Raw genomic sequence first — 115343 nt, forward strand, 5'->3', positions numbered from 1 at the left:
AAAACATTTTAGCGAAAATATGCAATTATTAGTCGGTATAATTCTGCTGCTTCATATGTTATATATCGTTATTCTTCTTTTCGTAGGGCAGCGACAGAAAGAGCTTCTTTATTTTGCCGGAATTATTTTATTTGCCTTGATCGTTACGTTAATAGACGATGACAAAATGCTGCTTCAGTGGTTACCGATTAATTTTGAATGGGCGATACGTATGAGAATTATTGGATACTCCGCTCTTTCATTTTGTCTAGTGTTATGTACAAAGCACCTGCTAAAAGTACACAGCTTTAAAAGACTGATTTTTATCTTTTCTATTATCTTTTACACCTATGTATCCATTACACTTTTTTTTCCGATCAGTTGGCTGGATTATACCTCTAAGATTCTAGGTATTTTTATGCTCACAGCGATCTTACTCGTACCTATTATTTCAAGACAGGCCGTGAGAACTGGTAAAGAAGCAGCCACTTCGATATTACTTGCGGGTATTGCCGTATCGTTTAATATGGTATTCAGCGGATTTTTCAAGTCATGGTTTAATAAAGACCTGCCTTATTACCCGATTGACCTGATTGTAGCCTTTGTTGTGTTTGCATCCTTTTGGTTTGTACGTTTCACCAAAACAGCAATACGTGCCGAGAAACAAGCGGAAGCGCTCAAGAAAGTGGACAAACAAAAAGATGAATTTCTCGCGAATACGTCACACGAGCTTCGCAATCCGCTCCATGCCATCATTAATATGGCTCAATCCATCATCATTCGGAGGAGCAGTAAGCTCGATATATCTGATCAAGAAGATTTGATGCTAATTACCAAAGTTGGACAACGCATGTCACATCTGCTTGATGACTTGATTGATATTACCCTACTGAAGGATAGCCGGGTTACGCTAGAACCAACAAGTGTCTCTTTACCAGCAGTGGCCAAGGGGGTAGTCCATATGCTGAACTATATGACGGTAGATAAGAACGTGAAACTGCAGAACGAGATTCCTGATACATTACCTAACGTAGCAGCTGACGAAAACCGGCTTACCCAAATAATGTTCAACTTAGTGCACAATGCATTGAAATATACCAAGGAAGGCTGTGTTTCTCTTCGTGCGGAGATCCTGAATGAAGCTGTTTATGTTCATATTATAGATACGGGTATTGGAATTGACGAAGAACTGCAGCAGCGCATATTCTCCCCATATGAACAAGCGGATTCCAGCATAACTTCTCCAGGCAGCGGCTTAGGGCTGGGACTTAGCATAAGCAAAAATTTAGTAGAACTTCATGGCGGAACATTAGAGCTGACGTCTAAGATTGGACAAGGATCCGTCTTCACATTTTCCTTGCCTCTGGCAGGCGCCGTACCGGCTGTTAAGGGTGTACAGAACGGTGAAGAAATAGAGTTTCATTTCAATCACCTGGGATCCGACGTGATGGATGCAGCGATGGAAGCAGCTGTTTCTTCAGAGAATAAATACAAGGTGGATCATATCAAGGGGTCTATTCTTGTAGTGGATGACGATGCCATCAATCTGAAGGTTATAAAATCATTGCTGGAGCTGGAAAACTATGAGGTTACCGCTGTAAACAGTGCTGAAGAGGCCCTTAGACAAATTAACCATAAACAACAGTGGGATCTGGTCGTAACCGATGTGATGATGCCGGAAATGTCCGGATATACCCTGACTGAAATGATACGAAAGAAGTTTACCATTTTCGAGCTGCCTATACTGCTATTGACGGCTAGAATCAGACCAGAAGATATTCATACCGGGTTTCTTGCGGGTGCTAATGATTATTTAACAAAACCGGTTGATATGTTAGAGCTTCAGTCAAGAATTCGCGCTTTAATCCATTTTAAACAGTCTGTAGACGAGCAATTACGTATGGAAGCTGCGTGGCTCCAAGCTCAGATTCAGCCTCACTTTTTGTTTAATACAATCAATTCCATTGCTTCGCTTAGTCTATTAGATCCAGACCGCATGATTACGCTGCTCGAAGCCTTCGGTGATTACTTAAAGGGAAGCTTTAATTCAAGGAACTTAGAGCGCCAGGTCCCTCTGTCCCATGAACTTGATTTACTGCGAGCTTACTTGTATATCGAAAAGGAACGATTTGGAGAGCGATTGGAAATAGAGTGGAATCTGCCTGATCCGTTGGAGGCTAAGCTTCCTCCACTTACGATTCAACCTATCGTAGAAAATGCCATCCGACACGGAATATTGAACCGTACCAGTGGCGGCAAGCTAACTCTATCTGCTAGAAAAGAAGCGGATTACATCCAATTCATCATACATGATAACGGAGTGGGTATGGATAAAACCAAGCTGTCCTCCCTATTAGATCGTAATAAAAAAGCGGGGACCTCTGGTGTGGGATTAACGAATACCGATCGACGGCTCAAAAAAATGTATGGACAAGGCTTAACGATTCAAAGTAAACCTGGTGAAGGAACTACAGTTTCCTTCATCGTACCGAACCCATAGAATATTAAAAGAAGGAGCGAGCATGATTTCATGCGGCTCCTTCTTTTATTAATTTCAAGCCAAAAGCTTGCCCTTTACGATATCTCTCGCCGAATGGCGCCATTGGATGCTTTTCTTATAAATAAACCATGTTAGATACGATAATCTCAGTCTACAGACTAGGATAACCTGGTTCCTCATTTCCTAAGTACATCTCGGTTTTTTCTCCATTGAATAAAAGCTGAATTTGCTTTCGCAATTTGGAAGGATACAATGGTTGCCCGATCAGATTATCGATATCAAGCCATTCATAACGGACGTGATGTCTGTCACCTTGGAGAAGTAAATGGTCCGTTAATCCTTTATATTTGCATAAAAACACAAAATCCACACGGTGAAATGCCTCACCATATACGCCTTCAATGACAAATTCCAATGAATTAGGAATAATCTCTACTCCGATTTCTTCTACGACTTCACGCTTCAATGCCTCAGTTAATGTCTCCCCCGCACTTTGACTTCCACCAGGCAGTGTATAAAAAGCATCGCCATCATCGTCTATCTTAATTGCTAACATTTTTCTGTCTTCAATGATTAAGGCCTTTACGGAATTTCTTATCCTTCTCTCCATCTTATCTACTATCCCCTATATTCCTATTGATTTGATCCTCAGGTTCAGTTGCGCTTAAAACGAAGTTAACATACCAGTCTCAACATATTCTGAACACCTCTAATGTATTTTTCGTCAATATTGGCGTAGAGATTTAGTCAACGGGCGATGCAATTTGTATTGGTAATGAAGGTGAAGGCGTTACTCACGTATACATTAACGCCCGCACAGGCGCTGGCGAAGGCATTGACTACAACCTGTAACCTATAACAAAACGAGGCAGCCCCGCGAATACCATCGCTGTGGACTGCCTCTTTTTTTTGTGCTACTGTCACATTAGAATAAATCTCACAAAAACACACTCTGACTCTTTCTACAGATCACGCTTACCGTTCATCCGCTGCACGATGAGCTGGATATTCTGCTTCTTCTGAAGCAGATCAATTTATTAATCCGATCATTGGGTTTGTGACAACATTTCAGACGATGTCGGTGTAAACGTATATGTTCCGCCAGCTTCTGCGTTGAAAGAAATCGGCTTAAGGCCAGGACCTTCCAACTGACAAAGTCCAGCAATTGTACTTTTTACGGTGACTTCAGTAATTTCCGCTTTCGCCCAAGAAAATCCAATGGTATATCCGCCTCGGGCCCTGAGCCCCTCCACACTCCCTTCACACCAGTTGTCTGGTAAGGCAGGCAGAAGCTTGATCACATCGGTGTGGCTCTGCAATAACATCTCAGCAATTCCAGAGGATCCCCCGAAGTTGCCGTCAATCTGAAACGGAGGATGATTGTCAAAAAGATTGGGCAACGTGGAGTGCTCCAGGAGAGCTCTTACATTTTCATAAGCCTTCTGCCCATCCTGAAGTCTTGCCCAGAAGTGAATGATCCAGGCCCGGCTCCATCCGGTATGCCCCCCACCATTCTCCAATCTGCGTTCGAGCGTTTTACGTGCGGCTTTTGCAAGTTCCGGCGTGTGTTCTGGAGTGAAGCTTTCTCCAGGGTACAAACCAAATAGATGTGAGATGTGCCGGTGCCCCGGTTCCACCTCTTCGTAATCCTCCATCCATTCCTGGATTTGTCCGTATTTGCCGATTTGAGTCTTGGGAATTCGCTTCAGAGCAGCAGCAAGTTCTTCCCTGAAGGTATGGTCCCTTCCGATCAACTCGGCACTTTGAATGCATGCAGTGAACAGAGCCTCAATGATCTGAAAATCCATCGAAGCGCCAGCGCATAGCACCCCAACCTCACCATTTGGCAGTCTGTAACTGTTCTCTGGAGAGACGGATGGACAGGTAATCAGACGGCCATCTGCATCCTCAATCAGATAATCAAGGAGAAATTGGGCCGATTCCTTCATCGTTTCGTATGCTTCTGCCAGAAAAATGATATTCTGACTATAGCGATAATGCTCCCATAAATGCAGGCATAACCACGCAGCACCCAGCGGCCAGAAGGAAGCTGGCAGGTAGGTATCCTGAGGGGCCGTGTCTGCCCAAATGTCCGTATTATGATGTGCGGTAAATCCACGGCAGTCATACATCTTTCGTGCCGTAATTCGGCCAGGCTCCCGCATTCGCTCAATCAGATCGAACAATGGCTCATGGCACTCGGCTAGATTGCAGTTTTCGGCGAGCCAGTAGTTCATCTGGGCATTAATGTTGATCGTAAATTTGCTGTCCCAAGGTGGAGTGAAACTGTCATTCCATATGCCTTGAAGATTAGCAGGCAGGGAACCTGGCCGGCTTGAGGATATCAGCAAATAACGACCAAACTGAAAATAGGTTTCGATCAATTCGGGGTCTTCTTCTCCCCTTTGGAACTGTTGTAATCTCTCATCCGTCGGACCATCATGACGATCAGAACGTTTGGACAGGTTCAACGAAACCCTGCTGAACAGTTCATCATAATCCGATGTATGCCGTACAAGCAGTGTTTCATAAGGAATCCGGCTGAGCTCTTCTAAACGAAGTGTATTGTATAATTCCGGATCTTCCTGGCGGAAAGTCGTTTCCGCAGCAAGCAGCAGCGTGACCGAGCTCGCGTCCTTCACCAGCAAATACTCGCCAAGGAGCTGACAGGCACCTCCGTCTGGTATCGCTTTCAACACAGCTGCGAAGGAACTGCCGTCTTTACCACCGCATTCACCACGCATAATGAGTCCATTCTGCTCCCACTTCTTGGTTTTCTCCAGGTATCTCCAATTCTGACGATTGAATCGGGCTTTCATGGACAAGGCATTCTTCTTGTCTGTTGAGATTCGGATGATGATGGCTTGATCCGGATGGCTGGCAAACAGCTCACGAGTATAACGGACACCCTTAACGTTATAGCTAACCTTGGAGATGCCCCGGTTCAAATCCAGCTCACGTACATAGTCCTCAACAGGACCATCATGATTGCCGAATGATAACTGCAGCTCACCAAGTGGCACATAATGTCTCTGGGCTTCAGGAAGCCCGGCCATCGTCATGCTGGCCATCTCTTCAGCCTCTTGGAGTTTCCCTTCCATGATTAACTTGCGGATATGGGGCAGATTGGGCAGTGCATCTTCGTTATTCCGATCCCGGGGCCCCCCATACCACATCGAGTCTTCATTTAACTTCAAACGTTCCTCCGCTACGCCTCCAAATATCATTGCCCCAAGCCGACCGTTCCCGATTGGCAAGGCCTCATTCCATATCTCTGCTGGTTTGCTGTACCACATGCGATGATTGTTCCGATTGGATTCTTTCATTCTGAACCTCCACTATGAATTTCAATGAATGATAAGAGATTAATCTCATATTAACATCCCGACAAAGAATAAAAATAACGTATTCATGCAGATCCATACTCTTTCATGATATGAGAATCGAAAAGATCATGTATTCGGAGATTTTCTTCGATAAACATCAATAAGATTGGCAGCCTGCCATAAAAGATTACGGACCTGATTCGCAAGAATGCGAACCGGCCCGTGTTTGATAATAATGGATGAAATTGCCGCCCAGTATTGGTATATACCTACCTATTCTCCTTACTTGGAAATGGATGAAGAATCATATGCTGCCTGCATAATTTCCAGATAACGCTTGATGTTGAGGCCTTCCAGCCCTTTCACATAATCGTCCCAATCCTTTTCCAGACTCTTTGCTCCTGTGATGAATTGCAGGGCATTCTGGTCAATATAATCCTTGAGGTTCGTCTGCATCATGCTAGTTTCGTCTGCATTTGCCGGGTCCACCCATAGTGCCCAATGCGGAAAAACTTCCTCGGGCTCTTTGCCTTCCATCAAGAGTGTTGCCTCATAAAGTCGGCGCTCATATCCGTCACCTGCATAGATGTCCTTGCCTTGTACTTCGGCATCGCGGTATGCTCTGTGGTGATTATACTGACTCAGCGCACCCCAGCTGTCATTACGAGGCTCCTCCCCTGTGGGGAGGGGGATGGCTTTGTAGAGCGGCTCTACCTGATCATTAAGGGCTACGTCGCCTTCCTCCGGCTTGCGCCAGCTGGTGCCCTCCTCACCCAAATATGCACTCATGGCTCCCTCTTGTGTATAGAGATAATCCAGCATTTTTATGGCTGCAATCTGTGTCTCTTCACTTGCCTTGTTGGTGAGTACAAACGATGCTCCAGGGTCAATTGGATAGTTATAGGTCGCATAATTGGCATGCGGCCCTTTCAAAGGAGCAATCGGATTATAATCCTTACCATACGGAGCACCCTCAGCTGTATTTACAAAAAGAGATGGGTGCATGGCTGCACCTGCGCCAAGAAGCTGCGCATCCGCATTATCTCCGATTTTTTTAAAGGCCCCCACATTTTGCGTGAACGCACCAGGGTCAATCAAACCTTCATCATACAGCGACTTGATATAGGCCAGTCCTTCCTTCCACTCCGGTTTGTTCGCAACCGTATCAACCCGGCCATCCTTTGCAATGAGATAGGTTCTGTCATCGTCGTAGATAAACCCGTTCATCAAATAGGGAATGATGTGCACGCCGAAGTTTTCAATGGAACCGCTCAGAGGCACTTCATCCGCTTTGCCATTGCCGTTCGGGTCCTTGGTTTTGAATGCCTTTAGCACTTCCCTAAATTCTTCCGTCGTTGTAGGCTCGGATAAGCCCAGCTGCTCTAGCCATTTCGTATTCATCCACATTTTGTTCGGATATGAGCAGTGGAAACATTCATTCAAGCCCGTCAGACCGTAAATATTGCCGTCGGGCGCAGTATTCATTGCTTTATAATACTCACTGCTGTCCAGTACCTTTTTGATATTCGGTGCGTATTGCTCAATTAGATCATTGAGCGGCACAATAACACCTTGCTGGCCAAATTTTAACAGGTCTGTTTGAGAAAAACGGTCCACCCATGGAATGAGCAAATACAGATCCGGGTAGTCCCCTGAAGCCAATGATATTTGTCTTTTTTCAGCTGCGCCGTCAAAAGGAACCGTCGTCCAGTTGATCTTCACATTAAACTTCTCTTCCATCTTTTTTGTAAACTTGTTCGTTTGAAGGTTGGTATCTGAACTTTGATGAGCAAACACATTCATGGTCACGTTGTCCCCCGATGAAGGGTCGCTCCCCTCTTCTCCGCTGCCACCATTAGAGGATGAACATCCCGCAAGTACTACAGACAGCAGCAGTATACAAGCAAGTACGAATGACCCTGTTTTTCTCAAATAGACCCTCTCCCTTATGAATAATTGTAGTGAATTAGCCCTTGACGGAGCCAATCAACATGCCCTGAACGAAATATCGCTGCACAAACGGATAAATGACGAGTACCGGCAAGCTGGCCATTACAATAAGTGAGAACTTCATCAACTCAGCCATTTGCTGCTGTTTCACCATCTCTCCCACATCCATATTTCCCGTGCTGTTACTCAGAATCAGAATGCTGCGGAGAATCAACTGAAGCGGATAGAGCGATTGCGTTTTTAAATAAATCAGGGCATCAAAATACGCATTCCACTGCCCCACGGCATACATCAATGACAAAACAGCGATAATGGGTTTGGCGAGCGGCAAAATGACGCTGAAAATGAAACGGATATCACTGCAGCCGTCAATATCTGCTGCCTCGGACAGCTCTTCCGGGATGGAGTTCTGAAAAAAAGTACGTGCGATAATCACCTGCCACACCCAGATGGCATTAGGAATCAACAGAGCCCAGCGGGTATCAATCAGTCCCATGGATTTTACCACCAGGTAAGTTGGAATTAATCCGCCTGAGAATAGCATGGTGAATGTAATAAACATCATGAGAGGGCTGCGCCCAACAAAGGTTTTTTTGGAAAGCGGATAAGCAATCATAATGGTCAGCGCTACACTAATGATTGTTCCTATTGTGGTATAAAATAACGAATTGGCGTAACCCATGATAACCTGATCGTTGCGCAATACAGACTTATAGCCGTCGAGTGTCATATCAACGGGCCACAGCCAGACTTTCCCGGATGTAACTGCTGCCGGGCTGCTCAGAGAAGAGCTAACGATATAGATCAGTGGATAGAGTACTGCAATCAAGACAACCGTCAGAATGAGGTAGATGATGGTTATAAACACCCGGTCCCCAAAAGATTCTCTGATGGTGCTCCTCTGACTAACCACTGAACCGGCTTGGGACTGCAACTTGCTCATCTGATTCCCCCCTTTCCTTTTGCCGCTTTACCATAAGCTTGTATTGGACAGACGCTTGGCAGCAGCATTGACCGTTAACAACAGAATCAGGTTAATAAGCGAATTAAAGAGGCCAACTGCGGTAGCAAAGCTGTAATTGGCATTCAGCAAACCCATTTTGTACACATAGGTGGAGATAATCTCGGAAGCGGATAAGTTCAATGGATTTTGCAGCAAATAAATTTTTTCAAATCCGACGGCCATAATATTGCCAACGCTCAGAATCAGGATAATGACTGCCGCCGGCAGCAGGCCGGGCAGATCGATGTTCACCATTTTCTGAAATCGGTTAGCTCCATCAACCTTGGCTGCCTCGTACAATGAAGGATCAATACCTGCAAGTGCTGCCAAATAGATGACTGCGGAATATCCCATGCTCTGCCAGACATCCGAAAATACGTAGATCGAACGAAACAGCCCAGGCTCTCCAAGGAAATTGACCGCTTCGAAACCAAGCGCTCCTGCGATGGTGTTCACAATGCCCAGCCGCGGCGATAGGAAAAGCATGATAATGGATACCATGACAACGGTTGAAATAAAGTAAGGTGCATAAGTAACCATCTGTACCGTTTTTTTGAATTTCGCGTTCTTGACTTCGTTCAACGCCAGTGCTAGAAGTATCGGGACTGGAAAACCCACGACCAAACTGTAAAACGAAATATACAGTGTGTTTTTGATCAGGGTAGCGAACGCCGGGTTTTGGAAAAGCAGCTCAAAATATTTGGTGCCCACCCACGGACTTCCCCAGATTCCCTTAATTACGTTGTAATCCTTGAAAGCGAGCACTGCATTAACCATAGGCACATACTTGAAAATAATGAAATACGCGACAGGAGGAATCATCAACAGATAGAGCTGCCAGTGCCTCCTCCAGCTTCTGGACAAGGCCAGCTTCACTGCAGACCGCCTGCCTTGTTTTACTACCGTTTTGCCATTCGAGATTGTTGTTCTCAGAGTCATCCCCCCATGAGGTAGCCTATATGAATAAGGCCCTCTTTTTTTGATAGCGCTTTCTTGTTCGTAATCATAAGAGGGATCTCTTAGCCACGTAAAGGTACACTTTACTCGATGAGGTACGATCCAAGGACAAAAAGGCTGAGAAGCCTGATATGGCTTTATTTTCGTAATGATTTTTTTGATGTTTCTGCTTGATTTGATATCATGATTGTGCCAGCTTCATTCCATTTTGTTCTCCATCTGGCGAAATGAACTAGGCAAGACCCCAAGGACTCGCTTGAAGGCTCTCCGGAACGAATGTGCGCTGTTGTATCCGGTAGTTAGAGCAATCTCATCGATCGTACGCTCAGTCTCACGGAGCAGTTCAGCAGCTTTGTTAATTCGTACCTTCTCCACATAGTCGGAAAGGTTCTCTCCGGTATACTCTTTGAATAATTGCGAGATATATTTTTCCGGTTTACCCATTTGTTCTGCAATGCGATATACCGTTAAGGTTGCATCCGCATAACGTTCCTGAATGAAAGCCATCGTTTCGTTGATAATTTCAGCATGCATATTGGATTTTTTGCGTTGTATGTCCAGGCAGACGTCTTTCGCCAGTTGATGAAACTTGTCCCGGAGTACGGTAACACTGTCCGTTACCTGAATAGCGGCAATCCGATTCTTAAACTCATCGACAAGTGCTTCGTCCAGCATGATTTTGGGTTCCAACTTCAGAAATGTTCCCTTCAATTCCACAACGAACTGCTGTGTCATGTCATAAGACAGCTCCCGCTCGGTAAAATTGCGGTGGAACAACTGATCCAGAACCCGATCCGATTCATCCATTTCACCCGCCTTCAGCGTATTGAGCAGACGCTGTTCGGACTCCATCGGATAGTAATACAATTCGGTTTCCTTGACGGTGTCCTCGAATCTCACCAGATGCTCTGTTCCCATATGAATGGCATATTCCATTGCTTGCCTGGCCTCGTTAAACGAACGGCCAACATCATTCCACACCTCATAAGAAGCACCCATTCCCACAGTGGTCGATACCCGGTATTCCCGGTAAACTGCATCCATCTGTTTGCTCAGTTCGGAAACCGTTGTGTGCATGGCTAAATCCGAGGGTTCAACACTAAGCGGTTGTACAAAAGCAATCTGGTCTGTTCCCCAGTCTGTTATCAAGATATCTGAATTCCATGTCGTCAAAGCTTCACGCACGATAAGCCTCGCGACGCTTAGTTCTTGAATAATTTCTTCACTATCGGGACTTCCATAACCGTCTACCTTCACAATTCCTACAACCCCTCGGCTCGTATGAAGAGGTATATCGGTCTGGGAAGAGAGCGCCTCCAACTCGGGGATGGTGTAAAACTCACCTGTCAGCAGACGTTTGATAAATCCATCCCGTAACATGGGAATCTGTTCATTTAATGCATTTTTAAGTACATGGTTATTGGTAATTAGGCTGGTGATATTGCTTGCCAAAAAATCATATTCGTTGCTTGTCTTTCCAGGCAGCCCTATATCCTGTTCCCGGAAGACCGACAGAAGCCGGTGAATCGGTGCGCTGTGTCGGTAAGCCAGCATTAGCCCAATCAATAATCCAATACCAAGTGTTGCTAGCGTAAAGGTTAAGGTAACCTGCTTGATCTGATCGGCCTTGACCATAAGCGCACCTTCGGGGATGCCAGCCATGTAATTCCAGCCATTTTGATTGGAGTGAATGGAAATGAGTAGCCGCCCGTCGTCCATTGGCATCACTTCATCGTTCTTATTAGCAGGCATACCTTTCAAGTTTTCCGCCTCGGCTTCATCTATACCACGCGAAAAAATAATCTCCCCACTCGAATCTGTCACCAATGTCCACCCCCCATATTGCTCCACAATAGGTTGAGTCAAACTCGCCATCTGATTCTCATCAATCATGACGCCAATGGTAGCCTGCGGCTTGTTGAAGCTGTTTAAAGGAAGCGACTGAAGAAACGTGATAGCTGGAGCGTTCGCAAACACATCACTTCGAATCTCCTTCTTATAATTTTGTAGGGGAATGATTTCATTTAAATGCGGCTTTTTTAATACGTTCTCTTTCCACTCTGCAAACGTGATGCCTTCCAGGCGGTTGGCAGCAAAATAATGTTCAGGTCGGTAGTAAACCGTCGTAGGCGTAATAATGACATTATAGTTAGGGATATAGATGAAGAAATGAGACAAATAATCATTCGTACTGCTGTACATGGACAGGCTGCGCTGCATGCGGCTCAAACCATAGACATTATTAACGTCATGCGGCTTGGGATCAGCTATTAAACGGTTTAAATCCTGGTTAATGGCCAGTTGTCTCGTGAAATCCTCAACCAGCATCAGATTTCGTTCAATAATTTCCTTGCTCAGGTTGAGCGATTTGAGGCTGTTCTCAATCGAGCTGGTCCTCGCTGCTTCAATGGATGTTCGATAGGAGGCATATCCGGCAATTTGAGGAATCATGAGAACAATAAGATACGAAATCATAAATCTGCGAAACAAAGGCGAGAATTTGGACCATAAGCGCTGCATATGTACCCCCTTCTTTCGTAAGCGTTTACAAAACTGTTTTGTTAATGATACACCTATCATTTGCACAAGGTGAAGGTACAACTTCTGCTTTTGGGTACAAATCCTTAAATTCCTACGTAAGACCGGCATCATTCACTGAAAAGTCCCTGCTATCTCCAACCTGTTGGTTCGTTAAGATAGTCCACTTTTATAAACGTTATTGCATTGTGTGGCGGTATTTTGTTTCTCACGTTTCACGCACTCAACCGGCCTAAGCCATAACGAAAAGAGCCGATCAGCTCGATCGGCTGTCTCCTTGCTTTTTTATGCAATCATTTGAGTTAGCTTAATCATGTATCACACTAACTCAATTAACTTCCTATCTATTTCTGCGATGTCACCTATCTCCGCTGTACCATCCCAAAGAATAATTGAAGAAGCTTCATCGTTTTCAACAAAATCATGAAGTTCGCACAGTTCTCCCATAAACAGAGCCCCATATTCTGTCCGTTCAGGTCCATGGAAACTTGGCTGAAGTTTAAACTTCATTAACCCTTTAAATTCAGCCGTGTCCATAGGTTGATTGGTTTCCTCAAACAATTCTCGAATGACACATTGCTCAGCGTTCTCACCGGATTCAATCATACCTCCTGGCAGTTCCCAGTTGTTTCTCCACTTATTATGCATAAGGAGGAACTTCCCTTGGCACTTCACCACAATTAGAGCATGGGTTAGTGGAGCATCCAGCTTCATTGTAATGAGCTTATCATACTCAATAGGATTAAATTCCAAAAGAATGTTGCCTTTTGAATCCGTCATGATTGCCATGTACACTCCTCCATTTCTGTTATAACAAAATAAAAAAACGCGCCAGACCTAAGTCCTGCGCATTGTATATCGCAGGATGGGAAGCGCATATAGCGTTAACCCATCCCCATTTTTTAAGGAATGGACTAACGCTCTTCATGATAATGATATTGTTTTAATTCTAAAATGAACATGGTCCATTCCCCTAATCACTGACGTATGGAAAGAATACCCACCATTGTACTTCAGAGTCAAGTATAAGTTTTGATGACCTATTTTTTTCTTTACGACCACCCAATTATGTGTTAGCTTTTATAACATTACCATTACGAAAGCGAGTGGGTTGAAGATGGATCTGCAGCATTTATTAACTATCCCCATTCTATCCAAAGCAAAGGTTATCGCCGGGCATCACGGCCTCAATCGCTTGGTACAATCCATTAATATTATGGATGCACCGGACATTGTACAATTCCTGAAACCAGGAGATATGCTGCTTACGAACGGCTATATACTGAAAGACCGCCCCGATGCTCATCTTGCATTCATTACGGATATGCATGCGATTGGATGTGCGGCACTTGCGATCAAGACACAACGCTTCTCTTTTGAATTATCTCCGCAACTGCTCGAGACAGCCGACAAGCTGGGGTTCCCGATTATCGAACTGTCTGAGATCGACAATACACTCGGTGAAATATTCCAGCATTCGATCAGCTCCATCCTTCAGAACAAAACTGATGAGCTCCACTACGCCTTGTCTATTCACAAGCAATTCTCCACGATGGTTATGCAAGGAAAAGGCATTCCATCTATTGTCGATACGTTGTCCCAGCTGCTATCTTCACCTGTATTGCTGCTGGACTCAAAGAAGCAGATTACGGCAATCTCCCATCATGCACAACATATAGATCCCTATTCTCTCGCTGCGCCTATACTGACATTTATACATGAGTACCCTTCCTTCCAGATTGCATCCTCGATCTGCCTGCTTACTGCCGATAAATATAGGCATACCGAGCTGCATCCCATCTTCACCGACCGACACGAGGGCTATTTGATTGCGATGTACGACAGCCCTGCAACCTCGAAGCTCTCCAGTCTGGCGTTAGAGCAAGCCGTTAATGTCATCGGTCTGGAATTAACCAAGAAACAGGCGGTCAAGGAGCGTTCACGCCGGTACAAGAATGAATATTTCTCCGATCTCATTCAGGGTTTCTTTCGTTCTGAACAAGAGGCGCTCCATCGCGGCAAAAAATATGGACTGAAGGCACAAGAGAGTTCGGTTCTCATCCTTGCCAAGATGGACGAATCTCTAGCGGCCAGGCCTAATCCGAACCTAGCTCCTATTAAGGAAGAGCGATACATCTCGGAACGAGACGCTTATTATGAGCTGATTAAACAGGCGTTCGCCAGACTGAATCTTACCTTCGTCATGTTCACGAAGAACGATCAGTTCGGCATTCTCGTCTTTTTGGGTGAATCGTCTTGGGATGAACAAACGGTCGTCCAGCAGCTTGAGAAATTAGCGAGTAATCTGTATACGGATTCGCAGCTCAGCGTTTCATTCGGAATAGGCAATCCCTATACAAACGTATTGGATATCGGACTTTGCTATAAAGAGGCAGTTAAGGCACTCCAATCCGGCTATCAGATGAAAAAGACCCGCTTCGTTCATTCCTATCAAACCATGGATATAAGCCGGTTGCTGCGCATGATTCCTTACGATGAGATTCTCCAGTTTCATCAAGAAACCTTCAAACCCTTCGCCGGACGGGATTCAAACGAACGTAGTGAACTTATGAAAACCTTATCCTCCTTCTATGAGAATCATTGCCAAATCGGCGATACAGCCAAAGAGTTGTTTGTCCATCGAAATACAGTTATCTATAGGCTGGAGAAATGTGAGAAACTGACGGGCAGGAACATCAAGGACCCGATGGAAAGTCTGCGCTTTCGCCTCGCCTTCGCACTTGAGTCTGTGTTGAATGCTAACCCATCCCCTAACGAAGCTCCCCATACATTTTAAATTGATAGCGTGTCATTTATAATGACACGTTTATTTTTGTTTTTCTCGTTTCATCGGTCACACTCTGTGCATTTTAACTGATTTGATTCTATTTTCATGTTTAACATGACTAATGACAATTGAAACGACAATCTTTATGATAAGAATACATCCAACGATGTTATATTAACTAACACAAATGAGAATCATTCATCAACGCTGGAGGAAAGGGGCTGCCCATTATGGCTATTCAAATACAAAGCGTCTCCAAATCATTCGTCAATGCAAACGGAGAAGATATTCAGGTACTGGCTGAGGTTTCAATGCAAATTAAGAAGCAGGAGTTCTTCAGTATCGTTGGGCCGAGCGGATGCGGCAAGAGCACCATTTTCAATATTATTGCGGGTCTGCTGAAGCCAACGAACGGCAAGGTTATCGTCTGCGGTCAAGAAATCGATCAGACAACCGGACATGTCGGCTATATGATGCAAAAAGATCTACTGCTTCCTTGGAGGAGTATTCTGGACAATGTCACGCTAGGCTTGGAAGTGAAAGGCATGCCCAAAAAGGACCGCGACGGTATTGCCATGGATTATCTGGATCGTTACGGGCTGGCTTCATTCGCCGGTGCTTATCCCTCCACATTGTCCGGCGGAATGCGCCAGCGTGTAGCCCTTATACGTACTCTCGTTACACAGCCCGATATTATATTACTGGATGAGCCCTTCTCCGCACTGGATTATCAGACCAGACTCATTCTGGAAGACGAAATCTTATCTATCCTGAAATCCGAAGGCAAGACCGGAGTTCTTATCACTCATGACATCGAGGAAGCGATCGCCATCTCCGACCGCATCGCTGTCATGAGCAAAAGACCTACGACCGTGAAGCAAGTGTATGACATCGGTCTCGCTTCACAGTACGGTTCAGCACTAAAAGCCCGTTCCGACCCCAAGTTCAAGCAGTATTTTGAATCAATCTGGTCGGAGCTCGATATTCAAATGGGGAGGATCAGCTAATGAAGAGTACATCACCTGAAATGTCCCTAACGAAGGACCATACTGGGGTTGCGAAAAATAAAACCAAACGCAAACAATCGCCTTTCACCAAAGAATGGACGATGACGATGATATGGCGGTTCATTATTGTTGCAGTCATCCTGGTGATATGGGAAGCTGCAGTCCAGCTAAAGCTGGTAAACGGTTTCCTGATGGGATCGCCGAGTGCCATTCTTGATGCCGCTATCACCATGTTCAGCTCAGGTCAACTTTTTACAGATGTTCTAGCCACGGTTAATGCCACCATTATCGGATTTGTGGCGGGAAGTCTATTTGGCTCTTTGGCAGGACTACTCATGTGGTACTCCAAGACCGTCGCCAGGGTGCTTGATCCATTCATTGTAGCGCTGAACGGCATCCCGAAGATTGCTCTAGCTCCCATGATTATCATCTGGTTCGGTTCGGGCATCTTTTCCAAGATTGTTCTTGCCTCCGTGGCAACGTTTATTGTAGCGTTGTTATCCGCTTATCAGGCGACTCACCAAATTGATGAATCCCAGATTAATCTCATGAAATCCTTCGGAGCGAAGAAATCACAAATTTTCCGCAAAATTATTATTCCCTCCTCTCTGCCTTGGATCATCTCCGCCTTCCGTATCAATATTGGCTTGGCACTCGTATCTGTCGTAGGCGGAGAATTCATTTCTTCAGACAAAGGTCTCGGCCATATGGTATTTGTCGAAGGCAACTTGTTCAACCTTCCGGCCGTGTGGGTCGGCGTGTTCATGCTTATGCTCGTTGCCATGCTGCTCTACACCTGTGTCAGTTATATGGAGTCACGCCTCCTTCCATGGAATGACACTAAAAACAGCAGCAAGTCCACATCCGTATAAACAACTTACACCATAAAAGGAGCCTGATGACCAATGCAAACTTTCAAAAAGATAGCTATTCTATCAACGATGACCCTTTTATTGACTGCACTACTCAGTGCATGTGGAAGCAATGCGAAGTCTGTGAATGGAACAGACGCCATGGCGAGCGGAGGGCAAGAAGATAACAAGTTGGATACGATCATGGTTTCCGAGGTGTATCACAACCTGCTCTACCTTCCACTGTATGTAGCAAACAATCAAGGATTCCTAGAGCAGAATCGCATTGAGCTATCCTCGATCCGTGCTGCCGGAAGTGGGCCAACCGCCTTGTCTTCGGTCATCTCAGGCGAATCCGCATTCTCCTTTCACGGTCCTGAGCATGTCGCATTTGCTAATGCAAAAGGTGGAGATGCTCGCTCACTGGTCCTTCTATCGGGCAGCGCTCCCGTATGGGCGGTTGCGCGTGAAGGAGTAACCGTGAGCTCGCCAGAGGAATTCAAAGGTAAAACCATCGTTGTTGGGTTGGCACCCACAAGTTCCAACAGCTTAATGCGAAAGCTGTTCGAAGACAATAACATCGATATCGACAAGGATGTCACGATCACGGAGGTTCAGAATGGATCCGAACTTGGTGCCGTATTAGCCGGCAAAGCCGATATTGCATTCGTGTATGAGCCTCAGCTTGATCAAGGAATTGCTGAGGGACTGCACATCGTCCATGATTTCACGAAGGATTATCCTGACTTTGCTTTTGCAACAATGAATACAACCACAAGCTTCATTGAGAAAAATCCAGATCTCACCAAGCGCTTCGTCACCTCTATAGAGCAAGCATTGGACTACATTCACTCGAATCCTGAGGGCGCTAAGGCAGTCGCGGTAAAGGAATTCCCAAATCTGGACAAAAAAGTCGTGGAGCAAGCCGTACAACGCATGATTGAGAGCAAGGTATACCCCGCTGATGGGCATATCAATGAATCAGCCTTTGAGGCCGCGATCGGTATGCAGCGCTTCATTGGCAATCTGAAAGAAGACCTGGCTTACGAGGATATTATCGATGCAAGTTTCACCAAATAGAGAGAGAAAGGTTGATTACTCTGAATCAGGACGACTATCTCACCCACCGACGCACTGAAGATGCCAAATATGCGAATGGAGTTATTACGAGCGAGGAGCTTGCCCTTTTCACAGCAGACTTGAAACTGATTCGCAGCTTCAAGCTGCCTGAAGTAATAGGACCCAATTCCCCTTACAGGAGAGTGCCTCTGCGATGATTACGAAACCACTTAACGAGCTGTCGATCACCGAATCGGCCGAACTGATTAAGAACAAGATGATATCTCCTGTCGAGCTCACACAGTCCTATTTGAAACGGATTGAAGAGGTGGAGCCAGCTGTGCAAGCCTTTGTTACTATTACTGCTGAGCAAGCCTTGCAGGCCGCAAAAGAATCGGAACACAAGCTGATGAATGGCGATTATCTCGGTCCACTGCATGGCATCCCATACGGAGCCAAGGACATTATCCATACTGCAGGCATACGTACCACGGCTGGATCAAGCACTTATCCAGACTTCATACCTGAGACCAATGCAACGGTGATTGGTAAATTACAAACGGCTGGCGCTATCTTGCTCGGCAAGACCACAACGACAGAATATGCCTTTCAGGGGGGAGAGCCACCAACTCGCAATCCATGGAATATGGAGCATACCCCAGGCGGTTCCAGCTCTGGCTCTGCCGCTGCAGTAGCGGCTGGCATGGCTTCCTTCACACTTGGAACTCAGACCTTCGGTTCCCTGCTAAGACCTGCATCTTACAACGGGTTAACCTGTATGAAATCCACATATGGCAGAGTTAGCCGCAATGGTGTCATAACCGCAAGTTGGAGCCTTGACCATGTGGGCGCCTTCACTCGATCGGCACAAGATAACGCAATTGTTCTTGAAGCCTTAGCCGGACAAGATGAGCTGGACCCTTTCACGCTGCCTCACGGCAAGCCGGATTTAACAAGCGCTCTTATGCATCCTATTTCGGGAATGGTTATCGGTTTGCCAAGCAGCTTTTTTCACACGGATGAACCGGCGATCATGGCAGCCATTGAGTCGGCAATAGCTGTACTTGAGAAGATGGGCATGCACACGAAGAAGGTTGATCTGCCTCCTTATATGGAAGAGACTTTTGCTGCTCACCGCACGGTGATGCGGGCAGAAGCTGCCGCCTTTCATCAGGAACGCTTCGCAGAAGCCGCTGATCGTTACGGCCCTACGATGCGGGAGCAGCTTGAGCTCGGCTACCAGACGAGTGCCGTTGATTATTTGCAGGCACAGCGCATCCGAACGTTATTCCGCAGCGAGATGATGAGGCTTTTCGATGAGGTCGATGTTCTATTAACGCCATCAACTCCGTATGTGGCTCCCTATGGCTACAAGACAGGCAGCCCGATCTTTAACGGACCCTTTACCAATACCGGTCTACCGTCCATCACGGTTCCTATCGGATTTGATTCAACCTCCGGGAAGCACTTGCCTATCGGCATGCAGCTCTCTGGCCCACACATGAGAGAAGACCGTTTGTTGTCCATCGCTCATCATTATCAGCAAACTACGGAATGGCATCTTGCAACGCCAAGCCTAAACTCGCACTAGGAAAGGATTGATAGCTACGATGTCTACCATCATACACACAAGCGCAGCACCCCAATTCCCGCTCCCCTTCTCACACGCTGTCCGCGCAGGAGATTTTGTCTACGTCGCAGGTCAGGTAGGCGTTGATCCGCAGACGCTTGATCCAATTGGCGGCATTAAGGAGCAGACGGAACAGTGCATTCGCAATATAGAAGTTATCCTCCAGGAAGCGGGCCTCACACTCGATCATATCGTTAAGGCAACTACTCATCTGGCGCGAGTAGAAGATCAGGCCGAATACAACGAAGTATACAAGCGAATGATGAAAGAGCCCTATCCTGCCCGTATTACCGTATTCAGCGGATTAGGCCCGTACTTGATTGAGATGGAAGTGTTGGCGTACGCCCCTTCGGTGCGGGGAGAGTAGTACACCGCCTAGAGATGCCCCAAAATCTTCAAAATTCAATTAAGGAAAACAAAAAAATAAAGAAGGATTTAAAAAGGGGCGAAGCATTGCTCTAAGCTGCTTCGTCCCTTTCACGATATACGAAAATTCAGTTTGGCGTTCATCTAAGCTATACGTTTCTATAGATATGAATATCTATTCCAGTATTCGAAGGTATGCCTTCGCCCATTAGTTCATCATTGTTCAAATAGGACAGTGCTTGGCTGTTCGTGATGATTTTAGGAGAGGTTCGAAACAATATATTCTCCAGTTTCTCATCGAACATTCCATTATTCTCGACATACATTTTACAAGCTTCACCTGTAAAATCCTTACCTTGAAGCATGTATCTTGCAGATAAGCTATGCCGACCGCCATTCGGGCCAATAATTTGAGTATCTACCCCTCCAGGAAGAATGTCACCTTCGAAATATTTTCCTGTGACATGGCCACCAAAAGAAATCATGACTACGGAGTCGCCATCATTATTGTTGGAGAGATCCATAGTATCCCCTATCGCAACATGTACCGTGAATACTTTTTCCCATGCCATGAAATTCACCTGCTTTTTAAGTATAGAGTCATCTACAATTTAATCGTTAACAGCATCTGTTGAACTGAAATGTCCTTAAATGGCCGTTATAAATGCGTAGACAAAACCTTATAACATATCTTCTTATATTAAATATTAGATCACAAGCAAACTTCAATCTTCAATTTAATGCCACACAGCGGAAGGCACTGATTGCAATTCGATACTAGAGGACAGCCCAATTTTATCAATTCAACATAATGGTGTACCATTCCTCCAAATGATTACAAATCTATATTTTCTGTTTCTCCACCATCTTGTAATATATCCCCTTTCGAATCTGTAACTCATCCGGACTGCCTTGCTCAACAATTTGTCCCTTTTCAATCACCAGGATGTAATCAGCATTCTTTACGGTGGAGAGTCGGTGTGCTATGACCAATATCGTCTGCTTCCCCTTAAGGTTTAACAAGGTATTATTCAAATCACTCTCCGTCATGGCATCCAGAGCAGAAGTGTACTCATCCAGCATCAGGATTCGAGATTCATTCATAAATGCCCTGGCCAATAGAATTCGTTGGATTTCTCCACCTGAGAGATTCTCTCCATTGTTCTCCACCATTTTGTCATATTGTTCAGGTATGGCTTGTACAAATGACTGAACATGAGTAACTCCAACAGCTGTATTGAACCTTAACCAAGCGTCATCATCCATTTCTTCTTTTTGCAGCGGATAAATAATGTTTTCTAAGATAGTCTTATTCCACAGCACTCCCTTTTGCGGAGAGTAGCCAACATATTTTCTTAATTCATGTATATCCAGTTCTTTAATTGAGACTCCGTCCAGTAAGATCTCCCCGTCATCTGGCTCTATGTACCTGTGGATAAGTTCAAAGATGGTAGATTTCCCTGAGCCACTTAATCCAACAATACCGACGAAATCTCCTGGTTCAATATTCAAATTGAAGTTGGAAATACCGAAGGAGTCCTCGGTGGCATAACGATACGATACATTTCTCATCTGAAGGCGCGGGATTCGGGTATAATCCGGAACTTCAGCCCCTGATTGGGTCTTTTCTAATTCAAGTATTTCATTCAAGTTATTCACGATCACTTTCATACGGCTCATATCGATATTTAACGTAAAAAGCGTCTTGAATATGCCATACAACCTTGGAAGTATAACAATAAATGCCAGCAACGTACCTGGTGAAATTTGACCGTTCAGAATCAGGTACAGACTATAGCCATAAATGATACCTGTAATCAAAGAAATAACCGTGTCAGCAACAAGATTTATGATGATATGATGGAAAACCCTGGACTGCTTTGAAACCTTCCAGGCTTCGTCGTTCCAGTTGCTCCACCTCTTTTTCTCCGCCTGAAGCCCGTTAGACATATGTACCGCTTTTAAATTATAAAATAGATCATTCAAATAACGTATTCCCTTTTCCAAAATGTCATAATAGTGCTTATCCAGCCTTTCCGTCTTGTTTCTGAAACGCTTGAAGCCATACATAAACACAGGAAATGAAATCATCGCAACTAACGTTAGTTCAACACTCATAGAGAGCATAATCCACAAAGTAGCAATCAACAATATGCCATTTGATACGACCGACATGATGGTGTCTACCACATAAATTTCACATAACACCCCCACTTGTGAGGTGATCCGGTTAATAATTTCTCCCCTTCCGATGCTGTCCACATTTCTTGGTCGGGTCTGCAGTAATTGAGAAAACAGGCGGAGGCGAAGGTTCTTGGATAAATGATTCCCCAACTCATTGTTATAATATGAGGTAACGCCGTTCAAAGCGGCAAATACAATGGGAATGAGCATAAGCAGCACAATATAGAGTGCAGCCTTCCCGATTTGCTTTCCTAGTAGGATACTGTCAAATAAATCTTTAAAAAGGAGCGGTTGAGCGATGGAGACTACTGAAGCCGAGATATTAAACAATAAAATTAAAAAAATCATTTTTTTACTTTTAAACAATATCTCTACAATCTCTGTCCGAGTTGGATTCATAGGATAGCCCCCTATGGATAGCTTGTCTGCCTCATCGTGATGGAAAAATCACTTTAAAACTTAGTAAAACCTCCTATTGGAACAAGTAATACTAGCTTGCTTGTTATAAGAGGTTTTAGAATCGGGTTAATGATCTCGTTTCTCGTTAGCTCAAAGACTCTGTAATCGATATTAGCCAATCACGGCTGCTTTCCTCGGCCGCGACTTCACACTGTAACGCCTTCCCCGTAGTCGGTCCTACCTCTGCCCAAACCAATCTCTGTAATTCATTGTCTCCGATGTAAATGGCTTCGCTCGAACGAATTGTTAACTTCTCAATCGTTTGTTTCTCTAGATCAGGTACCTGAATACGACTTTTTGTCGTTCCAAAAATCCGGAATTGAAATACCGTTTCATCTTTACGATATAATAAACTGACACCAACCAACGTGTCATTTGGTTTGAGATCTCTCACAACGTCTTTGCCGGTTTCCGAACTCTCCATAGCCATTTCATCGATTTCTTCCTCTGTCAGATTGTCAAATCCATAATAAACCTGAATATCCATCACATTAGCATCGGCAGGAAATACGGGCTCCCATGGAGATAGTTTTGCCATTAACTCTGTAACACCTCCCGACCACTTCACTGCTCCGTAATTTGTTTGCTGACTGATTTTTTTATCACCGGCTAGATATATCCCTTTTCCCATCCCAGGTTTTAATTGGCGAACAATGCGTTCAATGGTATTCTCCTCTTGAGATGAATCGATATTTACAATGGCTAACACTTCTCCCTCTTCATTCCTCATTTCCAAAGTCTACACTCTCCTTGTAAGGTAGTAAGCACGCAGCTTCAAAATCATGAGTAACCCCCATCCCAGGAACCGATTAGCGATTCCTGGGATGGGGGCTTGGCTAATTATTCTCTACATTGTCATAACAGTACACTTATTGGACTGCAGTGACATTAATGTTATCAATATTTGGCCCTTCTGTACCGGTAGTGACCACTTTAATCGTATTGGTTCCCGCGTTCATGGGGACCTGAATGATTTTTTCACTCCAGGTCGACCAGCTGCCTGTTGCCGGGAAGGGTTCGTTGCTGATGACTTTGGTTCCGTTAACGAAAATGTCGAGATTACGCGTTCCGCTTTCCTGGGCGTAACGAAATTTCACGTTTTTGGTACCTGTTATCGTGTTATTGATGGCATTCCATTGAATGGCCGAACCTGTATACGCATTAAAGTTCACGTATCCAGTACCAGTGTATCCCGGGTAGAGAGTCTCGATAACGGCATCAGTAAGTGTAGTGCCCGTTTCCGCCTCGTACGTGGTTCCGCTGCCTGGAGTGACACTACCACCGGTAATGTTGGCTACAAACGTTGTTACGCTTTGGGCGGGCAGTTGTGCTGTAAAGGCTCCGCCTGACACCGTAATCGGTGCTCCGCTTGCCAGGTTTCGGCTGCTATCTGTAACCCAAGAGGATACAGTGGAAGCGTTACCATTCTGCAGGACAAATTTTTGGCTTACAGCCGAGGTGCCGCGATTAATCGCCACAATGACTGCCTTATTATCGCCTTTATAGGCTGAAACGAAAGTATTGGTATCCGGATTTTTGGTTGCATCGACTCGGTAATAGCCTGGTCGCACGAATTTGGAGAAGTGGGCCATATTATATCCACGTTTGCTAATGCTTCCATCCTCATTCATTGGGCCATACTGTCTCCGAATGTACCACCATACATAAGCCTGGAAATCCCCTTCAACCATGGCATTATGCATATGGTAAGATACGTCCAATGCCTCAGGCCAACGGTCTGACGAGTTGTTATCGCTGTTCGGGTAATACACTTCGGTCATCCACAGTTCTTTGCCGGCTCCCTTTTGCTTAAAGAGCGGGTATGCGAAATCTTTGAACTGTGTCCCGTACGTATGTGCTCCCAGAATGTCCATATTGGCGAGTGCCTGAGGATCATTCAGAATCGGGTCAGACATGTTTTTCAAATACTGGAACGATTCGGGTGCCATAACCTTGGTATTCTGAATGGATCCCGCATTCTCCTTCATGAAACGAAGCATCTCCTGCGGTGTCCACCAGGTCCATTCATGGGCATAATCCGGCTCATTTTGTACCGAAATGGCATACAGATTTACACCGTTATCTTTCATATAAGTGACAAAGTCGTTCAGATGCTGCGCGTACGCGGCATATTTGTCGTATCTCAATCGTTTGGCGTTTGTATCCCCGTTGCGATTGAAGGTTTCGACCATGTCGCTTGGCGGATTCCAGGGAGAAGCGAATACGAGCGCGCCTTGCTCTATGGCTCTTTTCGCGGTAGCCACCTCCCTGTACCAGTTATTTCGATTTTCGTCGACATAGATTCTCAGTATGGAAAAACCCAGCTGGTTCGCTCCGTTGCCAAAGGCGGTTTCACGCTGAGCTGCCGTCAAGTCGCCAATCCAGGCTGGGTGGTTAATGCCTCCAAACCCCTTGATAAGCTGTTTTTCGGAAGACAAATTAATGTTGGCATCACTTGCTGCTGATACGTGTGTCGGCGTTAACATTAGAGGCAGGGCTGTTAAACAGGCCAACAGAACATGAACTGATTTTTTTAAATTCATCTTAAATTTCAATATCTTCACCTTCCTCAAATTATTATAAATTGAAAGCGGATACAAGAAAATCAACTTGTCCAGCAGCGAATAGAAATTCCCGTACCAACCCCTTTCAAATCAAAAACAAAAACTAGATTTTATTTGTAAATCTTACTATATTATTCATTCAGCTAAAACCTGACAAATTATAGGATATTTCTTACAGCATAAGTTGCAGATATAGTAAATCACTAGATCAGCAGCTTGGCAGATGTCAAAGCTATAAAAAAAAGACCCCTAAAAAATTTAGGAGTCATCTGTTAAGCACTTCACAACCTCAAGGTTGGTTCTCCAACTGTTTACTACAAAGGTCTTAATTCAGCATTGAATCGGTCCAATTATGTCGTTTCGTTGCTTGTTTTCTTATACAAAAAGTAATCAAAATCAGCATGCTGGCGGGTACCGCCAAGATCCTGCACACAGAGACCAATATAAGTTCCCGTAAATCGGATGTATTCCGGAGATTCATCGGACAGATGTGTGACATCCAACCATCCACCTGCAGGATACCAGGATGGGTCATCATCACATGCATAGTAAAAGCAGGCACGGTCATACTCATACGCCACCTTCAACCGAACCCGACTCACTGATTTCAAGGGAATATCCTCCAACAGTTCATCGTATATTCCGTATCTCGACTGAAGAATTCCCAAGCACGTTCCCTTCTCTTCATGATAGGTGACCCGTAAATAGAGATAGTCTTTGGTATCGTAGTACAGGATTAGTCCTGCCATTTGCTGTGGATGGTCTGGCGCAAATTCCAGGCAAGTTTCAGCTTCACACCTGAAATCCTGAAGCCTCCGGGCGACCATGCTTTGTCTGTGTGTCGAGCTCATGGACTCCATCCCGCGCAAGCGCAAGTAACCTGGACGTTCCGTCAAGCTGAGCCAAAATGGATCGGGTGGGATACGAAGGGTATTCCAATCGTTTCGGAGCTCTGATTGATCGAAATGGTCCAGTTCCGGTACCGGTTCAAATGGAACCGATGAGATTTTCGGTGCAGGCACCGAAACCTCCGGATGCCGACCACCGTTTGAAAGCTTCAGCCAGCCTTCATCGCTCCAGGTACACGGTTGAAGAGCAGTCTCACGTCCAAGGATGCAAAATTTCTCCTGAACTGGCCTTCCGACCAGATGGGCCATATACCATTCACCCGTGTGAGTTTCGACCAGACTGCCGTGACCAGCCTTTTGCAGATCTAAATCCGGTCTGCCGTATGAAGTGAGAATTGGATTAGCAGGGTCCACCTCATAAGGACCTTGCAGGGAACGAGAGCGGGCAACCGTAACGGCATGTTCATAACCCGTACCGCCTTCAGCCGTAATCAAGTAATAATAGTCTTTGTATTTATATAGATGAGGGGCTTCTGTCAGCCCCAGTTCTGTTCCCTTAAAAATATTAACGGCAGGTCCGATCAGCTTTTGGTCTTGAACAGAGTATTCCTGCAGCACGATGCCTGCAAACCGATTTTTGCCCTTCCGATGATCCCAGATCATGTTAACCAGCCACTTGCGACCATCTTCATCGTGAAACAAGGAAGGATCGAAGCCGCTGCTGTTCAGAAAAACCGGTTCGGACCATGGCCCTTCGATATCTGCTGCGGTCACAAGGTAATTGTGAGTATCTTTGAAAGCCCCTACACGGCTTTTGACATCTGTGTAGATCAGGTAAAATACACCATTATCGTAGCTAAGGCATGGCGCCCATACCCCTCCGGAATTGATATTTCCTTCCATGTTCAGCTGAGTGCTGCGGGTCAGCGGAGAAGTTATCGGCCGCCAATGAATCAGGTCCTGGGAATGGTGAATTCGTACACCAGGGAACCATTCGAAGGTGGAAGTGGCGATATAATAATCTTCCCCCGCCCTGCATATGGACGGATCGGGATGGAAACCGGGAAGAATGGGGTTGGTAATCATATTCATTATAGAAGCAACCTCCGGTATTAAAATAATGGCAGATTCAACAAATGATAAAAATGCATCACCATGCCAGTGCTTTTTTGCCAGCTTCCAGGGCAGTTATGATCCGGTCTACGTCATATATATTCCCTCTCCATGTTCCGCCGCTGACAGCTTGCAGCGCAGCCCAAAGCCTGGTATCATCCGGTAAATTTTCATCAGGACGCATATCTGGATGAAAGGTCCTTTGAGCCAGAATGAAAGCTCCTTCTTCCGGCGAAAACTCCGTATCTCCTTCTCCAATGAAGTTCACGCTGCCCTCCAGCTTGCTCCGATCCACAACGATGTCAATCAAGTCGCCGTTTCGGAGTTTGCCAATGGGCCCTCCTGCCAGTGCTTCGGGCCCAACATGGCCAATACATGCTCCAGTTGAAACTCCCGAGAAGCGGGCATCGGTGATGAGCGATACATATTTCCCAAAAGACAAATGCTTGAGCGCAGAGGTAAGCTGATACGTTTCCTCCATCCCGGTTCCTGAAGGCCCACGACCGAGCAGTACAACAACGTCGCCAGCTATAACCCCTCCAGTCTTAATGGCACGGATTGCCTCACGTTCAGTTGTAAATACCTTGGCCCGGCCACGATGCCGATACACGCCATGTTCATCCAGCACATCAGGATCAATCGATGTGGATTTGATGACAGAGCCTTCTGGCGCGATATTCCCGGTTGGAAAGGTCACGGTCGAAGAAATCCCAAGACGCTGCGAGTGCTCCAAGCTCATAATAACACTGTCCGGATCAATCCCGTCCTTCTCTTCCAATTGCTTGCGTATGAGACGGCGACGTTCTGACGATTCCCACCAATCCAGCACTTCACCCAGTGACGCACCTGTTACTGTAAGTACAGATTCATCCAGCAGGCCAAGCTGTCTAAGGTGAAGCATAACTTCAGGAACACCCCCAGCCTGGAAAACCCGTATGGTCGGATGGAAGATCGGTCCGTTCGGCAGAGCGCTAACCAGTCTTGGAACGTTCTTGTTCACCTGTATCCAGTCCTGTACCGTTGGCACAGTTAAACCCGCTGCATGGGCAGCAGCCGGGATATGAAGAAGCAGATTGGTAGATCCGCCGAATGCGGCATGAACGACCATGGCATTGCGAATGGACGCATCTGTAACAATGTCTGCCATCTTGATCCCTTGGGATTCCATGTTGATCAGTGCACGCGAAGATTGGCGCGCCATCTCGAACCAGATGGGCTGCCCTGAAGGTGCCAGAGCGGCATGCGGCACCGTCATGCCCATTGCCTCTGCTACCACCTGGGCGGTTGCCGCGGTCCCTAGAAACTGACAGCCGCCGCCCGGTGTAGCGCAGGCCCTGCACCCTAGCTCCGATGCCATTTCAAGAGAGAGCTCCCCATTTGCGTACCTTGCACCTATGGTTTGAATTTTACCTGCATCCTCCCCATCCGTAGGCGGAAGCGTAACGCCGCCGGGAACAATAACTCCTGGCAGCTGCGGCATACCTGCAAGTGCAAGCATCATGGCGGGCAATCCCTTATCACAAGTTGCAACGCCGAGCACGCCTTTTCGCGTGGGCAGAGATCGAATCAATCTGCGGAATACCATCGCGGCATCGTTCCGGTACGGCAGTGAGTCGAACATGCCTGTTGTTCCTTGAGACCTGCCGTCGCAAGGGTCGCTCACATAGCCAGCAAACGGGATCCCTCCGTGGCTGGATATTTCTTCTGCGGCAGCTTTCATCAGCAAGCCGACTTCCCAGTGTCCCGTATGGTAGCCAAGAGCTGCGGGACTGCCATCTTCATTGCGGATACCACCCTGCGTACTTAAGATCAGAAACTGTTTTCCGTTCAATTCTCCAGGCTTCCAGCCCATTCCGACATTCTGGGACATGCCGAACAAGTCGCCGCTTGGAGCATTCCGCAGCAAATCATCGGTTAAAGGCAGACGTCCTGTTGCCCCTGGAGCATGCGCTATAATATCATAGCTGCTTGACTCCTTCTCCCCCATAATCGACATTATCTGTTCGTACATGGTAGCCTCCCACAGTTTATGACTTCACAAAGACTGTTTTGATCGCCGTAAAAAACTCGATGGCCGCTTGCCCCTGTTCTCTGGAGTGCGAGCTTGACATCTTCATTCCACCGAACGGTGCCTGCAGTTCTACGCCGGCAGTTTCCGCATTAATTCTTACGAGTCCGGCATCCATATCCCGGATGAAGGACAGCATGGCCCCGACATTTTGTGTATAGATTGAAGCACTCAAACCATAATCGCTGTCATTAGCCGACGCGATGGCCTCTTCCAAGGAATCCACCGGAATCAAGGCCAGGACCGGGCCGAATATTTCTTCTCGGGCAATGGTCATGTGCGATTCGACACCTTCAAATACGGTTGGCTGTACATAAAATCCTTCTGCGAGCTCAGGATTGTCCGGTCTTTTTCCTCCGGCGAGCAGTACGGCACCTTCATCCTGTCCTTTTTGAATGTAACCAAGCACGGTACTCAGCTGGCTTTCACTCGCACATGGACCCATCCAGCTTCCGGAAGACATCCCGTCCCCAAGACGGATTTCCTGGATTTGCGAAAGCAGTTTTTCTTTAAAGGCATCATATACTTTTCGTTCAATAATGACCTTGCTGGTGGCTGTGCATTTTTGGCCAGTTGATTTCAAGCCGCCGCTGATGGTGGCCTCAACAGCCAAGTCCAAATCAGCGTCTGCCGCGATGATAATCGGGTTTTTGCCACCCATTTCAAGCTGATACTTGGCTCCACGAGCAAGTGCTGCGGCGCCGACCCGCTTCCCGACTTCATTGGATCCAGTAAATGTTATTCCGTTTACATCGGGGTGCTCAGCAAGTGCGGAGCCGATTACCGAGCCTTTCCCGCTCACGAGATTGAGAACACCAGCCGGGATGCCGGCTTCCTCGAAGCATTCCAAAACCTTGGCTGCTGTAACCGCCGTTTCCTGAGCTGGCTTCAATACAACGGTGTTGCCATAGATCAGAGCCGGTGCCGTTTTCCAGATGGGAATAGCCACCGGGAAGTTCCAAGGTGCAATTACACCTACAACGCCCAGCGGCACACGGGTCGTGAACATTAGTGCCTCCCGATCTGTGGAGGGAATCACATCACCCGTTTTTCGCATGCCTTCCCCTGCGTAATATCTCAAAATGGCGACGCCGCGCATCGTTTCTCCCTTGGATTCCGGGAATGTCTTCCCCATTTCTCTGGTCATGGCTTCCGCCACCTCGTCGGCCCGGCGCTCCAGCACATTAGCAGCTTGAAATAGATAATTCCCCCGTTCCGCACCCGTTAAGTTCCGCCAGGCCTTCGCAGCTTCTTTTGCCGCTGCGACTGCATGGTTCAGGTCCTCTACACCCGAGGCTGGCACATAACCCACGATTTCTTTTCGATTCGCCGGATTAATGCTCGGTTCCGTCAATCCAGACGTTGGTTTTACCCATTCCCCGTTAATAAAATTGTTATAGGTCTGCTCTAACTGAAATGCGCTCATCGCATTCATCCTCCTTCTAAACTAGTTTGAAATGACAGGATTGATCAGTGTCCCGATATCACTTATGGATATTTCAATGCGGTCTCCTGGTTCAAGGGTGAACTCATTCGGAGGCACGATGCTGGTGCCTGTCAAAAGTACCGTACCGTCATACAAATCGTTATCCCTTGCCAAAAAGGAAACCAGTTCATCCAGCTTGCGGTTTAATTCACTCGTACTCGCTTCACTTTTCACAACCATTGATTCATCCCGATAGATCTGGCAAACAATACTGAATTCATAGGGATTCTTGACCGTTTCCGCTAATCGAATAGCTGGACCTATGGAACAGGAATTGCGCCATATTTTGGCTTGTGGCAGATACAACGGGTTCTCCCCCTCGATATCGCGGCAGCTCATGTCGTTTCCGGCGATGTATCCCACAATGCTGCCATCCGCGGCAAGCACCAATCCCAGCTCAGGCTCCGGGATCTGCCAAGTAGAATCGCTGCGCAGCGTGACAGCCTCATTTGGCCCGACAGTACGCGCTGCTGTGGATTTAAAGAAGATCTCCGGTCTCTCTGCGTCATAGACCTTATCGTAGAAGGTTTCCGCATCCAACTTTCCATCCGTAGCTTCATAATTCCGCGCTTCCCGGCTCCGCTGATATGTCACACCTGCTGCCCACACTTCCGGTGCATCTACTGGTGTGATCAGGTGCAGAGAAGTCCAATCATCGGTCAGCTTGTTTACCGGTTTAAGAGCGCTTTCAATCCATTGAACCGGAGTAACACCCTTCTCCCTCGCCTGATAGATTAAAGTCATAAAATCTGCTTGCGGCAAACGATACGCTTGTTCATCATCCGTAACGGCTGCCAACCACTTCTGTTGTCCATCCAAAAATCGAATAATTCTCATTCCAGCTTGCCCCCTATCTCCCTACCGGGTTGATAACATTACCATAGCACCAGCAATGTTTCATGACGATGTACTTATCACTCCGACAACTTACCCTTTTCACGCATTATTTTTCTGTTAAAATAAATCTATTCGTATTTGGAATACAGAGCGTTACGAGGAGGTAGCTGTGACCAAACTTTCAGAAGCCGTATATTTAGGCCGTCTGCCCGATGTTCGCATGTCTTTTCAATTGCTCGGACTGCATGCAAGACAAGTAGATTCCAACTGGACGTATCCGTCTCATGAGCATTCCATGTATGAAATTCACTGGATGTTGGACGGCGAGATGAACATGGTGGTCAACGGTCAGTCGTACAGTCAATCCATTGGAGACCTTCTGTTTATCCGTCCGGGTATGACTCACTCCTGCACAGGTGCCGGACCGCAGGGTTTCACGTACTTTTCCGTTCATTTCAGCGTACACGATACCTCCTTCTGCAGAGAACTCAACCGCTGCAAGGACATTTATTATCCGGCAGATTCGAGCCTGGCTTCAGGACTGTCCTCTTCACTGTGTACCTTGTATGATCTGGCCACAGAACACTTATCCATGCCGTTGTCTTCCTCCAAACAGATGAAGGTCCATGCCGCCGTATTCGAACTTCTCGGCTCCCTGGTTGGCCAATTATCTCAGAACGCATCCGTTACCTTATCGAGAAAAGAAACCATCGCCCACCAAATTGCCGAGCACATTGAGGACTCCGTAAGATATATCCATCTTCATGGTGACGTTCGGGAGAGCGAACGAACCTGGATCCAAGACATTGCGAGGTCGCTGAACATTAGCCCTTCACAGATCAACCGGATCTTTCGGGAGGTATATGGTACAGCCCCGCGCAAGTTTTTATCAGAAACCCTTCTGAACGAAGCCCAGCGGCTGTTAAAACAAACAGACCTGAACATTGACCATATTGCGATGATGCTTGGATACAAGACCAATGCGCATTTCAGCCGTCAGTTCAAGCGATGGACGGGCATCACGCCAAGCGAATTTCGCATCCATTCCCAGCGGACTGCTGCAGCGGAGCATCTCGGTGATTGAAATACTTTTCCACATGAAATAAGCAGCTGCCGGGTTACCAGCAGCTGCTTTACTTTGTCTTAATAGTGTTTCAATCTGTGTAGCCGTTATTCTAATGTAAAAGAAGCCAGGCTTGCGCCTCCTGCTCCCCTGTAAGTCAAATACAAAGCCTGCCTGCCGTCTGGAACGGTAATGTCAGCCGTGTATTTTTTCCATTCATTTGTAAAATGTACCGGAATCGTTCCCAGTACAGGACCGTCCCATGCGGTTTTAATCTCAAATTCTCCATTGCAATATCCCCGGACCTTTACCGTGACCTGGCGAAGCCCATCACAATTGAAATATTTAAAACCTGCTGTGGCTGAATCCACCATATTGGCAATATATCCGACCTCTTCATCACCGTCTCGCCCATCCTGGGTAATCTTCGGAAAGCGGCTGTCCAGCCAAGCACCTCCTCCAAAACCGCCGGTATACATTTGATCATCTTTTGCAAAAAGATTACATGCAAGGTATGCGGGATATTCCCCTTTTCCTTCAAGCGGGCCCCCATTCACGCCGCAGGACGTCATTTCTACCTGAGATATCATTCCATGCTCGTCAAAAGAAATACGTTCAATGCAGCCCTGACGGTTGAATGCATCCCCATTGGTATGACGGTGATAGAAAATGTACCAGTCTCCATGGATCTCAACGATGCTGCCGTGATTGTTCCCACCATAATACATTGGCTTGTCAGCTGGTTTATAGGAGTCAATATGTAGATCGCAGTTGCTTATGATTACACCCTGATATTCAAACCCTTTGTTAGGAAATTTGCTGATCGCATAACATAATTCATGCATGACAATGGAGGAGTAAACCAAGTAGTAGGTATCCCCTCTTTTCCGGATGGAAGGAGCTTCGAAAAATTCATGTCCTTCGAATCCGCTGCCTTCGCTGTATGGCTGACTCGGCGCTATGAATACGGGCTCATCCACAATCGTCAGCATGTCAGGACCAAGCACCGTTGCCATCGCTCCGTGTCTCGATCGGTCTCCTGGCGCACAAAATCCGGTATAAAGATACGTACGCTCTCCTTCGGTCAGCACGCCTGGATCGAATTGGGGCTCGTCCCCTTCCCTTTCCCCCAGCCTGGTGCCATCCGAATATTTCACGTATCCGTAGAATTCATATTTGCCTGCTGGTGTATCGCATACAGCCACAGAAACAACCGGCACTTTATCCAGCACATAATAAAGATAATATCGTCCGTCAGGACCAACCGTAACGTCTGGGGCGTAAAGGCACATACTGCCGTCCGGATTAAGCGGATCATCTGACTTATGGTAGATTACACCTTCATTGCGCCAATTTCCGAGGTCGTCCACAGGCGCGGACCAACATACGTAGTCGTTTAGACAAAAGACATGTCCGTTAAACCGGTCATGCGAACCGTACACATAAACTCTATCCTCAAATACATAAGGTTCACCATCAGGGACGTACTCCCAGGATGGAAGATATGGATTTAACCCCTGTTTTTTCATAAAATCTACACTCCTCTTCAAAGTAATTAAGCAATATGAATCAAAAACGAATTCGGTATAATAGAAAAATAGCCCGTCTGACAAACTTACATGATATAGGTGAAAATCAATGACAAATATATTTTACGTTGAATATGACGCAGCACATCATAGCAATTTTGTTTTTGATATTCCCCAAGGACATCCCTGCTGGCTTTTGGTCATTACACAGACTCCCGCTCAGTTCTGGGTAGATGGAAAACTCAAGGAATACCCTCCTCATTGTGCTGTTCTTTTCGAGCCCCATCAAAAAATTTACTACCGAGCTTCCGCAGGGAATTATATTAATGACTGGATCCGCTTTGAAAGCAATGAAGCTTACGTAACCGAAACCTCGCTTCCCTATGGCAAGCCTTTTCCTTTGGATGATCCTGAATATTGCCACAAGCTGTTCCAGCTGCTCGTCGTAGAGAATTCATTCAATAAGGACTACAGAGAATCCTCCATTGATTGTCTGCTCCGAACCCTGTTCAACAAGCTGCTGGAGTCTTACTTCCAAGGCGAAATTAGTCCTCAGCACTACAACCTTTTAAAGCTGCGTGCGGCCATCCATAACAATCCAAGCCACCCCTGGACCATATCGGAAATGGCTAAAATTATTAGCATCAGTCCGGGATACCTGCAGTTGATTTACAAAAAATTGTTTGGCCTCTCGTGTATGGATGATGTTATTCACAGCCGGATTCGCCTAGCCAAAGAATATCTCAGGCATGATCAGTATACGGTTGCGGAGATTGCAGACCGGTGCGGTTACCGCAATGTGGAGCATTTTTGCAGACAATTCAAACAAATGACCGGTTCATCACCCAAGAAATTCCACAAACGCACGAGTAACTTAACTCCCGGCCCTGCAAATTCCGAAAAGGTCATCCTTTGATTCCGGTCATTGTAATCCCCTGAATAAAATATCTCTGTCCGATGAAGAAGAGGATTAGCACAGGAATAACGGTAATTAAAGAAACAGCCATCAGCATCTGTATTTGCGAGGAGCCAAAAGAATTCTGGAAGAACTGCAAACCGATAGCGAGTGTGAAATTCTGATCGCTGTTCAAATAGATCAGCGGAGACATGTAATCATTCCAGTGAAAGGTAATCGACATGAGACCGACTGTAATCAAAGCCGGTTTGATTGCGGGCAGCAGTATTTTATAATAAATCTGGAATGCATTGGCACCGTCGATATATGCGGCTTCATCCAAATCTTTCGGAATCGTTTTGAAGAATTGCCGCAGCAGGAAAATGTTAAACGCGCCTCCCCCAAAAAAGGATGGAACAATAAGAGGCATCAAGGTATCGAGCCAACCAAGTTTGGTGAACAAGAGATACGTAGGAACGAGAGTTACCTGACTGGGAAGCATCATGGTCGCAAGCACGATCGTAAATAACAATCCGCTGTATCGAGATTTAAACCGTGCAAAGCCATAGGCTACAAATGAAGCGGAAAGAACCGTTCCAATCGTCGCAAGTCCTGTTACGATTAAGGTATTCCATGTATAACGGGTGAAATCCGCATATTGCCAACCCTGAATGAAGTTATCCCAAGTGAACGTTTCCGGGATGATTTTGGGAGGCAGCGTATAGGCTTCCGAAGGGATTTTGAAGGCGGTTGAAAGCATCCATATAAACGGAAAGATAAACACGACTGCTATGATCGTCAATATCACATAACTCAGACTGACTTTAATCCGGCTGCTGGTTTTTTTACTTTTGTAATAAGCCTCCATGGTTGCACCTCCCCAATTTTAGTTATCGTAATAAACCCAGTGTCGGGAAGTCCGGTTTACGATGAGCGTGATGATCATAATAACGACGAACAATAACCAGGCCAGCGTTGACGCATAACCCATTTCGTTGTATTTAAATCCGCTGTTATAAATATGCATCATGTACGTGTAGGTGGAGTAGCTGGGGCCACCCTCGGTCAGAATGTAAGGCTGCATAAAGATCTGGAAACCACCAATGATCCCCATAACCAGATTAAAATAAAGCGTTGGCGTGATCAGGGGCAGGGTAATCTGCGTAATTTTAACGAAACTGCTCGCTCCATCAATCTCAGCGCTCTCATATAAGGCTTCCGGAATATCCTGCAGCCCCGCCAGTGTAATGATGATGGAATTCCCGATGGTCCAGATCGCCATAATAATAATCGCCGGCATGGCCCATTTCGTATCGCTTAACCAGTTAGGACCGGTAATACCGAACAGAGAAAGGAAATAATTGATAAAGCCAAACTGGGCATTAAAAATCCAGCCCCAAAGCAAGGTAACCGCAACCCCTGATGTGATATACGGAATATAGAAGCTGGTTCTGAAAAAACCAACTCCCTTTATTTTTTGATTGAGCAGAAGAGCAATCAGAAACGACAGGAGTAAACTGGCCGGAACTGAAACCAACACAAAATATAATGTGTTTAACAAAGAACGGTAAAAAAGTGGATCCTGTGTAAAGGCCCTGACGATATTATCGAAGCCGACAAATTGGCCTGAGCCGGTCATATCCATATCGGTGAAAACCAAAAAGATAGAATAACCCATTGGATATAAGGTGAATATGAGAAAACCTAAAAGCCATGGCGAGATAAAAAGGAAGAATTGTTTCTCCTCCCTGTTTGCAATGCGGTTGTTTCGCGCCTTCATTCTTTCGCCTCCAAAGCTGCCTCCTATTGAGACCGGATTAGGATAGAAGGGGGAAGATCACTCCCCCCTCGTTGTAACCGGGTGTTCATTATTCGTTTATTTACTTTGATGAATGGAGTCGAGAGCGGACTGAATTTGGGATGTATAGGCTTTGGCTGCTTCCTCAGCGGATTTCCCTTGAACAGTGACCTGCTGCCAGGTTTGCTCATAGAGGTCCCCCGCCTTTGCAATGGAGCCACCCCACGGGAAAGTTATGGCATCCTGCAACCCTGTTACGAAATCCACCATGGAGATATCTGTGCCTTCAATTTTCAAGTTGGCAAACGTACTATCCGCCGATTCTTTGGCCGCAGGAAGGTTTACCTTACTGTACAGATCTCCGACCTCTTTATTCAGAGAGACGGTTTTAATATAAGCCCACGCAGCTTCTTTATTTTTGGAATCCTTGTTCATGGCGAAGCCTGTCTGGAATTTAATGTTGACGGTTTTACCGGATGGATCTTTTGGAGGCATCACGATACCCCATTGAAAATTGGAACCGATATTTTTGGCAATCGTCGAAGCTTCAAACACACCCAGCGGATACATCGCAGCTCTGCCTGCAGCGAACATTTGGTCCATAGGCATGCTCTTGGCAGCCGCATCATCCGGCATTGCTTTTGCATTCACCAGGTCTCCGAACAACTGGTACCCCTTCAGCGTATTGGGATCATCCAGAGTCTGTTTGCTCCAATCCTCGTTATATGGCATCCCGCCGTATATAAAAGGAGCGAAACTTTGCAAGATCCAGTGAGACACAATACCATAGACCCGGTTGGCACCTTCACCCGAAGAGACCTGTTTGGCTGTTGCCGAAAAATCATCCCATGTCCAGTCATTCGTTGGGTACGGGATCCCTGCCTTGTCAAAAATGTCTTTATTATAAGCAATCATAAAATCCGAAGCGGTTGTTGGCATGCCTTCGCGTTTTCCGTCCGCATCGACATATCCCCCATCAACCCCCTGTGTTAACAATGCCTCGAGGTCCAGTTGATCCTTCTCAATATAGGGGTTTAAATCTTCGAACCATTTGGATCTCAACCCTTTCCAGTCTGGAGACATCATGATCACATCACCGGCATTCCCAGCAGCCAGAGCTGCATCCAGCTTGACATCAATGTTATCTGCCGGGAGCCAAACTTCATGTACCTTCACTTTTGGATACAATTTTTTGAAAATTTTAGTTGCTTCCTTTCGAGACTGGAGCTCCTCGCCGCCGCCCCACCCAAATACGGTAAGGTCACCGGAAATTTCTCCATTACCCGATGAATTTTCCCCTGCCTGATCACTGTTTGCCGAGCAGGCGGTGATCACTGTCACGAATATTCCGATAAGCAGAATGATTGCAAATTTTCTCATATATATCCTCCTTTTTATACTTAGGCGAGCGACTGGTGTCGTAACCCGAAGAATGAATTTGGATTCTCAAGTGGCAATCGAATAAAAAGGAAATACTAATCTATCCTCATGTAACGCCAAGGATCTACAACCTTCCAAACCTGAATTTGTCATTACATTGCAAGGTAAAATTACAGTTAGCGCATACTAAAACACCACTCTTTCTGCCTTGTTAGCGTTTCCATCGTTATTTAAAAGTAAGGTTTCTTCGTGCTTGATACAATGACATATCCTTAAGAATTATTGATGAATAATCATATTCTGAATTTGAAATCCAGGGCTTCAATTCAATGAATGCAAAAAAAGACGACTCTGATCTCCGCTGTTCAAAACGGTTAGAGTCGCCCTTTTCTCTTTCTATTTCTTTCATTTTGTTGAAAACTATGATGTGCGATAACGGCTTGAATAGTCCAAAGTAAGAAGGCTATCAGCAGACGCATTGGCCTTTTCTGCATCAAGCAGACGGCGGAACAGGAACACCAGATTTAGCAGCAACAGGTTTTCGGTTTCTTTAAGCGGAATACCTATGAGCCGTTCCAACTTCTCCAGTCGGTAAGCTGCTGTATTGCGGTGAATGTACAACCTGGAGGACATTTCATTGATGTGGCCATTACAAATTGCGTACGTTTCCAGTGTCTGTAGAAGCTCAGGGTCATAACCTTCTACTGTAAGCAGGCTGCCAATATAGCGGTCGACATATTGTTGCATTTGCTCTCGTGGAATATCTTGAACCAATCGGAGAAGATCTTCCTGAACGGCAGATAATCTACCAGCTTTTGCGGTCATGGCTTTCCCTCCTTGAAATGGGACCTACTCTTTTCAAGATCAAGCATGACTAGCTACTTATGTTCACTTCTCCCGGGCAGACAATACTGAATTCCCTGCCGGTACCATGGTTAGGAAATGGCGACGCTTCACTATACGTCAGCTGGCCACGCAGCAGTGTCATCTTAACTTTACAGCCAAAGCTGCGGCCAATGTAAGGGGAATGACGATGCTTCTGATAGAGGTCTGATTCTATAAGTGTATAAGGAGCATTTAGGTCAACCAGGGCCAGGTCGGCATCGCAGTTCAATGCAATTCGTCCCTTCGCTTGATCCAGTCCGAATCGTTCGGCTGGGGCACCAGACAACAGACGCGCCAGCATTGGAAGGGAAACTCCCCTTTTCAGATATCCTTCATCCAGCATCAATTCGAGCGTGCTCTGTACACCGGCAATGCCGCCCCACGTTTCAAACATATCATCCCCTGTCTTCATGCCTGCTGGGCAGGGTGAATGATCCGAAGTTAAAAAGTCAATCCAGCCTTCCTGTAACCTGTCCCATAGCTTCCCCTGTTCTTCCGCATCACGCAAAGGAGGTGCACACTTCGCTACAGCACCCATGACTGCAAAATCATTGTCAGTCAGACATAGATAGTGCGGACAAGTCTCCAGGGTTACATCAACTCCCGCTAGCCGGGCTTCACGGATTCGTTTTGCAGCAGATTCACTGCTAATGTGGACAAAATGCAATCGGCATCCGCTCTCGGATGCATAACGCAGCGCCGTTTCCACTGCTTCCACCTCTGCCTCTATCGGACGTGAAGCTGTATAGCTCGCGGGGTCGAACCGCCCCAAACTGCGGGCCGCACTAGTGAGTCTTGCAATAGTAGGTTCATGTTCAGCATGGAGTGCCAGCAGTTTGCCTGTCTCCGCAATCATTCGCATCCCTTCTCTGAGGGTTTCGTCGTCTGACCGACGAAATCCGTCCTTGTCCTTGTCCCCCGGAGAAGACATGAAGGCTTTGAAACCGATGACACCGGCGTCAGCCAACAGCGGCAGCTCTTTAAGGTAACCGGGCATAAGTCCACCCCAAAATCCATAGTCCGCATACGTTTTACCTGCCGCGCGGTCTCTTTTTTGCTGAAGTGCACGAACTGTAATTGTAGGAGGAACAGCATTGAGCGGCATATCCAGAAAGCACGTTCCTCCTCCGGCAGCAAGAGCAGCGGAACCCGTCTGGAATCCTTCCCAGGATTCCAGACCCGGCTCATTAAAATGTACATGAGTGTCTATAACGCCAGGCATCACGGTCAATCCATGTGCATCAATGATTTGGGCCCCCGAAGGATCAATGTTATCTGCGATTTCAGCAATCAATCCATTCCTAATACCGATATCCTTTCGCTCAACGGCTGCTTCCGTAACGATTGTTCCGCCTGTAATGACCAGATCATACGATGTTGCGGATTTCATGCTTGCTCCTCCTTATCCATACGTAAGGTTGTAACAGCACATCAGCAATCTTCTATGTGTTCATGCCGATAAGCCTTGCCGGATTTGTCGCTACCATCCGGTAAATATCATCCGGAGCGAATTGATAATCGAGCATGCTGGCAATCATTGTTCTCATCCCTTGCACAGGCGTTGAGGCCGCACGAATCCCATAGTCCGTCCCAAGAACGAACTGATCGATTCCCACTTCACGGATGGTATTCATCCATTTCGTCGCATTCGAGAATCTGCCGAGCTCAGCTCCCATATCCATGTATTCTCGTTCCACATAGTAATGGGTTCGGGGGACATCAGGATACAGCCAATCCACAAGGCATGCCTCTAGAAAAGCACCCCTGGCGGCAGCAGATTTTTGCTCTTCGATTGTCATTTGTCCACGGACGGGATGAGCGATTAACACCTTCGCTATGCCGTATTGTTCTGCAAGGTCCAGCAGACGGAGGGCTTCCGGCACAGATACATGACCCGTATTCAGATAGACCTCCGGATGTTCTGCCACCATGCTTAAGATCTCATCCAGCGCTTCTGGAACAGGACCTTCCAGCGGTATTGACGTCGCCACAGACAGCTCTTTCTCCACGAATTTCGGATAGGCATCCTTAAACGGAACAAGCTTCCCATCGATCAGTGTGGACTCACGCTCAGCTGAATGGCGTGTACAATGTGATCCGAAGCTGATGAAGCGGCAGCCCTCTTCCATATGCAGTGCGGTTTTTACGGAACGCGGATTCATACCGCCATGGCAGGAATTCATCAAATAACCCCCATACGTGTGAATGCCCGGTACATGACGGTTCACTACCCAGGCCATTCCTGAAGCCCAGCCGAATACATCATAGTACACAATGCTCCTCATACCTGCAGCTGCGGCTTCTTGCGCTACCTGAATCGGGTCCAGATGCCCAGGGTTAGAGTTCAACACCGGCCCTGCATGTACATGACTATCAATGGCACCAATCAGAAGCTCATCTGGCAGTTCCATTGACCTCCGATAAAAGGATTCATTCCATTTCGTACGATCTGGTGTCCGCTTCTGTGGTTGTTCTTGATTGGAGTCAAAAGTAAGCATAGTAATCCCTCCGTGAACGATGAATTTTTCGCGATTATCCCTTGATAGCTCCCGCCATAACGCCGGAAATAATCCGCGAACTGAATACAAAATAAATAATCGTGACAGGCAGCATCGATAATATCATTCCGGCCATCAACTGTGGATAATTGGTGCTGTGCTGGGACTTAAAATAGGACATCCCGAGCGGAACCGTGCGCAGCGACTCATCATTAAGCAGGACGAGAGCAAATGAAAATTCATTCCAACAGGAGAAAAATTGTAAAATTGCGACCGTTGTCAGTACAGGTACGGCTATCGGCAGGATAATACGGTACATGGTTCCACTGAAGCTAAGGCCGTCGATTGCTGCTGCTTCCTCCATTTCTCTTGGAATGCCCATCACGTAGCTGCTGACCAGCATGATTGGTAAAGACAGGTTAAAGGCAATATAAGGGATGATGAGCGTATACCAGTGATCTGCCAGCCCCCAATTTTTAAATAGCAGGTAGATGGGAACAAGTAGAGCGTGAATGGGTACCAGCATACCGAAAAGGTAATAAAAGATCATTGCTCTCTTCCCCTTGAAATCCAGCCGGGCCGTAATATAGCCTGTTACATATGCAATTGCCGTAATGCCAATGACCGACAGGAAGGTAATCCTCGCACTGTTCCACGATAGCTGCAGCATATTCGTCAGCTTAATCGCTTCCCAATAATTACTAAACTGCGGTGCACTTGGCAGACTAAGAATATTGTTGGCAAATTCTGCTTGTGTTTTCAATGATGAATAACCGATCCAGAGCAGCGGTATGATACAGCTCGCGGTAAAGAGCAGTAATAAGGCGTTCACTGCGAGCTTGGCTGGATTGGGAAGGAACCGACGGGGACTGCGCTGGGATTGTAGTTCCAGTTGTAACTCCATTTTTACACACCTCCCTTGGAGTGATTCCGGCGCTGGAGTAGAAGTGTGGAGAGCAGGATCATAAGCATGGTTAGCGTAATGATGGCAATGGCGAGCGCAGAACCGTATCCATACCGGAAACGCAGGAAAGACGTTTCATACGCATATAACGCCATCACCGAGGAAGAGTTGCCCGGACCGCCCCCGGTCAGTGCGTAGATATGCTCGAATCCGCGCATATTGTTGGCAATACAGAGCAGTGAAGCAACGACAAGGGTAGGTTTGGCCAAAGGAATGATGATATACCAGGCTTTGCGAACACCTGTTGCTCCATCCAGTTCAGCAACCTCCAGAACTTCCTTATTGATTGACGATAGCCCTGCCAGCATAAGCAGTGTGAAGAACCCGATATTCTGCCAAGACAGAGGTATGGAGGCCAGCAGAACGATTGGGCCTGTCAGATCCAGCCAGGATTGCACCAATGCTCCCAAGCCAAGTTTGGTTAGTCCGGCATTGAGTAAACCGTAGTTATAGTTGTAGACCAGCATCCATAGAAAAGCGATAATTACCGGGGCAAGTGTAGAGGGGAAATAACTCATTGTCCGATGCAGCCCTTTTAGTTTTACCATTTTGGACATCAGCAGCAGAGCAAAAACAAAACCGAACCCTACTTGTCCAATCAAGCCATAAGCTGTCATCAGCACATTGTTCAGAAATGAATGCCAGAACACATCATCCTGAAGAATTTCCTTGTAGTTTCCCATGCCGATATACGTTTTTTTGGGACCTCCTGTCCAGGAGTAGAAGCTGTCTCGAAGAGCAGCAAGTATGGGAACCAGCACGACAAATGAATAGATAAGAAGACCCGGAAGCAGATATGCCATAAGCACCCAGCCTTTCGGTCGCAGCGCCTTGCCCATGTTCTCACTCCTTTAATAATAAGTTATGGATGATTTAAAAAAGTCTCATAGGCTTGTTGTGTTTCCTCAGCCAGCTGCTCGGGTGTTCTGGAACCAGCCATTACACCTTGAATCCCCGTATTTAGCACTTCTACGATCGAAGCATCAAACCAGAGGTCAAAGATTTTAGTCGCGTCAGCTGCCGCGCTGGCCTCGTAAGCAGCCAGGGCTACCGGATGCAGCTTCGCAGTATCGAAGTCTCCGGGATCATAGGCTGGAAATCCTCCGACTTCTGCCATAAGCTTGGCGCTATCCGAACCGGTCATATACTCTAGCATCGTCATGATGGCGTCTAACTTTTCTCCGGCTTCTACCCCAGAGTTAACGCTATAATAGACACCGGCGCCCCCGGAAGAACTGAGCGGATTGCCAAGTCCGTTCTCGACGCCCGGAAAGACGGCAACTCGTGTACTGGCCTTAATCCCATCCGGTGCATTGTTTACGATATTCATTGCTGACCAGATTCCGCTGACAAAGGCAGCCGATCGTCCTTCAAAGTAATAGTTAACCATGGTGTCGTTGTCGACAGAATTCAGGTCCTTATTCAGATAACCGGCTTTCGCCAGCTCACTCATGATGCCAATTCCCTGTATGAAACCTTCATCGGTAAATTTAGCACCATCGCCGTTCAAAATGGACTCCGTCCATTCCGGGCCATTGATCCGATCAGTCAACGCACTGATCCAGCTGGACATGGCGTATCCTTTGGACTTGTCTCCGTATGAGAACAGGTTAATGCCTTTTTCGGCCAGTTTGTCTCCGGCATCCATCAGATCAGGCCAGCTCGCTGGAAACTGGTCGTAGCCGATGCTTTCGAACATATCAGCATTATAGTAAATCAGATGCGTAGGCCCTGCTGCAATGGGTATCCCGTAAATTTGACCTTCACGGGTTCCGGCATCCAGTGTTCCAGCACGGTAACCGTCTCGCCATTCAGGGCGCTTGTCCAATTCCTTGTCCAAAGGGAGTACGATTTCGTTGTCCACAAAATTGGTCATCCATGAGCCGGGTACGATGAATACATCAGGCATATCGTCAGCCGCTGCCAGTGCCTGTGCCTTAATGGAATAGTCCTCGTTCTGAAGCTGCTCCTCTATGATCTCGATATCCGGATAATCTTCCCTGAACCGCTTCAGTCCATCAAGTACTGCGGTATCTTCCGGACTTTTGCCGATATTGGATTCCTGATACCTGTGCATGAGCGATATCGTAATGGTATTGCCACTTTCAGCTGCTGATTCCCCGTTCTCTCCACTGCCGCAAGCACTAAGCACAGACGATGCCACCACCATTAACCCCAGCATGAATGACCGTTTATTCAAATCTCTCCACTCCTTTGGATGCATTTACAGGTAATTTAGAATCCAAAATTGGATACAATCCTATCCAAAAAAAATCACTTTTGAAAGATCTCTTTAAAATTCAGGACATTGGGCGCCGTTTCAGTGAAATTTAGTGAACGTTCGATTTGCCAGAGATGCTCTGTCATAATGCGAGCTGCCTGCTCACCATCTTGCTGCTGAATCGCCGCTAGCAAGTCTACATGATCATGGCAGAAGCTCTGATCCGTCCCATACAAGGCGATGATGACAGAGGTGAGTGAGATCAACTCCTCGAGAAAATGATAGTAGTAATAGTTATCCGATAGTTCTGCCAGCTTAAGGTGTATATCTACCGTGACATCCAATGCGCCAACGATATCACCTTCATGGCTAGCCTGATGCTCCTCCCGGATCAGAGCCTCGATAGGGAATAACTGCTCCGGCTTCACGGTTGCGCATAACTTTTGAACCATTGAGGTTTCGATAACCCTACGCATTTCAAAAACTTCTCTTGCTTCATCAACACTAGGACAGGAGACAAAAGCTCCCCGGTAAGGTATAACCGTGACCAGCTTCTCCATTTCAAGCCTTCTCAGCACGTTTCGGATTGGAGTGCGGCTGACCTCAAAAGCCTCGGCCAGTGCATCCTCCACCAGTTGGGAGTTCGGCAGCAGCTTGTGCTGTGTGATCGCCAGTTTGATGTCCCGGTAGATTTCCCTCTCCTTTCCTTTAGTCATATACGTCACCACTCCATCTCTTCTTAGGGATACCTACTAAATTAAGAATGAATGAACTCTTAATTGAATATTATGATAGTTTTAGTCCTATTGAACGTCAATATATGTAACCTTATTTCGGAAAAATGCACAATAAAACCGAACGATATTCCTGTCCCTTCATTTATACGCCCTATATAAGTTAATACCTAACACAATAATGATATGTATTATAGCGAATACCTAGCTAAAAAAAGATAATAAGGAACGCACTCTGCACCTTCACCCTCGCTGTTCCAGCAGCTAAATTCATATTTGTTAGTGTGTAATCCCACGGAGCTTGACTAGAAATTGTCTCGATAAAATAAAAAAAGCCGCTAAAATGGTATTATCCCCTTTTAGTAGACATGAGAAAAAAGACATCTGTTAAGATGAACTTAATCATGTAAACGAAGGGGATTTTTTCATGGCTAAAAAAGGTCAAACATTCCGGCGGTACTCTTTGGATTTGAAATTGGAGGCAGTTCGGCTGGTCAACGAAGAACATATGAGTATACGTGAAGTAGCGACACGTTTAGATATTCAAAATAAATCTCAGGTACAAGTGTGGGCAGCCAAAGCTAAACAGGGAATGAGTCTAGAACCTGCTACACCCAAACGGGGACGCCCTAGAACCAAGTTTTCCAGTATGGAAGAAGAGATGGCGTATTTGCGGGCGGAAATTGAATACTTAAAAAAGCAGTATCCAAATCTACACAAGGAGTGACGAGTAAAGCAGCCAGATTTCAAATCATTGAGGACCTGAGAGCACGCCATGGTCTGGCTCGGCTCTTGAAGTTAGCTGCGGTTTCCCGCTCGGGTTATTACAAGTGGAGAAAAAGCATAACAGCAGCAAAAGAGCGTAGACATAAGGAACATGAACTAGAATCCCATTTGCTTGCCATCCATCGCGTGCATCCTTACTTTGGCTATCTTCGAATGACCGTAGCTTTACGACGGGAAGGCCTTCGAGTCAACCACAAAAAGGTGTACCGATTAATGAAACAATTAGGCATCTGTTCTGTCATTCGAAAAAAGCGTCGATTCTTTGGAAAACAAGCCTCTGTGGTGAACCCGAATCGGCTGGAGCGTCAGTTTCGGGCGGATACACCACGAACGAAGCTGGTTACGGACATTACCTATATTCGTGCTGGAGAACACTTTGTGTATCTCTCTGTTATTCAGGATTTATACAATAACGAGATTGTAGCGTGGCATCTTTCTGAACGAAATGACCTTGCTTTGGTTCATGAAACGCTGGATAGACTCCGTCAGCACGTGGATCTGAGTGGTGTAATCCTACACTCGGATCAAGGATTTCAATATACTTCGAAGCCCTTTAACCGTAAACTGAACCAGCTCGGCATGCTAGGCAGTCATTCCAGGCGTGGAAATTGCTTAGATAATGCTTGTATTGAGTCTTTTTTCTCTCATTTAAAGACCGAGAAAATATACTTGAATAAGGCGGCAAACAAAGCAGAGGTTGAGCAGCAAGTGAGTGAATACATACTGTTTTACAACCAAAACCGATTTCAGAAAAAACTAAACGACCGTTCCCCGGTAGAATACCGGGAAACGGCCGCAGCTTAAATTTTGTCTTTTTAGAACTGTCTACTTGACAGGGTTATGACCAAAATAGCGACTTTCATCAGGATTGTATCCTTGTCTCTTGGTCAACAATGCTGCATCTGTATGACAGTTAATGCCGAGGGTTTATCCATTACGTCAGCAATTCGATATATCCTTCAGTACCGTGTAGACGAATTCGCTGCCCATCTTTTATCAATTTGGTCGCATTCTCCACTCCAACAACGGCAGGCAAGCCATATTCACGTGCGATAACAGCCCCATGAGTCATCAGTCCACCAACCTCCGTAACCAAGCCTTTTATGGATAAAAACAATGGAGTCCAGCTGGGATCGGTAAAAGTGGTCACAAGTATATCTCCATCTTCCAGATCCGCGTCCTCCATATTCAGAATGACACGCGCCCGCCCTTCGATCACGCCTGAAGATACAGCCAGACCAACAACAGCTTCAGCAGGGACGTTCCCGCGTCTGTACTTGCCTGTAATAATTTCGCCATCAGACGTGATCACGCGTGGCGGAGTTAGTTTTTCATACAATTTGTAATCATTTTTCCGTCTGTCAATGACCTGGTAATCCAATTTCATCGTGCGTACGGCTTCCTGCAGTTCTTCAAAAGTAAGATAGTATATATCCTCCTTATCACGAAGAACATCGGCTTGGACGAGTTGGTCCGCTTCCTTTAGCAAAGCCTGCTTATAAACAAAGTAACGACTAACAATGTCGTATTTCGGATATTCACGATAACCGATGAAATTACGGATCAGGTCGATCATTTGTTTTGTTTCTCTAGCTTTCTGTTTGCCGTCAGGTAATAGCTTCAAACGAGCTAATATGTCCTGTTCTTTTGACAAAGCTTCCTGTCGTCCTTGTTCAAACTTCCGTTTACTGGCTCCAGGCTCAAGGTTCTTGATATTACTGAGGATCATAGGTATCAGAATACTCGGTTTTTCACTCCATCGAGTCCTTGTAATATCGATCTCCCCGGCACATCGCATTCCATATTTATCGAGAAAAGCAGAAATAGCTTCATATGCTTGCTGGCCGCCTTCGAATTGAACCAGTTTATCCATAAAATGATCATCTCTTACTTGTTGTAAGTACTCAATGATTACCGGATAGGGACGAATCACATCGGCAACATCCAGCAGCTGCATACCCATCTCTGAAGTAATGTTATGAGGTACAGACAAGGACAGTGTGTCTGCTGCGTTTTTCTCACCTAACCAGTCATCCATCTTTTCATTGATCCATGCGGATGCGTGAAAAGCGGCCATGATCACACTCAAATTTTTCGAGTCAGAAGAACGCTTCTTCCGCTGCTGCATATCTTCCAGAATGCAATCAAATACGTCCAATCCTGCTTTCGTTTGCATCGTATGTTTCAACGCAGATACCGATGTCGCGCTGCTCCGTATCAAAGCAGCAACAATGGCTGGATCGCTTCCTGCCTCTTCTAATATATCCGCAGGAGACATGCCCTGATGGCTTTTTATAGGTCCCTGTTCGCTTTTGTCAGTCGGGTCCAATGGAATAAAATCTCCCCGCTCTATAATGGTCATTAGTGCATCTTTTATGAGCGGGTCGGAGTGTCCCAAGACACCCAGCAAATTCTGCCTGCCCGCCGAGGTAGACAGACCCTTTGTAATATCGACAAATAGCCTTCCACCCCCCATTTTAAACATGGAGGGGTTGCCCGTTAACTTCCAGATGGACATTCCCAATGGTTTGATTGGATCTGTCATCATTTGCTGATGACCAACAGATACATACACGTGATTTTCCTCATCTTGTGCTTCAGGAATCGGAAACAAAGTGGTGATGGGCCGGCTCTGAACCATGTAAAATGTATCATCGTCCATACACCATTCGATGTCTTGGGGGCATCCGAAATGTTCTTCGAGCTGTCTACCCAAACGTGCGAGTTGTAAAATCTGTTGATCCGTAAGTGTTTGCATCTTTTGCTGCTCAAGCTGGAGCTGCTTGGTCTCTGTTCCGCCTTCCTTCCGCCCATAAATCGCTACTTTTTTGGTTTCAATTCGCTTGCTGACGATTTCCCCATCCTTAACTTGGTAACCATCAGCAGACACTAGGCCGGAAACAAGCGCCTCGCCGAGTCCGAAACTGGCATCGATCGAGATCAGTTTCCGATTGCAAGTGATCGGATCCGCAGTAAATAATACCCCTGATGCCTGCGGGAACACCATTTTTTGAACCACAACAGATAAATATACCTGCCTGTGGTCAAACCCATTCTGCATCCGGTAAATTACCGCGCGTTCTGTAAATAGAGAAGCCCAGCATTTACGGATATGCTCCAAGATGGCTTCAGTGCCGATAATATTTAAATACGTGTCCTGTTGACCAGCAAAAGAAGCATGGGGTAAGTCTTCAGCAGTTGCACTTGAGCGCACCGCATAGGCATGATCCTCACCAAAGCGAGAGAGAGATTGGACGACTGCTTTCACAACATCGGAAGGAATGGCTGCTTCCAAGATGACCTGTTGGATCTCCTTACGGATTTGATTAACACGTTCTCGATCTTCTACCTTAAGCTCAGACAGCTGATCCAACAAAGCATGAACCATTTTATTCTGTTTGATCGCTGTTTGGTATCCGACCGTTGTGACACAAAACCCTTCAGGCACATGAATCCCTTCCAATTTGGATAGTAACCCTAAGTGCAGCCCTTTTCCACCAACCAGCCAAAGCTGAGTGTGATCTATTTCTTGAAAATCGAGAACCAGTGAATTCATTCAACCTCTCCTCTGTCCGTTAAAATGAGAAAACAAATATAATCGTATAAGTCTTATCTCCCCTCGAATACCTCCTTTCCCCACCTTTCAAAAAATTAGCATTGACAAATCAAATTATAAGATGTACTATAAATATAGGAATAATAATACGTACATACTTTTTTTGATTGGTATCAATGACGTTTATCGATTATATCATAGCGTTTTTTTGTGTTCAATTATTTTTTTGCTAAAAAGAGATGACCTTTGTTTTTATGGGATCCTCTCTTTTTTTCACTTACAGTCTGAATAAATTAGCAAACTTTCTTATGTATAAAGAATAGACGCCAGGAAAAATATAAATGGATCTATTAAACAAGTGATCAGAACAGAACTAGGAGATCTCACCATCTCCTGATCGACCCTAACTCCAAACTCCTTAAAAAAAGGAACTGCCATATTAGCAGTTCCTTTTTTTTATATTACAGGCGAAACTCCGCAAGCATACCACTTTCGTTTAAGCCGCTGTTTAATTTTGAAGGTTTACAAGTTCTTTTCTCTGCACCAGTTGCGGATTATTCAGTAATCGTTACACCAAGAAAGCTTTGGAGATGATGACTAACAGAATAAAAAGTACCAGAATAGCACCAATGGACGTAAAACCACCATATCCCCCACCAATTCCTCCTACATTACCATTGCTGTATCCAACTGAACTCATATTTCTTCCCCCTCTTCTGTGGTATGTGTTAGATTATTCAGAAATGCATCATTTGACAAGGCGATGTACAAAAAGGGCTTATAGCAACGCTCCCTTTGCCTGTTTTCTGTTCGTTCAAACAGCCGATCACGATGTCGGCTGCCTTATTCTTTTATTCAGTTATGTTTACCCCATTATCTACAGACACGCTACTTCGATACAGGATATCACTATGCGAGCATCCGCTTAGGTTGCACCCATTGTTCGTTTGTTTCGTGGCAATAGATGCTAGGACTAAGGATTCGGAGGTGTTGGAACGGCTGGTTCTCCTTCGCGGCCAAGCCGCCGGCTTGCCGTTTCTTTACGCCCCGTTGCCGAAACGTGGGCTCCCGCTTTTGCCAATCCAAAGGTCGGCATATTGTTGTAAACACATTCATATTGCCCTTCAGGAACCAGATAGGTCTCGTGAAAAATCCCTACATCTCCCCCAGTTCCAACTTTGCGGTTGAAATCCCTCCATGCCTTCAGGTGGTTAGCTCCGTGGCGGGCATAATGCTCCAGGTGTTCAAAGCTCCTCCAATATTGGATGAGTGTAAGTCCACGGCCTGAAAAGTGATAGGAACCATCCATGAATCCGAGCTCCTCTTTGTTCCGATACAGCTCCTGAAGCATCGGGGACATGGAATTCATAACAGGCAGCCATTTATGTATCGCCCACCATTTGTTAATCCGAAAACCAATCACGAAAACAACGAAGGAACCTTCCATCTGTGCGGTATATCGACCCGCAATCACTTTAGCCATATTTACTCACTCCTTCTCCTATATTTCAAGCAGACCCAGATGCGTATCATAAAAGCGGCCAATATCCGCTGAATTGTACAGTTGAGCCGTCAGAAACGCACCATAGAAAATGGTGAAACAGATCTGTACCGATTGCTCCAAGGTGAGAGATTTGTTGAGCTTACCCACTTGTTGTTCTTCCTTCATGAACTGTTGAAATAAAACAAACATATTAGGCGATTCACTCCCCGCTTCCTCGTGACCTGGAAAAAGCAGCGATACTTCCGCTTGACTCAGTTCAGGCATACAAGGCTGCATGTTCTGTTCTGCAAGAAAGGAAATCAAACTCGGCATCATCCCCGGCCTTAATTGATGCTCCTTAGCAACCTTGGACAGCAAATGGCGGAATGCCTGGAATCCTTTTTTCTCTTCCTGTTCGATCTCGATCATTCGTTCAGTAAGCCAAACCCGCATAAAATAAATCAGCAAATCCTCTTTGCGTTGATAAAACTTAAAAAAAGTGACCTTGGATATTTCAGCAGTCTTGCAGATGTCCTCAATCATGACCTGACTGAACATTCGATCCTTCATTAAGGATAATCCCGCTTCATACAGCGCGATTTTGTTCTTGGCTTTTTTTAATTCCCTTAGTGAGATATCCTGATTCATATTAAATGCATCTCCTCGAAGTTAACTACAGTTAATAAATTAACACGAGTTAACTTATTTAGTCAATACGGCTAAACAGACAGACTAAAAACCCCTAACATTTGCTACACAGATGCAGGGGTGCAGCCCTAGTGAAATAATTTTTTATTCCCATTGGGACGCATATTAAATTGTTGTACCGATAAAAAAAAAGCCGATTATCACGGCTTCTATAGTTCTTGTTCCATCTTCCCTTTTACGATCTCGATAGATTTCACATTTAAATGTGCAGTGCAATTATACACCGAACAGTCCCATCGAGGTTGTGCTGTTTGCAGTATGGTGATAGATGTGTTCATTAAACTTTCTGTCATGTCGATATGCGGGATCAGTTTCTTTAAAGTCATTCCAAGGAATGCACCGTGACTCACGATTAATATATTCTCGTCTGGGTGTCTGTCTGATATGTCGGCAAGGCACTCCCTGCCTCTTTTAACAATCTCATCCTCTGATTCGATGCCGAGATCCAGTCTAAACCATCCATACCCCCATCGATTGACACGCTCTTGTTCTGTCGTCCCTTCTATAAGCCCACAGTTCATTTCTCTCAAGCGTGGGTCGGTTCTCACTTCAATATTGTTGATTTTGCCGATGATTTCCGCTGTTTCAAGTGCTCTGGACAAATCACTAGAATAAATATAATTCCACTGCTCTGTGCCAATTCTTCGGGACAAGAGTTCAGCTTGTTGTCGCCCCTTTTCATTGAGCGGGATATCTGAATGGCCTTGTGTCCGATATTCGTCGTTCCAATCCGTTACTCCGTGTCGGATCAATCCTAACGTAGTCATTTGGTATCCTTCTTTCCCTTGGAATTATGTAATCGGTCAAGAGAAAACCTTCTGTTTATTCAACGAATGTTTCCCCTAGACCAATGATGCTTAGCCCCGTTTCCTTTTCTTCCTTGCTCTCATGATGAAGACGGCACTCACCACAAGGATTATTGCAAGGACGATATACAAATCAAAATCCTGCTCCACCATAAACCACATCTTGGATTCCAGATTGACTTGTTGTTTTGGCTCGAATCCCTCACCGAATTGTTTAGTTGCTTGATTAAGGTTATTCATTTCAATGGTCGTGCTGCACGGACTACTGCTTAATTCGCCATCCATTTCACTAATAAATATGAAGTATTTACTGCCTTCCTTGAAGTTAAAGCCCCAAGTGTAGTCGGTTGCGACAATGACCTCAGAATCAACTTCCGTTTTCCAGCTTCGCTCAACTTCCACTAGTATATATCTAACTTTCTCTTTTGTGCCCGTTATCCCTTCTTGCTTCAGATCAACTTTAATTTTCTTTATTTCACCGTAAACAGCACCCGTATATCCGTCTAGTTCTTCTTGAAGGCTTCCCTTCTTCTCAGCACAGGATAGAGCTTTGACTTCTTGACCATTCGCAAAAAAGAATAGGGTAGTGAAAAGAAAAATGATCGTGAGTAAACGATGTTTCAGTTTCTCCACCTACTTCTCATCATATTATGACGTCCATCTTACATCTTATTGACTTTCTCAGCAGACGAAATGTTGCACTCATCTCCCAGCTAGTTGAAACAAGAGCAGCCGATCACATTGGTCAGCTGCTCTCGTATCTATGTTGCTGTATCGTAATTGATTAAATAAAAACTAATTACTGAGCGCAAGTTTCATCCCATCATGACTAGCTACAAATCCAAGTCGTTCATAGAACCTGTGAGCATCTTTTCGCTTTTTATCCGTTGTCAGTTGAATCAGCTCACACCCCATGGATTTGGCTTCATGAATAGCGTATTGAAATAAAGACTCTCCAACGCCTTGACCACGATAGTTCCGGTCAATACGAACACCCTCAATTTGACCACGTGTTGTACCCAATCTTGCAATCCCCGGAATAATTGTAAGCTGAAGACAACCAATGACTTCGTTGTTATCCAGGGCAATGATTATGGAATTACCGATTTGCTGTTCAATTTTTGCAAAAGCTTCAACATATTCTTTTGGTAGTGGATCTACGAAACGCTCTCGGGTAGCACCCATTTCATCATCAGCTAATAAACGAACAATGGCAGGAAGATGGGTTAACGTTGCAGTTCTAAATTCCATGTAGACCTCCAATACTGAATTCAAGTTATTTTATTTACATATAGAATACCAACAATCTCGCTCCAAACACCATCGAGAGAAAACATTAGTTTCTTAAAACAAAAAAAGCCGCTAATGGCGACTTTAAATGGAGCATTTTTTTGTCTACGACAATCCACGTCTCTGCTTAATTTACTGCCGTCTGATGCGAGGTCTCTATATAAGAGACGATTCCAGCTGTATCTGTAACCATGCCAAAATACGTATCCACTGTTTTCAGCGTCATATCATGTTCTGCTTGTGAAAAAGCTGCGCAGGCATCTTGTATAAGGACAATGTGATAATCAAGCATAAAACCTTCCCTCGCTGTAGACTCAACACACAAATTCGTGCTAACTCCTGTCATAATAAGGGTTTCTATTTTGAGCGTTTGCAGAACGCTCTCCAATCTGGTGTGGACAAACCCGCTGTAACGATGCTTTTTGACAATGATATCATTCGCCTGTGGTGTCACTTCGTAAAAATTTGCTCCCCAGCTTCCTGTACGACAAATAGGGTTTACCCCATCCGGAAAACGTGAAAGCCATACTTCGGAATCAGTAGCATCTTCATGGTTCGTTTGCAAAAAAATGATGGGAATTGAGCTTCCTCTTGAAGCTTCCAATAAAGAATGCAAATGAGGCATCATTTGTTTTACTGAGCTCACATCAATTCCGCTTTTGGAGATCGCCCCATCTGGATGACAGTAATCGTTTTGAACATCCACGACAATTAGAGCTGTATTTTTTCCCTCAAGATGAATTTTCATTTTATCCATTCATACACCCCCGGAACTTAGTATTTAGTAGGGTGCAGCCTTTTTATACAAAAAAAATGAAGTTACAGACCTAATCATTGACAGATGCTTTTATTTCTGGTTAGATGAAACAACTAAAAAAAGAACTATGTTATCAAGGAGTCACATCTATGAGAATGATCTATTCTTTCGCCGGAAGCGTTGCCGTTGCTTTTTCAATTATTTTGGCTTCATTCAACGTACTAGGGCTAGCAGTCTTCTTTGACGCAACTGGCTCATGGCAAGATGATCCACTGTCCGAACTTGCTTATGTTATTTACGGATTAATCGCTTTTCCAATCATCTCACTCGCTCTTTTTCTAATGTTTATCTGGATCTATCCCGAATTGAATATTCGAGGTATCGCAATCGCAGGAGGAATCGGCATTTGGTTGTTTTTCGGCATCTATATATTTTCTATAGATATGGCTAAATACGTCATGTGGCTTCCTTTGGCATTCATCGTTCTAGGGTACTTCTCGATTAAGCGTAAGTATGATGATATTAAATTAAGAAATCTACTGTTCGGAATGATTGTGGGATGGGGCGTTAGTTATCTAATGGTACTCGGAAAACGATTGTTTCAAAATTCGCTAACCTCATATTTTAACTTCGATCTAGCTGAGCAAATGTTTGTCATTATTGTTATCGCATCCTTTGGGATAACAGGGTGGTTATTCGGAAAATATAGCAAACGTTCCTTATCATAGATGTATTGAATAATATCTTTCTTTGCACTAAGTAAACAGTGTATGTGCTATCTAATATGTTGTTACCGAGCGTCTCAATAGGGGGAACATATGAATGGATGTTTCATTATGTAAAGCTAATTTAAATGATGCAGTGACTATTCACAACATGAAAGTTAAAGCGTTTATGCCCTTGTTGGAAAGATATCAGGATTTTGAAACAAGCCCCGCCAATGAAACCATAGAAAGAGTTCTTACTCAAATCAATCAGTCTTTTACTGATTATTTCATCATCTATCATTTTGATGTTGCCGTGGGAGGGATAAGAGTCGTCAAAAAAGATGATCAGATCTATAGTGTTAGCCCCATTTTTATACTGCCAGAACATCAAGGAAAAGGCATTGCTCAAAAAGTCTTTACAGTCGTAGAGAAGAAATATGATGATGCAAAGTCATGGAGACTGGGTACCATCTTGCAAGAGAGAGGCAACTGTTACTTGTATGAAAAGATAGGCTATAAAAAGACGGGTGTAACCAAAGTAATTAACGACAAAATGACAATGGTATTTTATGAGAAACACCTATAGAGGAATGGCCCTTGGATTAAGTTAACCGCCCATTGAAGAGCGGTTAACTTTCGTATGAGCTCCCAAGCCCAGCTACTTCATAAATAAGGCACTAAAAATAAGAACATCCTGCAAGAAATGAATCGTCAACGCCCAGAAAAATCCTTTCGTTTCTAACATCGATTTGGCTAAAAACCATCCGATAAACGCTGCCATGATTACACCCGCTATCCCGCCTGGATGTCCAAAATAATGAACGGCGCCAAAGATTGCAGCCGCCAGTCCTTGAGCTACATACGGGGACAAACCATATTTGCCTACAACAGCAACAAATGAAAACCGAAAGATGATTTCTTCAGAAAAAGCATTCATTAGTGCAAACATTAGGATGAGGATAACACCGGGATACAGCTCCAGTCTGACGGCTTCCCCGTGCACCACTTGGAAGTAGATAACGACAGCCGTTACCAACGTAATGATGACCGCAAAGTTTAGACCCAAGTGTTTCCATGTCTCTGTTTCCTTCGGCTTAATGCCGATCCACGGTTCGGGCCGAATTTTTCCATCTCGATTTCTCAGATTTAAATACCGAAGTCCCCCCTTGCCTGCCAACCCGTATACAATGCCAATCACAATAACAGCTAATAACAACACCGTAATCTGATAACTAATCTCCAGGTTGTATACATCGCTGTCGAAGACCTTTAATGGGAGAAGCGGAATGCTTCTAAACCATAACAGGAGAGGTGCGCAGGCAACCACCACGATCGTGATCAATAGGATGGGAATGCGGGTGGATCGTTTTTTATTCATTATATTCTCCCCTGTTTGGATGACTTAACGTTTCCAGCGCGTGCTGACACCATTCCATGGTCATCCGAAGATATCTCTCCCCATAGTCCAGGGTTAACAACCAGAGCTGGGCCTGCCTGCTTTCCCCTTTAGGAACACTCGCTTTAATTCCTGCCAACATCGTGATGAGCTGTTCATTAGCTCTTAATTCCTCTTCAAGAAAAGTGATGAGCTGCGGGATATGACGCTCATCAGAGACAAAAAGCTTCATCAGCAGTTCATTTCTCATAACGGGTTCTTCAGGTGGCAGAGCCAGCCAGGAATCAAGTTGGTCACATCCTTGCTCTGTAATGCCATAGACAATTTTACGTCTCCCCGTCTCTGCTTCTTCCACCACCGAAACTGAGCCTTCTAACTGCAATTGTTTGATACTCTTATGAATATGTCCGTACGATTCGTTCCAAAAAAGGCCGATGCTCTCCTTCGAAAATTTAACCAGCTCATAGGCGCTCATGGGCTTCAAGCGAAGCAAGCCGAGAATTGCAAAGTGGGTAGTATTGATTCTTCTCATATGCCCTCCCCGTTCACAATGTATCTTTAAGATATATATAATTAGCATATTACTCCATTAGGATAAAGATTACAATTCATTTCTAGCTATCTTTAATTCTGTTCTCCAATACAAAAAAGGAGTGATTACCGAAGGTAACCCCCCTATCTATCTATAAAAATGCAATATGCCTCGAATCATTTTTGAGTGCTGCTTACACCTTTTAATTCCATCCCTCTTGTAAAGAACACAATTCCAATAGCAGCAAACGTTACGTAATTACTGATCTTGGCTATAACTTCTTCATCATCCTCATAATTAATCCAGAACAGTAAAACGAACGGTGATATTATCATTAAACCTTTCATAGCTAACATAAATACATAATGAACTCTTTGCTTACGCAAATCCCCTTGTTTTGAGTTAATTCTAAAGCTAACCTTAGAAGAGTCATAGATCGTTATTAATAGTGCGATGATGCTTGAGTATGCCGTTATTTTCAAACCAATCTCAATCCATGGAACAAATGCTGCAACGGCGATACCCAGATAAATCCCAGCAGCTACGTAAAAAAGGTTAATCTTAATCTTTCTGTGCAAAATCTCTCGCCCCTATCCTATCACCTGTATATTCTACCATCATTATACAACAATAAGTGTTTGTTTACCTTTGTTTTATGAAACACCGTAGATGGGACATAGGGCATATTCATCTTCTTTTACTTTGTGAAGAATCCCTTTCTATGCAATCGCCACTTTTGGTTTTACCAATTCTATTTGCCCAGTGTTGAGCACAATGGACGAGTTCGTTTACACAGATTTCCATCGCTCAAAGACTTCATTTTGCCCCCTCTTTTTTCGATATATTAGGTACAGATTTAATTTAAATTTTAACTATCTGGTTCTGAGTTAGATCTGTAGATTGACATACTTAGGGGGAACTGAAGTGAAAACAAAGATAGGATCCATGTTAAAAATGAGAACGTTAAGGGCCAAGTTAGTCTCTTTGTGCTTGGTTATACTTATCGTGCCCACAATCGTTATAGGGTTCAGTTCTTATACCGTTTCAAAAAATGAAATGAATGAATCCGGCAAGGCCGCACTTGAAAATAGTGTACGAATGGTCATTGGTATGATTAATCTCCTCAACGAGCAGGTAGAGAACGGAAGTTTAACATTGGAGCAAGCGCAGGAAAAGCTCCGCGTAGAGCTGCTCGGTGAAAAGAATGCAGATAATAAGCGGCCTGTAAAAAGTGAATATACTGTAGGGGAAACAGGATATCCATGGGCTGTTGGCAAAGATGCGCATTCCGTAATGAATCCATCAAATGAAGGTCAGGATTTGACAGATGTCGTTACAGAAGATGGCGTATATTTGGGAAAAGAAATCGTTAATGTTGGAACAGCCGGAGGCGGATTTATCACCTACAAGTGGGCTCTACCTGATACAGGTGAGGTAGAAACGAAAGTTTCATATGTTGAAATGGACCCGCATTGGGGATGGATCATCGGTTCGGGTGCCTACTTAAGTGAGTTTAACAGTGGTGCCACACAAGTGCTGTATCTTGTTCTTATCGTTACGGCTGTGGCGGTTGTTCTAGGATCCTTTATCGTTAGCATCATCTCAGGACGCCTCACGAAGCCCATCCTTATGGTCGCTAAGCGATTGAAATCCGTTGCGGACGGAGACCTAACTGTTGAAGAAGTCAAGATGAAGTCCAAAGATGAGATCGGTGAGCTTTCACAGGACTTTAACCATATGATTAAAAACATGAGAACACTTATTAGTCAAGTCGATCTCTCTACCAAACAGGTAGCCTCATCTTCCAAAGAGTTGACTCTTGGAGCGGAGCACACCAGTCAGGCAACTGAGAATATCACCATTTCGATCCAAGAATCTGCAGCAGGTGCACAAGAGCAGCAAATGATGCTTCAACGGACAACCAACTCACTCGAGGAAATATCGATCGGGATTCAGCGAATAGCGGAAAGCTCATCAACCATTGCCGATTCTTCTGTTGATGCGATGGAGCTCGCGAACATAGGTGGTACGGCGGTAGAGCATACGGCGAAGCAAATGAATCTGATCAACAAGTCGGTTAATGAAACGGATGTAGTCATGAGAATGCTAGATGAACGCAGCCAGCAGATCGGTACCATGCTGCATGCCATTACGGATATTGCGAAGCAGACGAATCTTCTTGCTCTGAACGCCTCGATCGAGGCAGCCCGCGCAGGCGAAGAAGGCCGCGGTTTCTCGGTAGTGGCTGCTGAAGTAAGAAAACTTGCTGAACAATCGAACCAGTCATCCGGGCAGATTTCCACGTTGATTCAAGATATGCGTACAGATATTGAACAATCGCTCAAAACGTTGAATCGAGTTAAACAGGATGTCGATTCCGGCATACAGATCGCTAATGAGACGGAACAACAGTTTAACAAAATCGTAGGGTCCACCAACTTTATCGCCCAACAAACGGAGGAACTTGCCAGCGTTACACAGCAGATCACGGCAAGCGTCCAGGAAATCACAGCAGGTCAAGAGCAAGTCTCCAATCTTGCACTTCAAGCTGCAGACAACTCCCAAAACATAGCTGCTTCTTCAGAAGAACAACTGGCTTCCATGGAACAAATTACGAGCCTAGCCACAACCTTGTCCGACATGTCTCAAAAGTTAGAGCGTTTGACGATTCAATTTAAATATTAATTTTGATTCTTCTAGGTCAAAAAAAGCAGCCGACCCCTTCTACTTTGGTCGGCTGCTTTCTCCGTTTTAATACACGACTATTTTGCCCCCAGCAAGCTACACCGATCAAGCTCGCTTATAATTCGAGATCTGCGGCCCGGGCGTTCGCTTCAACCTGCTCCGGACTTTTGCATCCTGGAATGACGCAGCTAACTGCTGGATGCTTCAGACACCAGGCAAGGGCCCACGAGGCCATGTCGACACCTTCAGGGACTTCGTTCTTCTGGATTTCACTTACCAGCTGAAGTTTCTCATCGATCTCTTGACGCTCGCGTCCCTTTCTGACATTGTCATTGAACACTGCGCCCGGCTTGTACTTGCCGCTCAGATAGCCGCTGGCCAGTGGGACTCTTGCGAGCACACCAAGGTCCTGCTCCTGACATGACGGGAATACCCTCTCCTCGGGCTTCTGGTCCAGACGGTTATATACGACCTGTATAGCTTTCGCGTTTAACCCACTCGCCTTGCTCGTCTGATGCAGATTATCGTTGCTGCCAATGGAGATACCAAGATTTCGAATTTTACCGGCTTGTACCTGCTTGTCCAGCATGGTCCACAGCTCGTCGTTATCAAACACCTCATCTGATCCGGAATGGAACTGATACAAATCGATATAATCTGTTCTTAGCGCTTTCAAGGATTCTTCCAGTTGAACACGGATCTGATCCACGCTCCAGGCATTGGTCCAGTGATCATGCCACTGATGACCAAACTTCGATGCGATCACCCAATCCTCACGCCGGTCACGGGACATAAAATCGCCGATAAAGTTTTCCGACATATGGTGAGGTCCGTAACATTCCGCTGTATCAATCAAATTAATACCAAGTTCTTTGGCACGGTAAAGAATATCATCGACTTCTTTCTGGGTATAGTCTTTACCCCAGTCCCCGCCAAACTGCCAGGTGCCCACACCTACGACGGATACATCCAGCTCAGTCTTGCCCAATCTTCTGTACTTCACTCTACTCACCTCGAGGTTTAATATGTTGGTCAAGTGACCGAATGGTACAATAGCGATTCAATTTACGATAACGCTTTCATAATAAAGGATAATTAACAAATTATCAATCTGAAGGCAAAATAAATAAAGCCCCTTAGAAATGCATTGGATAAACGGTACTTATTCCAATAACTTATCTAAGGGGTTCACTTGTTTGAGGTCAGAAATTAGTGAGTGAATTCTCTGTTTACTTCATTGGATACCTGTAGGAAAATCAGACTTATTCTTTATCACTTAAACCAACGATCGCTTCATACGGTCGCAGCATCCTTGGCAGCTTGCTATCTTCGTAGTTGGTAAGCCAGATGTCGGAGAAGTTAAAGCTATGTTCTTCTTCCTTAAGCTCTACGGCTTGATCAGAGAGATTGACTACGACCAGCACCTGCTGGTCTGCCAGAGTACGTGTATAAGCAAATACACTAGGATGTTCCGGCATAAGAAGCTCATAGATACCATATGTCAGCGTGTCGCGTTCTTTTCGCAGCTGAATCATTCGTTTATAAAAGTGAAGGATGGAACGCGGGTCCTGAAGCTGTTTCTCTACATTAATATGAACGTAATTATCATTCACCTTAAGCCACGGCGTACCATTGGTAAACCCTGCTTGTTCTGCAGAAGACCACTGCATCGGCGTTCTGGAGTTATCGCGACTCGATGCCCAGATGATGTTCATGATTTCCTCATGCGACATCCCTTCTTCACGTTTAATCTGATATAGATTCCGGTCAGCTACGTCGTTATAGTCCTCTATGGAAGGATAAGCCACATTCGTCATACCTATTTCTTGTCCTTGGTATATGAACGGAGTGCCCTGCATGAAAAAGTACATGGCTCCAAGAGCTGTTGAACTTTCATACCAATACTCCGCATCATTTCCCCAGGATGAAACTTTACGTGGCTGATCGTGATTTTCAATAAACAGTGCATTCCAACCGATGCCTTCCAGTGATTTTTGCCACTTGGTCAAGACGTTTTTCAGTTTGGGAACATCGAGCTGCCGGTCTGTGCTGTTTTTCCACAGGTCAAGATGTTCGAATTGGAAGACCATATTAAATTTGCCTCTGACTTCACAGATCCAATCGTATAGATCTTCCTGGTCCTCTACTTTAACTCCATTGGCTTCCCCAACGGTTACCACGTCATATTTGGATAACGTTTCCTCTTTCATTTCCTGCAAATAACGCTGAATTCCTTTGACATTCATGTGCTTCTCAAACGAAGAGATATATTTAAATCCTTCTTTGACTGGCATATCCAACAGGCCCTCTTCTTTGTGGATATGGCTGATTGCATCGACACGGAAACCATCAATACCTTTATCCAGCCACCAGTTCATCATTTCATATATGGATTTCCGTACGTTTTCATTTGCCCAATTCAAATCCGGTTGTTTTTTGGAGAACAGATGAAGATAGTACTGTCCGGAGACTTCATCATATTCCCAGGCAGAACCACCGAAGATGCTTTCCCAGTTATTCGGTTCTTCTCCGTTCTTCCCATCTCTCCAGATGTACCAGTCCCGTTTCGGACTATCCTGCGAAGATCTCGATTCGATGAACCACGGATGTTCGTCACTGGTATGATTGATCACCAAGTCCATGATGAGTTTCATGCCACGGTGATGTACTTCTTTTAATAATTGATCAAATTCAGCCATCGTGCCGAATTCATCCATAATGGAACAGTAATCACTGATATCATAACCATTATCATCATTAGGAGACTTATACATCGGGCAGATCCATATCAGATCAATACCGAGGTCTTGAATATAATCCAGTTTTGAAATGATTCCCTTGATGTCGCCAATCCCGTCCCCATTGGAATCCATAAAGCTTCTAGGATAGATTTGATATGCTACTGCTTCTTTCCACCATACTCTTTTCATTTGATGTAATCCTTCTTTCTCAACCACGATATAAACTGCACCAATCGATCACACAAGGGCACTACGAGCGCAGTACCATCTTCCGATCGCTGTTATCCCCAGATTTTTTGAATCCCCTTCTCTAAGGGGGAAATCCGGTGATATGCCTATGCTTCCGATGCAGCTTTCCTTCGGAAAGCTTTTAAGCGAACGCTTCGCTTCTCCAGATTGGTTCTGCCTCTCCGTTAACGTGTGTCTGTTTAAGCAGTTTATATAGACTTTATTTATAGTATTATTCTTTACGCATGCACAAGGTACATTCTCGCTTCATATGGACGCAGTTCGTCCAGAGGCAATTCACCTGCATAATTCGATATCAGCAGCTGATTCGTCTCTGACAAGTGTTCCTGAAGCGGGAGCTCGATCGTATTCCCCTGAAAATTACATACAACAAGGACTTTTGTTCCATTCAGCGTTCGGGTATAAGCAAACACCTCTGGATCATCCGGGAAAACCAGCTCATAATCTCCATACACGATGACTTCATGATCTTTTCTTAATTGGATTAACTTCCGATAGTAATGAAATATGGATTCAGGGTTATTCAAATTGTCTTGGGCATGGATATCGATATAGTTCGGATTCACCTTAATCCATGGTTCGCCACTTGTAAACCCAGCGTTATCGGAAGAATCCCACTGCATCGGTGTTCGCGCATTATCGCGTCCCTTGGCGAAGATCGACTCCATCACGCTGCTTTCAGGATATCCTTTCCCCATTCTTTCTTTATAGAGATTAAGCAATTCAATATCCCGATAGTCTTCAATCGCATATTGAACATTCGTCATGCCTAGTTCTTCACCCTGATAAATATAAGGTGTGCCTTGCATGCCATGAAGAAGGGTCGCGAGCATTTTAGCCGATTCGATCCTGTATTCTCCGTCATTTCCCCAACGGGAGACGATTCGTGGCAAGTCGTGGTTATTCCAGAATAAGCTGTTCCAGGCATCGCCCTTGAGCTCTGTCTGCCATTTGGACAGCACTTTTTTCAATTCCAGCACATCCAAAGGCTTGAGATCCCACTTTCCTTTGCCTTCTTGTTCATCCAAGCCGATGTGTTCAAATTGGAACACCATAGAAAACTCACTGCCGTCCGGGTTGCTGTACAGTTTTGCAATCTCGGGAGTAGCGCCCCATGTTTCTCCAACGGTTAGGAGATTTTCTGCTTTTTGAAACGTTTCCTTGCTTAGTTCCCTGATATATTTATGCAGATTGGGCCCATTCCCCGTAATCTTCGCATCCGGCTCTTTACCGATTAAGTCGATTACATCCAGTCTAAACCCGCCGACTCCCTTGTCGATCCACCAATTGATCATGTCGTAAATCTCCTGCCGGACTTTGAGATTTTCCCAGTTGAGATCTGGCTGTTTTACGGAAAAGAGATGCAAATAATATTGTCCAATTTCAGGAACCCATTCCCAGGCTGAGCCACCAAATGTGGACCCTAAATCGTTCGGAGGCGTTCCTTCCACACCATCTCTCCAGACGTAGTAGTCATGGTACGGATTGTCTTTGCCTTTTTTAGCTTCTTGAAACCAAGGATGCTCATCCGATGTGTGATTCAACACCAGGTCCATAATGATCCGAATATCTCGTTTTCCGGCTTCATGAATTAACGCTTCCATATCATCCAGAGACCCGAACATGGGATCGATATCCTGATAATCGGAGATGTCATACCCATAGTCATCTTGAGGTGACTTGCATACAGGTGACAACCAGATCGCACCAATGCCGAGTTCCTGCAAATAATCGAGCCTTGACTCAATACCCTTCAAGTCGCCAATTCCGTCTCCGTTACTATCTTGAAAACTCCGCGGATAGATTTGATATACAACGGTTTCTTTCCACCATTTTTTATTTTCCATGTCATTCAACCTTTCTACCTTCTCCAGTTTGGTGTGCCTCTCTGCTAAGGTGTGTTATAACCTCTCATTATTCTTTGACTGATCCAACGACAATGCCTGTTACAAAGTATTTTTGCAGCAGCGGATAAATCAACAGCAGCGGAATGACTGCGACTACGATTTTAGCTGCATTCAGGTTTTTATTCGAAATCTCAGTCAGGTTGCTGAGCTCGCTGGAATTCGTACCGGCTTGCAGCAGATCGGCAATATTTACGTTAAGGGACTGAATATAGGTCATAAGCGGATAGTTGCTGACCTTGGTCATATAGATCAAACCGCTGAAGAAGTCGTTCCATGTACCCACGATACTGAATAGGGCAACGGTCGCCAGCGCAGGAATGGACACGGGAACATATACTTTGAACAAGACTTGCAGCGGATTCGCCCCATCGATAAACGCCGCTTCTTCCAGTGCTTTAGGAACTGCAGAGAAGAAGTTCATCACAAGAATGACACTGAATATCGGGACAGCGCCTGGCAGAACAAGTGCCCATATCGTATTAAGCATATCCAGGTTTTTGATCAACAGGTAACTCGGAATCATGCCTCCACTGAACAACATGGCAAAAATCATGATATTCATATAGATGTTTCTGCCTTTGAATTCCCTTTTCGACTTGGATAGCGGATAAGCCATCAAAATAATCAGAATCATGTTAAGCACAAGAGCCAGCGCAACGCGCAGAACAGATATGCCGAATGAGCGCCAGAACTGTGCATCATCAATAATTTTTGAATACGCGGCAGTCGTAAAATTGACCGGAACGAGACCTACGGCATTCGCCGATACAGCCTCGCTGCTGCTGAATGAAATGGCAACAATATTCCATAACGGAAGAAGGCAAGCCAATGCCAGCATGATTACGATGGCATAGATGACAAACCGGCCAATTCGTTCTTTAACGTTTGCAGAATAGGACACGGACGTTGCCTCCTTAGAAAATTTTTCTGTCAGTATATTTTTTGGCGAGTTGATTCGCAGACAAGAGCAGCACGATGCCGATCACGGATTTGAACAATCCAACAGCCGTACCGAAGCTGTACTGTCTTCCAACGAGACCAATGCGGTACACGTAAGTATCCAGAATATCACCCGTTTCATACACTACCGGGTTATACAGGTTATAGATTTGATCGAAACCGGCACTCAAAATATTAGTCAAGCTCATTACACCCATGAGCAGAATAATAGGCAGCATACCCGGCAGCGTAATATGCCATACTTTTCTCCACCAACTGGCTCCATCCATTCCTGCCGCTTCATATAGACCGGGATCAATCGACGTGATAGCAGCCAAATAAACGATGGAACTATAACCAAATTCCTTCCAGACGTCTGTTCCGATGATCAGTGGCTGGAACCACGTGTTGCTGCCCAGGAAATTGATATGATCCAGGCCAAAGAACGCGAGCATTTGGTTCACGATTCCATCCAAACTGAACATGTTGACCACGACGGATGCGAGTACAACCCAGGATAGAAAGTGCGGCAGATAAACAATCGTCTGCACGGATTTTTTAACGTATTTAACACGAATTTCATTCAATAACACGGAAAATATGATCGCCATCAACGTTCCGAGCAGAATCTTGGCAATCGCAATGACTAGCGTATTACTGATGACCTGAGCGATATCCGGGAGTTTGAACATATAAATAAAATGCTTCAGCCCTACAAATTCGGAGCCGAACATGCCCTTGGCTGGTACATAGTCCTGAAAAGCCGTAATGACACCGACCATTGGTATATAGCTGAATACAAGCAAAAACAAAATACCCGGCAGCATCATCATATGGTACATGGCACCTGTGCCTAGCCGGCCTCTTGCTTTTAATTTCCCCTGTTTCATGGATGAACCCCTTTCCTGAAGAAAGGCTGCATATCGCAGCCCTGCTACTGTTCATGGATGTCTATTGTTTCGATGCGATCTCATCTTCGATTTCCTGAATGACTTGATCACCGCCTTGTTTCTTCCAGTTGCTGACGAATGTATCGAAGTAATCCAGCGGTTCGGAACCTGTCACAATTTTGATGAACGATTCCTGTTCGAGCTTCGTCAAATTGGCCCACGTTTGTTTCATGCTTGATGTCGTTCCAGAGAAAGCAGGAGTCATCCAAACGAATTTATTCTCCTGTGTCAGCTTGTCGATCAGTCCAACGCCGTTAATCCGTGAATGGTATTTGGACCAAGCGGTCACGTCATCCGTATCCATGTCGCTCAAATACGTTTTAATGCTTCCGATATTGTTCTTCGATTCGGTTGTGCGAACCTCATCCAGACCAATTTCCCCTTTGATTCCACGAACGACATCAGAATAATCATCCAGCAGCGATGTAGCGGAATTGACTTCGATATTAAACGGTCTCGTAGATCCGTCTACCCCAGTCTCCTGATATTTGGCAGCTTCCGGCATGGTTGTTGCCACATCTTTATCATTTGCCAGTTTGTCGTAGAACAGGTTTACAATCTTCACTGCCAGTTCAGGGTGTTCATACCCTTTTCTTACTACGATAAACTGATTGGATGGATTAGCATGTGCCACGTTTACATTGCCTTCTGCATCTTCCAACGTATATGCCGAAAATTTCGCATTTTTATCCATCTGTTTCACGCTGATCAATCCCCAGTCTGGGATATGCCACGGTCCAAAAGCGATACCGCTCTGGCCATTGGTATAGAGTGCAGTAATGTCATCAAACGTCCGAGTTCCGAATTGCGGGTCAATGATGCCTTTCTTGAACCAGTCTGCCATGATCCCCAGCATTTGCTTGGTCTCTTCTGTCGTGGAACCATACACAATTTTGCCGTCTTCCCCATTCATCCAATATTGCGGGAACGCACCCTCGGTTGAGGCAACACCCAGCATGGTATAGGCAGAGGCATTGTAATCTGTGGTATTCAATGTGTTGACAAAAGGAATACCGACCGGATTACCGGTTTGACCTGGATCTCTTTTCAGGAATTCCTGTGCTGTTTTCTCCACTTCTTCGAGCGAGATGGCTCCATCTCCGTCTGCATCAAGTTGGATCCCCAGCAGATCCAGCCAATCCTGACGTACCCAAACCATCGTTGGTGCGGAATCCAGGGACGTCGCCGGCAGGCCCATCAAACGGCCATCAATCGTTGCATTTTCTAATGCACGCCCATCATAGGAATCGTAAATCTGCTTGATGTTATCTGTGGCGTATTGATCGTAAATGGTTGTCAGATCTTCAATCAGGTCATTGTCCACCAGTTCTTTCAGTTCGTCTTTGGAGTCGACACGCATCATGTCAGGCAATTCCCCAGAGGCGATGGCGAGCGAAACCTGACGGCTGTAATCTTCACCATTGGCTTCAAATTGATCTGTGATTTTTGCGTTAAATGTATCTTTAACCAGTCGCGTATATGCGTTGTTCTCATAGGTGTCCCCAGCCGGCAGTTTCGGATTGGCTGTAGTCACCCGTCCCATGGTTACAGTGATTTCGTCTTTGTAGGCACTGAACGGATCCCCCGGTGTTACCTCATATTTGCCTGCTTCCTCCGCAGTAGGAGGAGTGGATGCGCCTCCACATGCCGCAAGAGCTGTAACCATAAGTGCAGACATCGACAGCACGGCCAGACGTTTCGTGAGCGGTTTGCTTTTCATGGACCATTTTGTTCTCATCTAATTCGATTCCCCTTATTCTGATTATCTTTTTTGTTTACGCTTTCATTATAAAATGGAGTGAGGATCCACTGAGATAGGGATTGCACGTTCGTTTGGATAGAGAAATGATTACAGTTTTCTACCGCGATCCTGGAGCATTGGTTTGCTCGTGAACATTTACCTTACCTGCTGACTTACATTCATCTATCTATCCTTATTTCCATTCAAAAAAAAGGCCGGCAGCTCCTCAAACAGGAAACTGTCGGCCTTCATTTATCCATAATCGATAAAATGTTTCTTGGACCATTTCCATGACGCCTCCAACGATTATTATGGAGACGGTCACTTTCCCTATGATGGATGTCTGTTCAATGGGAACACGTCTGTTATTTGACTCCTCTGCCTTGCTGCCGATATTCGCTTGGCAGCAGGCCAGTCATTTCACGGAAAATCCGGCTGAAATATTTTTCATCCGTATAACCCACTCGCTCGGCAATCCAGAAAATCGTGTTGTTTGTATTAAGCAAATATTCCTTCGACTTCTCTACCCGGATGAACCTGGAGTACTCATTAAAGGTTTTCCCCATCAGATCTTTGAAGCATTGACTGAAATAACTTCGGCTGATGTTGAGTTGTTGGGAAAGGCCTGAAGCGGTATACGCCTGCTCCAAGTCATCCTGCATGATCATCACTGCTTTTTTCACGGCATGGATGATTTCCTGGGAATACGAAGTCTGTTCGTCGGCCTTACGAATAACTACAGCAGTCTGTTTAATCCATTTCTCAACCTCATACCAGGAATTGAAACCATGGATCATCGAGATCCTTCCAAGCGTTGTTTGGGCAAACAGGTGATTCCATTCCATAACGAGGGAGTATAGTAATCCCATCAACTGGCCCTTGTTTAATCGTAATGATGTAAACTGTTCAATGAGTTGGTTGTAGTACGCGTCATGATGAGTCCATGGGGTTTGGAACCAGCTTTGCTTAATCCGGTCTATGTCCTCATCCTGCGGCTCTTTTAAAAAGGTCTCTTCCTCGTTCATCGAAACCGCAATGACTTGGTCATCAGGGTTGTACGCATAAAATAGAGATGCCTCGGTATAATTCATAATCCAGTTTTTGATTTGGGACCATGTCCTCTCTTGAACATCGGACAAAACCAATAACGTACTATGAGGAATTTGATTCAGGGATGCCTTCAGCTGATGAAACAGCGGGTCCTGCTCGTCATGGGAAGCTGCCCACATCCAGCTATTCCGTTCAACCTCCCACCGAATCACATCTCCATCGGTGGTCAGCTCCACGGGCCACTTCTGTTCGGATTTGCGATCTTGGGAAACAAGTGCATACACATTCGGGTAATGGACATTGATTTCATTGGAAGAAGGCATCTTTCGGCTAGAACTCATCAACCCAGTAATACGAGTATGGATCCGGTGCAGAACATGTTCGAACTGTTCCTTCTCCAGCTGGACTTTGGCTATATAATCAATAGCGCCCAGCCTCAGCGCTTCCTGGATATAATCGAAATCCTGATGCAAGGTTAACACGACAATATGAAGCTCCGGATAGAGCTGTTTCGTCGCTCTCATCAGTTCAATTCCTGACATGACCGGCATCGCAAGATCCGTCAACATGAGATCAACCGGTTGGGATTTCAGGAAATCCAGTGCTTTTGCTCCGTTACTCGCTTCTCCTACAACCTCCATATTGAACTCGTTCCATGGCATCGCTGAGCTAATGCCTTTGCGTACTAGCTTATCGTCATCCACAATCAATACCTTAATCATGCTGAGATATCTTCTCCTTTAATGGGCAGTATGAGCAGAATGCTTGTCCCCGTTCCCAATTCACTCTCGATGAGCAATTGTGCTTGGTCCCCATATTGTGACTTCAACATGCGGTGAACGTAATTGAGTCCAATGCCCATTCCTACTTTTTGTTGTTCAGCTACACGGTTGTTCAGCAGTTTATGAATGGTTTCCTCGCTCATGCCTGCACCATTATCCTGTATCATAATGTTCAATGATGTATTACATGTCACTTCAATCTGAATAAAGCCTTCGTCACTCAATCCATGATAGAGCGAGTTTTCAACCAGAGGTTGCAAAATAAAACGAGGCACAGGAATTTGAAGCACTTGTTCGTCAGCAGTAATCCGAACGTCAAATTCAAAGTCATACCGAATTTGCTGCAAAATCAGATACTGCCTTAATGCATCAATCTCCTCTTCCATCGTGGATACTTGCCCTAATTTGCCCAAGTTGTAATAGAGCAGCTTGTTCAATGACTGTACCAGCTTGTCGATCTCCCCTTGTCCGTTCATGACGGCCAGCCAGTGTACCGTATCCAGTGTATTCATCAGAAAGTGCGGGTTAATCTGATAGAGCAGTTTTTCCACTTCCAGGTCTGCACGAATTTTTTCTTTCTGCTGCACTTCCTTGAAGAGATCGCCAATTTGATGCTGCATGTTCGAAAATTCGCCGAGCAGAAAATCAAATTCGGGAATCTGGGTGCGAGCTCGGCTCCCCGTCGTTTGTGGATTTTTGGACATCCCGTTGATTTCCGAATGGAACAAACCAAGTGGTTTGTAGACCATCTTCCACAAGAGCCAAGCTAGAAATACGGTAAAGCCGAGAAAAAATAGTGCGACCAGCAATATTTGAAGTAACCACTGGTTTTTCTCCTGCTGATATTGAGCCTGCGAAATGACTGAAACGACACTCCATTTCTGTGATGAATCCTCCTTGAACCAGTGATACCCCCGGGATATCCCGTCCTTGGCAGGATCGGCTGTCAAGCTGGAGAAATTCTCCCCGACCTTCATCGCTTCCGGTATTTCACTGTACACAATGTTGCCTTCACCATCCAGGATCAGATGAGACAGAGCCCCATTGTACTGACTGTATCCCAAGTTATCCTGTGTGAGGCGAAAGCCCGACTCAACGTAAATGTACACGTCGTCCCTTTCGGGCAGTTGTACTCTTCGCAGAGCAGACAGAACGAGTTGGTCATCGAATCGGTTCATGCTGATATGCGGACCATAATATTTAATACCATAGGTCTGGAAGAGCACAGGCAGTGACTCCGGAGAAAAGCGATCCTTAATCGGGAAGTTGCCAAACTGTGTAGTTCCATCCTTCTGGAAGTAATATAACGTCAATCCAATATTCGGATTGGTAAACGTGACCACACTTAACTCGCTTTTTAATTCGTCTCTCGCCTCCATCAATAGGAAGATATCCGAGGAAGGCTTCAGGAATTGATCCAGCTTTTTGCCAATGGTTCCACGGTAGGACAATTGCTGTGTAACGTGATTCAGATTGGTGATTGAATTCTCCAGGGAGGAAGTCACCTGCTGTAAATTGCTGCGGATGCCGTCATCGATTTTATTTGCGAAAATGGAGTCAATGGTATAGTAGGAGATCGCAAATATGCTGATAAAAGGGATAAACGCACTGAGGAAGAACAATAAAAAGATCCTTTTTTTAAGTGTCATTCTGACTGAGTCTCCTTCAAAAAATAAAAACAGCAAGCCTCCTGGTTATGGAAGCTTGCTGTGAGTATACATACAGCTATACCGAATATCGTTATCCCCATAGGCTGAGGCCTACTTTGAAGCTTGTCGGCATTTCGATCCATTCAGGTGGATATATCAGGACACTTCGTCTGTTTCCGTCCTCGTCCAATTTCCTTCATAATTATAGATCGATATTCGAATAAGTCAAACGCTTTCATGCTTCTCGCCACCAAAACCAGTGGCAGGACCCTTTTACATAAGATAAAATCATCTTAATTGTTCTTATTGTTTATTTTTGAGCAAGGATTATATAGACAGATTGGTTGGCAATTTGGGTCGATGGGTAGATCGTATTAACGATGGTGAAGCCAGCATCAAGCATTTGCACTTCCATATCTTTGGATGAAACTCTCGGACCCGTTGAAGTCTCTGACTTTTCTAATTCGATACATAAAAATAAGCCTCTGTCTTTCAATATTCTGTTAATCTCTTTCAGAGCTGTTGCAAGAGGCTTAACTTCATGTAAAGAAATGGATGCAATAGCTGTATCAAGAACCTGGTTATCTAACGGAATTTCTTTAAAGTCACCTACAACAGATGTAATATTCGTAATACCTCTCTCCGTCGCTTGGGTTTCCAAATATTCAAGAACATCCTTGTCATTATCCAACGCATATACGGTGTTCACTCGTTCTGCAATGGACATTGAAATATAACCAGTGCCCGCTCCAAGGTCCAATACATTATCGGTTTTCTTGATAGGCAATAGCTCCAATAATTCCTCTGCAGGAAATCTTTCGATATTTTCTAAGTTGTTTATTTTCTTTTGTAGTTTTTGATTCATATTGGTCTCCCCTTTAATTACGGATAAAATAACTCTTTAATAACTATAATATACTCTCATTGAAATGTAAACTGTAATGTTCCTTAAGATAAGTGGGGAGATCGTTTTTTTGGCTAGTCATATTTTCAATTGATTTTTCTGGAAGAAAAGGTTATTTTATAAAGAGCTTAGTGATAAGCAAGTTCCTTACACGAAGGGAGATGTTTTAAATGGCTGCTACTTATATGGTGGTTTCGTCTTAAAACTGAATAGTAGGCATACACGAAAAAAGCGGGAATTTGCCCGCATTATTTGGTATGCCATCCAAAGTAACCTTTCGTGAATATTGCTGTTTGCAGATACGATGAATGTCGTATCTTTTTTGCGTCCTGATGCCGCGCGACAGCAGCTTCTTAAGAGGCTGCTTGTCCGTGGCATTTTTGCGTCCAAAAAACAACATTAAAGGAGCTACCCAATAACATGATTGATTTGAAAACCTATGGCTATACAGAGATAGATGCAATTCAAGATGGATTATTGCCCGGCAGAGTGACAGAGCTTAGGCGCGAGCGCTTCACGGTCATGACCGAGTGCGGGGAAGTAACAGCGGTTCTTAAAGGAACCTTTTATCAAGGCGCGGCAACACGTGTGGACTTTCCGTGCGTCGGGGATTTTGTCTTGCTGTACTACAACGAGAGCGGAGATTCTCTCATCGCTACAGTACTGCCCCGCCGCTCCAAATTCTCACGCGCGGATTACTCCGGTCATGCCACAGGTTATACCAAAACCGTGCTGGAACAGGTCGTTGCAACCAACTTCGACTATGTGTTTATCCTTTCATCGCTGAATGGGGATTTCAACGTTTCCCGCATCATGCGATACCTGACACAAGCCCGGCAGAGCGGCGGCCAGCCGGTCATCATTCTGACCAAGGCTGATCTCGCCCCAGATTATGCTCTCCCACTCTCCGAAGTTACACAAAGTATTCCTGGTGTGCCAGTTCACGCAATCTGCAGTCATACAGCCATGGGGCTGAACGAACTCAATGCCTATTTCATGCCTGGTAAAACAATTGTCTTCCTCGGTATGTCTGGTGTTGGGAAATCGTCTCTCCTCAATGCATTGATGGAACAGAACGTAATGAAGGTTCAGGCGATCCGGGAGGTCGACAGCCGGGGACGGCATACAACAACCCATCGTCAGTTGTTCATGCTCCCCTCCGGAAGTATGGTCATTGACACGCCGGGTATGCGGGAGCTTGGTCTTTTTGATGCCGATGAAGGCTTACGCACTAGTTTTACCGATGTGGAGGCATGGTTCACTCAATGCCGATTTACGGATTGCCGCCATCAGACTGAGCCCGGTTGTGCGGTTCTCACCGCGATTGCCGACGGCTCGTTGTCTCGTGAGCGGTGGGAGCATTATCTCGCCCAACACCATGAGAACAGGTATGTCCAGAATAAAACGAGTTACCTCATTAACAAGAGGGCGAGAAGCAAAACGCTCGCCATGTACGGCAAGAACATGAAGAAAAACGGGGGTAAGAAGATATGAATATCAAATCCGAAACGCTGAACGCTGTCTTACACAGAAGATTTGAGAGAGAGATCATCTCGGCTGATTACCAAACCATACCTCTACATGGCGGTACTGTGGGAAATGTAAACTTGGTGACGGGGGTTGCCGAAACATCCGAAGGCGAAAAATTGTCATACCGCATCGTGCTAAAAGTTCAGAAGCAATGGACTCGTTACAATGATCCAGGCTCATGGCGCCGGGAATATGACCTCTATGCATCTGACTTGGGTGAAACATTCTCCAATGCCTTGCGCTGGCCAACATGTTATTACGCCGAGATGAATACCGAAGAAAATGAATTCCATCTATGGCTGGAATATATTGATGGCGTATCCGGTTTGGACTTGACCGGTGACATGTATGAACAGGCCGCACTGGAATTGGGACGCTTTCAAGGCAAACTGTATGCCAAGCAACCTGCTGTACTTCAGAGCCTGACTAACCTGAGCCATGCGGACCTCATGAAAAATACCTATCTGCACTTCCGGTCATGGCCGGTTGTCTACGACTATATACGTTCAGAGAACTGCAAATTTCCGCAGCATGTGCGGCAAATGCTTATCGACATTGATGAGCACGCAGAAGAAATATTTGACCGCATTGAAAAACTCCCCCTTGTGCTATGCCATAGGGACTTCTGGGTGACCAACTTGATCTATGCTGATGGGAAAATTGCGCTCATTGATTGGGATACATCGGGATGGGGCTACTTGGGTGAAGATCTTGCAAGTCTGATTGCGGATGAAGCGGATGTTAATGATATGGTCGATTACTACAAGCGGTGTGTTCCCGCGTATTACCAGGGATTTTCTGAATATGCAGATGTCCCCCCTGTTGCAGACCATTGCGTCTATGAAATGATCCTTCTCGTATTTGGATACAGGTTTGTGGAGAGTTATCTCCACACAGAGGATGATGAAGAGAAGACAAAACTTGTTCAAATACTTCAAAAAATTCATGAAATGAAAAGCATCACTGTTTAAGTTGCTCTAACAGAGAAACTCCGAGACCCGTGAATATAGTGGGGTTCGGAGTTTCTTTTGCAGCATCAATTGATTTGAAGAATAAAATGAAATACTACTTTTTATCACTATTTTGACATCCTATATACCGGCCATAGCGCCCATCTCAAAATTTGGCGGCCCCAAAAAGCAAAGACGGTCGTACCAGTCCATAAGCTGCGTCTATTTTCGCTGTACTGATCGTTGATAATATAAGTCCTTGTGGATGCAGGGCTCTTCAGACCGAGCTTTTCCCACTCCGATGGATCATTTGAATCTCCAAGTCTTAGAAGCATCTTCTGAGATGCCTTATCGATTTTATACGGAATTTGCTCGTAGGCCTGGGTGATTTGCATATGAAATTGTTCGATTGGATTGCGGCTGGCTATGCTCTCCAAGTGGATGCTTTCGCGAAGGTAAGAAACATACGCCAGATGTTCCGCCCAGAACTCGTCCATATAAAAAAGACGTACTCTCTGTTCCGAGGGGCTCATCGGTATATCGCCTTTTAAAATCTGAAGACGCTCGGCGTATAGAATTCGTCTCTGATCTTCCACCATATCCGAATAACTGTTCAGTTCCAGATGAATATCAAAGTTCTGACCCATAATAACGCGCTGAATATGCTCGATTTTACTGAGAAGTACCGTGTCATCGAGTGCCTCATCCTGCCTAGGTACGTGAACCAATTTATGGATGCCGAACTGAACCATTAGCTCATCTTCCAGGCTTACAAAAAATACGGAGGATCCCGGGTCGCCCTGGCGGCCGGAACGCCCGCGTAGCTGATCGTCAATCCGCACGCTTTCATTCACATATGTACTGATCACGTATAAGCCTCCCAGCTTGGCGACCAATCCTGCCTGCTCAGGATTTCCGCCGCCAAGCCGAATGTCTACGCCTCGTCCTGCCATATTTGTAGAAACGGTTACGGCACCAATTTCTCCTGCTTTAGCGATGATTTCAGCTTCTTTTGCGTCGTTTTTTGCGTTCAAAACATGGCAATGTACATTAACCTTCGCCAGCGCTTCCGCCAGGTCATCGGACTCCTCAACGCTGGATGTACCAATGAGAATCGGACGTCCCGTCGCATGGACAGACGAGATTTCTTGTACAAGTGCTTTTCGTTTGGCTTCTATATGAGTGTAAATTCGGTGCGGTTGGTCGATCCGTATGTTTGGTTGATTCGGTGGAATTCTCATGACCTGCAGCGCGTAAATATGTTCAAATTCCATAGCAGAAGCATGTGCTGTAGCCGTCATTCCGCAAATGCCTGGATACAGGCTAATAAAGTGTTGAATCGTAATCGTGCCGAGAATTTTCCCGCCTACGGTCCACTGCAGCCCTTCTTTGGCTACAAGCGCGGCTTGCAGTCCGTCAGGTAAATACCTGTTTTGAGCCACTCGGCCAGTATATTCGTCAATCAACTCGATTTCACCGTCTCGGACGATGTAATCGACGTCTCTTTTTAGTAACGTTTCCACATGCAGCGCACAATTTAATGACGTTAACAAATGAGTATTATGGCTATTGTACAGATTGCCGCTTCTGAGCAGTGACTCTGCCTTCGCTGAGCCAGCTTCATTCAAGTAAACGTTCCGTTGGAACTCATCGAATTCGTAATGCTCTCCTTGTTTAAGCTGCTGAGCCACTTTTGCAAAACGAATGTCGTCATTCTTGGAAGAGCCCGACTCTCCACTAATAACCAGCGGCACCCGCGCTTCATCAAGAAGCAGCGAATCCGCCTCGTCGACGATGACGAAGTGGAACGGGCGATGAACCAGATCAACTTCGTTGAGCGCGATCGTGTCTCGTAAGTAATCAAATCCTGCTTCTTTAGCCGTCACGTAGGTGACATCGCTAGCGTAGGCATTCTTTTTCTCGTACAGATTCATGCCCGCTTGAACTGAGTTAACACTTAACCCAAGAAATCGATAGATCGGGCCCATCCACTCGGCATCTCGGTTGGCCAAATAATCGTTGAACGTCAGCACATGCACGCCTTGGCCTGTTAGCGCATTTAGATAAGCGGGCATAACAGCGGAGAGTGTTTTTCCTTCACCCGTGTGCTGCTCAATTAGAAATCTCTCATGCAGAGCGATGGCTGCCATGATCTGTACATCGTACGGGTTTAATCCGAGCTTTCTCTTTGCTACCTCGCAGACTAAAGCGTAGGCATCCACAAGCAGCTCACTCAAAGCGCTGCCTCCTAACGCTTCCTCTTTCAGTCGATGTGATTCCTCTCGAAGTCGTTCATCGTCCCAGGCCTCTAGATTCCTTTTTCTGATGAGTTTCACCTGATCGCGATAGCCTTTCAACTGCTGCCGGCTATCGCGATCTTTGAGTTCACTCATTAACTTGGTGACTACATTCATGGGTTAATCCCTCCTCGGTGGAAGTGCACTTCCTTTGCTCCATGAAGTGCACTTGGATTCGACATCATGAGTTCCAAGAACTACTCACTATCAGAGCAATTATTATATTCTTTTTCAAAATGAGAATGTGATTGCTGGGTTACTTTCCAATTCGTTTTGATTAGTATTCTAGCCGTGGCGGGACGCTGCTAGTAACATGTGGTATCCGAGTTAAATAACAGACTGTCAGAGTTCCAATTTATCGCTTCGGTACTCAATCCCTAATTCCTGAATTAAACGCTTCAGCCCAGACCAGAGATTTTCACAGAGCTGATAAAGCTCTTCCTTTTCAGACAAATCTCCACTGATTACTTTTCTCGCGAGCTCAACATATCCTTCTGGCTTAATCGGTCTATCTATAGATTCTTCGAGGGTAACGGCTCTACTCGTATAGTACTGCTTGTTCAACAGACCAATTAATTTTGCATTTTGCCATGTAAAATCAAAAACAGCTCGGGGTAAATAAGAAAGATTATTCGTAACTCGCATATTTCGTATCTTGCCCATCGTTTCGTAAGGCTCCCAAATGATAAATTCTGCGATCACTTCTCTAAATGCTTCTTCAGGTACGGAAAGTGCAGCTTCTTTCGTCCCTTCAAATATACCTTTCGGATCATACAAAGAAGTAATGTGTAATAAGCTTCCCGCTTTAATTGCCCATCCATCGTCTACTGAACGCGCTTGATCTAACCATTCCGATGCCTGCTTGGTAGAAATCTCCAATTTGAATGGATGATAGATTAATTCATGGCTAGGTATATTCGCTCCATCTCGACAAATTACATGTAATTCTATATCTGAATAAGGACCGTCTTTGCCTTGAGCAAGCGAACCATAGATACCAATGGCTTCAATGTCCCCATCATATTTATCCAACAACTTGTCCTTTATCTCATATACGAAATCCAATTTTTCTTGACGACTTGTACGGGCTGGAAAAGGCAGCATATAAACCCTCCTGTTATCATGGTCTCATTTATTTTAACATCCACTGAACTAAGCTGTCCGTTGGATTAGAGGGTTCATGGTTAATTATCCTCAGCTTAGTAAAAGATCATGTACTTTTTACGATTTCTCAAAATAAAGAAGTGCTACTCCTCAGATGGATGAGGAATAGCACTTTTTAATATATCTAATCTACTTCAGTTCTAAATCACTTGTGATAAAGGGATGGCTAAAACAATTTTTACTACTTTCGTACGGTTACATTTAACTTGGACGATCGGGTTTCCCCTGAAGAATTACGAAGTACAGCTTCATACTCATAGATTCCAGGTCCCCTTTCAGTAATTGCAGTAACCACAGACTGTGCGTTAGGCGTATTCGATTGCAGCGACTGTGTGTCGATCAATATACCATTTTCGTAGAGTTCGTATTCGGTCGCATTCGTTCCCCACCACAGATTCATGCTGACATTATAGTTGCCGTCACCGTCCCAGTTGTCGTGCGATAGAACGGCTTGCCCCGGAGAAGCATCGGTAACCGTGACTGTCAGCGGAACACTCAAGGTCGTACCCAGTGAATTGATCAACTCTCCGGTATAAATGTAGGTACCATTTTTCTTTCCAGTAATATCAACTTGAACAGATTGAGCGGATGGTGATTGATCGACCAGTGTGATTTCCTTGATCAATTCACCATTCTCATACAGTTTAAACTGATTGCCGTTATTGCCCCACCACAAATTCATCGTGACTGTGTAGTCCCCGTCTCTAAGACCCGTGTCGTAACCGTTATTGTCAGATAACACAGGCGTTCCAGGGGCCCCGTTCGCAAGTGGAGTTGCTTGGTTGAGCCATTCCTCCCACTTGATTAACACATTGGCCTGATCATCCGTAAAGACAGTTCCTCTAGCTGCTTGAACATCATTACCGTATGATGCAAGAAGTTGACGTGCCTTTGCTCCTTCATGATGGATAGCTGCCTGGTTGGCCTGCCCTAATGTGTTCGCAAGCTGCTCAGCAAGAGCACTTGCATTAGGATCGATCGATTCATTCGCAAAGGAGTTGGTCAGATTAATCAGGCTATCAAACGTAGCAATAACTCCAAAGCTATATTCTACCGTCTGTTCCCAACCAGCCAAATCGGATACGTTTGCCGTCACCTTGTTCAGGCCGGGTTCCAGTGTATAAGCCGGAGTGTTTAGGAGCACACCCGTCGGTTCTGTCACGCCGGATACCGAATCGGAGGCTGTATAACCGATTTCCACGTGCTGATCAATGGTATATTCGGTTTGACCCTGAATTTCAATGGTTGGTGGTACGAGATCAATAGATAGAGTCAGAGTCTGCTCACTCTCTTGGTTACCATCCACATCGACACTCCAGTAAGTGATGGTATGTGTACCTTCTTCGCTTAGAGTCAACTGTGTGCCACTCACTGCTTCGCCACCATTGATTTGATAATAGGTTCCTTCGATCTCGGAATCTTCATCATTTGCTGTAAAGGTTACTTGGACTGGAGAAGTAAACCACCCGTCGTGCTCATCCCCTTCCACGGATACCGTAGTATGCGGAGGTGTCTGTTCCGGTGTTTCCCCTTCCAGTGTCACCAAGGCTGACAGCGGTATATTCAGTTCTTTCACAAGACGTGCCACAAGTTCAGATACCTTGATTGCACCGTTCATCTGCAAATGTGTATTGTCTTCCGTTGTACCTACCCACATGAATATCGACTTGGTTCCTTCTGTCCCAAGCTCCTGGAAATACTCCCAGCTTGCCTGGTTCAGATCGATGATGAGTGTTTCCGTCTCCTCCGCCGTTTCTTTCATGGCCTGAACATATTCCGGGAAGCTTTTGTTCAGGGTCTCTCCAGTAAAATCACGACGGTTCACTGGTGTGACCAGAACCGGAATCGCTCCTCTTTGCCGAGCTCCATCAATGTATTCTATCAAATATACCTTGAATTGCTCAGGCGTAAGATAGCGCTCCGGGCGGGACGGTGTGGAATCGTTATGAGACCACTGCATAAACAGATAATCCCCTTCATGGATGTCGAGCAAAAGATCGTTGAGATATCCACCGACCAGGAAGGTCTTGCTGCTGAGCCCACCGACTGCCCGGTTATCCACGCTGACTTCATCTTGATCAAAATATCCGCCCAGCGTTTCGCCCCAGCCTGCTTGCGGACGATAGTTCTCCGCGTAATTGGCAACGGTGGAATCGCTCGCCAAATAAATGACAGGCTTATTGCCCGCGCCGTTTTCAGGCAGACGCTCAATCTTCAGTCCATTAATCTTCGGTGTATTTCCAGCGAAGTCAAAATTGAACACTCCGTCAATCAGAGCAATGTCATAAGTGATTTCTTTAAAATCGCCCTTGGCAATGGTTGTGAGCGGCAGCTTCGTCATCTGCTCCACAACGACACTTGCGCTCGTCGATTCCACCGCATCCCCAACAGTCATCGTTACCCGGTAATTGGCTGGTTCCATTTCCACCAGGAAGGAAGTTCCGTTTACCCGCGTAAAATCCTCCTTGAGCACATCTCCAGTTTCCCGGTTCACATCTTCGGTCAGCGCAGTATCGGCAAAGCCATATCCGTTGCCTTCGATGTACGCTCTCTTGGCATCTACCTTGATGTATCCATCAGCAGCGCTGCCGGAACCAAAATCAAACATGTACTCACGTACCTCTTCAGCCGTCTCTTTGGTCAATGAATCCTTGGCGACGGTTAACATGTTAAGCGCGTGGTAAACTTGAGCCTGAGTGGCTTCGGTATTGAAGATGGCTTCCGCAGCTGCCAAGGCCCGATTCACCACTGCTTTCGATGCGTCTGTATATTTCGACAGATCCAGTGCTTTGATCTCATCATAGAGAGCAACCAAAGCCGTTTGATCGCCGCCCTCGGAAGGGAGCTGAGTGCCTTCAATTCGCACGTTATCGATCTGAGTCGTCCAGTTCAGCGTGCCTCCACCGCCTTTTCTCGTACCCAAGAACCTAAGAGCTCTGACATTGTTCGCGTAAGCACCGGAACTCATCTGAATAGATTCGATTGTCTGTGTATCAGTCGGATCCGCCAGGTTCGTTAATGTAAGATCCAGCGTTTTCTTGGCAAAATTAACGGTTGCATCCACATTGACCCACTGGTTCTTGGAAATCTCTGTAGCCGTTCCCCCTTCAGGTATGGCTGTATCGCCTGTGCCGTAGTCCGGATTATAAGCACCGACATAATAATGAATTTTGGAACTTCCGGTTTTCGTATACAGTGTAAAAAGCGCATTTTCGTTAGAATCCATGATGGTAAGATGCCCCTCTGACGGATAGGCACTTACGTTGCCCGATTGCCAATCAAACTTCACATTAACCAGATCGCCGTTTACGGCATCGAACATACGGAACACTTTAGCCCGATGTCCTGATCCGGATCCCGTGACGGAGAGCACTTTATTTCCGCTTTGTTCTACAACCGTTCCCGCCATCGTTCCTGCAATACCCGTAGCATTAACCATCGCATACTGGTAATTGGCGGCATCGCCTTCAAAATCCTCTTCGTAGAGCTGAATTTCTGGCTCCGGTTCCGGCTCGGACATATCCGGGTCGATCACCAGAGAAGAAATACTCAACTCCATGTCTTTGACCGCGCCTGCAACCAGTCCGGCAATTTTCTGCGCGCCATAACGACTGAAGTGGGTGTTATCGTTGATACCATTCGGGTATTTCGGATATTCACCCGGATTAGCGTAAAGGAACACTTTCTCCGTTGCAGCATTACCGATTTTGTCGTAGTATGCAATGCTCAGCTTGCTGAGATCAATCAGCGGCACGTCAAGCTCCTCTGCCACCTCTTTGGCAGCCTGCACATATGCCGGGAAGCTGACGTTGAATTCCTGAGTTACCGTATTAAAATCTCTGCGTCCAACCGGAGTAAGCAATACTGGTGTTGCACCTCGCTGTTTGGTACCGTTTACATATCGGGCCAGGTACATCTTATAATCTTCAGGTGATGCATAACGGTCCGGTATCCCTGCACTGGCATCATTATGACCGAAGGAAATGAAGAAGAAGTCTCCCGGCTTGATTCGCTGCAGGATCGTATCCAGACGACCGTCTACCATAAACGACTTGCTGCTTCGGCCGCCGATCGCGTCATTCACGATCACTGCCCCATTTGAGAAATAACGACCGAATTGCTGACCCCACCCTTCTTGTGGTGCCTGCATCTCACTGTAAGATTGCATGGTTGAATCACCAGCCATATAGATCGTCGTTGCAGCACCGGCCGATTTATCCGGATATTTCTCAATGAGAATATCTTGAATGTCTATGGCTGTACCCGTAAAGAGGAAATCAAGCTGACCATCCACCAGGGCAATGTCATAGGAATACTCCAGCGGTTCTCCCGCTTTTACATTCGTCATAGCTAGCTTCTGGACATATTCGGATTTGACTCCAACGTTGGAGTCACGCGAATCGCTACCTAATCGCAGCGTCACCTTGTAATTTGCATTTGGCAGATCAACGGCAAATGTTGTGCCTGTGTTGACCGAAACCTGGTTTGCCCCTACCGCAATCCCGCTCGTATCCAAGAACCCGAATCCCGGATCTTGCGCGTAGAGCGTATCCTGTACATTCGTACTTCCTGAGGCTGTCTCGGTACCGAAGTCAAAGCGATAGATAGACTCCAGCATTTCTGCTTCACGCGTCAGTGACAGATCGGCTTTGGGGAATGCTGTAGCTTCCGCTCCAAGATAAAAGCCTGTATGAGGCGGCTGGTTGTAAGATACATTTTGCCATGCTACACCAAGTCGATATACAGGGTCCTGCATCAGCGTAGGAATACGATAATCGGAAGGAATGGTCGTCGTATATAGACGATATTCCGAGCTATCTTCGCTTCGCAGCAGAATTTCCTCTCGCCAGTCGCCCAGAATATCCGCCTGAAGCGCCGGATTTCCTTTGGTATGATTGTTCGTTAACGTACCGGTTGCCCGGAAGATTTCATCCAGCTTTTTGTTTTCGTAATCCCATTTGTAGATGAGTGGAATTCCTTTGGCGGTAATGTTATCCCACTCATGGTCAAACAGCTCCCGCTGAAGATCTCCATCCCACCAGATGGCAAAATTGGCGGTTTTGGGTCCTTCGTCCACCGTGTAGATCGCTTCTCCAGCAGCCGAATAGGTATTGGTTACAGGCACACTTTGCCCGTTGGTAACGGTCGTGGCCCATGATTCATAGCCCGGATAGTTCGGATCAATGTCCGCTGACATCCCTCGACCGGTGTCAATGCCTGTTTTCTGCCCCCAGATAATTTCGCCTGTAGCAGCATCGCGCATCTCCAGTCCATATGCCGCATCCGAATGCTCGTGCACACTCACCACCTGGTACCCGTCCCGGTTCGGATCGAGCTGGCCTGCATGCATGGCATCTCCGTGGCCGAGCCCGGTGCTGTACATCAAGCTGCCGTCATCGTCGATGGCCAAGGCGCCGAACATGATTTCATCTTTGCCGTCATTGTCGGCATCCAGCACACTTAAATTATGGTTGCCCTGCCCCTGATATTGTGCTCCTGCTTCGTTCGTGTCGAAGGTCCAGCGCTGCACGAGTTTTCCACCAACATAATCATAAGCAGCAAGCACCGTGCGGGTGTAATAACCGCGGCTCATCACCACACTTGGCTTCTTGCCGTCCAGATAAGCGATAGCGCCAAGAAAGCGATCTACACGGTTGCCGTACCCATCGCCCCAATCACTGACGTTTCCTCTTGGGGGATTGTAATCCACGGTGGATACGGCCGCTCCGGTCTCACCGTCAAACAGCGTGAGATACTCCGGCCCTGACAGTATGTATCCGCCCTCGTTGCGGTAATCCTTTGTGCCATCACCAATGACCGTACCCTGTCCGTCTTTTGTGCCGTCCGCTGTTTTCACAACGACTTCGGCTTTTCCGTTGCCATCCAGATCGTATACCATGAGCTGCGTATAATGGGCTCCGGCACGGATGTTGACTCCAAGGTCAATCCTCCACAGCTTCGTGCCGTCCAGCTTGATGGCATCGATATAGACATTGCCGGTATATCCTGCCTGCGAATTGTCCTTGGAATTGCTTGGACTCCACAGGAAGACGATTTCATATTCGCCATCACCGTCCAAGTCCGCAACGGAAGCATCACCCGCATAATAGGAATAGGTTCCACCATCCTTGGTCCGACCGTCAGCCGGCTTATCAAGTGGAATAGGCAGATAGTCGTTATGCCAGACCGATACAACCTCTGGCTGCATTTGCTCCTTGCCCGCAATAATGGTTGATATCTGATATTGCGAGCTGTCGAAGCCGGTTGTGTCCACATAGTTCGTCACGTCGCTGATCGGTGACGTGTTCACTTTGGTTCCATTTTTGTATATATTGAAAGCGATCTCATCAGGATCATTGTTCAGATACCTCCAGCTTAAAAAAACGCCGTTGTCTACGAGAACCGCAACGAGACCCCGGTTAAGATATTCTCCCTGGCGGCCCGTCAGGATGTCGGATGACTCTGCACGTGCCGGAGCCGGAGGTACAGCCAATGAAATAACCATAAGGAATGCTAGAAAAGATACAAATATCGATTTCTGGATGGAAACAGTTCTTCGGTCCATTGGATTAGCTCCTCCTTTATCCAAAAATTCATACTTCGAATCTGGGGAAAGAAATCTTTCTGTTTTAAGACAGCCCCAGGAATTGTGTTCAATCTGCCCTGCTTGATGTTGTCGCTCGTTGCACTTGTGTAGCACTATTCCTTTGATGCAGGAAAACTTCTTTTTCACTAACCAAAGGAACACAAACGATAGTCACCCCCTTCTTATGTTACCGCTTACAATTATCTTACAGGTGTAAAAAAAGGCAGACAATCTAAAAAATGTGACGTATTATATAATAAAATTGACTTTTTTAGGCAGGGGATGAAAGTATGGTCCATACGGTCTCTTATGCTTTTCGTAACGACGATACATCAATCATGACACTGGACTCTATAGGATGGCAGATCGTCTCCAGCGAGCAATATCGCTGTCCAAGTGACGATAGACCGGACCCCGGGCACGTTGTTTTTCAATACACCCTTAATGGACAGGGCTATCTGGATATTGATAATCAAACCCTTCCCTTACCGAAGGGACATGCCCTGCTCGTTAAAATCTCTGGAGAGCATTGCTATTACTATAAACAGGAGAATAATGAACCTTGGGAATTTATCTGGATAAACATTCGGGGGGATGAAGCGAACCGAATCTGGGATATGATTCATGATAATGAAGGTCATGTCATTCAACGAAACGCGGATTCTCCCTTGATTCAGGAGTTATGGCAAATCATTCATTTGATTCATCAAGAGAAAGTAACGGACAAGTATCGTTTGTCCATGCAAGTCTATCAGTGGTTGCTTATCTTGGTTCAGACGAGTCGGGATGCGGAGAGGGATATCGGCGTTCTATCGATCACCACGATTGAGAAATGCAAAAAGTTCATTCGGGAGAATTATGCTTCCCCGTTGACGCTGGATGAGCTGGCCAGCCATTGTGATATCAATAAGCATTACTTGTGCAGATTATTTCAAAAATCGGAGAAAACTTCACCGCTAGCCTATCTAAAGGACCGACGGATTGAGGTTGCAATCCGACTTCTCCGCACGACTGAGCTTCCGATTTCCCAAATTGGCCAACAATGCGGATTTGAGAGTCCCAGCTATTTTGGCAAAGTTTTTCGGCAATATATGTCCATGTCACCCAAAGAATATCGCTTGAATAAGTTAGCGTTTCCTTACGAGGCCATCTATTATGAGTAGCCAAACTCCCAAGTCGGCTAACACTGCATTCCAGTATTCTTTATCCGTATCTGTAATGATCTATGAACTGGGCATGGATTGCTAGAGCAATCACATTTTCAGGAATATTTTTGGTAACCAACGATCCTGAACTAATATTAGTCAATAAGAAACTCAACTTCTTGTTAAACGAGTATTTCAGTTATTTAAAGCGCAAAAATTTACATTTGTCTGAATGCTGCTGTTGGAATAACCCACATTCCTCCTATGTGGTGGAAGCTCGTAGTTCTTGATTTGTTGATACGCAATGACTTTAACCTCGCCGGAATTGTCTATATGGAATGTAATCAGATCTTGACCTACACTTAAGTGAGGACCAACGTACGGTTCAACCGTCACGTGGGCAATAATGTGTGACTCATGGTATTCTAACTTTAGGTCATTCCCACCTAGAAAAGGAGCAAGCATAGGCTTCTCTTTCAATCGATTTTTATAAAAAAGGGTTAGTTGTTCTTCTATTTTTGGACTTAAAAGAGTTAGAATCAGTCTTTGGTTCTTACCATTTGTATCCGATTCAGCATAGGTTTTGGTGGGTTCCAATATAAGGGCTAGACAGAGAAGCGATACAAGTAATCTTCTTTTCACTCTTCCAAACAAGGACTTCACCTCCGGTTAGAGATAGCGCACTCCAACATTTCTTCAATCTTCTCCCTTTACTTCGAAATCACTCGGAATTAATTCATACAATGCACGAACGTCACAACCGATAGAGTCGGCGATCGATATGGCAATTTTAAGCGGCATTACTCTTTTGTTTTCCATAAAGTCGTAAACTCGTTCCGGTTTAAAAAGCAATTCCTTTGCCAGCCACTCTGCTGACTTTCCGGCTTCCACCAAGCGTTCATTCAGTAAGCAGCGCCCTAGTTCGAATTTCAAGTAACGATAACCTCCTGTGTAACATTATATTTTAACCTTATGCGTCCGTTTATCAGCATGGGTCTTTCCTTACTAGTGGCTCCACATTGAGCCCGACCGATACAGTCCAAATTAAAATCAATGAAACAACCTGTTTAAACAAAGAGCACCCCCATCTTTTTTGTAGTATTGTACCCTTCGGTGAATTCAACTATCCCGTTCGTTCGCATATTGAATTTTGTTATTCTGTCACAACTAAAAAATGTCTAATGAACGAGTTAATCACTCATTCATTAGACACTTCACTTTTCTCCTGGCTACATATCAGCTTTATAACGTATTAATGGGAACTATATCGCCTCTGTGAATCTAAAGCTTTTGAAGTGGTGATCCAGATGGACACCATGAGGATCAGTTCAAATATATTGGTTACAGCTGTGCTTGCTACAGGTATTTGGATCGCTTGACCTACAAACAATAGCAAGGTTCCAACAAACAGCCATAGCCATTTTTGTTTTACTAGAACGATTATACCTATTAACAACAGCAGAAAACCAACGATAATCACCATGAATGGTGGACCTGCAAGACTTTCTGACGTATACCTCAAAACCCCATACTCTTCCATGGGTATAAGACTTTTCACTTCCTGTAAGGTTGAACTTATTTGGTAAATGATAAGGCCAACTGTTATTACCCACGCAGCAATATGTGTAATGATGTGTTTTGAAAACTTGACTTGCGAGCTGCGCAGGATGTAGAAGCCTACAAGTACCAACGTGGGTGTAGCGAAGGCATGAAGCCAAAATCGAACACTGCTAAGTCCCATGAGCAGCTCTCCTTCTCCTATGAAGCGACCTGCTGCAATAATTCCGTTATCGTACGCGAGACTGAACAATACAAAAATCTGGAAGATAGCGTAATTCAGCCATTGTCTTTTCCCAGATAATTGAGCAGCAATCCTGATAACAAGAAACAAATAAATTAGTGCCAGTGCCGAATAAATGACAAGATCCAAAAAGGTTCACCTTCCCTTATACTTTTTTGTGTAGCAGCTTACATTTTATCAGAATAGTCTATTCCCCCGTTATTAACCTGCATATCAACATTCTTATTCAAATAAGTTAAATAGCCTCCCCTTTATATAAGCTATGGTAAAAGTTACATCCAGTATGACTTTGTATTTAGGGTTCTTTTTAAGATGATCCGTGTAGCGCCCACTATTAGATGGAGATTTTATTATGTATAGTTTTTTGCTATGCTGATTTAAAAATGGTTAACGGGAGACTGAGCATTGATGCATAAAATACTAATCGTGGATGATGAAGCCGATCTTCGAAAGCTGCTGACCGATTATTTCGAAATCAATGGATATCATGTCCTAACGGCCAAGGATAGCAGAGAAGCGCTGCGGAAAGTCGAACAACAGCCCGACCTTGTTTTGCTAGATATCAACATGCCTGAACAGAACGGGCTTCAATTATGCGAGCAAATCCGTAATTTCGTCTCGTGCCCCATCTTATTTTTAACAGCTCGGATCGAAGATGCAGATAAAATAGCCGGGTTTCGGGCCGGAGGTGACGACTACATCCTGAAACCTTTCAGCATTCACGAACTGGGTGCCCGGGTTGAAGCTCATTTGCGCAGGGAACAGCGTATCCACACCAAATCCTCGGTGAGATTTAATGAGGATATAGTTATTGACTATACAGCACGGGTGGTCTACTACCAGGATAAGCAAATCCCACTGGCCAAAAAAGAGTTCGAGATCATCGAGTTGCTGTCTACACATCCCAATATCGTGTTCGAAAAGGAACGCATGTACGAAAAAATTTGGGGTTGGGATAACCAAGGTGATAGTAATGTAATCGCGGAACATATCCGGCGAATTCGTTCTAAATTAAAAGAATACGGATGCGATGACCGAATCGAGACCGTTTGGGGAGTAGGATACAAATGGCCAAGCACATGAATGAACGGCTATTCAAGCGCCTTACCTTGCGGCAATCTTTTATTTTACTATCTGTAGCCACAGTTATTGCTGTGCTCGCCGTCGTAACTATGGAGTTCGCCTGGGCGGAGAAGCTGCGGCAGCGTTTCGGAGAATCAGATTGGATTCTGCCCTCCCTCGTTGCGATGGTTATGCTTACCGTGGCAGCCGGAATTGTTATCATGGCCATCCTGTTTTACAGATGGAAACTAAAACGTCCGCTGGAGATACTCAAACAAGCTTCGGAGAAAATTTCGGCCAACGATCTAAATTTCCGCATCTCCTACGACAGCCAGGACGAGATGGGCGAGCTAATCGAAGCATTTGAACACATGCGCTCAACATTAGAGAAAAACGTAAGGACACTCTGGCGATCGGTTGAGGAACGCAAGAAACTGAATGCCATTTTTACTCATGATCTGAGAACACCGCTTTCAGTTTTAAAAGGAAACACCGAGTTACTTGCAGCCTATCTGCCGGAAAAGAAATTGTCTGAGGAAAAGGCGCTGGAACTGATCCACACCATGAATCTTCACATCGTGCGTCTCGAGAGCTATGCGGAGGCCATGAACTCGATTCAGAAACTAGAAGATGTTCCCGTACGCCGTCAGTCGATGGATATAATCACGCTTACGACGCTGCTGAACGACAGTGCCAAACAAATGGCAAAGCAATCCGGCAAAACCTTCGTCGCCTCCATGGAATATGATCATGCCCAAATCAATGTGGACCCTTATATCGTCATGCAAATTTTCGAGAATATGGTGGCTAACGGAATTCGATATGCTGCCAGCCAAGTGAATGTTCACTATGACATCCAGAAAAGCTATTTGATAATTAACGTCACAGACGATGGACAAGGCTTCTCAAAAGATGCCCTAGGCAAAGCTGTCCTGCCTTTTTACCGGGGCGAAGTGTGGGATGCAACCGAACATCGTGGGCTGGGCCTATACGTTTGTAAAGTGTTTTGCGACAACCATGATGGAAGCCTGTTGATTGAAAATGGACCTCATGGCGGTGGAAGCGTCACGGCAAGTATTGGGATCGAGTTGATAAATAGTTGAAAATATTCTGATAGCATTTCCTTATCATGAATGATGGGAGTGCTATGATGCTAAAAATGAAAAAAAGAATGTTTATTACAATCGCCTGTTCACTGTTGTTATGTTCAGTCTGGCAAAGCCCGGTTTCAGCCACAGAAGTCCGTGACAAATCGGAAATCCTGCAAGACATCGACGAATATATGCATCGGAGTATGAAAGCCAATCACATCCAGGCTGCCTCACTGTCCATTGTTAAAGAAGATGAAGTATTTTATGCAAAAGGCTACGGAACATTTGAAGATGGCCAAAAGGTTACGGGCGGCACTCATTTCCCCATTGCTTCGCTAAGCAAGTCTTTTACCGCACTCGCCATACTGCAGTTAGCGGACAACGGCCAGATTGACCTGGATGCGGCTTACGATTATTATTTTCCAATGCATTCTGTACGGGATCCCCGCGTTCACAACATCACGATTCGCCAACTGTTGAATCAGACTAGCGGTCTCAATGACAAAGTAAATCCAGATATGACGAGGAAACCGCAATTTCAAACACTGCATGAAGTAAACCAGCTATTAAAGGAGGTCCAGCTTGCCCATAGCCCTGGAACAGCCTACAGCTATCATAATCCCAATTACGTGCTGCTGGCGAACCTCGTGGAAAATGTGAGCGGAGAGCGGTTTTCAGATTATCTGAATAACCACATTTTTAAGCCGCTAGGTATGAACCATACCCTTAGTGTCAGTACAACGCAGCAATTTTATGGAAATGAAGCTATTCCGCTAGGACATTACTTGAGTTTGGGACGGGCGGTAGGACAGAAGGAACCGATATGGTTTATTGAAGGCCCGGCAGGCATCGTTTCAACCGCCGAGGACATGTCCCGATGGATGCTTGCTCAATATCAAGGACAGCTACTCTCTCCTACCCTAAAGAAACAATATCACGCAGCGGGGACCATTGGTTCCTACGGCATGGGCTGGCTTGCTGACCAAGAAGAATCTCACGGCCGAATCATCTCGCACAGCGGCATTTTCTGGACATACAAGTCAGAAGAAAAGATTTATTTGGACGAGGAGATGGGCATTGCGGTAATGTTCAACTCCGGGTTAAACGCTTCTGTGAATTACTCGACTTTTATTGATGACATCGCGAAGATCATGAGAGGGGAAAAGCCTGAAACCTCATTTGTGAATGGTCGAAACGTGGAAATGATTATGATTGCGCTACTCATCGCTACGCTTGTATGGGGCATATATGCCTACTTTCACATCTGCCTTAGAAAGAAACGCCTGACGACCAGCAAAATAATTCTGATAACGATTGGAAGGCTGACCCCGATCCTCATTCTTTTGACCCTTTCCCCATTGATGACGTTTATCGGTGGAGGACGTGTGCTACCTTGGTTTGGTATCTGGACTACGCTGTCGACTCCAATCATCTGGCTTGTTGTATGGTCCATCGTCAATGTTGTGCATTTGTCTTGCTATTATTACGTCTATGTACAGTATAAGAAGAACAGTCGGTTGAATTAACATCCGTTCATATGACTTCAATCGATAATATCAGGCATCCTGTCCAATTGTTAAACAAAAGCAGCCGATTTGATTGGCTGCTCCTCTGGTTTATTGAGCTACATCTCCCTTTAGTTTAAGGAGCTAGAACTCCCCATGATTCATTGTAATGTTACGAATAAGGAATCCCCTTCTCAATTAGTGCAGCACGCTCTTACGCTTTAATCTTTATCAAGTCACAAACAAGAAAAACAGCTGACAAATTCGACTGTAAGGTTCGAGTTTGTCAGCTGCTTCCTTGTTCCTATTCCATCTGTCGTTCCTATTATTCCTTGGCAGAGGATTCTGTATCCGTAGTCGAAGCTGCAGCAGCATCCGAGCTTTCATCCGCTGGCTCAAGTGTATTAACAATCGTAGCCTTGGAGCGCAATTCACTCATCCAATTGGTACTAAGTTCACCGACCTGTTGGTCAACCAGTATATTACGAATATCTTCCTTTTTGTCTTCCTCAGTCGGATTGGTTGCCTCTTTATAATCTGTCCTCTTGATAATGTGGTAACCATAATCGGACTTAATGGGTTCGCTAATCTCATCGTTTTTCATGGAGAAGGCTGCTTTCTCAAATGCTTCTACCATCTCACCTTCTCCGAAAAATCCAAGATCCCCGCCATTCGCTGCAGAGCCTGTATCTGTGGATTTTTCTTTTGCCAGGGTTGCAAAGTCTGCTCCCTCATCCAGTTGTTTTTTGATATCATCCGCTTCTTCTTTTGTCTTCACAAGGATATGAGATGCTCTCACCTGCTCCGGTGTGGAGAATGTTGCTTTGTTCTCCTTATAATAGGCACTGATATCTTCATCTTTTACAGTGGTTTGTGGTTCAAGAATTTTACGGATTTTCACTTGGACTTCCGTATTTTTCTTGAGTGAATCCATGGTCATGCCAGATTGGGAAAGAGCCGTGTTAAGCCCCTCTTCACCGCCATATTGGGTTTTTAGCGTCTCAATCTCGGCATTCACATCCTGTTCAGTAACAGAGACGTTAGCTTTTGCAGCTTCCTGGTCAATCAACTTCATTGTAATCATGCTGTTTAGTGTGCTCTCGCCACCAAGTGAAACCAATTCATTATACAGCTCATCCTTAGAAATGTCCGACCCATTGACCGAAGCCACAGACTCCCTGCCCCCCCCAAACGGTGGATATACAAGTACAACGATAAGTGCTGCAGCTAAAACTCCCGAGATTGCCATCCAGACCACACTGTTTTTCCCTTTAACCACTTGTGGTTGCACTTCGGATGAATGCTGTTGATTCTCCTCTTCTTGCATTTCGGGCACCGTAGTTGTTTCTTGCTGTGTTTCTCGCTCTTCGGTTAAAGAGTCTTTCATTTCTTCTTCATTGTCAGGTTGCGACGGCTTGTTGTTGTCCATTAAATTATGATCCCCCTTAGGTCTTTTCCTAAATCTACTTTTTAATTAAATATAATGTATTCGGAAAATAATACCTTAAAATAACATAAAAATTCTTAAATTCTTATTCATTTGATTCATCTATATGAGTTCCCAATCTATTTGATTTGATTAGATAAACCCGGTAATTTTATATCCAGACAATACATTTTTTTTGTTAACCAATCAACAAAAAGCCGCTATATTGGTCATAACCCTGTCAAGTAGACAGTTCTAAAAAGACAAAATTTAAGCTGCGGCCGTTTCCCGGTATTCTACCGGGGAACGGTCGTTTAGTTTTTTCTGAAATCGGTTTTGGTTGTAAAACAGTATGTATTCACTCACTTGCTGCTCAACCTCTGCTTTGTTTGCCGCCTTATTCAAGTATATTTTCTCGGTCTTTAAATGAGAGAAAAAAGACTCAATACAAGCATTATCTAAGCAATTTCCACGCCTGGAATGACTGCCTAGCATGCCGAGCTGGTTCAGTTTACGGTTAAAGGGCTTCGAAGTATATTGAAATCCTTGATCCGAGTGTAGGATTACACCACTCAGATCCACGTGCTGACGGAGTCTATCCAGCGTTTCATGAACCAAAGCAAGGTCATTTCGTTCAGAAAGATGCCACGCTACAATCTCGTTATTGTATAAATCCTGAATAACAGAGAGATACACAAAGTGTTCTCCAGCACGAATATAGGTAATGTCCGTAACCAGCTTCGTTCGTGGTGTATCCGCCCGAAACTGACGCTCCAGCCGATTCGGGTTCACCACAGAGGCTTGTTTTCCAAAGAATCGACGCTTTTTTCGAATGACAGAACAGATGCCTAATTGTTTCATTAATCGGTACACCTTTTTGTGGTTGACTCGAAGGCCTTCCCGTCGTAAAGCTACGGTCATTCGAAGATAGCCAAAGTAAGGATGCACGCGATGGATGGCAAGCAAATGGGATTCTAGTTCATGTTCCTTATGTCTACGCTCTTTTGCTGCTGTTATGCTTTTTCTCCACTTGTAATAACCCGAGCGGGAAACCGCAGCTAACTTCAAGAGCCGAGCCAGACCATGGCGTGCTCTCAGGTCCTCAATGATTTGAAATCTGGCTGCTTTACTCGTCACTCCTTGTGTAGATTTGGATACTGCTTTTTTAAGTATTCAATTTCCGCCCGCAAATACGCCATCTCTTCTTCCATACTGGAAAACTTGGTTCTAGGGCGTCCCCGTTTGGGTGTAGCAGGTTCTAGACTCATTCCCTGTTTAGCTTTGGCTGCCCACACTTGTACCTGAGATTTATTTTGAATATCTAAACGTGTCGCTACTTCACGTATACTCATATGTTCTTCGTTGACCAGCCGAACTGCCTCCAATTTCAAATCCAAAGAGTACCGCCGGAATGTTTGACCTTTTTTAGCCATGAAAAAATCCCCTTCGTTTACATGATTAAGTTCATCTTAACAGATGTCTTTTTTCTCATGTCTACTAAAAGGGGATAATACCATATTAGCGGCTTTAATGGGAGTATGTTGTTACACCTTTCAAACATCTAAAATTCCTGCTGCGAAAGCGACAGTCTGATGATAAGGATACCGTCCTAATTAAATAACCACCCGTTCCCAGGGCTTAATTTAGGTGTCATAACTGACCAGATAATGATGAAGCTCTGTATTATAGCAGCCGATACTGTGCTCTATTAGCCTTCCTTCCCCGTCATAGGAGTTACGTAGGCGTTTGAGCACATGCATCCCCGCGGGGATCTCCAGCAGCTGGCACACCTCTGGAGGTGCTGGCTCTACAAAGAAACGGTCCCTGAAGTTTTCCAGCATAATGTCGTTCTCCTCCAGTGAGTCGTACAGCGATTGAATGTCTGTATTTATTTCTTGTGTACCGACCGGCAGGGCAGCAGCAGCCAGGAAGTGTATGAGATGAATATAAGGCTGACCGTTCAGAATGTAGAGCCTCTCCATCCGCTGGCAATACGGACCGAAGCGGTTATATTCCTCCGTCCCTTCATCATTGGTGACTAATTGAGAGTTCAGCACTCTCTTTTCCAGTTTATGACCCTCTTCTACGAGCAGCTCCGTAAACCGCTTTCCCTTAGAGAGCTTCTGATGGGAGGTATTGCGCATCACAATCGTGCCAACACCACTTTTTTTCTGCACATATCCCTCTTGAGACAGCTCTTGGACCGCACCGCGAACCGTCATTTTACTGACGCCGAATTCCTTCTCCAGCTGTGGCTCAGAGGGGATGATGCTTCCGAGAGGATATATCCCATGGAGTATTCGGTCTTTGAGAATTTTTTGAATTTGCTGATATAAAGGACCTTGCTTGCGCTTCAAGGACACTGCTGTTCACTACCTTTCAACATCTAAGGTATGGTCTGACAGCGCCCGGAGCACCTCACTCTCGCTAAAAAGCGCTGTATCGCCTGGAGTGGTATGGGCCATCATCGCTGCCGCCACTGCCATATTAATCGTTTGCTGCTGCGGGTATTGCTGCAATTCCCCATGGATAATGGTGCTGGCAAATACATCGCCGGCTCCGATTCGGTCATATACCGGGAAGGTCAGTTTGCCGGAAAACACAAACGTACCTTCATGACAGATATAACCTGTAAGGGAATGCGTGTTGTCAGCGTTAATCTCTCGTTGCGTTCCCGCTGCCGTTCTGATGCCAAAGCGCTCCACAACTTCGGGAATCACTTGCATTAACTGTGTTATTCTATCATAATCTCCAGCACCAATGCCAAGAATATAGCGCGCATCCTTCTCATTGATCAATGCTATGTCCGCAAGTTCGAGCAGTTCTTCATAGTGTGGACGAGCTTTGGTATAGCCATCTGTTCCCCATAGCGCAGGACGGTAATTGCAATCAAAAACAACCTTTCCCCCAGCCCGCTTCACTTCTACAGCAAGTTGTTTCATCTGCTCGCGAACGCCTTCATTCATTGCCAGCGTAATGCCGCATAAATGAAGAACGTCGACTTTGGCTGCAAGAGCCGGCATGTCATAGTTACTCGCCGCCGCGGTATTGAAACTGCTGCCCAGCCTGTCTGTATAAGTGACTCTGCCGGGACGGGCTCCAAAGCCATTCTCCAGAAAGTACATTCCCAGATACTTGCCGCCACGGCTGATCAGTGAAGTATCTACTCCAAGCTTGCGCAGATAAGCTATTGCTGCTTCGCCCACGGGCGTTTCCGGCAAGGTTGTTATAAGCGCACCGGTATGACCATATTTAGCCAGTGCTGCCGTTACATTGACCCCGCTGCCAGAGAAAGAATATTCCAGCCTGCTGCTCTGAATCAGCGTTTCATAGCCCGGAACCTGCAAACGCATCATCACTTCACCAAAAGCAGCGATCCTAGGCATACCGGTCCACCAGTGATTTCATCATATTGAGAAGTCTGCGAACATCCTCCACGTTTGTATTCCCCGTCTCTGGATCGATAATAGAGGAATAGACATGCGGGATAACCTGGGGCACACCTGCCTCTAACGCAATCTCCAGTATGGCTTCAAAGTTATTCAGATCGATTCCACCCGTAGGTTCCAGTGCAAACCCGGCTTCTCCGCAGGCCTTGGCAACGGCTCGGTACTCCTCCTCCAGCTTCATACCCTGCATGGGATAATATTTGAGCGCATTGCCACCCATGTCACGAACCAGTGCAATCGCAGCTTGAACCGGAACAATCGCATGCGGAGTGGCCCCTGAACTGACAGGCCCCGTTGATATATCTACATAGCCGGGTTGCCCGCATGGAGAAACCAGGCTGTTAATCCAACTGTCCTTAGCTCCCAAGTTCGCACGGGTTGCCCCCACTGCCGGGAACACCTGGTTGATATGGCTTCCCGGATAACTTGCTGCAATCTCCGCCACAACAGCCGCCTGGCGATTGTCTCCGGCTCCGAGCCCGATGGATACGGCATCTTGAATAGCCTGACCATATGCAGTCATGGCAATTGCCGCTTCCTCCGCCGCATCGTAGTTTTTGGAGAGCACACCTATCAGTACATATCCTTCTGCAGCTTCGAATACTTCCTGAGCGTTCCCGATACTGCCAGCCAGTACATTAAGTGCGACCCTGTTCTTATACAGTCGCTGCTGAATATGACTCATGTACGCTCACCTCCCACGATTTCTTGTATTCTTGTGATAATCACCTGTAGATCATCACCTTGCAGCGGCCTTGGATCAATATCGAAATAACCTTGCTTAACGCCATAGTCTCGGGTATATACCGCAATTTCACCTTCACGCAGCTGATCATTCACATCCTTCGCATCCATTCCTGCAACATTGGAATCAACCTGGATGCGTCCACGGTAGATCGCTCTGCCCGCTTCATCTTGTACGATGCGAACTGAAACCCCATGAATCTCAGCCAGCAGCTCAAGATCCTCCAGCGCCTGCTTCTCCCGTTCGCTGTTATCGGCCTTATTCTGGTATTCCTCCAGCGCCTGAAGCAGCCCGAAGGTAGTCTCTTTACCAACCTTCATACTGCGGCCGATCCCGTGCAGCTGTATCTTCAGCCACTCGACGTATTTCTTTTTACCAGCGACAATCCCGGAGGTGGGGCCCTCAATCGCTTTGGATCCGCTGTAAATCGCCAAATCTGAGTACTGGACATATTTGGACAGGTCCTCTTCTGCTGCGGCATCAACAATTAGCGGAACTCCTCTGCGCTGTGCTACCTCCCAGGCCTCTTCTACAGAAATCATGTTCTTTTGGACAGCGTGGTGAGATTTGACATAGAGAATAGCCGCAGTATATTCACCGATGGCCTGTTCAATATGCTCCTGCCGGCCTTCATTGGCGTATCCCACTTCCACAACCCGGCCGCCGCCAAGAAATACCATCGTTTCAACAGGTGCTCCATATTGCACGTTATGCCCTTTTAGCATAATAATTTCGTTTTTCATTATCGGCTCTTGGTGAAGACGAAGACTAAGCCGCGGATCTCCGCCGGTCACCATGGCTGCCACTGACAGGGCTATGCCGCTGGACGCCGAGTTCACAACAGCTGCCCCTTCCGCACCAAGCAGGTGTGCAATATATTCACCCGATTTGTCTACAAGGTCCGCGATTTCCACGTACTGTTGTCCACCTTGTTTCATGGCCTCCATGACCGAATCCGTTGGTGCAGAAACGCCAAGAATGCTCATTCTACCACTGGCATTTATCACACGCTTCAGTCCATATCTAGCTTGTAATGAGTGATCCATTAGCATAGACTCCTTTAACCTTAATATAGTGCTGTGCAATTCGAACAACGCCTTCCGAGTCCTTAAGCTGCTTCTCACCTGCTTCCAGAGCAAACAAAGTCAGGTTCGCCTGCTGTCCCACCCTAATCTGTCCGAGCTCCGGCTTGCCGAGCCATGCTGCTGCGTTGATTGTAACCGCGCGGATGACCTCTTCCAAACTGTAGCCTAGAACGAGAAACTTGGTCAGCACATTGGACATACTGTACACTGGCCCGTTCAGACGGTTGCCGCGGTAAATATCCGTACTGATTGTATTCAGCTCAATGCCGGCCTCTTTGGCCTGTTCTGCAATCCGGAAAGAGAAGCTCGCTGTGCCATGGCCCACATCCAGATGAACTCCACGGGAAGCAGCATCCATCAGTCCTTGTAAGGGTGTGCCGTCCTCATGGAACAGGTTATTGGACTTGCCATTAAGATAATGGGTAATTACATCGCCCGGCTGTAATAGCTCCAATACTTCGGAGATTGCAGGCGGAGCGGAACCAATATGAACCATGAGCGGCAGCTTCGTTTCTTCGGACAATAGGCGTGCCAGCTTGAGCGGTTCAATGCCGTTGTCTTTGACGACACTTCGGCTTATGCGTGCTTTCAGACCAACGATAAAATCAGGATACGCCGTTGCTGCTGCGTGGGCTTTCGCCCGGTCTATCCATTTCAGCTGTGACAGCTCATCTGTCCGTTCAAGCCCGATCCTCGAAATATTTAATAGTGCAAACACCCGCGTCTCAGCCTTCAGGCTGGCAGTGTACAAGGCACCGATCCGATCTGCACCGCAGCTTCCGGCATCCACGAGCGTGGTTACTCCCTGCTTCACACCAATTTCGTCGATATCATCGCCGTAGGGATCAAGCTCCGGCACGGCATGCACATGCAGGTCAATCCATCCGCTAGACACATATAACCCGGAACAGTCTTGACCTCTCTTAGCTTCCCCAGCCTGGCCTGACGGTGTAATTTCAGTGATGATCCCGTCCTGAATGGCGATATCAATGATCCGCCCGTTAACAAGCTGCAAATTGCGCAGCACATTCTCTGTGCCCAATCATCCCATCTCCTTCTTCGACCCAGGTATACAGGCAAAATTCAAAATTGGATTCATTTCATGAAATCTGTACCTCCTTCTATTAAAAATAAACCTGACGTGTTACTTTATTCCAAAGATTATAATGTTATAATGTTTATGCTGACTTAAGTATACTCCAGAACAGAACATAAATTTATATTCCAGAATGACTAATTCGAACTTTTTAAATGCGGGAGGGACAACTATATGGCTAATTCGGCAATCAAGCCATCCTTGCTCAACCAATTCAGACTCAGCTGGAATCATTTCAAATCAAGACTTCTTCTGAAATATGCATTTTCCTACATTCTCATATTTCTCATTCCTCTAACAGGGGTTACTATTTTCGTATATGAAAACGCTGTCAAGGGCCTTCGTGTCGAAATTGAACAATCCAATGTCAATCAGCTGAATCAGGTGAAGAACACCATCGATACTCGTATGAACGAGCTTCAGGAAATAGCCGGACGAATCGCTTATGACAAGTATTTGACCCCATACATGGTGAAGGATCCCTACTACAGCATGGAGGCGATACAGGCCTTGGCGAATTACAAAGCCAGCAGCAACATTGCCGAGGACCTGCTTCTGTATTTCCATAACGACTCCAACATCTATTCTCACCGTGGTCTTGCTGATCTTCATGTTACCTTCGATACTCTCTATCAATTTGAACGCTGGACCCCTGCAGAATTGCGGCAGGACTTAAATGAAATCCGACAACCGCTGGTACGTCCCGCGGAAAATGTAACCATTAATTCCCGGACGGATCCAATGCTTGTCATGCTCGTACCCATTAAACCGAATGACCCCTATCCATATGGAACGGTTGTCTATTTAATGAAAGAATCCAAGCTTACCGGAGTTATGGATTCGATTTTGAGTGACTTCACGGGGAGCAGCTATATATTCGGTCCTACTGGAGAGGTGTTGACCGCAAACAGCCATGGCGTCACCCTTCCCCAGAACGAGCTTGAGAAAATATCCGGACTTGAGCCTGGAATTCATAATCTGAAGCTGGACGGGGAACAACACTCCGTCGTTTCGGTGCAATCGGAAGAAAATGGATGGACCTATGTGACCACGATGCCAAGCTTCCAATTTTTCAGCCGTGTGGCCCATGTTCAGACCCTGATTTTAATTGTCTTTTGTATTACAGTAATCACTGGAATAGCTGCAGCACTGCTGTTGGCCAAACGGCAGTACCATCCGATCAGGGATCTGATGGAATTCGCCAAACTGAAAAGCAGCGGCAAGGATGCTCCCAAGGTTCGTAATGAGTGGGAATGGATCCGGCAGACTCTCCACGATTACAGTGCCAAAATTGATTTACAGAAGCCTTTCGTCCGCAATCAGTGTATGCTGCTGCTGCTTAAGCACGGCAAACCGGATGACCCTGAGATTGAGCAGATGATCTTCAGTACCGGCTTCAGGCATCCTCAGGGAGAAGGCTTCTATTTCTCAGCTATACTGTCCTGGGATGACACCAAGCCGGGCAGCAAGTCCTGGCAGGAACGGCATCTCCTGCAGGAGATCCTCAGCAATGTGTGCTTGCCCACAGCTGGTGCACAGATCTTTGGTGTGGAATTTTCGGTCAAGGACCAATTTGCCTTGATCATTTCACTTCCCGGAGAAGCGGACATGCTGGTCCAGACCCGAATGGAGCTGGTTATTGAAGGCATTCAAACGATCATTCGCGAGCACTCGCAGCTGTCCTTAAGCATCGGTGTCGGTATGGCATACAGCGACCTGAGCCGTCTTAACCAATCGTTTATCGAAGCTGCTGCGGCACTGGAACACCGAATGATCCGTCGCAGCGGACAGGTAACCTACTTTGAGCAGCTTGCAGAGCTGAACCCTTCCGCCACCGAGAATTTCTGGATTCCGCGCAAATCCATGTTGAAGCTGGAGCAGAGTCTGAAACAGGGCAACGAACCCGTAGCCGTCCAGATGATTGCTGATACCATCGAGATGATCAAAGACGAGCCGCTGCAGGTTCATCTGCTGCGCTGCATCTGCTTCGAACTGCTGAACGCTTTTCTGCGCACGGCCTCCGAACTTGGGATGGACAGTGTGTTCGCCAATATGCCGGAATTGACCTCCTTTGAAACGCTGGAAGAGCTGGAGAGCCGCTTGCTCTCTCTGGCCGCTGATATATGCATGCAGGTCGAGCGGAATACGGAGACTAGCGAATCTTCGTTAATGGATGACATTCTGGCATACGTGGACGAGCAGTTCGCAGATTACACACTCAGCCTGGAACATGTGGCGCTTAAGTTTGCCATTTCAACCTCTTATTTGAGCCGGAGTTTCAAAGAAAAGACTGGCAGCAATTTTACACAATATATCTGGCATAAACGTGTGGATGAAGTTATCCGGCTGTTGGAGAACACTAGCGCACCGCTCAAGGAAATTATCGAGCAGGTCGGTTATTTGGATACGCCGAATTTCATCCGCAAGTTCAAAAAAGAAATCGGTCTGACTCCAGGGCAATATCGTAAAGAACATGCTTTGAAGGGGACTGTTGTGAAAAGGCCCATTTAATTCCGGGCTTTCTTCTTCCCCCGCAAAGCACCTGAATCACTAACCAAGTTGGCCCTGCTTACTGCCCTTCCCGAAGAATATGCTCTACCAGTTCATCCAAAGGAACCGTGGCGAGAGCGATCGCTGTATCCGTTACGCCGTAATAGATATAGAGCAGTCCGTCTTTGACCACGTTTCCTGTCGGGAAGATCACATTCGGAATCTGGAATCCAAATTTCTCGTAGTACGTCTCCGGCTCCATAATGAAATGATGGGTCCGGGCAATGATTTTCTCAGGCTGCTCCAAATCCAGCAGCATAGCTCCTACACGGTAGACGATTTCTTCATCAACGCCGTGATAAAGCACCAGCCAGCCCTTGTCGGTCCGGATTGGAGGCGTCGAGCCCCCAATTTTCCGCGATTCCCAGGACAAGTTTCCGGCGGTGGCGAGCAGCTTGGGCTCTTCCCAGTTCACCAGATCCTCGGAGTAGGTAATCCACATGGCCGCCTTATCCGTACCGTAGTCTTCTCCCACATATTCCTCGGGGCGGCGCAGCAGCACGAATTTGCCACCTATTTTTTCAGGAAACAGAATGTTGTCCCGGTCGTTAATATCAAGAGGCGTCGTATCCGCCACAAACTCCCAATCCAGGAGATTATCCGATTTCAGAATGGAGGACCGGGTCAACCAGTGTCCCTCCTCTTCCCCCCATCCGTCCGGATATTCGGGAATAGAGCGCAGGGGGACGCCTGCTCCGGTAGGATAATAGCTCATGGCACAGGGACGCAGGGCATAGTTCAGATAGAAGGTTCCATCAATTTTGACAATACGAGGGTCCTGCACACTGCCATAAGGAAAACCCAGCATATCGGGCGTCACAATGGGCTCATCCTTCACGTGAGTGAAGTTTACGCCGTCATCGCTCTCCAGCAGCCCCAGATAATTCTTGCATGGAGTCAGGGAGCCTGCAGTGCGCTCAATCATGTAAAATTTGCCGTTATCTATGATGACTGCCGGGTTGAAGACCGTAACCTTGCGCCATTCATAGCCGCCCGGGACGACTATGGGATTGTTCGGGTGTCTCGTTATTTGCATGTCTGTTCCTCCTGGGATACATGTTCAAGGGATAGTTTGCGCAGAGGCTTGATTAGTTGGATTTCCAGCGGTCATACGCAGCCTGATTAATTTCAGCCACACGCTCTCCGCCCATTTTCTTAACGGTAGCCACATAATTGTCCCAACTGGTAAGCGGCTCTGCACCGGTGATGAACTTCGCTTCCATCTGCTTCACGTAAGTGCTCAAATCCGAATTCAGGTTGCTGATTTCCGTCTGCTCTTCCACGGTCAGGAACAGTGTTGGGAACGGAATACGAGCGCCTTTATCGAGAAGTTTATGTTTAGTTTCCTCCTCTACCCAGAGATCAAAGTCTGTCTTCAGCCCTTTACTAATGTCATCCATGGACAGGGTCGGAGCAGGAATACCGTAGTTAGGTGTCAGAGTGGCCCGATAATCTTCCATTTCCTTTCCGTCCGGTACAGGCAAGTATTTCTTGACCCGGTTCTCTTTGTCTGTGTATTCCCAGAGAATGCCCTCTGGCCCTTTGTTGAAGAACATGGCACCTTCGTAGGAATAGAGATAATCCACCCAACGCATGGAGGCTTCCGGCGCCGGGTTGCTCTCTGTAATAGCAAAGGCACCCGTTGTAATGCCTCTATTCTTCGCAATCGCCGGAGCAGCAACCGATTCGCTGCGGACCGGTGCAAACATCGGATCTGCCGTCGAAGGCTCTCCGCCTTTGGACATGTAGGCATGCCAGTCGGAGAAGAGGGCGACCTGATTGTTCTGTGCCTTGGCCTTCTTTTGCTCCGCCGTCTGCGAGAAGCTCTCATGATCCAACAGCTCTTCGGACCACAGACGATTCATATAGGTTAAATATTCCTTATATCCTTCTTCAAGCGGTGTATAGTGCACCTTATCGTTATCGTCCACGTATACCTCTTCTTCATAAATACCGAAGGCGCCAAGCAGCCAGGTACGGATATCACGGAGGTTGGCAGCAGGTGTTGTTACCGAGGATATCGGAATTTCATCGGCGATACCGTTGCCGTTCGGATCTTCTTCCTTCACACGCTTCAGGTAGGTATACAGCTCTTCTGTCGTTTCGGGAAGCTTGTCAATATTCAATGCTTTCAGGAAGTCCCCGTGGTACCACATTGGGTTACGATACCAATGCTGACTGAGCTCTACTACCGGCAAAGAATAAATATGCCCGTCCGGTGCAGTAATGGATTTGCGGACATCCGGATTCTCATCCAGTAAGGCCTTGAAGTTCGGAGCGTATTCTTCAATCAGATCTTCCAGAGGAACGAGGATACCCTGCTCTCCATAATTCATCTGCTCCGCAGTGGTCAAACCGGCAGCATACAGAATATCCGGGTAATCTCCGCTGGCGAGCACCAGATTCTTCTTGGTCTCGAAGCTGTCCTTCGGTGCATTCCTGTATTCCAGCTTAATGCCCGTCTTCTCCTGCATCTGCTGGAGTACTTTCATGTTCTCCCAGTTCTGAATCCCTACATCCGGCGCCATAAGCGTAAGAGTTACGGATTCATTAACAATCGGGAAACCCTCTTTATTCACAGCAACGGCTCCGGTACTGTTATCTCCTGCTCCTTTGTCAGCATTGCTGCAGCCTGCCAGCAGTGTAAGAACTAGAGCCGAAGATAACAGAAGCTTCCATGGTTTGCGTGTGGTCTGCATGAATAATTCCTCCCTTGTTATATACACATTCTAATGGTTCAACCTTTAACAGAGCCAATCATGACCCCTTGGACAAAGTAACGCTGCAGGAATGGATAGACCGCCACGATCGGCAGCGTGGAGACCACAATGACTCCATATTTGATTAGTGATGCCGTTTCAGCCTTGTTATTCATGGCGGTCGCTACCTCGCTATTGATCGAAGCGCCCGTGGTTTCAGCCGACATCTCCTGAAGGACAAGGATCTGGCGCAGAACCATCTGCAGCGGATATTTGGCTTCATCATTCAAATAGATCAGGGACGGGAAATAACTGTTCCAGTGGCCTACTCCATAGAATAGAGCCATAACGGCTATAATGGGTGCTGACAATGGCAGAATAATGCGGATGAACAGCTTCAGATTCGTACAGCCATCGATGTGAGCCGCTTCCTGCAGCTCTTTTGGGATAGTTGTCTGAAAAAAGGTGCGGGCCACAACAATATTCCAAACTGAAGCAGCCACCGGCAGAATTAAAGCCCACATGCTGTTGATGAGTCCGAGATTCTTGACCAGCAGATACGTCGGCACGAGCCCGCCGCTGAAGAACATCGTAAACAGAATGAGACCCATGAACAGATTACGCCCGACAAAATCAGATCTGCTAAGCGCATACGCGGCTGGCAGCGTAACGGCGAGATTGACCAGTGTCCCTACCACCGTATAGATAATCGTGTTCAAATAACCATTCCATATCTTCGGGTTTTCGAATACAAGCTTGTAGCCATCCAGTGTAACATTCTTCGGAAACAGCCACATGGCTCCCGAATTGACGTCCTTCGGCGAACTGATAGAAGCACTGAGAATATAGATCAGCGGATAGAGAACAACGAGCAGTGCAAGAACTAAATAAATATAGGTGCAAATCACAAACAGCTTGTCTCCTCTGGACTCTTTCATGGCAGTAACCAAAGACCTCAACTCCTTTCTACCAGAGGCTATTCTCACTGGTACGTTTGGCAATCTGATTGACAGTAACAAGCAAAATCACGTTGATGACCGAGTTAAACAAGCCAACAGCCGTTGAGAAGCTGTACTGGGCATCCACCAGGCCGGCGCGGTAGACATAAGTCGAGATTACGTCGGAGGCTTCCATATTGAGTGAATTCTGCAGCAGCAGAATTTTCTCGAAGCCAAGGCCCAGGATATTCCCCATATTTAAGATCAGCATGATTGTAATCGTGGGTACAATGGTCGGCAGATTGATATGCAGCATCCGTTTAATCCGGCTCGCTCCATCCATAATGGCCGCTTCATGCAGCTGGGGATCTACGCCAGACAGAGCCGCAAGATAAATAATTGTACCCCACCCTGTACTTTGCCAGACGCCCGAGAAAACATAAATCGTCTTAAACCAGGCCGGGTCTGTCAGGAATTGTGCAGGTTGAAAGCCCAGGAATTCGATGAACCGGACGATCATTCCACTGGAAGGCGACAGAAAGGTAATGATCATCCCCGCCATAACAACGACGGAAATGAAATGCGGAGCATAGGTTACCGTCTGAACCGATTTCTTGAACGGACCGTTCCGCACCTCATTAAAGGCTAGCGCCAGAATTATCGGAAGTGGAAACCCGATTGCGAGTTCATAGAAGCTGATGCTGAACGTGTTCCAGAGCAGATCCCAAAAGAAATAGGAATTGAAGAATCGTTCAAAATGGTCAAAGCCAACCCATTCACTGCCTGTAATTCCTTTTGAAGGTACGAAATTCTTGAAAGCAATCTGAATGCCGTACATCGGGCCGTAATGAAAAACGAGGAAATACAACAACGCGGGAAGCATGAACAAATAAAGCTCCCAATTTTTCCAGATTCTTTTGCCAAGGGATTTGTTCTTTAATGAAGGTTTTACGGATACTGCAGCATGACTCACCTTCATTCTCCCACTCCTCTCTATGGTTTTTTTCGTTACATAAAATAAATTTGTATCCGCTTTGCATGTAGCTGACCTCTCCTATGCTAGCGCTTACAATTCAAATTGTAGTGAAACCTAGCTGACACCGTAAATATGTAGGTTGTGCATTGTCATATTAGAAAGCGCGTAAAACCCTGCTGCAGCGGTACTTTTCGGCTTGCCAAGATGTAAATACCCCTAGATGAAGGATGGCTATAATGTGTGAATTATGAACCTCCCTTCACGCTGCAAAAGTTACATATTGTGATCAACAGACAAGTATGCAAACATTTGCTACGAATGCCAAGGCTACCCCACGCACGGATGATATCAGAAGATTTCTAATATGAACCGTGCAGCCTTACCCTAACTACGTAGGAGGAGTTATGACTATGAACCTGCCATCTTCCATTACCGAGTATTTGAATGAGGCCGACGAACACCTTGCCCATCATCCCAAATTGCAAAAGCTGTTCCGCAACTGCTTCCCTAATACACTTGAGACGACAACCAAGCTGCTTGAAGACGGCACCACTTTTGTATTTACTGGCGATATCCCAGCCATGTGGCTGCGCGATTCTACGGAGCAGGTGCGCCACTACATTCCGTTTGCCAAAAACGACTCTGAGCTTCAACGGATTCTCCGCGGCCTGATTGCGCGGCAGATGTTCTATGTGAATATCGACCCGTACACGAATGCATTCAATGAAACAGCAAGCGACAAGCATTACCGGACTACGGATGATTGCAATTTAAATCCCTGGATGTGGGAGCGCAAATACGAGCTGGATTCCCTCTGCTTTGTCGTTCAGCTGGCTTATATGTACTGGAAGGAAGCGGAGCAAACCGATATCTTCGACACCGAATGCTACCAAGCACTCAGCTCCATTGTGAACCTTATTGAAACGGAGCAGTACCACGGAGAGAAGTCGTCCTACCATTTTATCCGGCAGACGCTTCAGGATACGGAGACGTTGCACAATAACGGACGCGGCATGCCTGTCAACTATACCGGCATGAGCTGGTCGGGCTTCCGCCCGAGTGATGACAGCTGCGAATTCGGCTACAACATCCCCTCCAACATGTTCGCTGTGGTGATTCTGGGGTATATCCGTGAGATCGCCAGCGTTATCTATAAGGACGAAAGACTGGCTGCCCGAGCAGCAAAGCTGCGCAAGGAAATTGACTTCGGCATCCGGACGTACGGGATTGTGAATCATCCGAAATACGGTCGAATCTACGCCTATGAAACGGATGGATTCGGGAATTATTCCCTGATGGATGATGCTGGCACACCGGGATTACTATCTATTCCTTATATTGGTTATGTAGGGGTGGAGGATGAAATATATCAAAACACCCGCCGATTTGCTCTCAGTTTCGACAACCCGTTCTACTTCGAGGGTAAACATGCCAAAGGCATCGGCAGTCCGCATACGCCAGGGGGTTATGTTTGGCATATGGCACTGTCTATGCAGGCACTAACAGCGGATAATGATGAGGAAATGAATGAATTAATCGATATGCTGATCAGGACTGATGCAGATACCGGATATATGCATGAAGGCTTCCACCCCGATGATCCCTCCGACTTTTCACGTGAGTGGTTCGCCTGGTCTAACAGCCTTTTTGCTACGCTGATCGTCAAAGCGATGGACAAGGGAATTATTTAAGCCCACTAAGATATACTCTCTTTTAGAGACAGCTACAGCGAGAATTATCGTATTCCAACAAAAAACCTCTGCACCGTCCTGTTTATAGGAAAAAGGCTGCAGCAGGTTTTTCGTTTTTTTGTAGGTTTCCTCACTATTGTATATTTAGTAGCTAATCCGAGTCCGATCGATTTTCACATTAGACACGCTGCCGCTTGCCTCATAATACGTGCTTTCACGCCGGCGTAAATGATTCACAGACAATACAGGAGCACCAATGTCTCAAGGTGATCCTGTTGAAAAAATTCTCATGTTATTTAATTTCTGAACTCATTCTATTATCCCGGTGAGCATTAGTACGTTCATTCTTGACAATGATAATCGTTATCAATAATGTGAATATAGGAAATACATTGATTAATTAACTTCAAAATTTAATCACAAACTACTATTGAAGTGAGGTCGCACTGTGAACATAAACATCAATCTACTAGCAGAACACTTTGCACAAATTCCTTTTCAAGTAGAAGGAGTATACCGATATAGTAATAAATCTGGAGTGCCCTACGCAGATTATACAGATTCTTTCCCGGGATTTGTGTTCCCCTTGACAGGGAAAATACAATTTCATTTTAATGGAATGCCTTATATTTTTACGCCAGGGAAAATTGTTCATGGGGGAGCGAAAATGAAACTTGAACAAAAAATGTTTGGTGACACTAACTGGGAGTATATTCTTGTGTTATACCGGACACATGATTCAAAATTAAAAGAGTCGTCCTTTTCTCATCAACATTTTGAATTGCCAACCGGAGATTCCCCCCGCCTAAGCGAATTAATCATGCGGCTTTGGCATGTGTATAATCAGCAAGGCGGAATTTCGATGTTTCAGACTGAAATGTTGTTTCGTGATGTATTGAATGAAGCATTAATATGTGCGGATAATAGGCAAACTAGCAGTGAATCACATGCCCTATTCCAACGTGTATCAAAATTCATACATGAACACTATTACCAATGTCTTACAATACCCTCACTCGCAGAGCATTATAACGTTAATCGAAATCGACTTTCTTATGTGTTTAGAAGACATTCTGGTATGGGGCCAGCAGAATATGTACTGAAATACCGCATTAACATGGCGCAAAAAAAGTTAATTACAAGTGATGTCTCAGTACAGCAGATTGCAGAAGCTGTTGGTATTACAGACCCCTTTTATTTTAGTAGAGTGTTCAAAAAACAATTTGGTCTCTCTCCCACCGAGTATAGGCAGAGATTCACCAATAATCCATGTTAGTTTCAACAGGTATCCATTTTAAACTGAAAATAAAAATTATATGCTAATAGCAAGCCAAGAAAACAAGATGTCGGGAATATTGCGTATGTAAAAAACGTAAATGTCTGATCATCCCAAAGTGCTATGGTACGAACCCCAGGTGGTGAATCGCCAGTTTCGGTGTTTGCATTCTTGTGAAGCAAAGTACATAAAAATAAGGAGTGATTACGATCCATTATCAAGTTATTAAACTGAGTGAGGAACTATCTACAATTCATGATCAATGGACTCCAAAATTAATTGGTGAAATGAATGACTATCAAATTAAGCTTGTAAAGATTGCCGGAGAGTTCGATTGGCATGTTCATGAAGAAACAGATAAGGTATTTTTCGTGATCGAAGGGGAAATGATCATTGATTTCCGTGATAGGCAAGTGAAGATTTACAAGGATGAGATGATTATTATCCCGAAAGGAATAGAGATCAAGCCATCCGCCATAAAAGAATGTCATATCATGTTGATGGAGCCAAAAGCTTAGCAAATACGAACGGGAATTAGGGCCGACTATACAGCCGTCAAAGGTCTTTGAACCTCATGGTTTGTTTGTGGCAAGAGCGTCAGTGAACTGATTTAGAACATTAATAACAATTCATTTACCTAAGAAAGGAGCTGGTAGCAGAAGCTCCTTTCTATTTTTTTCAACTCTTTGGTTATTAGCTGTTATTCCCCGTACTTATTTTTATTGAGCTAGCTTCAAGTGTTATCTCAAAGCCACTTCAATTCAGTCTAATGGTGATTATGAGCCGCCGTTATAGCCTCGCAAACGTGATGTAATCGATTGGGACAGGCTCTGCCGAATTAATTCGAAGCGCTTGGTTGATCTGTCCCCGGTGATATTGCCCATGTAAGATAACCTGTGACAGGATGTCCCGGACAGACGTTTGAAAGAGAACCCCACTCTGGTTCACGTAGTCAAGCATCTCGTCCAACCGGGATTCATCAAGTACTTCCATATAGACACGATATTGCTTGGCGTTTTCCTCGAACATCGACCGGATCACCGAGAGGTCTTCTGCCTCCTCCCACAACGAATACTGCCTGCTATCCTTGCCAAGCAATCTGGATAGCCAGACACGTTCTGCAACCGCGACATGCCTAACCAGCTTTAACAGGTCTTTGTTCTTCGTCTCACTTTTCTGAAGCGCGTCCAAGATGCGTCCGTCGGCCCAGTACAGATGCTCCATCATAGCCTTAATTGTCTTCATTTCGACAATCCCCTCTTCCTCTCATACTTTAAATTCGCCAAATCAATTCCAATCAACCACATTCGACAAACGCTTATTTTCTTATTGTGCAATTGAACAATGCATTAGTTCATCTCATATTTTGTAATATTTTAACATAATAAAAAGGTTGCAATGTTTCATGAATTTAATTATATTTGACATATCAACTATTGACTAGTCAAATATTGATGCATCAACTAAATAGACAAAGGGAGAGAAATGATTATGAAACCATCTCAAAAAACAAACGATTTTAATGAAATTATATACGGACGCCGCTCGATTAAGACGTATGATCCATCCGTCAAAATTTCCAGAGAAGAAATGACTCAAATGATCAACGAAGCAAGCACTGCTCCTTCCTCCATTAACATGCAGCCTTGGCGTTTCCTTGTTGTGGATACACCAGAGGGAAAAGACAAACTCGTACCACTGTCCCGCTTCAACAAAGAAAAAGTAGCTCAAGCTTCAGCTGTGATTGCCGTATTTGCGGACAAAAACAACTTTGATTATGCCGAAAACATCTATGGAAAAGCCGTTGAGCTCGGATTAATGCCGCAAGATGTTAAGGACTTTCAGTTGAATGCATTCAAACCGATCTATAACAGCATGTCTGATGCTGAAATGAACGATGTCATTATGCTTGACTCCGGTCTAGTTTCCATGCAATTAATGCTCGTTGCCCGTGCGCATGGATATGATACCAATCCAATTGGTGGATATGAAAAGGATCAAATTGCCGAAGTGTTTGGATTGGATAAAGAACGTTATGTTCCAGTCATGCTGCTGACCATCGGTAAAGCTGCGAGCGAGGGATATACCTCCTACCGCCTGCCCGCAGAAGAAACTACATTCTGGGCTTAAATCAAATAAGCTGCATGCATGATGCGAGCAGCCATCACATTGTGATATAGTTGCCTTTAGCTGCTGAATGTCTTGGAAGGGATGTGCCTTGTTAACCAGGCTGTTCTTCTAAGACATTCGGCACCATTCAAGGAGGGGCACAACATGAATTGTTCTTTGGAGCAAGAAAACCTATTAATTCTACTTAAAAATATAAGCAATCAGCTAAAACCCAAATTCGAACGTTGTACGGGGATTAGTTCCTCACGATATGTTCTGCTGTATCATCTCTATATTCATGAAGAGGTGACTCAAAGCCATTTGCAAAAAGCCATTCACATCGACAGTGCTGCCATTACACGCCATTTGAAGCAGCTGGAAGCCGATGGACTCGTATCAAGAAGACGAAATCCCATTGACCAAAGAGAAACCTTCGTTCGGTTAACGGAACAAGGACTCACGCATATAGCCAACTTCAAACAGGATCGTAACCAGTTCGTTCATCAGATGCTGCTTGATTTCAGTGAGGAAGAAGTTGCCATGATGACAGACATGCTCGCACGTATGCAATTCAATATGAAAGATATGTAACATTTAACGATGCCAGGCAACATTTTTGAGGAGCAATTTTTTCGGTTTGAACGATGCTTAACGTTTAGCCAAGTTCATTTTGGGTGGGATATAACCCAGATGCCGACCTTTTTTAAGATTTGTCCCTGATGATGAAATTCGTGAGTGATGGAGTGTGTAAATAACCATAATTCTGTTAATTCTACACTGTCACTATGCCAAGATTCCCGAACTTCAGGGTTCCATTCATTTCTAAAATCCCTCAAAAATTGTTGCATCAGGTCATCCGTCCTCTTGAATAATTGACGCATATCTCCTACATTTTCAATGGATTGCGGTTTCACTTGAGCAATTGATTGCTGAAGGGCACGTACACCTAACCAAACTCGATAGCAATCAGCTACATGCACATGCAAATTCCGTATCGATGCTCCGCCTAGTAGTTCAACCTCTCTCACGTAATCTTCTTGAGTAATCTCCTCACAATAGCTAATTCCCTGGTTTGCTGGATCATCCAATGCTGATTTTCGAATATTTCCATCTTCCCGCCACCTTTGCTTAACATTATCATTTCATTGCCACAATCCCTTTTTAAAATCCAAGATTATAGGTTTAGATTACACCAAGGTTTTTCACTCACCAATACAGACTTCGGATGTCTATTATAGCTTTAATATTTCCCTGCGTAAACCCACACATAATAGATTGTCATCCGGCTTGAATCATACCCAGTCTGTCTGTCCATAGTAAATGAAATGATACAAACTCTCTTGTTATCGACTCTCGCTTCAGAACTCGTACAGATATAGCAAAAAAAAGCCGCTGTAATAGCGACTTTCTTTTGGAGCATATAATAGTCCCTCAAAATTCATATATAAGACAACATCCTACTTCTCCATTGGCAGCGGTGTAAAGAGCAGGTTAACTGGCAGGTTGCTTCCTGGCGCTGCTGAGAAAAGGATCGTTACACTTTCCGAAGAGGATCCTGTTCGGTATAGTACGCTTTGTTCACTGGACGTGTTGATCGATAAGCTACCATCGACAATTTGTACAACTTGACCGTTCACAAGAGCTACTCCAAAGTACTTTCCTCCACGTGGGTTAAACGAGATCAGTGTACGCGGAGCAACATTGCTTAACGTGATTTTGTATAACACCCCAAAGTTACCTGCATTGGATGCATCGGTGTAAGCCATCGGATCCGTTCCAACCAAATTCGGGTCACTGGCATTGTCTCCAAGGGGCAATCGCGCTGGTGTGGCTCCCACTTGCTGGTCGTAGGTTATAACACGAGTTGCATTCGGGTATGTGCCACGGTTGTGCACACCGTCACGATCGAGTACAGGCAGCGTTGGTAACGCTTCGAACGGGTCTTTATTTTCTTCAACCAGAATAACGTTATAATCCAGGGAATAATCGCTGAATGCATCCGAATACAGTGAGATTACTTGTCCTTCTTTCATCGGAGTTTTATTGAGTTCGGTCAAAATCAGTTTACTTTCCCCTGGTTCAAAATATTCTTTCTTTTGATCCGCTCCAGTCTGTATCGACTTAAACCATTTATCAATAGACAATTTGCCGGCTACAGTAGCAAACGGTGTCGGTCCTGCGAAGCCCATATTTTGCTGCTCGAATACTGCTGGATATGGGTTGTTATTTGTTGCAATAACATACATTTTTACTCTTTTGCCTGTATTGTTTACATGGTGAATCATGAAGCGCGTTTGCCCTGAAGAAGACTCCTGGTACACAATGCCTTCCGTATTAACCGTTTCCGGACTGTTGCTGCGGATGAGCAGACTTGCCTCATCCCTATACGTATAAGGTACTTTCTCCATGGAAGTCACTTCGCCACCATTAAAGGTAAATTTCTGTCCAACCGGTGTGAAAAGTAAATTAAAATCCGAAACATTATATAACGTCTCATTGGTTATGTTTATGACTTTGGAATACGTATCAGTAGCCCCATGGTTGTCTGTGACGGTCAAGGTTACCGTTTTGGGTCCAGGTTCAAAGAATGCAAGCGGATTGTTATCCCAAACCGTTTTCTCAATCTTGCCTTCATCATCTGTACTTTGATCCAAATACGTTATTTTTTCGCCCATTTTATATTGGTCCTTGTCCGTTGTGAACATGGCTACAGGTGGAAGATTAGGCTGCAAAACTTGAATGGTAACCGAATAGGGATCACTCCACTGGCCGTTTGAATCCTGAACTTGATATGAAATGGTATATGTACCCGCTTGATCAAACGAATCCTGACGACCTGTCCAGCGTTCGCTTGTGATCTCCAGACCGTTTGGAGAACTATAGGAAGTCACATAATCCACAGTATCTCCCGCAAAAATTTCCTTTTGGGAAATCACAAAGCTTGCAACAGGTTTCTTATGTAGATTGAGCACAACGGTTTTTGCCGACTGATTCACTTTATAGGAAATGTTCAGCGCTTGAGTAATGGAAGTTAACGGCACCATAAACGTATTTTTTTGCTGATACGCAGGGCC

The 115343-nt window shown here is 45.6% G+C and carries 92 protein-coding genes and 1 pseudogene (2 of these 93 cut by a window edge); 26 read left to right on the forward strand and 67 right to left on the reverse strand.

The window, feature by feature from the left end; all coding sequences use genetic code 11:
- Positions 1-2479: the 3' portion of a hybrid sensor histidine kinase/response regulator gene (locus tag AC3RCI_RS15990; RefSeq protein ID WP_492525425.1), read on the forward strand. It extends 98 nt beyond the left edge of the window; 2479 of the gene's 2577 nt are visible here — the last part of the coding sequence; its start codon lies beyond the left edge, outside the window; its stop codon occupies positions 2477-2479.
- A 151-nt stretch (positions 2480-2630) separates the two neighbouring features.
- Here the strand turns inward: AC3RCI_RS15990 and AC3RCI_RS15995 are convergent, their stop codons facing one another.
- The 7 genes from AC3RCI_RS15995 to AC3RCI_RS16025 form a co-directional block, all read right to left on the reverse strand.
- Positions 2631-3089: an NUDIX domain-containing protein gene (locus tag AC3RCI_RS15995; RefSeq protein ID WP_336781698.1), complete on the reverse strand. Its 459-nt coding sequence runs from the start codon at positions 3087-3089 to the stop codon at positions 2631-2633.
- Positions 3090-3525: 436 nt separating this feature from the next.
- On the reverse strand, positions 3526-5805 hold the full coding sequence (locus AC3RCI_RS16000) for a glycoside hydrolase family 95 protein (protein WP_492525427.1): 2280 nt from the start codon (positions 5803-5805) through the stop codon (positions 3526-3528).
- Positions 5806-6087: 282 nt separating this feature from the next.
- On the reverse strand, positions 6088-7737 hold the full coding sequence (locus AC3RCI_RS16005; RefSeq protein WP_492473368.1) for an ABC transporter substrate-binding protein: 1650 nt from the start codon (positions 7735-7737) through the stop codon (positions 6088-6090).
- A gap of 34 nt (positions 7738-7771) precedes the next feature.
- Complete coding sequence (locus AC3RCI_RS16010) at positions 7772-8698, reverse strand: carbohydrate ABC transporter permease (protein WP_492525429.1); 927 nt, start codon at positions 8696-8698, stop codon at positions 7772-7774.
- 27 nt (positions 8699-8725) lie between these two features.
- Positions 8726-9580, reverse strand: a complete 855-nt coding sequence (locus tag AC3RCI_RS16015; protein ID WP_419720033.1) for an ABC transporter permease — start codon at positions 9578-9580, stop codon at positions 8726-8728.
- 333 nt (positions 9581-9913) lie between these two features.
- A complete protein-coding gene (locus tag AC3RCI_RS16020) occupies positions 9914-12235 on the reverse strand; it encodes a helix-turn-helix domain-containing protein (protein ID WP_492525431.1) in 2322 nt (773 codons plus the stop codon).
- 336 nt (positions 12236-12571) lie between these two features.
- The gene (locus AC3RCI_RS16025) at positions 12572-13042 is read right to left on the reverse strand and encodes an NUDIX domain-containing protein (protein ID WP_492473367.1); all 471 of its coding nucleotides are present in this window, start codon (positions 13040-13042) and stop codon (positions 12572-12574) included.
- Between the two features lie 328 nt (positions 13043-13370).
- Between AC3RCI_RS16025 and AC3RCI_RS16030 the strand changes: the two genes are divergently transcribed.
- The 7 genes from AC3RCI_RS16030 to AC3RCI_RS16060 all read left to right on the forward strand — a co-directional run bounded on the left by AC3RCI_RS16030 (position 13371) and on the right by AC3RCI_RS16060 (position 19955).
- The gene (locus tag AC3RCI_RS16030) at positions 13371-15050 is read left to right on the forward strand and encodes a PucR family transcriptional regulator (RefSeq protein WP_492525433.1); all 1680 of its coding nucleotides are present in this window, start codon (positions 13371-13373) and stop codon (positions 15048-15050) included.
- Positions 15051-15271: 221 nt separating this feature from the next.
- Positions 15272-16048 (forward strand): ABC transporter ATP-binding protein, encoded by a 777-nt coding sequence (locus AC3RCI_RS16035; protein ID WP_127536996.1) that lies wholly within the window; start codon positions 15272-15274, stop codon positions 16046-16048.
- Positions 16048-16920 carry an ABC transporter permease gene (locus AC3RCI_RS16040; protein ID WP_492525435.1) on the forward strand — a complete coding sequence of 291 codons (873 nt, stop codon included), beginning with the start codon at positions 16048-16050 and terminating at the stop codon, positions 16918-16920. The genes AC3RCI_RS16035 and AC3RCI_RS16040 overlap by 1 nt, the downstream gene beginning before the upstream one ends.
- A gap of 33 nt (positions 16921-16953) precedes the next feature.
- Positions 16954-17979 (forward strand): ABC transporter substrate-binding protein, encoded by a 1026-nt coding sequence (locus AC3RCI_RS16045; protein WP_492525436.1) that lies wholly within the window; start codon positions 16954-16956, stop codon positions 17977-17979.
- Between the two features lie 11 nt (positions 17980-17990).
- Positions 17991-18176, forward strand: a complete 186-nt coding sequence (locus AC3RCI_RS16050; protein WP_336781709.1) for a hypothetical protein — start codon at positions 17991-17993, stop codon at positions 18174-18176.
- Positions 18173-19549 (forward strand): amidase, encoded by a 1377-nt coding sequence (locus tag AC3RCI_RS16055; RefSeq protein ID WP_492525438.1) that lies wholly within the window; start codon positions 18173-18175, stop codon positions 19547-19549. Before AC3RCI_RS16050 ends, AC3RCI_RS16055 begins: the two co-directional genes overlap by 4 nt.
- A gap of 19 nt (positions 19550-19568) precedes the next feature.
- Positions 19569-19955 carry a RidA family protein gene (locus AC3RCI_RS16060; protein WP_154894077.1) on the forward strand — a complete coding sequence of 129 codons (387 nt, stop codon included), beginning with the start codon at positions 19569-19571 and terminating at the stop codon, positions 19953-19955.
- A gap of 148 nt (positions 19956-20103) precedes the next feature.
- On the opposite strand, the gene AC3RCI_RS16065 is transcribed toward AC3RCI_RS16060, so the two are convergent.
- The 8 genes from AC3RCI_RS16065 to AC3RCI_RS16100 form a co-directional block, all read right to left on the reverse strand.
- Positions 20104-20526, reverse strand: coding sequence for a DUF3237 family protein (locus AC3RCI_RS16065; protein WP_492525440.1), 423 nt, complete (start codon positions 20524-20526; stop codon positions 20104-20106).
- A 271-nt stretch (positions 20527-20797) separates the two neighbouring features.
- Positions 20798-22537, reverse strand: a complete 1740-nt coding sequence (locus tag AC3RCI_RS16070; RefSeq protein WP_492525442.1) for an ABC transporter ATP-binding protein — start codon at positions 22535-22537, stop codon at positions 20798-20800.
- Between the two features lie 145 nt (positions 22538-22682).
- Entirely contained in the window at positions 22683-23333 is a 651-nt protein-coding gene (locus AC3RCI_RS16075) for a hypothetical protein (protein ID WP_492525444.1), read from the reverse strand.
- Positions 23334-23466: 133 nt separating this feature from the next.
- On the reverse strand, positions 23467-25140 hold the full coding sequence (gene xynC / locus AC3RCI_RS16080) for a glucuronoarabinoxylan endo-1,4-beta-xylanase XynC (RefSeq protein WP_492529921.1): 1674 nt from the start codon (positions 25138-25140) through the stop codon (positions 23467-23469).
- A 371-nt stretch (positions 25141-25511) separates the two neighbouring features.
- Positions 25512-27101, reverse strand: a complete 1590-nt coding sequence (locus AC3RCI_RS16085; RefSeq protein ID WP_492525446.1) for a glycoside hydrolase family 43 protein — start codon at positions 27099-27101, stop codon at positions 25512-25514.
- A gap of 58 nt (positions 27102-27159) precedes the next feature.
- The gene (locus AC3RCI_RS16090; protein ID WP_492525447.1) at positions 27160-29133 is read right to left on the reverse strand and encodes a YjhG/YagF family D-xylonate dehydratase; all 1974 of its coding nucleotides are present in this window, start codon (positions 29131-29133) and stop codon (positions 27160-27162) included.
- Between the two features lie 16 nt (positions 29134-29149).
- Positions 29150-30616, reverse strand: a complete 1467-nt coding sequence (gene gucD / locus AC3RCI_RS16095) for an alpha-ketoglutaric semialdehyde dehydrogenase GucD (protein ID WP_492525448.1) — start codon at positions 30614-30616, stop codon at positions 29150-29152.
- Positions 30617-30637: 21 nt separating this feature from the next.
- Positions 30638-31513: a fumarylacetoacetate hydrolase family protein gene (locus tag AC3RCI_RS16100; RefSeq protein WP_336781717.1), complete on the reverse strand. Its 876-nt coding sequence runs from the start codon at positions 31511-31513 to the stop codon at positions 30638-30640.
- Positions 31514-31682: 169 nt separating this feature from the next.
- On the opposite strand from AC3RCI_RS16100, the gene AC3RCI_RS16105 reads away from it, so the two are divergent.
- Entirely contained in the window at positions 31683-32597 is a 915-nt protein-coding gene (locus AC3RCI_RS16105; protein WP_154894070.1) for a helix-turn-helix domain-containing protein, read from the forward strand.
- Positions 32598-32683: 86 nt separating this feature from the next.
- Here AC3RCI_RS16105 and AC3RCI_RS16110 read toward each other — a convergent pair whose 3' ends face one another.
- Entirely contained in the window at positions 32684-34105 is a 1422-nt protein-coding gene (locus tag AC3RCI_RS16110) for a family 43 glycosylhydrolase (protein WP_492473351.1), read from the reverse strand.
- A gap of 109 nt (positions 34106-34214) precedes the next feature.
- Here AC3RCI_RS16110 and AC3RCI_RS16115 point away from each other — a divergent pair, with 109 nt between their 5' ends.
- Positions 34215-35021: a helix-turn-helix transcriptional regulator gene (locus tag AC3RCI_RS16115; protein WP_492525449.1), complete on the forward strand. Its 807-nt coding sequence runs from the start codon at positions 34215-34217 to the stop codon at positions 35019-35021.
- On the opposite strand, the gene AC3RCI_RS16120 is transcribed toward AC3RCI_RS16115, so the two are convergent.
- The 10 genes from AC3RCI_RS16120 to AC3RCI_RS16165 form a co-directional block, all read right to left on the reverse strand.
- Positions 35011-35868 (reverse strand): carbohydrate ABC transporter permease, encoded by an 858-nt coding sequence (locus tag AC3RCI_RS16120; RefSeq protein WP_218029805.1) that lies wholly within the window; start codon positions 35866-35868, stop codon positions 35011-35013. The two genes, AC3RCI_RS16115 and AC3RCI_RS16120, sit on opposite strands and share 11 nt — an antisense overlap.
- 18 nt (positions 35869-35886) lie before the next feature.
- Positions 35887-36780 (reverse strand): carbohydrate ABC transporter permease, encoded by an 894-nt coding sequence (locus tag AC3RCI_RS16125; protein WP_492525450.1) that lies wholly within the window; start codon positions 36778-36780, stop codon positions 35887-35889.
- Between the two features lie 96 nt (positions 36781-36876).
- On the reverse strand, positions 36877-38178 hold the full coding sequence (locus AC3RCI_RS16130; protein WP_492525452.1) for an ABC transporter substrate-binding protein: 1302 nt from the start codon (positions 38176-38178) through the stop codon (positions 36877-36879).
- 420 nt (positions 38179-38598) lie between these two features.
- Positions 38599-39003 carry a PucR family transcriptional regulator gene (locus AC3RCI_RS16135; protein WP_492525454.1) on the reverse strand — a complete coding sequence of 135 codons (405 nt, stop codon included), beginning with the start codon at positions 39001-39003 and terminating at the stop codon, positions 38599-38601.
- Positions 39004-39052: 49 nt separating this feature from the next.
- Positions 39053-40453 (reverse strand): allantoinase AllB, encoded by a 1401-nt coding sequence (gene allB, locus AC3RCI_RS16140; protein WP_492525456.1) that lies wholly within the window; start codon positions 40451-40453, stop codon positions 39053-39055.
- 52 nt (positions 40454-40505) lie between these two features.
- Positions 40506-41561 carry a DUF6282 family protein gene (locus AC3RCI_RS16145; protein ID WP_127536977.1) on the reverse strand — a complete coding sequence of 352 codons (1056 nt, stop codon included), beginning with the start codon at positions 41559-41561 and terminating at the stop codon, positions 40506-40508.
- Between the two features lie 34 nt (positions 41562-41595).
- On the reverse strand, positions 41596-42465 hold the full coding sequence (locus tag AC3RCI_RS16150) for a carbohydrate ABC transporter permease (RefSeq protein WP_492525458.1): 870 nt from the start codon (positions 42463-42465) through the stop codon (positions 41596-41598).
- A gap of 2 nt (positions 42466-42467) precedes the next feature.
- On the reverse strand, positions 42468-43364 hold the full coding sequence (locus tag AC3RCI_RS16155) for a carbohydrate ABC transporter permease (RefSeq protein WP_492525460.1): 897 nt from the start codon (positions 43362-43364) through the stop codon (positions 42468-42470).
- A 23-nt stretch (positions 43365-43387) separates the two neighbouring features.
- Positions 43388-44725: an ABC transporter substrate-binding protein gene (locus tag AC3RCI_RS16160; protein ID WP_492525462.1), complete on the reverse strand. Its 1338-nt coding sequence runs from the start codon at positions 44723-44725 to the stop codon at positions 43388-43390.
- Between the two features lie 74 nt (positions 44726-44799).
- Positions 44800-45462, reverse strand: coding sequence for a GntR family transcriptional regulator (locus AC3RCI_RS16165; RefSeq protein ID WP_492525464.1), 663 nt, complete (start codon positions 45460-45462; stop codon positions 44800-44802).
- A gap of 445 nt (positions 45463-45907) precedes the next feature.
- Here AC3RCI_RS16165 and AC3RCI_RS16170 point away from each other — a divergent pair.
- A protein-coding gene (locus AC3RCI_RS16170) for an IS3 family transposase (RefSeq protein WP_492525466.1) occupies positions 45908-47070 on the forward strand; the annotation gives its coding sequence in 2 pieces (ribosomal slippage) (positions 45908-46172 and positions 46172-47070; 1164 coding nt in all).
- Positions 47071-47200: 130 nt separating this feature from the next.
- Here AC3RCI_RS16170 and ppsA read toward each other — a convergent pair.
- From ppsA to AC3RCI_RS16210, 8 genes are all read right to left on the reverse strand, one after another.
- The gene (gene ppsA / locus AC3RCI_RS16175) at positions 47201-49822 is read right to left on the reverse strand and encodes a phosphoenolpyruvate synthase (protein WP_492525468.1); all 2622 of its coding nucleotides are present in this window, start codon (positions 49820-49822) and stop codon (positions 47201-47203) included.
- Between the two features lie 568 nt (positions 49823-50390).
- On the reverse strand, positions 50391-50522 hold the full coding sequence (locus AC3RCI_RS16180) for a sporulation protein YjcZ (protein WP_154894059.1): 132 nt from the start codon (positions 50520-50522) through the stop codon (positions 50391-50393).
- A 273-nt stretch (positions 50523-50795) separates the two neighbouring features.
- A complete protein-coding gene (locus AC3RCI_RS16185; protein ID WP_492525470.1) occupies positions 50796-51305 on the reverse strand; it encodes a DUF4188 domain-containing protein in 510 nt (169 codons plus the stop codon).
- Positions 51306-51323: 18 nt separating this feature from the next.
- Positions 51324-51953, reverse strand: coding sequence for a TetR/AcrR family transcriptional regulator (locus tag AC3RCI_RS16190; protein WP_492525472.1), 630 nt, complete (start codon positions 51951-51953; stop codon positions 51324-51326).
- A 209-nt stretch (positions 51954-52162) separates the two neighbouring features.
- Positions 52163-52780: a histidine phosphatase family protein gene (locus tag AC3RCI_RS16195; RefSeq protein ID WP_492525474.1), complete on the reverse strand. Its 618-nt coding sequence runs from the start codon at positions 52778-52780 to the stop codon at positions 52163-52165.
- A 90-nt stretch (positions 52781-52870) separates the two neighbouring features.
- Complete coding sequence (locus tag AC3RCI_RS16200; protein WP_336781732.1) at positions 52871-53452, reverse strand: hypothetical protein; 582 nt, start codon at positions 53450-53452, stop codon at positions 52871-52873.
- A 162-nt stretch (positions 53453-53614) separates the two neighbouring features.
- Entirely contained in the window at positions 53615-54070 is a 456-nt protein-coding gene (locus AC3RCI_RS16205) for a GNAT family N-acetyltransferase (protein ID WP_336781733.1), read from the reverse strand.
- Positions 54071-54236: 166 nt separating this feature from the next.
- Positions 54237-54866 (reverse strand): cysteine hydrolase family protein, encoded by a 630-nt coding sequence (locus AC3RCI_RS16210; protein WP_336781734.1) that lies wholly within the window; start codon positions 54864-54866, stop codon positions 54237-54239.
- A 149-nt stretch (positions 54867-55015) separates the two neighbouring features.
- Between AC3RCI_RS16210 and AC3RCI_RS16215 the strand changes: the two genes are divergently transcribed.
- Positions 55016-55594 carry a hypothetical protein gene (locus AC3RCI_RS16215; protein WP_492525476.1) on the forward strand — a complete coding sequence of 193 codons (579 nt, stop codon included), beginning with the start codon at positions 55016-55018 and terminating at the stop codon, positions 55592-55594.
- A gap of 94 nt (positions 55595-55688) precedes the next feature.
- A complete protein-coding gene (locus tag AC3RCI_RS16220) occupies positions 55689-56159 on the forward strand; it encodes a GNAT family N-acetyltransferase (protein WP_492525478.1) in 471 nt (156 codons plus the stop codon).
- Between the two features lie 72 nt (positions 56160-56231).
- On the opposite strand, the gene AC3RCI_RS16225 is transcribed toward AC3RCI_RS16220, so the two are convergent.
- From AC3RCI_RS16225 to AC3RCI_RS16235, 3 genes are all read right to left on the reverse strand, one after another.
- Positions 56232-56951 carry a CPBP family intramembrane glutamic endopeptidase gene (locus AC3RCI_RS16225; protein ID WP_492525481.1) on the reverse strand — a complete coding sequence of 240 codons (720 nt, stop codon included), beginning with the start codon at positions 56949-56951 and terminating at the stop codon, positions 56232-56234.
- The gene (locus AC3RCI_RS16230; RefSeq protein ID WP_492525483.1) at positions 56944-57501 is read right to left on the reverse strand and encodes a PadR family transcriptional regulator; all 558 of its coding nucleotides are present in this window, start codon (positions 57499-57501) and stop codon (positions 56944-56946) included. Before AC3RCI_RS16230 ends, AC3RCI_RS16225 begins: the two co-directional genes overlap by 8 nt.
- Before the next feature lie 176 nt (positions 57502-57677).
- Positions 57678-58079, reverse strand: coding sequence for a hypothetical protein (locus tag AC3RCI_RS16235; RefSeq protein WP_492525485.1), 402 nt, complete (start codon positions 58077-58079; stop codon positions 57678-57680).
- 346 nt (positions 58080-58425) lie between these two features.
- Here AC3RCI_RS16235 and AC3RCI_RS16240 point away from each other — a divergent pair, with 346 nt between their 5' ends.
- A complete protein-coding gene (locus AC3RCI_RS16240) occupies positions 58426-60186 on the forward strand; it encodes a methyl-accepting chemotaxis protein (protein ID WP_492525487.1) in 1761 nt (586 codons plus the stop codon).
- A 115-nt stretch (positions 60187-60301) separates the two neighbouring features.
- Here AC3RCI_RS16240 and AC3RCI_RS16245 read toward each other — a convergent pair whose 3' ends face one another.
- The 9 genes from AC3RCI_RS16245 to AC3RCI_RS16285 form a co-directional block, all read right to left on the reverse strand.
- Entirely contained in the window at positions 60302-61189 is an 888-nt protein-coding gene (locus AC3RCI_RS16245) for an aldo/keto reductase (protein WP_492525489.1), read from the reverse strand.
- A gap of 259 nt (positions 61190-61448) precedes the next feature.
- Positions 61449-63116, reverse strand: coding sequence for a glycoside hydrolase family 13 protein (locus AC3RCI_RS16250; protein WP_492525491.1), 1668 nt, complete (start codon positions 63114-63116; stop codon positions 61449-61451).
- A 278-nt stretch (positions 63117-63394) separates the two neighbouring features.
- Complete coding sequence (locus AC3RCI_RS16255; RefSeq protein WP_492525493.1) at positions 63395-65023, reverse strand: glycoside hydrolase family 13 protein; 1629 nt, start codon at positions 65021-65023, stop codon at positions 63395-63397.
- Positions 65024-65090: 67 nt separating this feature from the next.
- Positions 65091-65984, reverse strand: a complete 894-nt coding sequence (locus tag AC3RCI_RS16260; protein ID WP_127536960.1) for a carbohydrate ABC transporter permease — start codon at positions 65982-65984, stop codon at positions 65091-65093.
- A 13-nt stretch (positions 65985-65997) separates the two neighbouring features.
- A complete protein-coding gene (locus tag AC3RCI_RS16265; RefSeq protein WP_127536959.1) occupies positions 65998-66912 on the reverse strand; it encodes an ABC transporter permease in 915 nt (304 codons plus the stop codon).
- Between the two features lie 61 nt (positions 66913-66973).
- Positions 66974-68710: an extracellular solute-binding protein gene (locus AC3RCI_RS16270; protein ID WP_492525495.1), complete on the reverse strand. Its 1737-nt coding sequence runs from the start codon at positions 68708-68710 to the stop codon at positions 66974-66976.
- Between the two features lie 368 nt (positions 68711-69078).
- On the reverse strand, positions 69079-70485 hold the full coding sequence (locus AC3RCI_RS16275; protein ID WP_492525497.1) for a response regulator transcription factor: 1407 nt from the start codon (positions 70483-70485) through the stop codon (positions 69079-69081).
- A complete protein-coding gene (locus tag AC3RCI_RS16280) occupies positions 70482-72194 on the reverse strand; it encodes a sensor histidine kinase (RefSeq protein ID WP_492525499.1) in 1713 nt (570 codons plus the stop codon). Before AC3RCI_RS16280 ends, AC3RCI_RS16275 begins: the two co-directional genes overlap by 4 nt.
- Positions 72195-72504: 310 nt before the next feature.
- The gene (locus tag AC3RCI_RS16285; protein ID WP_492525501.1) at positions 72505-73059 is read right to left on the reverse strand and encodes a class I SAM-dependent methyltransferase; all 555 of its coding nucleotides are present in this window, start codon (positions 73057-73059) and stop codon (positions 72505-72507) included.
- Positions 73060-73587: 528 nt separating this feature from the next.
- On the opposite strand from AC3RCI_RS16285, the gene rsgA reads away from it, so the two are divergent.
- Together rsgA and AC3RCI_RS16295 are read left to right on the forward strand one after the other, a co-directional pair.
- On the forward strand, positions 73588-74592 hold the full coding sequence (rsgA, locus tag AC3RCI_RS16290; protein ID WP_492525503.1) for a ribosome small subunit-dependent GTPase A: 1005 nt from the start codon (positions 73588-73590) through the stop codon (positions 74590-74592).
- Positions 74589-75599 carry a phosphotransferase gene (locus AC3RCI_RS16295; RefSeq protein ID WP_492473200.1) on the forward strand — a complete coding sequence of 337 codons (1011 nt, stop codon included), beginning with the start codon at positions 74589-74591 and terminating at the stop codon, positions 75597-75599. Before rsgA ends, AC3RCI_RS16295 begins: the two co-directional genes overlap by 4 nt.
- Positions 75600-75706: 107 nt before the next feature.
- On the opposite strand, the gene AC3RCI_RS16300 is transcribed toward AC3RCI_RS16295, so the two are convergent.
- From AC3RCI_RS16300 to AC3RCI_RS16315, 4 genes and pseudogenes are all read right to left on the reverse strand, one after another.
- Positions 75707-77992, reverse strand: a complete 2286-nt coding sequence (locus AC3RCI_RS16300; RefSeq protein ID WP_492473199.1) for a preprotein translocase subunit SecA — start codon at positions 77990-77992, stop codon at positions 75707-75709.
- 225 nt (positions 77993-78217) lie between these two features.
- Positions 78218-78979 carry a kanamycin nucleotidyltransferase C-terminal domain-containing protein gene (locus AC3RCI_RS16305; protein ID WP_492525505.1) on the reverse strand — a complete coding sequence of 254 codons (762 nt, stop codon included), beginning with the start codon at positions 78977-78979 and terminating at the stop codon, positions 78218-78220.
- Between the two features lie 241 nt (positions 78980-79220).
- Positions 79221-83657: a GDSL-type esterase/lipase family protein gene (locus AC3RCI_RS16310; RefSeq protein ID WP_492529924.1), complete on the reverse strand. Its 4437-nt coding sequence runs from the start codon at positions 83655-83657 to the stop codon at positions 79221-79223.
- Positions 83658-83678: 21 nt separating this feature from the next.
- Positions 83679-85604, reverse strand: a pseudogene (locus tag AC3RCI_RS16315) (rhamnogalacturonan lyase); the annotation flags it as partial.
- 311 nt (positions 85605-85915) lie between these two features.
- Between AC3RCI_RS16315 and AC3RCI_RS16320 the strand changes: the two are divergent.
- Positions 85916-86788, forward strand: coding sequence for an AraC family transcriptional regulator (locus AC3RCI_RS16320; RefSeq protein ID WP_336781754.1), 873 nt, complete (start codon positions 85916-85918; stop codon positions 86786-86788).
- 177 nt (positions 86789-86965) lie between these two features.
- Here AC3RCI_RS16320 and AC3RCI_RS16325 read toward each other — a convergent pair whose 3' ends face one another.
- The 3 genes from AC3RCI_RS16325 to AC3RCI_RS16335 all read right to left on the reverse strand — a co-directional run bounded on the left by AC3RCI_RS16325 (position 86966) and on the right by AC3RCI_RS16335 (position 88700).
- Positions 86966-87424, reverse strand: coding sequence for a DUF3888 domain-containing protein (locus tag AC3RCI_RS16325; RefSeq protein WP_492525507.1), 459 nt, complete (start codon positions 87422-87424; stop codon positions 86966-86968).
- A gap of 42 nt (positions 87425-87466) precedes the next feature.
- Complete coding sequence (locus AC3RCI_RS16330) at positions 87467-87703, reverse strand: XRE family transcriptional regulator (protein WP_336781756.1); 237 nt, start codon at positions 87701-87703, stop codon at positions 87467-87469.
- A gap of 319 nt (positions 87704-88022) precedes the next feature.
- On the reverse strand, positions 88023-88700 hold the full coding sequence (locus AC3RCI_RS16335) for a hypothetical protein (RefSeq protein ID WP_492525509.1): 678 nt from the start codon (positions 88698-88700) through the stop codon (positions 88023-88025).
- A gap of 279 nt (positions 88701-88979) precedes the next feature.
- On the opposite strand from AC3RCI_RS16335, the gene AC3RCI_RS16340 reads away from it, so the two are divergent.
- Genes AC3RCI_RS16340 through AC3RCI_RS16350 form a run of 3 tightly spaced genes read left to right on the forward strand, consistent with a single transcriptional unit; the run spans position 88980 to position 92250 of the window.
- Positions 88980-89654, forward strand: a complete 675-nt coding sequence (locus AC3RCI_RS16340) for a response regulator transcription factor (RefSeq protein WP_492473190.1) — start codon at positions 88980-88982, stop codon at positions 89652-89654.
- Complete coding sequence (locus AC3RCI_RS16345) at positions 89639-90736, forward strand: HAMP domain-containing sensor histidine kinase (RefSeq protein WP_492525511.1); 1098 nt, start codon at positions 89639-89641, stop codon at positions 90734-90736. Before AC3RCI_RS16340 ends, AC3RCI_RS16345 begins: the two co-directional genes overlap by 16 nt.
- A gap of 56 nt (positions 90737-90792) precedes the next feature.
- On the forward strand, positions 90793-92250 hold the full coding sequence (locus tag AC3RCI_RS16350) for a serine hydrolase domain-containing protein (RefSeq protein ID WP_492525513.1): 1458 nt from the start codon (positions 90793-90795) through the stop codon (positions 92248-92250).
- A gap of 304 nt (positions 92251-92554) precedes the next feature.
- Here the strand turns inward: AC3RCI_RS16350 and AC3RCI_RS16355 are convergent, their stop codons facing one another.
- The 7 genes from AC3RCI_RS16355 to AC3RCI_RS16385 all read right to left on the reverse strand — a co-directional run bounded on the left by AC3RCI_RS16355 (position 92555) and on the right by AC3RCI_RS16385 (position 99976).
- Positions 92555-93658, reverse strand: a complete 1104-nt coding sequence (locus tag AC3RCI_RS16355; protein WP_492525514.1) for a peptidylprolyl isomerase — start codon at positions 93656-93658, stop codon at positions 92555-92557.
- Between the two features lie 267 nt (positions 93659-93925).
- A protein-coding gene (locus AC3RCI_RS16360; RefSeq protein ID WP_492525466.1) for an IS3 family transposase occupies positions 93926-95088 on the reverse strand; the annotation gives its coding sequence in 2 pieces (ribosomal slippage) (positions 93926-94824 and positions 94824-95088; 1164 coding nt in all).
- A 210-nt stretch (positions 95089-95298) separates the two neighbouring features.
- Complete coding sequence (locus AC3RCI_RS16365) at positions 95299-96018, reverse strand: GntR family transcriptional regulator (protein ID WP_492525516.1); 720 nt, start codon at positions 96016-96018, stop codon at positions 95299-95301.
- Positions 96019-96027: 9 nt separating this feature from the next.
- Positions 96028-97041 (reverse strand): sugar kinase, encoded by a 1014-nt coding sequence (locus tag AC3RCI_RS16370; RefSeq protein WP_492525518.1) that lies wholly within the window; start codon positions 97039-97041, stop codon positions 96028-96030.
- Entirely contained in the window at positions 97034-97789 is a 756-nt protein-coding gene (gene dagF, locus AC3RCI_RS16375) for a 2-dehydro-3-deoxy-phosphogluconate aldolase (protein ID WP_492525520.1), read from the reverse strand. Before dagF ends, AC3RCI_RS16370 begins: the two co-directional genes overlap by 8 nt.
- On the reverse strand, positions 97786-98895 hold the full coding sequence (locus tag AC3RCI_RS16380; protein WP_492525522.1) for a DgaE family pyridoxal phosphate-dependent ammonia lyase: 1110 nt from the start codon (positions 98893-98895) through the stop codon (positions 97786-97788). The genes dagF and AC3RCI_RS16380 overlap by 4 nt, the downstream gene beginning before the upstream one ends.
- Complete coding sequence (locus AC3RCI_RS16385) at positions 98873-99976, reverse strand: amidohydrolase/deacetylase family metallohydrolase (protein WP_492525524.1); 1104 nt, start codon at positions 99974-99976, stop codon at positions 98873-98875. The genes AC3RCI_RS16380 and AC3RCI_RS16385 overlap by 23 nt, the downstream gene beginning before the upstream one ends.
- Positions 99977-100204: 228 nt before the next feature.
- Between AC3RCI_RS16385 and AC3RCI_RS16390 the strand changes: the two genes are divergently transcribed.
- The gene (locus AC3RCI_RS16390) at positions 100205-102541 is read left to right on the forward strand and encodes a helix-turn-helix domain-containing protein (RefSeq protein WP_492525526.1); all 2337 of its coding nucleotides are present in this window, start codon (positions 100205-100207) and stop codon (positions 102539-102541) included.
- A gap of 58 nt (positions 102542-102599) precedes the next feature.
- Here AC3RCI_RS16390 and AC3RCI_RS16395 read toward each other — a convergent pair whose 3' ends face one another.
- From AC3RCI_RS16395 to AC3RCI_RS16410, 4 genes are read right to left on the reverse strand one after another with little or no spacing between them, the layout of a single operon-like run.
- Positions 102600-103616: a glycoside hydrolase family 130 protein gene (locus AC3RCI_RS16395; protein WP_492525528.1), complete on the reverse strand. Its 1017-nt coding sequence runs from the start codon at positions 103614-103616 to the stop codon at positions 102600-102602.
- A 52-nt stretch (positions 103617-103668) separates the two neighbouring features.
- Positions 103669-105279 (reverse strand): extracellular solute-binding protein, encoded by a 1611-nt coding sequence (locus AC3RCI_RS16400; RefSeq protein WP_492525530.1) that lies wholly within the window; start codon positions 105277-105279, stop codon positions 103669-103671.
- 38 nt (positions 105280-105317) lie between these two features.
- Entirely contained in the window at positions 105318-106229 is a 912-nt protein-coding gene (locus AC3RCI_RS16405) for a carbohydrate ABC transporter permease (protein WP_336781767.1), read from the reverse strand.
- Positions 106230-106245: 16 nt separating this feature from the next.
- The gene (locus AC3RCI_RS16410) at positions 106246-107196 is read right to left on the reverse strand and encodes an ABC transporter permease (protein WP_095357637.1); all 951 of its coding nucleotides are present in this window, start codon (positions 107194-107196) and stop codon (positions 106246-106248) included.
- A 407-nt stretch (positions 107197-107603) separates the two neighbouring features.
- Here AC3RCI_RS16410 and AC3RCI_RS16415 point away from each other — a divergent pair, with 407 nt between their 5' ends.
- From AC3RCI_RS16415 to AC3RCI_RS16425, 3 genes are all read left to right on the forward strand, one after another.
- On the forward strand, positions 107604-108884 hold the full coding sequence (locus AC3RCI_RS16415) for a glycoside hydrolase family 125 protein (RefSeq protein ID WP_492525532.1): 1281 nt from the start codon (positions 107604-107606) through the stop codon (positions 108882-108884).
- 448 nt (positions 108885-109332) lie between these two features.
- Positions 109333-110160, forward strand: coding sequence for a helix-turn-helix transcriptional regulator (locus AC3RCI_RS16420; protein WP_492525534.1), 828 nt, complete (start codon positions 109333-109335; stop codon positions 110158-110160).
- Between the two features lie 209 nt (positions 110161-110369).
- A complete protein-coding gene (locus AC3RCI_RS16425) occupies positions 110370-110678 on the forward strand; it encodes a cupin domain-containing protein (RefSeq protein ID WP_492473206.1) in 309 nt (102 codons plus the stop codon).
- Positions 110679-110949: 271 nt separating this feature from the next.
- Here the strand turns inward: AC3RCI_RS16425 and AC3RCI_RS16430 are convergent, their stop codons facing one another.
- A complete protein-coding gene (locus AC3RCI_RS16430) occupies positions 110950-111405 on the reverse strand; it encodes a DinB family protein (RefSeq protein ID WP_492525536.1) in 456 nt (151 codons plus the stop codon).
- A 246-nt stretch (positions 111406-111651) separates the two neighbouring features.
- On the opposite strand from AC3RCI_RS16430, the gene AC3RCI_RS16435 reads away from it, so the two are divergent.
- Positions 111652-112290: a nitroreductase family protein gene (locus AC3RCI_RS16435; protein WP_221804591.1), complete on the forward strand. Its 639-nt coding sequence runs from the start codon at positions 111652-111654 to the stop codon at positions 112288-112290.
- 144 nt (positions 112291-112434) lie between these two features.
- Complete coding sequence (locus tag AC3RCI_RS16440; RefSeq protein ID WP_110823002.1) at positions 112435-112860, forward strand: MarR family winged helix-turn-helix transcriptional regulator; 426 nt, start codon at positions 112435-112437, stop codon at positions 112858-112860.
- 74 nt (positions 112861-112934) lie between these two features.
- Here the strand turns inward: AC3RCI_RS16440 and AC3RCI_RS16445 are convergent, their stop codons facing one another.
- Positions 112935-113357 carry a DinB family protein gene (locus tag AC3RCI_RS16445; protein ID WP_492525538.1) on the reverse strand — a complete coding sequence of 141 codons (423 nt, stop codon included), beginning with the start codon at positions 113355-113357 and terminating at the stop codon, positions 112935-112937.
- 369 nt (positions 113358-113726) lie between these two features.
- Positions 113727-115343: the 3' portion of a copper amine oxidase N-terminal domain-containing protein gene (locus tag AC3RCI_RS16450; protein WP_492525539.1), read on the reverse strand. It continues 693 nt past the right edge of the window; the window shows 1617 of its 2310 coding nt (coding positions 694-2310); its start codon lies beyond the right edge, outside the window — the gene reads right to left on this strand; the stop codon is at positions 113727-113729.

Source organism: Paenibacillus sp. MT124 (assembly GCF_058792755.1).

Coding starts and splice junctions, on each gene's coding strand:
- AC3RCI_RS15995 (WP_336781698.1), bottom strand. CDS start 3,089: ATGGAGAGAAGGATAAGAAATTCCGTAAAGGCCTTAATCATTGAAGAC.
- AC3RCI_RS16000 (WP_492525427.1), bottom strand. CDS start 5,805: ATGAAAGAATCCAATCGGAACAATCATCGCATGTGGTACAGCAAACCA.
- AC3RCI_RS16010 (WP_492525429.1), bottom strand. CDS start 8,698: ATGAGCAAGTTGCAGTCCCAAGCCGGTTCAGTGGTTAGTCAGAGGAGC.
- AC3RCI_RS16015 (WP_419720033.1), bottom strand. CDS start 9,580: ATGATTCCTCCTGTCGCGTATTTCATTATTTTCAAGTATGTGCCTATG.
- AC3RCI_RS16020 (WP_492525431.1), bottom strand. CDS start 12,235: ATGCAGCGCTTATGGTCCAAATTCTCGCCTTTGTTTCGCAGATTTATG.
- AC3RCI_RS16025 (WP_492473367.1), bottom strand. CDS start 13,042: ATGGCAATCATGACGGATTCAAAAGGCAACATTCTTTTGGAATTTAAT.
- AC3RCI_RS16030 (WP_492525433.1), top strand. CDS start 13,371: ATGGATCTGCAGCATTTATTAACTATCCCCATTCTATCCAAAGCAAAG.
- AC3RCI_RS16035 (WP_127536996.1), top strand. CDS start 15,272: ATGGCTATTCAAATACAAAGCGTCTCCAAATCATTCGTCAATGCAAAC.
- AC3RCI_RS16040 (WP_492525435.1), top strand. CDS start 16,048: ATGAAGAGTACATCACCTGAAATGTCCCTAACGAAGGACCATACTGGG.
- AC3RCI_RS16045 (WP_492525436.1), top strand. CDS start 16,954: ATGCAAACTTTCAAAAAGATAGCTATTCTATCAACGATGACCCTTTTA.
- AC3RCI_RS16055 (WP_492525438.1), top strand. CDS start 18,173: ATGATTACGAAACCACTTAACGAGCTGTCGATCACCGAATCGGCCGAA.
- AC3RCI_RS16060 (WP_154894077.1), top strand. CDS start 19,569: ATGTCTACCATCATACACACAAGCGCAGCACCCCAATTCCCGCTCCCC.
- AC3RCI_RS16065 (WP_492525440.1), bottom strand. CDS start 20,526: ATGGCATGGGAAAAAGTATTCACGGTACATGTTGCGATAGGGGATACT.
- AC3RCI_RS16070 (WP_492525442.1), bottom strand. CDS start 22,537: ATGAATCCAACTCGGACAGAGATTGTAGAGATATTGTTTAAAAGTAAA.
- xynC (WP_492529921.1), bottom strand. CDS start 25,140: ATGAATTTAAAAAAATCAGTTCATGTTCTGTTGGCCTGTTTAACAGCC.
- AC3RCI_RS16085 (WP_492525446.1), bottom strand. CDS start 27,101: ATGAATATGATTACCAACCCCATTCTTCCCGGTTTCCATCCCGATCCG.
- AC3RCI_RS16090 (WP_492525447.1), bottom strand. CDS start 29,133: ATGTACGAACAGATAATGTCGATTATGGGGGAGAAGGAGTCAAGCAGC.
- gucD (WP_492525448.1), bottom strand. CDS start 30,616: ATGAGCGCATTTCAGTTAGAGCAGACCTATAACAATTTTATTAACGGG.
- AC3RCI_RS16100 (WP_336781717.1), bottom strand. CDS start 31,513: ATGAGAATTATTCGATTTTTGGATGGACAACAGAAGTGGTTGGCAGCC.
- AC3RCI_RS16110 (WP_492473351.1), bottom strand. CDS start 34,105: ATGAAAAAACAGGGGTTAAATCCATATCTTCCATCCTGGGAGTACGTC.
- AC3RCI_RS16115 (WP_492525449.1), top strand. CDS start 34,215: ATGACAAATATATTTTACGTTGAATATGACGCAGCACATCATAGCAAT.
- AC3RCI_RS16120 (WP_218029805.1), bottom strand. CDS start 35,868: ATGGAGGCTTATTACAAAAGTAAAAAAACCAGCAGCCGGATTAAAGTC.
- AC3RCI_RS16125 (WP_492525450.1), bottom strand. CDS start 36,780: ATGAAGGCGCGAAACAACCGCATTGCAAACAGGGAGGAGAAACAATTC.
- AC3RCI_RS16130 (WP_492525452.1), bottom strand. CDS start 38,178: ATGAGAAAATTTGCAATCATTCTGCTTATCGGAATATTCGTGACAGTG.
- AC3RCI_RS16135 (WP_492525454.1), bottom strand. CDS start 39,003: ATGACCGCAAAAGCTGGTAGATTATCTGCCGTTCAGGAAGATCTTCTC.
- allB (WP_492525456.1), bottom strand. CDS start 40,453: ATGAAATCCGCAACATCGTATGATCTGGTCATTACAGGCGGAACAATC.
- AC3RCI_RS16145 (WP_127536977.1), bottom strand. CDS start 41,561: ATGCTTACTTTTGACTCCAATCAAGAACAACCACAGAAGCGGACACCA.
- AC3RCI_RS16150 (WP_492525458.1), bottom strand. CDS start 42,465: ATGGAGTTACAACTGGAACTACAATCCCAGCGCAGTCCCCGTCGGTTC.
- AC3RCI_RS16155 (WP_492525460.1), bottom strand. CDS start 43,364: ATGGGCAAGGCGCTGCGACCGAAAGGCTGGGTGCTTATGGCATATCTG.
- AC3RCI_RS16165 (WP_492525464.1), bottom strand. CDS start 45,462: ATGACTAAAGGAAAGGAGAGGGAAATCTACCGGGACATCAAACTGGCG.
- ppsA (WP_492525468.1), bottom strand. CDS start 49,822: ATGAATTCACTGGTTCTCGATTTTCAAGAAATAGATCACACTCAGCTT.
- AC3RCI_RS16180 (WP_154894059.1), bottom strand. CDS start 50,522: ATGAGTTCAGTTGGATACAGCAATGGTAATGTAGGAGGAATTGGTGGG.
- AC3RCI_RS16185 (WP_492525470.1), bottom strand. CDS start 51,305: ATGGCTAAAGTGATTGCGGGTCGATATACCGCACAGATGGAAGGTTCC.
- AC3RCI_RS16190 (WP_492525472.1), bottom strand. CDS start 51,953: ATGAATCAGGATATCTCACTAAGGGAATTAAAAAAAGCCAAGAACAAA.
- AC3RCI_RS16195 (WP_492525474.1), bottom strand. CDS start 52,780: ATGACTACGTTAGGATTGATCCGACACGGAGTAACGGATTGGAACGAC.
- AC3RCI_RS16205 (WP_336781733.1), bottom strand. CDS start 54,070: ATGGAATTTAGAACTGCAACGTTAACCCATCTTCCTGCCATTGTTCGT.
- AC3RCI_RS16210 (WP_336781734.1), bottom strand. CDS start 54,866: ATGGATAAAATGAAAATTCATCTTGAGGGAAAAAATACAGCTCTAATT.
- AC3RCI_RS16215 (WP_492525476.1), top strand. CDS start 55,016: ATGAGAATGATCTATTCTTTCGCCGGAAGCGTTGCCGTTGCTTTTTCA.
- AC3RCI_RS16220 (WP_492525478.1), top strand. CDS start 55,689: ATGGATGTTTCATTATGTAAAGCTAATTTAAATGATGCAGTGACTATT.
- AC3RCI_RS16225 (WP_492525481.1), bottom strand. CDS start 56,951: ATGAATAAAAAACGATCCACCCGCATTCCCATCCTATTGATCACGATC.
- AC3RCI_RS16230 (WP_492525483.1), bottom strand. CDS start 57,501: ATGAGAAGAATCAATACTACCCACTTTGCAATTCTCGGCTTGCTTCGC.
- AC3RCI_RS16250 (WP_492525491.1), bottom strand. CDS start 63,116: ATGAAAAGAGTATGGTGGAAAGAAGCAGTAGCATATCAAATCTATCCT.
- AC3RCI_RS16255 (WP_492525493.1), bottom strand. CDS start 65,023: ATGGAAAATAAAAAATGGTGGAAAGAAACCGTTGTATATCAAATCTAT.
- AC3RCI_RS16265 (WP_127536959.1), bottom strand. CDS start 66,912: ATGAAACAGGGGAAATTAAAAGCAAGAGGCCGGCTAGGCACAGGTGCC.
- AC3RCI_RS16270 (WP_492525495.1), bottom strand. CDS start 68,710: ATGAGAACAAAATGGTCCATGAAAAGCAAACCGCTCACGAAACGTCTG.
- AC3RCI_RS16275 (WP_492525497.1), bottom strand. CDS start 70,485: ATGATTAAGGTATTGATTGTGGATGACGATAAGCTAGTACGCAAAGGC.
- AC3RCI_RS16280 (WP_492525499.1), bottom strand. CDS start 72,194: ATGACACTTAAAAAAAGGATCTTTTTATTGTTCTTCCTCAGTGCGTTT.
- AC3RCI_RS16285 (WP_492525501.1), bottom strand. CDS start 73,059: ATGAATCAAAAACTACAAAAGAAAATAAACAACTTAGAAAATATCGAA.
- AC3RCI_RS16295 (WP_492473200.1), top strand. CDS start 74,589: ATGAATATCAAATCCGAAACGCTGAACGCTGTCTTACACAGAAGATTT.
- AC3RCI_RS16300 (WP_492473199.1), bottom strand. CDS start 77,992: ATGAATGTAGTCACCAAGTTAATGAGTGAACTCAAAGATCGCGATAGC.
- AC3RCI_RS16305 (WP_492525505.1), bottom strand. CDS start 78,979: ATGCTGCCTTTTCCAGCCCGTACAAGTCGTCAAGAAAAATTGGATTTC.
- AC3RCI_RS16310 (WP_492529924.1), bottom strand. CDS start 83,657: ATGCTGGAGTCTATCTATCGCTTTGACTTCGGTACCGAGACAGCCTCA.
- AC3RCI_RS16320 (WP_336781754.1), top strand. CDS start 85,916: ATGGTCCATACGGTCTCTTATGCTTTTCGTAACGACGATACATCAATC.
- AC3RCI_RS16340 (WP_492473190.1), top strand. CDS start 88,980: ATGCATAAAATACTAATCGTGGATGATGAAGCCGATCTTCGAAAGCTG.
- AC3RCI_RS16345 (WP_492525511.1), top strand. CDS start 89,639: ATGGCCAAGCACATGAATGAACGGCTATTCAAGCGCCTTACCTTGCGG.
- AC3RCI_RS16350 (WP_492525513.1), top strand. CDS start 90,793: ATGAAAAAAAGAATGTTTATTACAATCGCCTGTTCACTGTTGTTATGT.
- AC3RCI_RS16355 (WP_492525514.1), bottom strand. CDS start 93,658: ATGGACAACAACAAGCCGTCGCAACCTGACAATGAAGAAGAAATGAAA.
- AC3RCI_RS16370 (WP_492525518.1), bottom strand. CDS start 97,041: ATGCCTAGGATCGCTGCTTTTGGTGAAGTGATGATGCGTTTGCAGGTT.
- dagF (WP_492525520.1), bottom strand. CDS start 97,789: ATGAGTCATATTCAGCAGCGACTGTATAAGAACAGGGTCGCACTTAAT.
- AC3RCI_RS16380 (WP_492525522.1), bottom strand. CDS start 98,895: ATGGATCACTCATTACAAGCTAGATATGGACTGAAGCGTGTGATAAAT.
- AC3RCI_RS16390 (WP_492525526.1), top strand. CDS start 100,205: ATGGCTAATTCGGCAATCAAGCCATCCTTGCTCAACCAATTCAGACTC.
- AC3RCI_RS16395 (WP_492525528.1), bottom strand. CDS start 103,616: ATGCAAATAACGAGACACCCGAACAATCCCATAGTCGTCCCGGGCGGC.
- AC3RCI_RS16400 (WP_492525530.1), bottom strand. CDS start 105,279: ATGCAGACCACACGCAAACCATGGAAGCTTCTGTTATCTTCGGCTCTA.
- AC3RCI_RS16410 (WP_095357637.1), bottom strand. CDS start 107,196: ATGAAGGTGAGTCATGCTGCAGTATCCGTAAAACCTTCATTAAAGAAC.
- AC3RCI_RS16415 (WP_492525532.1), top strand. CDS start 107,604: ATGAACCTGCCATCTTCCATTACCGAGTATTTGAATGAGGCCGACGAA.
- AC3RCI_RS16430 (WP_492525536.1), bottom strand. CDS start 111,405: ATGAAGACAATTAAGGCTATGATGGAGCATCTGTACTGGGCCGACGGA.
- AC3RCI_RS16435 (WP_221804591.1), top strand. CDS start 111,652: ATGAAACCATCTCAAAAAACAAACGATTTTAATGAAATTATATACGGA.
- AC3RCI_RS16440 (WP_110823002.1), top strand. CDS start 112,435: ATGAATTGTTCTTTGGAGCAAGAAAACCTATTAATTCTACTTAAAAAT.